The sequence below is a fragment of the Pseudomonas sp. NEEL19 genome (assembly GCF_028751975.1).
Classification (GTDB): Bacteria; Pseudomonadota; Gammaproteobacteria; order Pseudomonadales; family Pseudomonadaceae; genus Aquipseudomonas; species Aquipseudomonas juntendi.
The window spans coordinates 2928171-3043513 of sequence record NZ_CP081491.1; the positions used below are offsets into that span (position 1 = coordinate 2928171).

The 115343-nt window shown below is 63.0% G+C and carries 101 protein-coding genes and 2 pseudogenes (2 of these 103 cut by a window edge); 40 read left to right on the forward strand and 63 right to left on the reverse strand.

Annotated elements, in window-relative coordinates:
• The 11 genes from ureE to K4A76_RS13070 all read right to left on the reverse strand — a co-directional run.
• Positions 1-260, reverse strand: the 5' portion of a protein-coding gene (ureE, locus tag K4A76_RS13020) for an urease accessory protein UreE (protein WP_274410413.1). It extends 238 nt beyond the left edge of the window; the window shows 260 of its 498 coding nt (coding positions 1-260); the start codon lies at positions 258-260; its stop codon lies off the left edge, out of view.
• Between the two features lie 10 nt (positions 261-270).
• On the reverse strand, positions 271-1974 hold the full coding sequence (ureC, locus tag K4A76_RS13025) for an urease subunit alpha (RefSeq protein ID WP_009685461.1): 1704 nt from the start codon (positions 1972-1974) through the stop codon (positions 271-273).
• Positions 1971-2288: an urease subunit beta gene (locus K4A76_RS13030; RefSeq protein ID WP_009685462.1), complete on the reverse strand. Its 318-nt coding sequence runs from the start codon at positions 2286-2288 to the stop codon at positions 1971-1973. The genes ureC and K4A76_RS13030 overlap by 4 nt, the downstream gene beginning before the upstream one ends.
• 19 nt (positions 2289-2307) lie before the next feature.
• Positions 2308-2610: an urease subunit gamma gene (locus tag K4A76_RS13035; protein ID WP_009685463.1), complete on the reverse strand. Its 303-nt coding sequence runs from the start codon at positions 2608-2610 to the stop codon at positions 2308-2310.
• 9 nt (positions 2611-2619) lie between these two features.
• Positions 2620-3453: an urease accessory protein UreD gene (locus K4A76_RS13040; RefSeq protein WP_274410414.1), complete on the reverse strand. Its 834-nt coding sequence runs from the start codon at positions 3451-3453 to the stop codon at positions 2620-2622.
• 255 nt (positions 3454-3708) lie between these two features.
• Positions 3709-4623, reverse strand: coding sequence for a site-specific integrase (locus K4A76_RS13045; protein WP_054912291.1), 915 nt, complete (start codon positions 4621-4623; stop codon positions 3709-3711).
• Between the two features lie 242 nt (positions 4624-4865).
• Complete coding sequence (locus K4A76_RS13050; RefSeq protein WP_274410415.1) at positions 4866-7133, reverse strand: ATP-dependent DNA helicase; 2268 nt, start codon at positions 7131-7133, stop codon at positions 4866-4868.
• A complete protein-coding gene (locus K4A76_RS13055; RefSeq protein WP_274410416.1) occupies positions 7130-8779 on the reverse strand; it encodes a VRR-NUC domain-containing protein in 1650 nt (549 codons plus the stop codon). Before K4A76_RS13055 ends, K4A76_RS13050 begins: the two co-directional genes overlap by 4 nt.
• 124 nt (positions 8780-8903) lie before the next feature.
• On the reverse strand, positions 8904-10265 hold the full coding sequence (locus K4A76_RS13060; RefSeq protein WP_274410417.1) for an aminotransferase class I/II-fold pyridoxal phosphate-dependent enzyme: 1362 nt from the start codon (positions 10263-10265) through the stop codon (positions 8904-8906).
• Entirely contained in the window at positions 10265-11653 is a 1389-nt protein-coding gene (locus tag K4A76_RS13065) for a hypothetical protein (protein ID WP_274410418.1), read from the reverse strand. Before K4A76_RS13065 ends, K4A76_RS13060 begins: the two co-directional genes overlap by 1 nt.
• 483 nt (positions 11654-12136) lie before the next feature.
• A complete protein-coding gene (locus K4A76_RS13070) occupies positions 12137-13159 on the reverse strand; it encodes a zinc-dependent alcohol dehydrogenase family protein (protein ID WP_054881113.1) in 1023 nt (340 codons plus the stop codon).
• Between the two features lie 206 nt (positions 13160-13365).
• Here K4A76_RS13070 and K4A76_RS13075 point away from each other — a divergent pair, with 206 nt between their 5' ends.
• Positions 13366-14280, forward strand: a complete 915-nt coding sequence (locus tag K4A76_RS13075; protein ID WP_029884809.1) for a LysR family transcriptional regulator — start codon at positions 13366-13368, stop codon at positions 14278-14280.
• A 226-nt stretch (positions 14281-14506) separates the two neighbouring features.
• On the opposite strand, the gene K4A76_RS13080 is transcribed toward K4A76_RS13075, so the two are convergent.
• Genes K4A76_RS13080 through K4A76_RS13090 form a run of 3 tightly spaced genes read right to left on the reverse strand, consistent with a single transcriptional unit; the run spans position 14507 to position 20396 of the window.
• Positions 14507-17119, reverse strand: coding sequence for a helicase-related protein (locus tag K4A76_RS13080; protein WP_274410419.1), 2613 nt, complete (start codon positions 17117-17119; stop codon positions 14507-14509).
• Positions 17116-19107, reverse strand: a complete 1992-nt coding sequence (locus tag K4A76_RS13085; protein ID WP_274410420.1) for a hypothetical protein — start codon at positions 19105-19107, stop codon at positions 17116-17118. Before K4A76_RS13085 ends, K4A76_RS13080 begins: the two co-directional genes overlap by 4 nt.
• Positions 19104-20396: a hypothetical protein gene (locus K4A76_RS13090; RefSeq protein ID WP_274410421.1), complete on the reverse strand. Its 1293-nt coding sequence runs from the start codon at positions 20394-20396 to the stop codon at positions 19104-19106. Before K4A76_RS13090 ends, K4A76_RS13085 begins: the two co-directional genes overlap by 4 nt.
• A 303-nt stretch (positions 20397-20699) precedes the next feature.
• On the opposite strand from K4A76_RS13090, the gene K4A76_RS13095 reads away from it, so the two are divergent.
• The 3 genes from K4A76_RS13095 to K4A76_RS13105 all read left to right on the forward strand — a co-directional run bounded on the left by K4A76_RS13095 (position 20700) and on the right by K4A76_RS13105 (position 27067).
• Positions 20700-22796, forward strand: coding sequence for a RecQ family ATP-dependent DNA helicase (locus K4A76_RS13095; RefSeq protein ID WP_274410422.1), 2097 nt, complete (start codon positions 20700-20702; stop codon positions 22794-22796).
• Positions 22793-24160 (forward strand): DNA-processing protein DprA, encoded by a 1368-nt coding sequence (locus K4A76_RS13100; protein ID WP_274410423.1) that lies wholly within the window; start codon positions 22793-22795, stop codon positions 24158-24160. The genes K4A76_RS13095 and K4A76_RS13100 overlap by 4 nt, the downstream gene beginning before the upstream one ends.
• Positions 24161-24358: 198 nt before the next feature.
• Positions 24359-27067, forward strand: coding sequence for an AAA domain-containing protein (locus tag K4A76_RS13105; protein ID WP_274410424.1), 2709 nt, complete (start codon positions 24359-24361; stop codon positions 27065-27067).
• Between the two features lie 46 nt (positions 27068-27113).
• On the opposite strand, the gene K4A76_RS13110 is transcribed toward K4A76_RS13105, so the two are convergent.
• Both K4A76_RS13110 and K4A76_RS13115 read right to left on the reverse strand, forming a co-directional pair.
• Positions 27114-28880 (reverse strand): alkaline phosphatase family protein, encoded by a 1767-nt coding sequence (locus K4A76_RS13110; protein ID WP_274410425.1) that lies wholly within the window; start codon positions 28878-28880, stop codon positions 27114-27116.
• 4 nt (positions 28881-28884) lie between these two features.
• A complete protein-coding gene (locus tag K4A76_RS13115) occupies positions 28885-30009 on the reverse strand; it encodes a DUF4062 domain-containing protein (protein ID WP_274410426.1) in 1125 nt (374 codons plus the stop codon).
• Positions 30010-30271: 262 nt separating this feature from the next.
• Between K4A76_RS13115 and K4A76_RS13120 the strand changes: the two are divergent.
• Positions 30272-30850 (forward strand): annotated as a pseudogene (locus K4A76_RS13120) (GNAT family N-acetyltransferase); the annotation flags it as partial.
• Positions 30851-30877: 27 nt separating this feature from the next.
• Positions 30878-31237 (forward strand): cupin domain-containing protein, encoded by a 360-nt coding sequence (locus tag K4A76_RS13125; protein WP_174824177.1) that lies wholly within the window; start codon positions 30878-30880, stop codon positions 31235-31237.
• Between the two features lie 31 nt (positions 31238-31268).
• On the opposite strand, the gene K4A76_RS13130 is transcribed toward K4A76_RS13125, so the two are convergent.
• The 3 genes from K4A76_RS13130 to K4A76_RS13140 all read right to left on the reverse strand — a co-directional run bounded on the left by K4A76_RS13130 (position 31269) and on the right by K4A76_RS13140 (position 33186).
• Positions 31269-31685, reverse strand: a complete 417-nt coding sequence (locus K4A76_RS13130) for a DUF6691 family protein (RefSeq protein WP_110677190.1) — start codon at positions 31683-31685, stop codon at positions 31269-31271.
• A gap of 1 nt (position 31686) precedes the next feature.
• Positions 31687-32112 carry a YeeE/YedE family protein gene (locus K4A76_RS13135; RefSeq protein WP_274410427.1) on the reverse strand — a complete coding sequence of 142 codons (426 nt, stop codon included), beginning with the start codon at positions 32110-32112 and terminating at the stop codon, positions 31687-31689.
• Between the two features lie 147 nt (positions 32113-32259).
• On the reverse strand, positions 32260-33186 hold the full coding sequence (locus K4A76_RS13140; protein ID WP_274410428.1) for a universal stress protein: 927 nt from the start codon (positions 33184-33186) through the stop codon (positions 32260-32262).
• Positions 33187-33544: 358 nt separating this feature from the next.
• On the opposite strand from K4A76_RS13140, the gene K4A76_RS13145 reads away from it, so the two are divergent.
• Together K4A76_RS13145 and K4A76_RS13150 are read left to right on the forward strand one after the other, a co-directional pair.
• Positions 33545-33781 carry a hypothetical protein gene (locus K4A76_RS13145; RefSeq protein WP_110677194.1) on the forward strand — a complete coding sequence of 79 codons (237 nt, stop codon included), beginning with the start codon at positions 33545-33547 and terminating at the stop codon, positions 33779-33781.
• Positions 33782-33968: 187 nt separating this feature from the next.
• Positions 33969-34661, forward strand: coding sequence for a DUF421 domain-containing protein (locus K4A76_RS13150; RefSeq protein ID WP_274410429.1), 693 nt, complete (start codon positions 33969-33971; stop codon positions 34659-34661).
• Positions 34662-34685: 24 nt separating this feature from the next.
• On the opposite strand, the gene K4A76_RS13155 is transcribed toward K4A76_RS13150, so the two are convergent.
• Together K4A76_RS13155 and K4A76_RS13160 are read right to left on the reverse strand one after the other, a co-directional pair.
• The gene (locus K4A76_RS13155) at positions 34686-36233 is read right to left on the reverse strand and encodes a sensor histidine kinase (RefSeq protein WP_054911962.1); all 1548 of its coding nucleotides are present in this window, start codon (positions 36231-36233) and stop codon (positions 34686-34688) included.
• Between the two features lie 248 nt (positions 36234-36481).
• Positions 36482-36664: a hypothetical protein gene (locus K4A76_RS13160; RefSeq protein ID WP_009685512.1), complete on the reverse strand. Its 183-nt coding sequence runs from the start codon at positions 36662-36664 to the stop codon at positions 36482-36484.
• A 368-nt stretch (positions 36665-37032) separates the two neighbouring features.
• Here K4A76_RS13160 and K4A76_RS13165 point away from each other — a divergent pair, with 368 nt between their 5' ends.
• Together K4A76_RS13165 and K4A76_RS13170 are read left to right on the forward strand one after the other, a co-directional pair.
• A complete protein-coding gene (locus tag K4A76_RS13165; protein WP_274410430.1) occupies positions 37033-38040 on the forward strand; it encodes a zinc-binding alcohol dehydrogenase family protein in 1008 nt (335 codons plus the stop codon).
• A gap of 139 nt (positions 38041-38179) precedes the next feature.
• On the forward strand, positions 38180-39037 hold the full coding sequence (locus K4A76_RS13170; RefSeq protein ID WP_009685514.1) for an SDR family oxidoreductase: 858 nt from the start codon (positions 38180-38182) through the stop codon (positions 39035-39037).
• Positions 39038-39065: 28 nt separating this feature from the next.
• On the opposite strand, the gene K4A76_RS13175 is transcribed toward K4A76_RS13170, so the two are convergent.
• Entirely contained in the window at positions 39066-41138 is a 2073-nt protein-coding gene (locus tag K4A76_RS13175; RefSeq protein WP_274410431.1) for a hybrid sensor histidine kinase/response regulator, read from the reverse strand.
• A gap of 206 nt (positions 41139-41344) precedes the next feature.
• On the reverse strand, positions 41345-42943 hold the full coding sequence (locus K4A76_RS13180) for a histidine kinase famiy protein (RefSeq protein ID WP_182365313.1): 1599 nt from the start codon (positions 42941-42943) through the stop codon (positions 41345-41347).
• Positions 42944-43155: 212 nt separating this feature from the next.
• Between K4A76_RS13180 and K4A76_RS13185 the strand changes: the two genes are divergently transcribed.
• Complete coding sequence (locus K4A76_RS13185; RefSeq protein ID WP_274410432.1) at positions 43156-44379, forward strand: zinc-dependent alcohol dehydrogenase; 1224 nt, start codon at positions 43156-43158, stop codon at positions 44377-44379.
• Positions 44380-44406: 27 nt separating this feature from the next.
• Here K4A76_RS13185 and K4A76_RS13190 read toward each other — a convergent pair whose 3' ends face one another.
• The 4 genes from K4A76_RS13190 to K4A76_RS13205 form a co-directional block, all read right to left on the reverse strand.
• Positions 44407-44931 carry a hypothetical protein gene (locus K4A76_RS13190; protein WP_274410433.1) on the reverse strand — a complete coding sequence of 175 codons (525 nt, stop codon included), beginning with the start codon at positions 44929-44931 and terminating at the stop codon, positions 44407-44409.
• Positions 44932-44979: 48 nt separating this feature from the next.
• Positions 44980-45138: a hypothetical protein gene (locus tag K4A76_RS13195; RefSeq protein ID WP_274410434.1), complete on the reverse strand. Its 159-nt coding sequence runs from the start codon at positions 45136-45138 to the stop codon at positions 44980-44982.
• Between the two features lie 5 nt (positions 45139-45143).
• A complete protein-coding gene (locus tag K4A76_RS13200; RefSeq protein WP_274410435.1) occupies positions 45144-45377 on the reverse strand; it encodes a PLDc N-terminal domain-containing protein in 234 nt (77 codons plus the stop codon).
• 126 nt (positions 45378-45503) lie between these two features.
• Positions 45504-45800, reverse strand: a complete 297-nt coding sequence (locus K4A76_RS13205; RefSeq protein WP_173889552.1) for a DUF6555 family protein — start codon at positions 45798-45800, stop codon at positions 45504-45506.
• Between the two features lie 188 nt (positions 45801-45988).
• On the opposite strand from K4A76_RS13205, the gene K4A76_RS13210 reads away from it, so the two are divergent.
• Positions 45989-46453, forward strand: coding sequence for a hemerythrin domain-containing protein (locus K4A76_RS13210; RefSeq protein WP_054911967.1), 465 nt, complete (start codon positions 45989-45991; stop codon positions 46451-46453).
• A 41-nt stretch (positions 46454-46494) separates the two neighbouring features.
• Here K4A76_RS13210 and K4A76_RS13215 read toward each other — a convergent pair whose 3' ends face one another.
• Complete coding sequence (locus K4A76_RS13215) at positions 46495-46767, reverse strand: hypothetical protein (RefSeq protein ID WP_274410436.1); 273 nt, start codon at positions 46765-46767, stop codon at positions 46495-46497.
• Positions 46768-46851: 84 nt separating this feature from the next.
• Positions 46852-47604 carry a Gfo/Idh/MocA family protein gene (locus K4A76_RS13220; RefSeq protein ID WP_274410437.1) on the reverse strand — a complete coding sequence of 251 codons (753 nt, stop codon included), beginning with the start codon at positions 47602-47604 and terminating at the stop codon, positions 46852-46854.
• A gap of 167 nt (positions 47605-47771) precedes the next feature.
• Between K4A76_RS13220 and K4A76_RS13225 the strand changes: the two genes are divergently transcribed.
• Positions 47772-48017: a hypothetical protein gene (locus K4A76_RS13225; RefSeq protein WP_054911969.1), complete on the forward strand. Its 246-nt coding sequence runs from the start codon at positions 47772-47774 to the stop codon at positions 48015-48017.
• Positions 48018-48112: 95 nt separating this feature from the next.
• On the opposite strand, the gene K4A76_RS13230 is transcribed toward K4A76_RS13225, so the two are convergent.
• Positions 48113-48340, reverse strand: a complete 228-nt coding sequence (locus tag K4A76_RS13230) for a hypothetical protein (RefSeq protein WP_054911970.1) — start codon at positions 48338-48340, stop codon at positions 48113-48115.
• Between the two features lie 428 nt (positions 48341-48768).
• Here K4A76_RS13230 and K4A76_RS13235 point away from each other — a divergent pair, with 428 nt between their 5' ends.
• Together K4A76_RS13235 and K4A76_RS13240 are read left to right on the forward strand one after the other, a co-directional pair.
• On the forward strand, positions 48769-49101 hold the full coding sequence (locus K4A76_RS13235) for a hypothetical protein (RefSeq protein WP_274410438.1): 333 nt from the start codon (positions 48769-48771) through the stop codon (positions 49099-49101).
• Positions 49102-49217: 116 nt separating this feature from the next.
• Positions 49218-51005, forward strand: a complete 1788-nt coding sequence (locus tag K4A76_RS13240; RefSeq protein WP_274410439.1) for a thiamine pyrophosphate-requiring protein — start codon at positions 49218-49220, stop codon at positions 51003-51005.
• Positions 51006-51083: 78 nt separating this feature from the next.
• Here K4A76_RS13240 and xth read toward each other — a convergent pair whose 3' ends face one another.
• The 3 genes from xth to K4A76_RS13255 form a co-directional block, all read right to left on the reverse strand.
• A complete protein-coding gene (gene xth, locus K4A76_RS13245; protein ID WP_274410440.1) occupies positions 51084-51878 on the reverse strand; it encodes an exodeoxyribonuclease III in 795 nt (264 codons plus the stop codon).
• Positions 51875-52117 carry a hypothetical protein gene (locus tag K4A76_RS13250; protein WP_009685528.1) on the reverse strand — a complete coding sequence of 81 codons (243 nt, stop codon included), beginning with the start codon at positions 52115-52117 and terminating at the stop codon, positions 51875-51877. The genes xth and K4A76_RS13250 overlap by 4 nt, the downstream gene beginning before the upstream one ends.
• Positions 52118-52295: 178 nt before the next feature.
• On the reverse strand, positions 52296-52568 hold the full coding sequence (locus K4A76_RS13255; protein WP_047149911.1) for a PepSY domain-containing protein: 273 nt from the start codon (positions 52566-52568) through the stop codon (positions 52296-52298).
• A 178-nt stretch (positions 52569-52746) separates the two neighbouring features.
• Between K4A76_RS13255 and K4A76_RS13260 the strand changes: the two genes are divergently transcribed.
• The gene (locus tag K4A76_RS13260; protein WP_274410441.1) at positions 52747-53286 is read left to right on the forward strand and encodes a type 1 glutamine amidotransferase domain-containing protein; all 540 of its coding nucleotides are present in this window, start codon (positions 52747-52749) and stop codon (positions 53284-53286) included.
• A gap of 73 nt (positions 53287-53359) precedes the next feature.
• Here K4A76_RS13260 and K4A76_RS13265 read toward each other — a convergent pair whose 3' ends face one another.
• On the reverse strand, positions 53360-54247 hold the full coding sequence (locus K4A76_RS13265) for a MerR family transcriptional regulator (protein WP_274410442.1): 888 nt from the start codon (positions 54245-54247) through the stop codon (positions 53360-53362).
• Positions 54248-54400: 153 nt separating this feature from the next.
• Between K4A76_RS13265 and K4A76_RS13270 the strand changes: the two genes are divergently transcribed.
• The 7 genes from K4A76_RS13270 to K4A76_RS13300 all read left to right on the forward strand — a co-directional run bounded on the left by K4A76_RS13270 (position 54401) and on the right by K4A76_RS13300 (position 59901).
• Positions 54401-54847: a PAS domain-containing protein gene (locus K4A76_RS13270; protein ID WP_274410443.1), complete on the forward strand. Its 447-nt coding sequence runs from the start codon at positions 54401-54403 to the stop codon at positions 54845-54847.
• Between the two features lie 100 nt (positions 54848-54947).
• Complete coding sequence (locus K4A76_RS13275) at positions 54948-55370, forward strand: nuclear transport factor 2 family protein (RefSeq protein ID WP_274410444.1); 423 nt, start codon at positions 54948-54950, stop codon at positions 55368-55370.
• Positions 55367-56119, forward strand: a complete 753-nt coding sequence (locus K4A76_RS13280) for an SDR family NAD(P)-dependent oxidoreductase (RefSeq protein WP_182389320.1) — start codon at positions 55367-55369, stop codon at positions 56117-56119. The genes K4A76_RS13275 and K4A76_RS13280 overlap by 4 nt, the downstream gene beginning before the upstream one ends.
• A 3-nt stretch (positions 56120-56122) precedes the next feature.
• On the forward strand, positions 56123-57370 hold the full coding sequence (locus tag K4A76_RS13285) for an NAD(P)/FAD-dependent oxidoreductase (RefSeq protein WP_274410446.1): 1248 nt from the start codon (positions 56123-56125) through the stop codon (positions 57368-57370).
• On the forward strand, positions 57367-58176 hold the full coding sequence (locus K4A76_RS13290; RefSeq protein ID WP_274410447.1) for a DUF1365 domain-containing protein: 810 nt from the start codon (positions 57367-57369) through the stop codon (positions 58174-58176). Before K4A76_RS13285 ends, K4A76_RS13290 begins: the two co-directional genes overlap by 4 nt.
• Positions 58151-59413 (forward strand): SAM-dependent methyltransferase, encoded by a 1263-nt coding sequence (locus tag K4A76_RS13295; RefSeq protein WP_029887146.1) that lies wholly within the window; start codon positions 58151-58153, stop codon positions 59411-59413. Before K4A76_RS13290 ends, K4A76_RS13295 begins: the two co-directional genes overlap by 26 nt.
• Complete coding sequence (locus K4A76_RS13300; RefSeq protein ID WP_274412294.1) at positions 59413-59901, forward strand: DUF2878 domain-containing protein; 489 nt, start codon at positions 59413-59415, stop codon at positions 59899-59901. Before K4A76_RS13295 ends, K4A76_RS13300 begins: the two co-directional genes overlap by 1 nt.
• On the opposite strand, the gene K4A76_RS13305 is transcribed toward K4A76_RS13300, so the two are convergent.
• From K4A76_RS13305 to K4A76_RS13360, 12 genes are all read right to left on the reverse strand, one after another.
• The gene (locus tag K4A76_RS13305; protein WP_274410448.1) at positions 59842-60021 is read right to left on the reverse strand and encodes a DUF2256 domain-containing protein; all 180 of its coding nucleotides are present in this window, start codon (positions 60019-60021) and stop codon (positions 59842-59844) included. The two genes, K4A76_RS13300 and K4A76_RS13305, sit on opposite strands and share 60 nt — an antisense overlap.
• Complete coding sequence (locus K4A76_RS13310; RefSeq protein ID WP_236185096.1) at positions 60018-61544, reverse strand: cryptochrome/photolyase family protein; 1527 nt, start codon at positions 61542-61544, stop codon at positions 60018-60020. Before K4A76_RS13310 ends, K4A76_RS13305 begins: the two co-directional genes overlap by 4 nt.
• Before the next feature lie 8 nt (positions 61545-61552).
• Positions 61553-61858: a DUF6482 family protein gene (locus K4A76_RS13315; RefSeq protein ID WP_054912788.1), complete on the reverse strand. Its 306-nt coding sequence runs from the start codon at positions 61856-61858 to the stop codon at positions 61553-61555.
• Entirely contained in the window at positions 61855-62397 is a 543-nt protein-coding gene (locus K4A76_RS13320) for a DUF3833 domain-containing protein (RefSeq protein ID WP_029887143.1), read from the reverse strand. The genes K4A76_RS13315 and K4A76_RS13320 overlap by 4 nt, the downstream gene beginning before the upstream one ends.
• Before the next feature lies 1 nt (position 62398).
• Positions 62399-62941, reverse strand: coding sequence for a chalcone isomerase family protein (locus tag K4A76_RS13325; RefSeq protein WP_274410449.1), 543 nt, complete (start codon positions 62939-62941; stop codon positions 62399-62401).
• A gap of 83 nt (positions 62942-63024) precedes the next feature.
• A complete protein-coding gene (locus K4A76_RS13330) occupies positions 63025-64389 on the reverse strand; it encodes a sensor histidine kinase (protein ID WP_274410450.1) in 1365 nt (454 codons plus the stop codon).
• Positions 64386-65048 (reverse strand): response regulator, encoded by a 663-nt coding sequence (locus tag K4A76_RS13335; RefSeq protein WP_009685546.1) that lies wholly within the window; start codon positions 65046-65048, stop codon positions 64386-64388. The genes K4A76_RS13330 and K4A76_RS13335 overlap by 4 nt, the downstream gene beginning before the upstream one ends.
• Before the next feature lie 2 nt (positions 65049-65050).
• Complete coding sequence (locus tag K4A76_RS13340) at positions 65051-65692, reverse strand: hypothetical protein (RefSeq protein ID WP_029887140.1); 642 nt, start codon at positions 65690-65692, stop codon at positions 65051-65053.
• Complete coding sequence (locus K4A76_RS13345) at positions 65689-66495, reverse strand: SDR family oxidoreductase (protein ID WP_054912784.1); 807 nt, start codon at positions 66493-66495, stop codon at positions 65689-65691. Before K4A76_RS13345 ends, K4A76_RS13340 begins: the two co-directional genes overlap by 4 nt.
• Entirely contained in the window at positions 66482-67162 is a 681-nt protein-coding gene (locus K4A76_RS13350) for a TenA family transcriptional regulator (RefSeq protein WP_029887138.1), read from the reverse strand. Before K4A76_RS13350 ends, K4A76_RS13345 begins: the two co-directional genes overlap by 14 nt.
• Before the next feature lie 8 nt (positions 67163-67170).
• Entirely contained in the window at positions 67171-68622 is a 1452-nt protein-coding gene (locus K4A76_RS13355; protein ID WP_274410451.1) for an AMP-binding protein, read from the reverse strand.
• Positions 68612-69289, reverse strand: coding sequence for a thermostable hemolysin (locus tag K4A76_RS13360; RefSeq protein WP_125854253.1), 678 nt, complete (start codon positions 69287-69289; stop codon positions 68612-68614). The genes K4A76_RS13355 and K4A76_RS13360 overlap by 11 nt, the downstream gene beginning before the upstream one ends.
• A 168-nt stretch (positions 69290-69457) precedes the next feature.
• Here K4A76_RS13360 and K4A76_RS13365 point away from each other — a divergent pair, with 168 nt between their 5' ends.
• Both K4A76_RS13365 and K4A76_RS13370 read left to right on the forward strand, forming a co-directional pair.
• Complete coding sequence (locus K4A76_RS13365; protein ID WP_144188517.1) at positions 69458-70513, forward strand: HEAT repeat domain-containing protein; 1056 nt, start codon at positions 69458-69460, stop codon at positions 70511-70513.
• A 78-nt stretch (positions 70514-70591) separates the two neighbouring features.
• A complete protein-coding gene (locus tag K4A76_RS13370; RefSeq protein ID WP_274410452.1) occupies positions 70592-72208 on the forward strand; it encodes an ATP-binding protein in 1617 nt (538 codons plus the stop codon).
• A 5-nt stretch (positions 72209-72213) separates the two neighbouring features.
• Here the strand turns inward: K4A76_RS13370 and K4A76_RS13375 are convergent, their stop codons facing one another.
• Positions 72214-74286, reverse strand: a complete 2073-nt coding sequence (locus tag K4A76_RS13375) for a hybrid sensor histidine kinase/response regulator (RefSeq protein WP_274410453.1) — start codon at positions 74284-74286, stop codon at positions 72214-72216.
• Between the two features lie 240 nt (positions 74287-74526).
• On the opposite strand from K4A76_RS13375, the gene K4A76_RS13380 reads away from it, so the two are divergent.
• The gene (locus K4A76_RS13380) at positions 74527-75333 is read left to right on the forward strand and encodes a CSS-motif domain-containing protein (RefSeq protein ID WP_161892153.1); all 807 of its coding nucleotides are present in this window, start codon (positions 74527-74529) and stop codon (positions 75331-75333) included.
• Positions 75334-75355: 22 nt separating this feature from the next.
• Here the strand turns inward: K4A76_RS13380 and hppD are convergent, their stop codons facing one another.
• Complete coding sequence (gene hppD, locus K4A76_RS13385) at positions 75356-76432, reverse strand: 4-hydroxyphenylpyruvate dioxygenase (RefSeq protein ID WP_009685557.1); 1077 nt, start codon at positions 76430-76432, stop codon at positions 75356-75358.
• Between the two features lie 311 nt (positions 76433-76743).
• Between hppD and K4A76_RS13390 the strand changes: the two genes are divergently transcribed.
• On the forward strand, positions 76744-78330 hold the full coding sequence (locus K4A76_RS13390; RefSeq protein WP_274410454.1) for an EAL domain-containing protein: 1587 nt from the start codon (positions 76744-76746) through the stop codon (positions 78328-78330).
• 33 nt (positions 78331-78363) lie between these two features.
• Positions 78364-79251, forward strand: a complete 888-nt coding sequence (gene rarD, locus K4A76_RS13395) for an EamA family transporter RarD (RefSeq protein ID WP_274410455.1) — start codon at positions 78364-78366, stop codon at positions 79249-79251.
• Here rarD and K4A76_RS13400 read toward each other — a convergent pair.
• Positions 79214-80785: a TerC family protein gene (locus K4A76_RS13400; RefSeq protein ID WP_054903822.1), complete on the reverse strand. Its 1572-nt coding sequence runs from the start codon at positions 80783-80785 to the stop codon at positions 79214-79216. The genes rarD and K4A76_RS13400 overlap by 38 nt on opposite strands.
• A 309-nt stretch (positions 80786-81094) precedes the next feature.
• Between K4A76_RS13400 and K4A76_RS13405 the strand changes: the two genes are divergently transcribed.
• Positions 81095-81676, forward strand: coding sequence for a LysE family translocator (locus K4A76_RS13405; protein WP_274410456.1), 582 nt, complete (start codon positions 81095-81097; stop codon positions 81674-81676).
• Between the two features lie 37 nt (positions 81677-81713).
• On the opposite strand, the gene K4A76_RS13410 is transcribed toward K4A76_RS13405, so the two are convergent.
• The 3 genes from K4A76_RS13410 to K4A76_RS13420 all read right to left on the reverse strand — a co-directional run bounded on the left by K4A76_RS13410 (position 81714) and on the right by K4A76_RS13420 (position 84897).
• Entirely contained in the window at positions 81714-82514 is an 801-nt protein-coding gene (locus tag K4A76_RS13410) for an AraC family transcriptional regulator (protein WP_235768808.1), read from the reverse strand.
• A 38-nt stretch (positions 82515-82552) separates the two neighbouring features.
• Positions 82553-83671, reverse strand: a complete 1119-nt coding sequence (locus K4A76_RS13415) for a glycosyltransferase 61 family protein (protein WP_274410457.1) — start codon at positions 83669-83671, stop codon at positions 82553-82555.
• Between the two features lie 71 nt (positions 83672-83742).
• Positions 83743-84897, reverse strand: a complete 1155-nt coding sequence (locus K4A76_RS13420) for a hypothetical protein (protein ID WP_054912774.1) — start codon at positions 84895-84897, stop codon at positions 83743-83745.
• 323 nt (positions 84898-85220) lie between these two features.
• Between K4A76_RS13420 and K4A76_RS13425 the strand changes: the two genes are divergently transcribed.
• From K4A76_RS13425 to K4A76_RS13440, 4 genes are all read left to right on the forward strand, one after another.
• Positions 85221-89045, forward strand: coding sequence for a dermonecrotic toxin domain-containing protein (locus K4A76_RS13425; RefSeq protein WP_274410458.1), 3825 nt, complete (start codon positions 85221-85223; stop codon positions 89043-89045).
• 144 nt (positions 89046-89189) lie between these two features.
• Entirely contained in the window at positions 89190-90809 is a 1620-nt protein-coding gene (locus K4A76_RS13430) for an NADP-dependent glyceraldehyde-3-phosphate dehydrogenase (RefSeq protein ID WP_274410459.1), read from the forward strand.
• A gap of 214 nt (positions 90810-91023) precedes the next feature.
• Positions 91024-92205, forward strand: coding sequence for a hypothetical protein (locus tag K4A76_RS13435; RefSeq protein ID WP_274410460.1), 1182 nt, complete (start codon positions 91024-91026; stop codon positions 92203-92205).
• Positions 92206-92304: 99 nt separating this feature from the next.
• The gene (locus K4A76_RS13440) at positions 92305-95073 is read left to right on the forward strand and encodes an amino acid adenylation domain-containing protein (protein WP_274410461.1); all 2769 of its coding nucleotides are present in this window, start codon (positions 92305-92307) and stop codon (positions 95071-95073) included.
• Here the strand turns inward: K4A76_RS13440 and K4A76_RS13445 are convergent.
• Positions 95070-95549 (reverse strand): isochorismatase family protein, encoded by a 480-nt coding sequence (locus K4A76_RS13445; RefSeq protein ID WP_009685570.1) that lies wholly within the window; start codon positions 95547-95549, stop codon positions 95070-95072. The genes K4A76_RS13440 and K4A76_RS13445 overlap by 4 nt on opposite strands.
• Before the next feature lie 178 nt (positions 95550-95727).
• Here K4A76_RS13445 and K4A76_RS13450 point away from each other — a divergent pair, with 178 nt between their 5' ends.
• Positions 95728-96591 (forward strand): sensor domain-containing diguanylate cyclase, encoded by an 864-nt coding sequence (locus tag K4A76_RS13450; RefSeq protein WP_274410462.1) that lies wholly within the window; start codon positions 95728-95730, stop codon positions 96589-96591.
• Positions 96592-96597: 6 nt separating this feature from the next.
• A pseudogene (locus K4A76_RS13455) lies at positions 96598-96711 on the forward strand (class I SAM-dependent methyltransferase); the annotation flags it as partial.
• A 25-nt stretch (positions 96712-96736) separates the two neighbouring features.
• Here K4A76_RS13455 and quiC read toward each other — a convergent pair.
• Entirely contained in the window at positions 96737-98644 is a 1908-nt protein-coding gene (gene quiC / locus K4A76_RS13460) for a 3-dehydroshikimate dehydratase QuiC (protein ID WP_274410463.1), read from the reverse strand.
• Between the two features lie 291 nt (positions 98645-98935).
• Between quiC and K4A76_RS13465 the strand changes: the two genes are divergently transcribed.
• Complete coding sequence (locus K4A76_RS13465; RefSeq protein WP_029885538.1) at positions 98936-100309, forward strand: MFS transporter; 1374 nt, start codon at positions 98936-98938, stop codon at positions 100307-100309.
• Between the two features lie 33 nt (positions 100310-100342).
• On the opposite strand, the gene K4A76_RS13470 is transcribed toward K4A76_RS13465, so the two are convergent.
• The 4 genes from K4A76_RS13470 to tam form a co-directional block, all read right to left on the reverse strand.
• Complete coding sequence (locus tag K4A76_RS13470; RefSeq protein ID WP_110677255.1) at positions 100343-101755, reverse strand: DOPA decarboxylase; 1413 nt, start codon at positions 101753-101755, stop codon at positions 100343-100345.
• Positions 101756-101919: 164 nt separating this feature from the next.
• Positions 101920-102864, reverse strand: coding sequence for a LysR family transcriptional regulator (locus tag K4A76_RS13475; RefSeq protein WP_110677257.1), 945 nt, complete (start codon positions 102862-102864; stop codon positions 101920-101922).
• A gap of 115 nt (positions 102865-102979) precedes the next feature.
• On the reverse strand, positions 102980-103690 hold the full coding sequence (locus tag K4A76_RS13480; protein WP_009685578.1) for a YebC/PmpR family DNA-binding transcriptional regulator: 711 nt from the start codon (positions 103688-103690) through the stop codon (positions 102980-102982).
• A 153-nt stretch (positions 103691-103843) separates the two neighbouring features.
• The gene (tam, locus tag K4A76_RS13485) at positions 103844-104620 is read right to left on the reverse strand and encodes a trans-aconitate 2-methyltransferase (RefSeq protein ID WP_009685579.1); all 777 of its coding nucleotides are present in this window, start codon (positions 104618-104620) and stop codon (positions 103844-103846) included.
• Between the two features lie 111 nt (positions 104621-104731).
• On the opposite strand from tam, the gene K4A76_RS13490 reads away from it, so the two are divergent.
• The gene (locus tag K4A76_RS13490) at positions 104732-104911 is read left to right on the forward strand and encodes a hypothetical protein (RefSeq protein ID WP_274410464.1); all 180 of its coding nucleotides are present in this window, start codon (positions 104732-104734) and stop codon (positions 104909-104911) included.
• A gap of 3 nt (positions 104912-104914) precedes the next feature.
• On the opposite strand, the gene K4A76_RS13495 is transcribed toward K4A76_RS13490, so the two are convergent.
• On the reverse strand, positions 104915-106327 hold the full coding sequence (locus K4A76_RS13495; RefSeq protein WP_009685581.1) for an amino acid permease: 1413 nt from the start codon (positions 106325-106327) through the stop codon (positions 104915-104917).
• 325 nt (positions 106328-106652) lie between these two features.
• Here K4A76_RS13495 and K4A76_RS13500 point away from each other — a divergent pair, with 325 nt between their 5' ends.
• Entirely contained in the window at positions 106653-108077 is a 1425-nt protein-coding gene (locus K4A76_RS13500) for an aminotransferase-like domain-containing protein (protein WP_029888035.1), read from the forward strand.
• A gap of 1091 nt (positions 108078-109168) precedes the next feature.
• Here the strand turns inward: K4A76_RS13500 and K4A76_RS13505 are convergent.
• Genes K4A76_RS13505 through K4A76_RS13515 form a run of 3 tightly spaced genes read right to left on the reverse strand, consistent with a single transcriptional unit; the run spans position 109169 to position 112767 of the window.
• A complete protein-coding gene (locus K4A76_RS13505; protein WP_047150259.1) occupies positions 109169-110191 on the reverse strand; it encodes a histone deacetylase family protein in 1023 nt (340 codons plus the stop codon).
• Positions 110191-111432 carry a Zn-dependent hydrolase gene (locus tag K4A76_RS13510; protein WP_274410465.1) on the reverse strand — a complete coding sequence of 414 codons (1242 nt, stop codon included), beginning with the start codon at positions 111430-111432 and terminating at the stop codon, positions 110191-110193. Before K4A76_RS13510 ends, K4A76_RS13505 begins: the two co-directional genes overlap by 1 nt.
• 30 nt (positions 111433-111462) lie before the next feature.
• Entirely contained in the window at positions 111463-112767 is a 1305-nt protein-coding gene (locus tag K4A76_RS13515) for an MFS transporter (protein ID WP_274410466.1), read from the reverse strand.
• A 172-nt stretch (positions 112768-112939) separates the two neighbouring features.
• Between K4A76_RS13515 and K4A76_RS13520 the strand changes: the two genes are divergently transcribed.
• Together K4A76_RS13520 and K4A76_RS13525 are read left to right on the forward strand one after the other, a co-directional pair.
• The gene (locus K4A76_RS13520; protein ID WP_054903805.1) at positions 112940-113848 is read left to right on the forward strand and encodes a LysR family transcriptional regulator; all 909 of its coding nucleotides are present in this window, start codon (positions 112940-112942) and stop codon (positions 113846-113848) included.
• A 162-nt stretch (positions 113849-114010) separates the two neighbouring features.
• The gene (locus K4A76_RS13525) at positions 114011-114553 is read left to right on the forward strand and encodes a WYL domain-containing protein (RefSeq protein ID WP_115294237.1); all 543 of its coding nucleotides are present in this window, start codon (positions 114011-114013) and stop codon (positions 114551-114553) included.
• Positions 114554-114568: 15 nt separating this feature from the next.
• Here K4A76_RS13525 and K4A76_RS13530 read toward each other — a convergent pair whose 3' ends face one another.
• Positions 114569-115343: the 3' portion of a LysR family transcriptional regulator gene (locus K4A76_RS13530; protein WP_274410467.1), read on the reverse strand. The gene runs 107 nt beyond the window's last position; only the last 775 of its 882 coding nucleotides appear in the window; its start codon lies off the right edge, out of view — the gene reads right to left on this strand; its stop codon occupies positions 114569-114571.

A 115343-nucleotide genomic window follows, 5' to 3' on the forward strand; every position in this document is an offset into this window, starting at 1 on the left:
AGCAGGTGCGGGTCATCACAGCGCACGGTGGACACCGCCTCGGGCGCTGCCAGCACGCGGATCAGCTGGATGCCCTCGGCATCGGCCAACAGCTCGCCGCCACGCAGCAGGTGGCCACGCTCCAGCATCAGGCCGGCTTCGCGACCATCGTCCAGCGTCACCCGCAGGCGGCTCTTGATGCGGCTGTCCACATCGAGGGTGACGGTACCCGTGACAGCACGTGCGCCGGGTTCGGTAATCCGCTGGGTCAAGACAATCATCGGTGCTCCTTCAGAACAGGAAATAGCGCTGGGCCAGCGGCAGTTCACTGGCCGGTTCGCAGACCAGCAGCTCGCCATCGGCACGCACCTGGTAGGTTTGCGCGTCGACCTCGATCAGCGGTTGCAGGGTGTTGTGGACCATGTCCGGCTTGCGCACCCGGCGGCACCCGTCCACCACGCCGATCAGGCTGCGCAGGTTCAATTGCTCGACCAGGCCACGGTCCATGGCGGCCTTGGGCAGGAAGGTCATGCGCGTGGCATGGCGGGCTGCGCCCAACGCGCCGAACATCGGGCGGTAATGCACCGGCTGGGGCGTAGGGATGGACCCGTTGATATCGCCCATGGGCGCGGTGACGATCATGCCGCCCTTCAGTACCAAGGCGGGCTTGACCGCGAAAAATGCCGGCGACCACAGCACCAGGTCTGCCAGCTTGCCGACTTCGACCGAGCCCACCTCGTGGCCGATGCCATGGGTGAGCGCCGGGTTGATGGTGTATTTGGCGATGTAGCGCTTGACCCTGAAGTTGTCGCTGTAGTGGGTATCCGGTGCCAGTGGGCCACGGCGCAGCTTCATCTGGTGCGCCACCTGCCAGGTGCGCAGCACCACCTCGCCCACCCGGCCCATGGCCTGGGAGTCGGACGAGGTCATGGCGAAAGCGCCCATGTCGTGGAGGATGTCCTCGGCAGCGATGGTCTCACGGCGGATGCGCGACTCGGCAAACGCCACGTCCTCGGCAATGCTTGGGTCCAGGTGGTGGCAGACCATGAGCATGTCCAGGTGCTCGTCCACCGTGTTGATGGTGTACGGCAGTGTCGGGTTGGTCGAGGACGGCAGCACGTTGGCCTGCCCGGCCGCACGGATGATGTCGGGGGCATGGCCGCCACCGGCACCTTCGGTGTGGAAGGTGTGGATGGTGCGGTCACCGATCGCCGCCAGCGTGTCTTCGATACAGCCCGATTCGTTGAGTGTGTCGGTATGGATCGCCACCTGGATATCCATTTCTTCGGCTACGCCCAGGCAACAGTCGATGGCCGCCGGTGTCGAGCCCCAGTCCTCGTGCAGCTTGAGCCCGACCGCCCCGGCAGCGATCTGCTCGCGCAACGCTTCAGGGCGCGAGGCGTTGCCCTTGCCCAGCAAACCGATGTTGATCGGCAGGCTGTCGGCAGCCTGCAGCATGCGCGCCAGGTACCACGGGCCCGGGGTGCAGGTGGTGGCGTTGGTTCCGGTAGCCGGGCCAGTGCCGCCACCGATGAAGGTGGTTACGCCGCTGTTGAGCGCCTCGTCCACCTGCTGCGGGCAGATGAAATGGATGTGCGAGTCGACCCCCCCGGCAGTGACGATCTTGCCCTCGGCGGCGATCACTTCGGTGCCTGGCCCTACGGGTATGTTGACGCCGGGTTGCACGTCGGGGTTGCCGGCCTTGCCGATCACGGCAATACGCCCGTGCTTGATGCCGATATCGGCCTTGACGATACCCCAGTGGTCGATGATCAACGCGTTGGTCAACACCAGGTCCATGGCCTCGGCGGCCAGCATCTGGCCCTGCCCCATGCCATCGCGGATGACCTTGCCGCCGCCGAACTTCACTTCTTCGCCGTAAACGGTGTAGTCCTTCTCTACTTCGACCCACAACGCCGTGTCGGCCAAGCGCACACGGTCACCCACGGTAGGGCCGAACATGTCGGCATAGGCCTGGCGGGAAATTCGGCTCATGCCCTGCCCTCCAGTGCGCCCATCACCTTGCCCTGAAAGCCGTAGACTTCGCGCTTGCCAGCGTAGGCCACCAGTTGCACGGTACGGGCCTGGCCCGGCTCGAAGCGCACGGCAGTGCCGGCCGGGATATCCAGGCGAAAGCCCAGGGTTGGCCCGCGCTCGAACACCAGCGCCTCGTTGACTTCGTAGAAGTGGTAATGCGAGCCGACCTGCACCGGGCGGTCGCCATGGTTGGCTACGCTGACACTGACCGTGGCGCGGCCACTGTTCAATTCGATGTCGCCAGCGGCGACCTGGATTTCACCTGGGATCATGCGGCGTTCCTCGGCAGGTTCAGACGATCGGGTCATGCACGGTCACCAACTTGGTGCCATCCGGAAAGGTCGCTTCGACCTGTACGTCGTGAAGCATCTCGGCGATGCCAGGCATGACCTGGTCACGGCTCAACACCTCGCGGCCCATGCTCATCAGCTCAGCGACGGTGCGCCCATCACGGGCCCCTTCCAGCACGGCGGCGCTGATCAGCGCTACGGCCTCCGGGTAGTTGAGTTTCAGGCCACGGGCCAGGCGCCGTTCTGCCAACAAGGCGGCAGTGAACAGCAGCAGTTTGTCTTTCTCTCTTGGGGTCAGCTCCATGGCGCTCTCTCAGGTGGCCCAGATACGTGGCGGGCAGGCTGGCAGGCCGAGAACGGCCGGGCGCAGCACATGCCACAGGCGTTGCAGGGTGCGTTGCAAATGTTGGTTGTCATGGTCGAGCAGGCGGATCACCAGCAGCGAACCGAGCAGCGTCGCGCCCGCAGGAGTGCCCAGCTCATCGAGCATGGGCCTTACCTGCTCCAGCAATGCCTGATCGGCCGGCGCGGCACAGAAGGTGGCTAACAGTGGGTGGCCACCGAGCTTGCCCAGCTGGCCGCCTTCGATACGCAGGCGCTCATACAGGCCCGTTTCGCCGGCCAGGGTGATGTGCAACAGGCTGTCGAGGGCACCCTGGTCGAACCGTTCGAGCATCACCGGGCGGCCCAGGCACAGCGTTTCCCAGGCCAGCAACCGGGCGCCGGGCTCAAGGGTGAAATGGCTGGCGAGCCGGGCACGGGCACCGGAGAAGAAAATGCTGTCCTGAGGCAACCATTCCAGGGTGCTGCCAGCGGCCAGGTGGAAGCGCTGGGTCAGCCGTGCGGTCGGGCCTATGCTGCGGTAAAACTTGCTGGCACCGGGCATGGTCAGCAGGGCGTGGCTGCCAGCTTCCAGCTGAATGTCGAGCTCCAGGCGATCGCCGGCAACGATGCCACCCGGCGGGTGCAGTACATACACATGGCAGGGTGCACCTTCCGGGTAGAAGGGCCGCTGCACCAAAAGAGGTCCGAAATGTTTCCATGCACCAAGGCGGGTCGTGCCCGCACGCTGGACAAAGCGCAATTGCAGGTGGGCGCTCCAGCCTGCATCGTCTTGATGTTGTTCGATCTGCTCCGCGAGCGACATCCTGCGGCCCCTGAAAACCGTGGCCTGCTGGCCGGTAAGAGGGTCAGCGGCGGGCGCCGGTTAGGGCGCACGGCCTGACCACTCGATCAAATTCGCAGGCTGGATATAGCAGGTTGCGGGCCAACTCCGCAGGTGAAGGCAGATGAATTATTTTTACCGGTCGCTCCGCCAGCGGGCACCGCCGCGGGGGCCGCACAAAGCGGGGGCGCACCCAGGCCCTGTTTCGGTGCTGCCATTGCGCACGCTGGTCGGCACTCAGTAGTCGAAACGGTCTACCGCACGGCGGCGTTCGTTGTCGTCACGCCGGTCGTAGATCGCCGTGGTCTGGATGTTGGCATGGTGTGCCAGCTTCTGTGCAATCGACAGGTCGTGCTCCTCGATCACCCGGGTGATGAACGCGCGGCGGAAGTCGTGCGGCATGATCTTGACCCCCACCTGCGCGCCGCGCTGGCGGGCGATGTAGTAGATGGCATGCTTGGTGATACGCGCCCGGGTGATGTGGTTGCCGCGGCGGATGCGGTTGAACAGGAACGGGTCATCTTCGGCACCGGCCGGCAGGGCCTGGCGACGCAGGTCGAGCCACGCCTGCAGCTTCTCGAACGCCCAAGGCGGCGCGTACTTGATCAACTGGTGGTTGCCCTTACCCACCACTTGCAGGCTGCGCGCGGCGAAATCAACCTGGGCAAGGTCGATGTCGACCGATTCCGACTTGCGCATGCCTGTGCCATACAGCAAGGCAATGATCGCCGCATCGCGCACCCCTTGCGGCCGCGGGTCGGCAGCGCACACGTCCATCAGTTCGCGAATCAGGCTACGCCGCAGGTTGCGCCCGGGCGGCAGGCGGGTGCCGGTTGCCGGCTTGACCTCGCGGATGCGTAGCAACTGCTCGTGGTCGATCAGGCCCTGGCGCCAGGCCTCGTTCATCACCCCACGGATGGCGTTGACGTACAGCGAAGAGCTGTTCGGCGCGTAACCATCGGCCCGCAGGGCGGCCACCAGAGCGATCACATGGCCGGGCTCGAGCCGATGCCAGGGAACGTCGACGATATTGCAGTCGACGAACCCCAAGCGGTCGGCGGCGTCCTGAAGGATGTAGCGCATGGTTTGCTGGCTGGATGGGGCCAGGCGGGCCATGTACTGCAGCAGCGGATTTTTCGAGAGGTCGGACAAAACGTGAATCCTGTAGCGGGGCGTTGGCCGGCAGCACAGCGGGCCGACGCTGGAGCAGATCAAAACGGCATGCCAGCGAGTCTGCATGACAAACTAACGGTCGGGCCATTCTGGCCCAAGACAGTGCCATCACCTTGATATACAAGGACTTTGCATCAGGCATGGAAGGTGATCTTACCCCAATCGAGCCCCCTGAACGACCTTGGGCCTGCCTGCGCAGTGCCAGGTGCTGAACGCAGCGGTCAGGTACACTGCTCGCCTTGCGGCCACCAGCCCGGGAACATCTGCTGCACCCTCGGCTCGGCGAAACGCTCATCGATCAACACCAGTACACCACGGTCCTGGTCCCCCCGGATCACCCTCCCCGCTGCCTGGATCACTTTGCGCACCCCGGGGTAGAGATAGGCATAATCGAAACCCGCGCCAAATTGCCGACCCAGGCGCTGCTTGAACTGCTCGTTGACCGGGTTGACCTGGGGCAGCCCGAGCGTGGCGACGAAGGCGCCGATCAGGCGGGTGCCCGGCAAGTCCACCCCTTCACCGAACGCACCACCCAGCACGGCAAAGCCGATGCCTTGGCCGTCGGCGACAAAGCGGTCGAGGAACGCCTGCCGGGCCGCTTCGTCCATGCCCGGGGCCTGGGCCCACAATGGGATCTGCGCGTAGCGCTCGGCCAGCAGCCCGGCGACCTGCTGCAGGTACTCGAAACTGCTGAAGAACGCCAGGTAATTACCCGGCTGGCGCTCATACTGCCGGGCAATCAACTCTACGATCGGCGCCAGCGAAGCCTGCCGCTGCTGGTACCGGGTAGACACCTGGCTGGCAATGCGCACCTGCAGTTGTTCGGCACGAAACGGCGCTGCCACTTCCAGCCACGCCGTATCGGCCGGCATGCCCAGCAGGTCGCTGTAGAACTGCCGCGGGCTCAGCGTGGCAGAGAACAGGGTGACACTGCGCGCCGCGCGCATGCGCGGTGCCAGCAGCCGTGCCGGGGTGACATTGCGCAGGCACAAGGTCGCCAGCCGGCGCTTGCGCGGCCCTTGGCGCTGGCTGATATCGAACAGGAAATGCTCGTCGAACAGTTCGGCTACCCGGCTGAACTGCAAGGCCTGGTAGAAGAACTGCAGCACCTGCGGGTCGATGTGCGTGGGCGCCTGGTTCATCTGCTCCTGGATCAGCCCGATACACTGCTGCAGGGCGCGCAAAAGGTCATGCGGCAGCGCTTCGCTGGCCTGGTACGGTGCCCGTTGCTCTTTGTACAGGGCGTTCCACTGGCGGTTCAGGCGGTCCAGCGCACTGCCCAGCCCATGGGGTTTGCTTTGGCGCAACGCCAGCAACTGCCCCTGATCGAGGCTGGCGCTGTACATGCCCCGCCCGCGCTCGACCAGGTTGTGAGCCTCGTCGACCAGAACCGCGACCCGCCACTGGTTGAGCTGTGTCAGCCCGAACAGCAAGGCGTGGGCGTCGAAGTAATAGTTGTAATCGGCAACCAGAACGTCGGCCCAGCGGGCCATCTCCTGGCCCAGGTAGTAAGGGCACACCTGATGCGCCAAGGCCACTTCGCGCAGCTGGGTACGGTCCAGCATCGGCACGGCCGCGGCGGCCGTGCGCGCGGCCGGCAAGCGGTCGTAGAAGCCGGCCGCCAGCGGGCAGGACTCGCCATGGCAGGCTTTGTCCGGGTACTCGCAGGCTTTGTCGCGGGCGATCAGTTCCAGGGTGCGTAACCCAGGCTGGGTATCGCCCGTGGTGATCTGGCGCATGGCATCCAGGGCCAGCGCCCGGCCCGGGGTCTTGGCCGTGAGGAAGAACAGTTTGTCCAGTTGCTGGGGCACCATGGCTTTGAGCAACGGAAACAAGGTACCCAGGGTCTTGCCGATGCCGGTGCTGGCCTGGGCCATCAGGCAACGGCCAGTGCTCACCGCCTTGTACAGGGTTTCTGCCAGTTGCCGTTGGCCTTGGCGGAACGCTGGGTAGGGAAAACGCAGCGCCTGAAGGCCGTGGTCACGTTCGGAAAGGCGCTGCTGCTGGAAGCGGGCCCAGCCCAGAAAGCGCTGGCACTGGACCTGAAAGAATGCCTGCAACTCAGCGGCCGTGCAGTGCTCACTGAACAGGGTCTGGCTATCGCTGTCGACGTCCAGGTACACCAAAGCCACCTCGATGCTCGCCAGTTGCCGGGCCTGGCACATCAGCCAGCCGTACACCTTGGCCTGCGCCCAGTGCAGTTGGCGGTGGTTGGCCGGTTGCCGGGCCAGGTCGCCACGGTGGGTCTTGATCTCTTCCAGCCGGTTGCAGGCAGGGTCGTAACCGTCAGCACGCCCCCGCACCCGAAGGCCTTCGAACTGGCCCTCCAGGGTAATTTCCGACTCGTAGCCGGCCGCACGCCGGGCCACTACCCGCTGGTGGCCCTCGATGCCCTCCTGGGCGGTGGGCGACGGCGTGAAGCGCAGGTCGAGGTCGCCGACCTTGGCACTGAACTCGCACAAGGCACGCACCGCCACGCTGTAGCTCAAGCGGCGTCACTCCAGCGCACATGGCAGACCGCGACGGGCAGGCCGTGCTCCTGGCAGAACGCCAGCCAGCGCAACTGGTTGTCCTGCAGGCGGTCACCGGGGCCTTTGACCTCGACCATGCGATAACGCCCCTGCTCGGGCCAGAACTGGATAAGGTCGGGCATGCCCGCACGGTTGCTGCGAATGTCCTGCAGCAGGCGCACGAAGCAGTGCTTCAACTGCGCAGCCGGCAGGCAGGCCAGGGCCTGCTGCAGCAGCGCCTCGCTGAGCATCGACCAGAACACGAACGGTGACTGCAGCCCGTGTTTGGCTGCATAGCAATCCAGGATCGCCTGGTGGTGGCTACCATCGTCGAGCCGCGCCAGGCATTGCTCGAACAGGGCACTACGGCGCTGCTGGAAGTCGCTGTCGTGCAGGTCCTGCGGCGCGGCCTGGAACGGGTTGAAGAACGCGCCAGGCACAGGGGCGAAGATCGCCTCCCAGCACAGCAGGCCAAACAGGCTGTTGAACAGCGTGTTCTCCACATAGTGGGCTTGCCCGCCCTCGGCGGCCAGGTGCTGGCGCACGGCCTCTTCAACGCCTAGCGCGGCGTGCTCACGGGGCAATTCCAGTTCGATCAGTGCCAGCGGTGCCACGCGCTGGCGGCGCTGTGGCGGGCCACCGAGCTTGCGGGCCAGGCGTGGCAGCATACGCTCCAGCGCCTGGACCTCCAGTGCATTGGCCGGTGCCGCTGCCAGTTGCAACGCCAGGGCATGGGCCTGCGGCCAACGTTCGCTGCGCTCCAGCACCCGCACCTGGCGAATACGCGCCTGGGCATGGCTGCACTGCGCATAAACCGCCATGGCCTGGTCCCAGTCACCCAGGCGCTCGCATTGCTGGCCCAGGGCGAACTGCAATTGCGCACGGCGCCGGGCCAGCCAAGGGTTGTCGCAGTGCAGGTGCTGTATTGCCGTGATTACCGACTGAGGGTGTTCGCCCTGCTCCAGGCGCTCGGCACACTCATGCAGCACCATGGCCAGGTCGATATCGGCGCGTTGCTGCAGGGCACGCGAATCGGCGCTGAAGGGCACCTGCTCGTAGCGCAGCAGCCCCAGGTCGGCAAGCACGAACTCTGACCAGTCCTGGTAGAGGTTGCCGAAGAACAGCAGCCGCATGCGGTCGCAGAGCGGTTGCAGGCACCACTGCAAGATGCGCAACTCACTGCCCGGGTACCACTCGGCCAGAGACCGGGCGGCCAGTTGCAGCGGCTGCAGCTGGGCCAGCAAGTCATGCTTGGCGGCACGCGGGCGGCTCAATTGGGCGGCGAAACAGCACGCCAGTTCGTCTTTGCGCAGCAAGGCGAACAGTTGCTCCAAGTGCAGTTGCTCGGGCTCGCGGACCCAGCCCAGGGCCTTGAGTGGCTGCAGGGCCAGTTCGGTGTCGCCTATTTCCTCATAGACGAGGCGGTCGCTGCGAAACAGTTCGCCCTTGCGCATCACCATGCGCACCATCAAGGCCTGGGCTGGCGCGCTCAGTTGGCCGAAGGCATGGATGAACGCCAGTTCCTGTTCATCGAGCAGGTCCTGGTAGCGCTGTTCGACCCACAGCAGTACCTGGCGGAAGTTGTGCAGGTAATAGAACGGGTCGTCGACGGAGTGGGCAATCACGGACTGGGTCAGGTAGCGGGAACAAGGCACTGGTTATACATACAGACCCAGGGCCTGGCAAGTGCCGTGGGTCAGCTCGCCCCTGCAAGAACGGCTGCGAACGCGCCCTTGGACATGCAGTGCCCTATGATTCAGCGGGGAACCGCCGCACCCGCCTGCGGCGAAGTTCCAGGGCCTGTGCCAGGCGCTGCACGGCTTGTTGCAGGTCGCCTGGGCAGTCGCCCAGCCACATCAGCGCCAGGTGCTGCCGGTAGCGGCCGTGCAAGCTGAACTGTTCCCCCGGCAATGCATGCAATGCGCAACCTGCCAAGGCCGTGGCAATGGCATCCCAGGCCAGCGGCTGCTCGAAGCGCACCCACAGCATGGGCCCGCCTTGGGGGGGCTCCAGCACCACCCGCTGGGCAAACTGCGCGGTCAGCGCGCAGGCGAGGTTTTGCGTGCGCTGCTGCAGGTTGCTGCGCAACGCCACCAGTTGCGCTTCGATATCGCCCTTGGCCAACAGGTGGGCCAGCGCCAACAGCCGCAGCGGCGCAAGGCGGAACGCCCGCTCGGAGAACGCCTTGGCCAGGGCGGTATCCAGGCTCAGTACGTAGGCATACGGCGCTTCGGGCCCTACTGCAGCCTCGAACGCCCCCATGATCATCAACCTGCGCGGATCGACCCAATCGCGCAGGCGGGTCGCGGGTGGGCCGCTGTAGCAAAGCTCGCTGTCCAGGTCGTTCTCCAGTAGCCACACGCTGTGCTGGCTCAACAGCAGGCCAAGCTGCTGCTGGTAATGCAGGGAGACCAGCCGCCCTTGCGGCAGGCCAAGGCAGGACGGCATCACCAGCAGGCGGACCGGCTCGCAGCCCAACAGCCTGGCCACGGCCTGCAGGTCCGGGTTGCCACGTGGATCGGGTGGCACCTCCAACACCCGCATGCCAGCGCGCGCCAAAGCACGCAGCACGTGCCCGCAACAGGGCGACTGTACCAGCACCGTGGTGCCCCTTTGCAGGGCCAGCGCTGCAAGCAGCGTTTCCAGCAACGCCGGCACATCCGGGGCCAACTGAACGTCATCGGCCCGCCAGTACTGGCGCGAGCAACGGGTGTAACGCTCCGCCAGCGCGTCGCGCAGGCGCGCACTGCCCTGCACTTCCCAAGGGCCAGCGCCGCGCTCGCGCTGGCGGGCCAAGCGCCGCTCGTGGGTGAACAAGGCGCGCTCCAGCAACGGTTGTGCGAGCTGGGGCGTCTGCCGGGGCATGCCACATTGCTGCAGGTCAGCCAGGCGAACGAAATAGCCCGAGCGTGGCAGGCAGTGCACGCGGCCCTCCTCTTCCAGCAGGCTGTAGGCGCTCTGCACCGTTGCCAGCGATACCCGCAGCCGCCGCGACAGCTCACGCAAGGACGGCAGCCGGTTCGGACCACCAGCCGTCGCCTGGCCAATCAACGCTTCCAGGTAGCGGTAGACCCGCCGATAAGCGAACTCGCCGGCCGCTGTTCGCGCCATCAAGGTTGCCTCATGGGGCTGTGCCGCCGTTCAGCGGCGTGGCGCGGTAACAGCCGCAAGTGCGCGTCGCGGCGCGCCAACGCACTGAGCAGGCGCCACGCAGGTAGCGGCATCTTACCGCCGTAGACTGCCCGCAGTTGCGCCAGTGATAGCCCACTGGTGTTCACCAGCCAGGCTTTGACCGCCGCGGGGCAAGGTTTGCCTTGCATGGCCCGGTGCAGGTAAGGCAACGCCACCAGCATGTCGGCATGGCGAGCGCGCAGAAAACGCTCGAGGTTCTTGCCCTGCCTGGCGAACGGTTTGCACAGCAGGCATTCCAGTTGGGCCTGGCTGAGGCCATAGGCCTTGCCAAACTGCAGCACAGGTTCGTCGGCAGGCTTGCTGTCGCCCGGCGCCCCCGCCAGCCTCAAGGGCGGCCGGGTGGCTTGAGGCTCCAAGCTGCGGGCCCGCAGTTCCTGCAACTGGGCCAAGGCCAATGGGTCGACGAACGCGGCCAACGGCGAGCAGGCCGTCTCGCCCGCCGCGAAGTGCCAGCCCAGCATGGCATCCAACTGCTGCCCGCCCAGCAACGGCGGCAGCAGGTCATCAATGGCTATCAGCCGCACCGGCCCCCCCTTGAGCGCGGCCCCCGCAGGCTGATCCGCCGGGTTGCCGGGCGCCAGCCCCGTGGCCCCTTGCAAGCCCGCCAGGCCCTCGGCCAGCGTCGACAGGCAATGGTGCGCCAGGTAAGGGCCACGTTGCCCCGCCAGGCGCTGGCTACGCAGCGCCCACGCCAGGTAGCGGCGGCGCTGCCCTGCGGGCAAGGCGGTGACCATTGCGTCGGCGGGCGCCTGAGCCTGCAGCGCGAAGCTTACGGCCGCCGCCAGTTCCAGGTGCAGGCGGCTACCCAGCACCGCTTCTGGCCTGGCATCGACCAGGTGGCCAAACATCAGCAGCGCTTCCCTGGTCGGCAACCAGCGCTCGGACGCTAGACGGGGGCGGCAACTGAACGGCACCACTTCGCGCCCCTCGATCATTTGCAGTTGCACCCGCGGGTCATCCTGCATGAACAGCGCACTGAAGCCTCGATCGAGCCCTTGCAGCGTAGGGCTGCCGGCCACCGGCAAGCTCACCACCAGCACGCGCAGTTGAAAAGTAACCGGTGCACGCATGGCGATGCTCAGCTGCGCAGCACGCAACATCGCCAGCAGCCGCGCACCCTGGCGGTCACTGCCTTGCAATACCTGCAGGCGAAAGGTGCCGATATATTCAGGCCCGCCTGCGGCTACCAATAAACGTTGTATCAACAACTGCAAGGAGGCCCGTTGCGCCTGTGACATATGGGCGAGCAAGCGTTCGAGTACTTGCTGGTAGATATAATGCATTGCCTGGTCGTGAATAGCAGTCACGGATCACCTCACCACTTCAAGTCGCCGGCGCACGCCCAAGCAAGTTGTTCAGGCTTACACTGCGCCAGGCTTTTACAGAAGAAACTTCCTACAATTGAATAAAGTGACGTGAGCCTTCACTGTCGCCAGGCCATGGAGAAGAATTCACCCCTGCAATGCTCTGACTCAGGCCTAGCCGTACGCATCCGTTACTCCTTGCACAAAGTATCATTGCGCCATTATCGAGTGATGCGAAGCGAATTGAAGATACAGATCACGGTAAAAAAACCATTCAGCAAAGCGCCAAATTCACCTTGACCCTCGAACCACCCACATGCAACCGCAAATAATTGGCGGCATGTTTCCGGTGGCATTTAATGAATGCCTTATATGTAGTCCGCTTCGTCTTTTATTGTAGGAATATTCCCACTTTAACGATGACGTTACTTTATTCCGCGCACAAAAAACCCGGGGCTGGCCCGGGTTCACGGTGAACTGCAGCGGTCAATGCTGCGCCATATCCAACACCACGCGCCCACCGCAAGGGCACTGGTCCATGTAGCGATGCGCCTCCACCACCTGCTCGAACGGGTACACCTTGATGATCTGCGGGGTCAGCAACTGGTCGGCGGTGAACTGGTTGATGTCACGCAAGGCACGCTGCAGCGCCACCTGGTCCTGGCTGATACCCAGTTCCGGCTTGCCAGTGAAGTTACCGATGCAGTGCACGTAGAACTGGATGTTTTTCTGGAAGGCCGCGCAGGCTGGGAACGGCGTCTGGTTGCCGCCTTGCAGGCCATACAGTACCAGGCTGCCCCGCGGTGCCAGCACATCGCCCAGCAACGACATCTGCGGCCCGCCCATGCCGTCCAGAACCATGTCCACGCCGCGCCCGTCAGTGTACTTGCCAACCTGCATCAACAGGTCCTGCTCTTCGGTGACGATCACCTTGTCGGCGCCCAGGCCCAGCAGGTAGTCACGCTGCTCGGCATCCTTGGTGGCGGCGAACACTTTAAGCCCCAGCGCCTTGCCCAACTGCACGAAAGCGGGGCCAGCACAGTGGCTGGCGTCGGTGACCAGGGCAGTCTGCCCGGCCTTGGCCCGTGCCAGGTCCACGTAGGCGAAATAGGCAATCAGCAGCGGCGTATAGTGCACGCTGGCCTCGATCGGGGTAAGCACCTGCGGATAGCGTGTGATCGCGGTCCGTGGCAGGACGATGACATCCCCGTATACCGGGTGGTCATTGGCGCTGGTAGCGGGAAAACTGGCAACCCGGTCACCCACCGCAATGTCTTCGATCCCTTCACCGACCGCCGTCACCACACCGGCCATTTCATGGCCGATACCGGCCGGCAGGCGTGCCTGCGAGGGCGCCAGGTTCTGCCGCCAGAGCACGTCATACCAGCTGACGCCAACCGCCTCGACGCGAATTTGCACTTCGTCGGCAGCGGGAGACGGTTCGGCCTGCTCCTCGCAACGGAGCACATCGGCAGCGCCGAACTTGTGGAAACGGATCATGCGGGACATCGCAAACCTCGCCTTTGTGAACCTCTAATTACCACTGACTCTATCCGGGCTTTTGCTGTTAGACCACCAGTGGTCATTAATAGTCGACATGCCTGTCATCGATTGGGCACCTGACATTCCCTGCAATTGGCACCCGTAAACCCGTGCAGGGTAACAGCCTTTGGCCTTAAGATTCACCCCTGCCCCCCTTCAGGCGAAGCGCACCGATGAATCGAAACGACCTGCGTCGTGTAGACCTCAACTTGCTGATTGTGTTCGAAACGCTGATGCACGAGCGCAGCGTGACCCGTGCAGCGGAAAAACTGTTCCTGGGCCAGCCGGCCATCAGCGCGGCCTTGTCGCGCCTGCGCAACCTGTTCGACGACCCGCTATTCGTACGCACAGGCCGCAGCATGGAGCCCTCGGCACGGGCTCACGAGATCTTCGCGCTGCTGTCGCCCGCGCTGGATTCGATTTCCACCGCGGTCAGCCGCGCAGCCGAATTCGACCCTGCCACCAGCAATGCCGTATTCCGCATCGGCCTGTCGGACGACGCCGAGTTCGCCCTGCTGCCGCAACTGCTCAAGCGCATTCGCGCCGAGGCCCCTGGCATCGTGCTGGTGGTGCGCCGGGTGAACTACCTGCTGATGCCGACCCTGCTGGCCTCAGGGGAAATCTCGGTGGGCGTCAGTTACACCAGCGAACTGCCCGCCAACGCCAAGCGCAAGGTGCTGCGCCGCAGCGCGCCGAAACTGCTGCGCGCCGACAGCGTGCCTGGCAGCATCACCCTGGACGACTTCTGCGCGCGGCCACATGCATTGGTGTCGTTTGCCGGGGACTTGTCTGGCTTTATCGACGAGGCGCTTGACGAGCTGGGTCGCAAGCGCCATGTCGTGCTGGCGGTACCGCAATTCAACGGGTTGGGGAGCTTGCTGGCGGGGACCGATATCGTGGCGACGGTACCGGACTACACCGCCGATGCGCTGACGGCTGCCGGCGGGTTGCGGGCGGAGGACCTGCCGATACCGGTACGTAGTTTCGAGCTGCACATGGCCTGGCGTGGCGCGCAGGATAACGACCCGGCGGAGCGCTGGCTGCGGTCACGGATACAGATGTTCTTCGGCGACCCTGACAGTCTTTAAGGGCTTTGCGCATGCTTTTTAGCTGATCAATTCTGCGTTTTCCTAGCCTAAAAGTGCCATTTACTTCCAGCTCATTGCTACATTTGGGGCATATTTGAGGGCATGCTTCTGATGGCTTGAAGAGGATGCCCCCAACCGTCATTGCTGTCCTGTAGCGGCGGCCTGCAAACTGACAAGCATCTGGGCATTATCCTGACCATCACATCGTCGCGATGACAGTCTGCATTTACCGCCGTAACGGAGAAAAGCAAGGCGCGCTAGCCTGTAAATTCGCCAACACTTCCTCATACTCCAAATCTCCCTCAGCCTCTCGTGCAGGGATCACCTCGCCATGTAACTGAGCACGCAGGTCATCCCAACGGTCCAATAAAACCTTCCAGTTATGTTCATCGTAGGTCCCTCGGAAGATCACCGGATGCACATCAATGCGTGGTAGCTTCGCCGCTGGAGTATTCCGTTCCAACGCTTCGTCCAGTTGGCGGCTCCAGTGACTACCCACCCGATCGACCCGGCCGATCTGCTGCTCGACCACGCCGGGGTTCCATTCCGGGTGCATGAGAATCACTGTGCGGCAGGCTAGGTGCAGGTTGAGACCTTCGCGACCCACGGCCGACTGGGCCACCAGCACCCGGGGGAAACTGTCGAGGCGATTGAAGGACATCTGCAACAGGCGGCGGGTGGATTGCTCGGTGCCGCCAGACATCAAGCGGGCGAAGCCACCCTCTTGGTGGGCATATTCTTCCTGCAGGCGTACCAGAAGCGGCTCCCATTGCAAGGCCACTTCGTCGTGGGCGATGTCGCTGTCGTCCGCATACCGGTCGCTGGCGGCCTCCAGTAAATGGCGGAAGGCCGCGCAGACATGCTCGGGGGTCGGTGATCCGGCCTGATCGCCAGTCAGGCCGAGGATCGCCCGGGTGAACAGCGCCACGGGATGCTTCTCGGCTGCATCAGCCAGGTCCTTGTTGAGTTCGGCGTCCCTGAGGCATCCAAACATGGCCCGGGGCAGTTGCTCGTGCTGGCCCAGCCCCGCATCCAGCCACTCCAGCAGACGCCGGCGCAGTTGCTCACGGCGCGCGCCCTGGCTGTTGTACTGGCGGGACAACAGGTCGGGGATCGCGGCAAGGTCCAGAGGGGACTGCAACTGGCGATGGGCAACCTGTACCGCGGCCCACTCGGAATGATCATCCGTATCATCGGCGCGGATAACGCTCTGCGGCCAGTACGCACCGGCGTCCAGCCTGCGCAGCATTTCCCGGGCGTTGAGCAAGCGTACCAAGGCGCGCATGGGCGCGGTGAAGCGACCGAACACCAGGACCTTCTCCTTGCGCTCATGCACCGCTTCGATGGCGCTGATCGTGGCCAGGATCGCAGGATGCTCGAACAGGTGATGAGGCCGCTGGAACGCCTGTGCAGCGATTTTCAACCACCATTGCACGCGCTGCTGGCGCTTTTCATCGAGCGGATTAAGTGGATCGTCCGGCGTCGATGCGGACGGTTCCACGGGTTCGTTGATCTGCCCGAGCAGGTCGGCGATCCCGTGACCGTTGGCCAGGGTCAGGCGCAGGCGCTTGGCCCTGGCGTTTTCCTCCAGCCGCGACGCCACCGAGAGCGCCTCGGTCGCGCAAACGGCCTGACGCCAGGGTAGCGCCAGGCGCTGGACATCCACGCTGACCGGCTCGCGGGTATTGCGATGGCTCTCCCCACGGGTGCGCTCGGTGAAGCGCAGGACGTCAGCGTCTTCGCGCTTGTCCCGGCGCAGTAGATAGGGGCAGAGCATGGTCTGGAAGGCGCTGGCCGCCGCCTCATAACGATGCCGTGCAGTATCGCTTGAGCGCCAGTGGATGCGCAGGTGACGGATGGCCTGGTCAAAGTCGTCGATCACCGGCTGAAGTTGGTCGCACACGGCTTCGTCCAGCCCCAGCCGCTCGAAGGTCTGCCTCCACTGCTGGACGTCCAATTCCACGGGGGTCGCAGTCAGGCAAAGGCGTCGGCATTGCGCCGCGCTGGAGAGCATACCGAGCAAGCGGCTGAGGCCGCCGTCGCTACCGCGACCTTTATGGGCTTCGTCGATCACTACCAGATCGAACGCACCCAGGCCAATCCCGACGGTCTGCTCTAGCCAGCTTCGATAGAGGCTGCCGTTGCCGTAGTCGGTATAGACGTCCGGGTGAGGCCAAGGGTGCTGTGCAGTGACGTCGCTCAACCAGGTGCTGGCGGGTTGCCGGGGATTTTCCCGGAGCGCATCGACGATACTGACTGCGGCACTGGTGATCCACTCATCGTATTCGCCCGAGTGCAGATAACCATTCGGATACCGGGCTGCGGTTGCCTTGCGCCACTGCGCAAAAACCTCGGGCACCAACTCCCTGCGCCAGCGCCGGGTACCCTCCCCCAGGCGCCAATTGGCGAAGGCATGGGACAGCAGCACCGTCGGCACTTCGAACCACGGGGTCTGCTCGCTGACCTCGGCGGCCCCCCAGGCTTCGAAATAACCCAGCAGCCCGCGAAGCATATCGGGCACGGCGACACCGCCGCGTTTCAACTCGTCCTGCCACTGATAGCCCAACCCCGGCGGCGCAATGATCGCAGCGCGGCCTCCGGCCTCGTTGACTGCGCCAATCAGTTCGACGGCGATACGGGTCTTACCCATTCCCACTTCGTCAGCCAGCACGACACCGTGTTCGCCGATGCGCTCGGCCAGCGCAAGCACGCTGGCGCGCTGGCCCTTGTTCAGGTGCGCAACCGCCTCACCCTTTTCGCCCGCCAACTGCTCTTGCTCCGCCACCCGCCTGCGCAGGGCCGCCGAAACCTTCGCCCAGCTGAAGCCCGTCCGTGTCATATCGCAGCCCCCAGGGGAAATGCACTGCCGAGCTTCCAATGAGCTTCGATGGTGCTTAGTGCCATCTCGTAGCGCTGACCTTCCGGGCCATCCGCCATTTCCGCGAAATCTGGCCTGAATGCCGGTTGACGCAGCGCGTGAAGAGGATTGAGCTCAAGTGCCATGAACTGCTGCAACAGCTCGCAGCCGGCAGCCTGGCTGAGGGACTGCTCCAGGCGGGCACACCACAGCGGCCAGTCCCGAGGCTCTAGGGCGGTCTGTTTTGCGGCGATGCTTTCGATCAGTTCCATCATCTGCCGGATCGGGTAGCGCGCTGCCTCCCCCGCAGATGCTCGGCTGCCCTTCCGCTCAGGCGGGTCCTGGAAGGGATCAAACGCATTGGGCAATTCGTCTTCGCTGGGGGCGTGTGGGAATCCGTCGAGCTGCAGCCAGGCGTCCTCCAGGCTGATGTCCAGCAAGCCGGTGGCGGCCAAACGGCCGAATCCGTCGAGCACCGGCACCACGGCAGTCCGGGTCGCCCCCGCGTCCTGCCATGCGACCCGCACCTGCCGGGGTTGCGGCCCGGACCAGGCGAAGCCCTCTCCCTCGACCCAGGAACACACCTGCTCCGAAGTGTCCAGCAGCGAGCAAGCCGGCTGCGCAAGCGCGTCGGCGCTCAACCAGCCGTGCTCCGGCGTCTCTGCATCCCGCCAGACGAGATAGGCCACAGGGGCCGCGGCGAATACCTCGTCGCCCACTTCGAGGTCCTGGCCCTGGCGCAGGTTCTCGGGGGCACACTCCTGATCCCATTGGATCGGCAGTCGATAGCCGATCGCTTGCGGGTCGGCGACGCCCGGCTTTGCCGGATACCAGTTCATCGATTCAGGGGCGAAGACCACACCTGCCTCCAGGTTGCCTTTCAAGCGCCCCATCTGCAGGGTGAAGCCCTGTCGGGTCAGGTTGCCCGAGCCTAGGTAAAGCCAGGGGCTGGCGGTTTTTCCCGAGTGGCCGACCTCGCTGGCGCTGAAGATGAACTTGGCGTGCAAGGTGCGCTGGGGCTGCTCAGCAAACCAGGCCGGCTGGACCGCAGGTTTTACGTTGATGCCTGCCGCCGTCAATAGAGGGACGGAATCAGCGATGCCCTGACAGCTCGCCTCGTTGACGAACAGGTCCACGCAGCTGCTCGCCGTCAACAGACGGGGCTCACCCTCTTCACCGCGCAGGCGCCGGACGATGCTCAGCGGGACCGATGACTGATCGTCGGCCAAGGACGATTCATAAAAACCCGAGCCCATGGCCAGGTAGTTCCGCGCGCTGCCACGGCCCGAGGCATGCAGCACCTTGGCTGGCAACTGGTCGAGCAGGGACTTCTTGCGGTTATGGAAGAAGCGCGGGATTAAGTTGGCTGCCCAGGGCTTGACCTGCTTGAGCAGACACTCGTCCAGTTGCGCCACGGCAGCGGTCGTCAGCGGATTGGCCTGCAGCGCACGCCGGTCGTAATGGGTGCGAAGCCAATCCAGCAGTACCCAGGCGCTATTGATGTCCGCGCACGCCTGGCGGGTGGCGTCAGATGGCGACAACAGATCATCGCTATACAAGTCCAGGCACCAGACCAGGTCGAGGCTCTGCTCCAGGGTCTGTCGCGTCCAGTTGCCGGTGGACACCAGCAGGCGCAGGCACCAGGCACCGCTGGTGTCCTTACTGCGAAACGCCAGCAGCGCCACCTTGGCGTGCATCAGGTTGAACGGCAGCTTGCCGTTGGCCCACGGCAGGTGCAACAGGCCCGGCACCCCGATGGGGTCGATCTGGACCGCACGCGGGTCCAGCATCAGCGCCAGAAACGTCTGCCCGGCGTAGGCACGCTGATTGGCCTGCTGGTAGGTGAAACGCTCAAGGGCCTCGTTGAGGAAACCCTCGTCCGCGGAAAAACCGCACAGCCAGCCGAACTGACCGGTGAAACCCTCCGGCGCCTCGAAGTGCCGTACGAGAGAAGCAGGCACCTGGCTCATGGATTCACCTCTTCGATGGCAGTGCTCGGTTTCGCTGAAGTGCTGACCTGCGCCAGGCCCTGGAGATCCAGGTCCAGACGCCGCAGGCGCTCAACACGGTGGGAGATCCATGCGGGCAGCGCTGCATGGGCTGGCGCCTCGGTGACCTCCTCGATCACCTGGTCGCCGTCGATTGGCGCGCCCTGGTGGAGAAACGCAGAGCCGGGCACAACATCCCGGCCGCGCAGACGCAACACCCGGTCGTCGCGGCGGACCAAGTAGCTCAGCAGGTCCGCATCGTCGGGGTCTGCGCATTCGCGGCAGAAGGCCTCGGCCACGGTGTTTGTCTGTTGCGCCAACGGATTATCAAGGAACAGGCGGGCCAGTTGCCGCAGGTGATCGAGGCGCGTGGCGATACGCTCGGGCAGGACACTGCCCAACCTGAAGCGCAGCGTGCTCAGTACTGCCAGATGCTGCTCCAGTGCGTTGAGCGCATCGTAGGCCGCATCCTGGACCTGGAAGAACAACGCGCCGTAGTGTAGGTCGTTCCAGTGCTCGGGGTCGATGGCATCAGGTCGCAAGTGCCAGTCGAACGCCCCCGCCGGCTCGGAGTGACGGGCGGCCAGCCAGCGACGGATGGCGACGCGGCGCTCCCCACCGCCTGCGCCGCTGTCGATACGCCGCGACAGCAACACACGAGCGGCTACGGGCAACCCGTGCAGCGGTGAAAGTAGCTGCCGGACGCCAGGTTTCAGGTCGCCCACAGCGCGGCCTTTCAGCGCCCATTGCACCAGGGTCTCCAGCAGCGCGCCGTCATCCTCGCAGCAGGCATTGATGAACTCCCGGCCAAAGCCCGTACAGGCAAAGGCATTGAAGCGTTCGCCCTGGGCACGCACCAGCCCAAGGGCCAGCAAGGCCTGGCCGGAGCCCATGCGCATCGGCTGGCTGACATAGAAGCCGGGCTTGCACAGGGTCTTGAAGTCAAAACCGGCCTTGCCGCGCAATTTCTCCGATCCGCGGACCCGGCTATCACCCTGGCCGTTGTAGTGGGTGAGTGCGAAATAGCAGCCCAAGGCTTCCACGGCATTGGCCACGGCGATATTCGAGTGCATCATTCCGTGCCGGCGCAGGCCCTGGGCTAGGGCAACACCCAAGGTCGCCAGCAGCAATTGCTTGGCGTACCAGACAGCGCCCATGCCGGGCACGGCCCGCTCGTTGTAATCGCGCACCGCCGCGCCGATATCGAGTGTGCGGGTGCGTCGCTCGCTACCCACGTGATCCGGGCCGCACAGCCCCCAGGTCATGGTCATGACGCTATCCTCTTCATCCGTGGAAAGATCGGTATTGGTGCTGGCACAAGGCCGCTGACGATAGCAAAATGCCGCAATCGCAACCAGATCGCAGGGAGGCCCACGTCATGACCGGCTGCAGCCGCCACGTTCCCCTACGCCCATGAACTTATTTGATAAACGCAAGGATTCGTGTCGACCATGCTGAACACCCAGCGGACCTACCTCGCCTAACCGCTACAGCAAAATCACGCTCATATCGTATCTGTCATATGGAACCGGGACGTCATGTCTTGGGAAGGGTTGATTAGAAGGAATTAATCGATGCAAAGGAACGATGCTGAAAAACTCTTAAAAGTCGCCATCGACAACCAGGCTGCTGTATTCAGGGACGGCCAATGGGAGGCAATTGATGCCTTGATTAACCACCGCCAAAAGCTGCTGGTCGTTCAGCGCACCGGCTGGGGCAAAAGCTCTGTGTACTTCATCAGTACTCGAATACTGCGCGATCGCGGGCAAGGCCCGACGATCATTATCTCCCCTTTGCTAGCTTTGATGCGCAACCAGATCGAGGCGGCTCGCCGAATCGGTGTAAATGCCGTCACCATCAATTCAACCAACACCCAGCAATGGGAACAGGCCCGCCAGGACGTACTCGCCAACCGGGTGGACTGCTTGCTGATCTCGCCGGAGCGACTGGCAAACGACGACTTTATGGAAGACATTCTGCAGCCCATCGCAGATCGTATCGGCTTGATGGTCATCGACGAAGCACACTGTATTTCCGACTGGGGGCATGATTTCCGGCCCGATTACCGACGCATAGTCAACATTCTGCGTTTCCTACCTGCCAACACGCCACTTTTGGGCACGACTGCGACGGCAAACACGCGGGTGGTGAACGATATCCGCGCCCAGTTTGGTGATATCCACATCGTCCGAGGACCCCTGACACGTGAAAGCTTGTCGCTGCAAAACTTGATCATGCCGGATCAAGCTAGCCGTCTGGCCTGGCTCGCCCAGACCATCCCAACCTTACCGGGGACGGGCATTGTTTATGCGCTCACCCAGCGCGATACTGAGCAAGTCGCGCGCTGGCTTCGTGCTAATGGAATCAATGCCGCGCCCTATCACAGCGACGTAGCCAACTCCGACTTTGCCAATAGCGATCAATATCGCCAATACCTGGAAGACCAACTGCTTGCCAACAATCTCAAGGTACTCGTGGCGACCACTGCGCTGGGTATGGGCTATGACAAACCCGATCTGGGCTTCGTCATTCACTACCAAGCGCCGAGTTCAATTGTCGCGTACTACCAACAGGTCGGCCGAGCAGGACGGGCGATCGATCATTCTCTAGGCTTGCTGATGTCCGGGGAAGAAGACGAACAGATTCATGATTTTTTCAGGCGCGCAGCTTTCCCACCGCCTAGGCAAGTCAACCATTTACTCCGTGTATTGGCTCAGTCCAATGGGCTGACGATTCGTGAGCTGGAGGAGCACAGCAATCTTTCCCACGGGCAGATAGAAAAAATCCTCAAGCTTCTGAGCGTCGAAAGCCCGGCGCCGCTCATCAAGCACGAAAGCAAGTGGGTGCGTACCCCAGTCCACTACGAATTGGATGAGAACCGTATCAACAGGCTGACCGAGCTTCGGGAACATGAATGGCAACAGGTTCAGGCATACTTGAGTGAACCTGGCTGCCTGATGGCGTTCCTACGACACGCATTGGATGACCCTGAAGATGATGCTTGCGGGAAGTGTGAGCGCTGCCTGGGCAGGGAGCTAGTATCAAGTCAGGTAGACCGCCGACTGGTGCATCAAGCGGCAACCTTCATTCGGCATGCCGAGTTTCCGATCAAGCCCAAAAAACAGATCGCCAAGGGAGGCTTTGAGCACTACGGCTTCCCGACCAACTTACCTGCCAACCTTCAGGCAACGGAAGGTCGAGTACTATCACAATGGCGTGATGGAGGGTGGGGAGAATTGGCGGCTAACGGTAAGGAACGTGGCTACTTTGACGATGCTCTGGTTACCGCCATGGCTGAGATGATCCAGTCTCGCTGGCAGCCCAATCCCAAACCTACCTGGTTGTGCTGCGTGCCGTCGTTGGGGCATCCAACGTTGGTACCTGACTTTGCTCAGCGCTTGGCGAATACGCTAGAAATTCCCTTCGTCAACTGTGTGACCAAGGTGAAAGAAAACGAGCCACAAAAGTGGCAGAACAATCGCTTCCATCAGTGCCGTAACCTAGATGGTGTGTTCGCGGTAAATGCGAGCATTCCCGCCGGCCCGGTGCTGCTGGTTGATGACATGATCGACTCAGGCTGGACGATGACCGTCATTGCAGCACTGCTTAAGCAAGCGGGCAGCGACCTAGTCTATCCGCTGGCAATCTCATCTACGGCAAGCAACGCATGATAAATACCAATACTCAGTCGATCCTCCTGTTGACGTCTTACTTCTCAAAATCTGTCGGTGGCGCCAAACCGCTCTCCCCAACGGAATGGGGACGATTTGCTCAATGGCTCAACGCTCATGGGAAGACGCCTGCAGAGTTGGTGACGGCTGATCCACACGTGGTGCTTGAGGGGTGGCAGGATGACAAAATACCGCTGAGCCGCGTTGAGCAGTTGCTTGAGCGCGGCCATGCGCTGGCATTGGCACTGGAGAAGTGGAACCGGGCTGGATTGTGGGTGCTGACTCGATCTGACTCCGACTATCCGAAGGCGCTCAAGCACCATCTACGTAACACCGCGCCGCCAGTACTCTTCGGCTGTGGAAATCCGCGACTGCTCAATCAACGCGGTATCAGTGTCGTCGGAGCGCGCAAGGCGGATGATGCCGACCTTGCCTACGCCTCCTCTCTTGGTGAGAGGATCGCGATGGCCGGAATGACCGTCGTCTCAGGTGGCGCGCGGGGCGTCGATGAGGCTGCGATGCAGGGCGGATTGAAACAGGAAGGAACCGTCATCGGCATTATGGCAGATAGCCTGTTATCGGCAGCGCTATCCAGCAAATGGCGCGGTGGGCTGATGAACAACAACCTAGTGCTGGTTTCACCATTTTTCCCAGAGGCAGGATTCAACGCCGGCAACGCGATGGCCCGGAACAAATACATTTATTGTATGAGCCACGCCGCAGTGGTGGTTCGCTCCGAAACCAAAGGCGGAACTTGGAACGGTGCTATCGAAAACCTGAAAAAAGGTTGGGTTCCCTTGTGGGTAAAGCAGGATGCAAATCCGGAATCTGGAAATTTCGCGTTGGTGTCGCAAGGCGCGCAATGGCTGGAGTCTTCAGCGGCGCATGTCGATGTCCACAGGCTGAACGCCCAAGCTAAGTCCGAGCCTGAACCAGACCTCGTCTCCGGGTCAGCACCTGCCGACCATAGCGTTTTGAGCACGGAGGAAGAGACCGCCAAAACGGCTCCCGTTGAGGGCGACACGATACAGCATCCCCCCACCAGAGAGGGTCTGATCAATGAAGACTCGAGCTTGGCCTCAACTCAGGCTACCGACGTTGGTGAGCTGAGTTTTTATCAACTCTTTCTGCGAAAAATGGCATATCTAAACAGCCCTGCAACCGCCGATGAGCTGAGCGAGCGCTGGAGCATTTCCAAGAAACAGATCAGCGAATGGCTCAAACAATCAGTCGATGAGGGTCGAGTTCAAAAGCTGACTAAGCCGGTGCGCTTCCAGTCGTTGGAACGTGGGAAATCTGAGGACATCCCCGCAGAAAACGCGGGCCAAGTGACCGATGGACAGATGGGATTCAAAATGGATTGATCGTCCACTCTACGCGCCATTGAGACAACTGCCACACGCTGTCGGATCGATTCCTTGCATCCTGAGACCGCCTCAGGAGCTTTTTCTGTATGAGGGCACAGGCATACTGATCTAGTTTGAACTGGGTATCAATGCGCTGAGACGCTCAGCCTCCAGTACAAGACGTAACCGAATGTCATGCGCACAGGGACAGGTAATATGGCTTCGATTCAGGTGGATGGTGAGGACAAAACCGCAAAGATCAGTGACTGGACGATCGGCTGGAGCGAAAAGTACGAAGCGTTGGCGCTGACCTGTCATTTCCCATCCAGTAAAAAGTACACCCGTCCGCTGAATAACTGCCGAGTCTCACCTTCCCGCGAGTTGAACAATGTACTCCTGACCAAACCTGGCAGCATGATCGTCAAACCCATCGACAAAGCGGTGATCTACGACGAGCGCTATGCGGTAGTGCACTATCCGGGCGGTACCAGGCCCTACGTTCACAAGATGGACGGCATCGTCTTGATCGAGCCTACCTCGATCAAGAACACGTCTGTCTTCGGTTATTTCATTGCGATTGCGAAAGGCCGATGCGCTGAAGCGCGATCAGAGGAAGATCGTGCCATTGCCAAAAATGTCGTGACTCAGCTTGGACAACTGCCAGCTCTCGCCAGCACTGCCTTGCAAGCCTATTGCACCGGGCGCAATGGAACGCTCGCACCAAGTCAGGGGCTCATCTATCCATTCGGTCTGAACGAAAGCCAGCATCAGGCCGTCGAGCGGGCATTCAGTGCGCAAATCAGCGTGATCGAAGGCCCACCGGGAACCGGCAAGACGCAGACCATTCTCAACATCATCGCCAACATCCTATTGCGCGGGCAGAGGGTTGCGGTGGTGTCCAACAACAATGCGGCCGTGGCAAACGTCTACGAGAAACTGGAAAAATGCGGCCTGGGCCACCTGGTTGCCAAACTTGGCAATGAGAAAAACCGCGAAGCGTTCTTCGACGATTTACCTGCATGGCCACCCAGCGTGGCTGGGCCGGCGCCGTCTCTGGAAGAGATCCAGGGCTTGCTGACCCGTTTGAAGCAGCATCTGGCAGACCACAACCGGGCGGCACAACTGCAGATTGAAATGGACGAGCTGGTCATCGAGCGGCGCTATCTGCAACAGTGGCAGGCAGAAAACGGTGTGCAGGTTATGCCGCTGGACAAGTACAGGCTGACCCCGCGCAAGACTGCCGACCTTATGGCCTACCTATCGCACCTGGGCGAGCGACGTGTGAAGCTCAAGGATCGCATCGAGCTGCTGTTGCAATTCCGAGTCTTTCGCACCAAGCCTTTCACCGAAGGCGAGGCACGCATGGCCGCGTTCCATGCACTGCAGATGCACTACTACGACAGGTCGTTACAGGATAAGGAAACCGAGCTGCTGGCGTGCCGCGAAACGTTGGCGCGTGCAAACTTCCCGACCCTACTCAAAGAACTGACAACGGCATCGATGCACCACCTGAAACAGCATGTGCAAGGCCAGATTCCGCCGCAATCCAGCTTCGATATGAAAAGCTACCGCAGGGAGTTTGATGCCTTCATGCAACGTTTTCCTATCCTGGCCAGCGGCACGCACTCGATCGTCAATTCGATCGCGCCAGGGGCGGTTCTCGACTACGTGATCATCGATGAAGCGTCGTTGCAGGACATAGTACCGGGCATCCTGCCGCTGGGCTGCGCCAAGAACCTGATCGTTGTCGGCGACAACCGCCAGTTGCCGCACATCCCCGTGAAACTGGGGCTGCCGGCGCCGGCCGCGGCCTACGACTGCGAGCAATACAGTCTGCTGGATTCGTGCATTGCCGTGTTCCAGGAGGCGCTGCCAAGGACGCTGCTGAAGGAGCATTACCGCTGCCACCCCAAGATCATCCAGTTCTGCAATCAGCAATTCTATGACAACGCACTGGTGCCGATGACCGTAAACAACGGCGACGAGCCCCTACGTCTTGTGGTGACAGCCAAAGGCAACCACGCACGCAAGAACACCAACCTTCGGGAGTTGGACTCCTTGTTGAAAGTGCTCGAAGACGAGAGGCAGTCCGTTGCAATGGACGGTGAAGGCCGCGGTTACATCGCCCCGTTCCGGGCACAGGTCGAACTCTGCGATAAGCACCTGCCAGCGGACTTCATCAAGGACACGGTGCACAAGTTCCAGGGGCGCGAGTGCGACGAGATCGTCTTTTCCACCGTGCTGGACAAGAAGCGCAGCAACCAGGCGCAAAGGCGTCTGGATTTCGTCGACGACCCACGCATGATCAACGTGGCAGTGTCGCGGGCAAAACATCGCTTCACCCTTGTGACCGGTGACGAGGTTTTCACCGAGAACAATGGCCACATCGCCGCGCTGATCCGCTATATCAGTTACTACGCGCAGGATGAGCAGATCGTCCGTGCGCCAGTGGTGTCGGCATTCGACTTGTTGTACCACGAGTACGACCAGTCACTGGAACGCCTCAAGGCCCGTCTGCGGCCCGAAGACTCACGCTACAAGTCGGAGCAGATCGTGGCGCAACTGCTTCGCGAAGCGCTTTCAGCGCCAGCCTGCCATGCACTGACGTACCATACGCAGGTCCACCTGGATAAGCTCGTATCGACGGGCAAGTTCGAGTGGACGCAAGCCCAGCGGGCTTTCATGCGCCGCGCCAGTTGCGATTTCGTACTTTATTTTAAAGTTGGCAAGACCCCAGTTGGCGTGATCGAGGTCGATGGCGGGTATCACGATCACCCTGTGCAGGCCGCTCGGGACGTCATGAAGAATGAGATTCTGGCCGCCTGCGGTCTTCCTATCATCCGGCTGCGGACGGTGGAGTGTGATATTGAGCGCAGAATTGAGGCGTTTCTCGCGCGGTGGGCCACACCTGCTCTGGGCGATTAAGCGACACGGGGCTGCTACGGGCAGTTGCACCGGCGCGGCAGGGCTACTATTGAGCCGGATGCACCGCTTGCAGGTGGTTGGAAAAACCCTCCTCAGTTTCACAACGCCAAGTCGCCCACAGCTTGCACCCTCGCTCATCCCCCATGTCCAACTCAAACGCCAACCAGTTGCGCGCCGGCATCACATAGCGGTTGAAACCCGGGAACAGCATCATTTCGACACAGTGTTGCACGTCAATGGACTGCACTTTGCCAGCAGTATGATTCAGCAACTGAAGAAACAGCCGTTCAGCCACGCCAATCAATGACGGATGCACCACGCCTGAAGAAGTGAATTGCTGAATCTGCGCCCAGTTTGATGTCGGTGGGATATCCCGACGATAGCAACTGCCCCAGGCGGCGACATGCACATCACCGGATGCAATGGAGACCCGCAGCATTCTCTGCTCAGCGATACGGGTCAGCGACTCCAGCAATCGCTTGCGCTCCCCTTCGTGGTCACCGTGCGACCAGTGGTCTTTGAGGTCATCCGCATTGCTGTCGAGCACATGGTCTTGGCCAAACGTATCGAGTAGACCTTCAGCCAGGGACAGCTTGGGGTGCGCGACAGGGACGGAGGACATGAAGATCAAATGCTGACATTTGCTCCCAGGATGAACGGGCTCACCGTCACGCAGCGTATTCAGCCAAGCCTGCATGGCACTCCATGTATCGGCGCCCATAACCTGCGTGCGTGAACGCTCCGAGCGTAGATCAGCTACGAACAACGACACGGGTCCCACGTGATACCCAAAACTGAAGCCTGGCTGGTCGTCCAGGAGCGGCAAGGCCAACTGGTCGCCCTTCAAATGAACGCTCCAGGGTATGGGCTCATAGTGTGGATCCTGCTGGGACACATCGGCACGCTGGAGCAATCTTACAGGGGGCAAATCTTCAACAGCATGCTGCAACTGAAACACCCAGAACGCCCTGCGCGCATGACGCATCATCACCTGAAACAACTCGCAGTGCTGCATGGCCGGACTGTATGATCCCCACCCATCGAAAATGTCGTGGTCGTCCCACATCATCACCGTAGGTATTCTCGCCATCGCATCAGCGCAATCAAGATTCGGTTTAGTGTGCCCCCAGTCACGCCGAGCATCAGGCAGCCAACGACTGGCATAGAGCCCGAAATAGTAAGACTCAATCTCCTTTTCCAGCGCTGCACTGACCTTGAACGCCAGCTGATCCTTTCGCGCCATTCCGACCCATTTCTTCAGCGGTTTCAGGTCCTCCCAGATCGAGTCAAAGTAAATCTGGTCCCCACCCATCAGCAGCAAATGGAACCGCTTCTGTCCCTTGTCATGGATCCGCTTCTCGTGCCAAAGCTGCTCTTTGTCCAGCACATACCCTGCAGCACGCAAATCACGGTCGTGGTTGCTGATCAAGTCCGCCCAGACGGCGTTTTCGGGGCGCACCAACTTGCGCATTCCACTTGGATCGGAAAAGCCATTGCAAGAAACGTAGGCCATCCTTGGGGCATAGTCTTTTCCAGGAACGGAGAAATGCCATTGCGGCCCTCCCTCCCCCACGCCGAACTGAACCGTACGCTCCTGGGCCTGCTGAGCGCAGCTCAGGTCGTAACGCAGGATGGTTTCTTTCGCCCGCTTCAGCAAAACCTTCGGCGCCTCGCAGCGCTTGCCATCAACAGAAAAAGCAGGGAAGGCGGCCCCCGCTAAAACGCCGACCAACGCAGTTACCTGCCACTGCCCAGTGTCGCTGACCCCACGGAACGACAAGACAGGGCCTACAGTAAACAGTGCTCTGGACATCCTGCTATCTCCCCTCGAATTCGTCGGCAATGACTTTGACGATTTTGGCGCGTGAAGCGGCTCTTTTCGCCAGTGCCTGTGCTTCACCCGTTTGCTCCAGCCACTCCCTGAAACGCTGGAGTGCATGGCGCGTTTGCGACGCATCGCGACAGTTGGCCAAAAACGCAAACTGGACTTTTTGTATATCGTCAGCGACAAAAATACCGAATGAACCGCTGACAACCGTGGCGTCAGCAAAGCCTAGCAACGCCGTGGCCTGAAGCTCTGTGGCACCACGATGACAAGCGATCAAATGCAGCGGTCCTTCGGCACCGTTCAAAAGGTCAGCATGTTCGTGATCATGTAGAAAAGGCTTACCCACCAACTCACGCGCAGCGGCGACCGTGAATGCAGCCGGAATGGCATGGGCAAACACAACCACGTTCAGTCCGGCAATTGGAACGATGGCGTACGTTTCGCTAGCAGGAGTGTTGCCGCCATTGAGCGCCTGTAACAGGACCGCTTCCATCGCTCGCTTGCGCTGACGGAAGTCCATGCGTGTCCAATCCAGCGCTTGGCCCATGTCGAAACGGCTCGAAGCCGCAGCGGCTACACCGCGCTGAGTCAGAACGACCAACGCGTCGAGTAACGCTTCCTGAACGCGGCTACGCAGTTGCTCAACGGTCGAAACCATCCCACCCCTGAAGGGACTCTGCTGTGCAATGAATGCCTGGAAGCGCAGGTTGCGCGTAGCCTGCGCGTCCAGACCAGAATTGGTCGCTATATTTGGCATGGCAATGAAGCGCACCTTCCCTCGGGCAGTGGCCAATCCTTCCATGTACTCTGCATGACAAATCCCAATGTCCCCGTCACCACTAGCCCACCCCGCATTGCCATTGCACAGCACAAGCAGCACGTCGCAATCCCTGACGGCTTGCAAACAGGCGTCCCAACTGTCCTGCAAACCATCCGACGGGGGGGCATCTTCGTTGATCCATACTTCGAATACCTGTTTGCCAAACAGCAGCGTGCCCTCTATCTCATGCTTGAGTTGCGCTCGGATGCTGCTGAGGGTTTGCTCGCTGCTCGCCGGGAAACGGTCATTACAACGGCTGGACAGCATGACTCTGATTTTCTTTGACTGGGCCATCCCTGCTCCTGCCTCGACTTCCGAGGATCGACGCTCAAATCATAGACGCGAATTCACTGCCGCTATATGCCAGGTTATTTAAGCAACCAAACTTTCGCGCTCTATTCGCCGCCGTCAATGTGGCCAGCCGCCTGCAACTGAGCAAAGGCGTACCGTCGCGCATTGTGCCGACAGTGTTCGCCTGGAGCATCATGCCCGCCCTGCAAAGCACCTACCCTCCCCCGGTCAACGGTGTAAACCCGCCACCCCACCACCCGATCCCATGGAAGCCCTGGACATGCTTACCCACTTCAGACCTGCCGAGGCCTCGGACGCGCCCGATATCGCGCGCTTCTTTCAACTGACATCAGAAGGCATGGCCGATTACATATGGAGCAAGCTGGCCGCGCCGGGAGAAGCATTGCTGAGTGTGGGCGCGGCTCGCTATGCCAGGGAACAGGGCGATTTTTCATACAGGAATTGCCTGATGGCCACCTGCGAAGGTCGCGTCATCGGCATGATGCACAGCTATGCACTGCATGCGGCCCCTGACCGGCAGGTCGAGACAGACCCGGTACTCGCGCCTTACGCCGACATGGAAATACCCGACACCCTGTACATCTCCAGCCTGGCCCTGGATGAGGCCTGGCGCAGCCAGGGCCTGGGCGTGCAGTTCCTTCGCCACGCCCAGCAACGCGCCGAGGACCTCGGCTTGCAGGGCCTGTGCCTGATCGACTACGCGCAAAACCACGGTGCACGGCGCTTCTACGAGCGTCATGGCTTCAAGATCGTGAAAACCTGCCAGATCGTGCCGCACCCGATGCTCGCCGTCACCGGCGAAGCCTATTTGATGTATCGCCCTAACCCCCAACCCGCACGAGAAATAACCATGACCCAGAAACTGACCGTGTTCCGCGAAATGGATATCCAACCGGTGCGCGACCTGCCCTTCTTCGAAGAGGTGGTGGAAGGCGACCCGCACACGCTGACGTCCAAGTACTACCACGATGAACAGCAAGGTCGTATTTCCGGCGAATGGGAGGCCAGTACCGGAGCGTGGCGTATCGACTACAAAGTCTGGGAATTCTGCCATGTGTTGAGCGGGCGCTGCGTGATCGAGCTCGACGGCTGTGCGCCGGCCACCCTCGCCGCTGGCGACACGTTCATCATCGAGCCCGGCGCCAAAGGCAAGTGGACTGTGCTGGAGGACATGAAAAAGAACTTCGTGATCCTCGTTCCCGCAAACTAGTCGGCGCAGGCGCGTGGGCGCGCCTGTCAATTCAGCGGCGTGATGCTTCCACGGCGCTGAATACCACCATGCCCACGAGCATGGCCGCCACGAACAGCCAGGCTTGCCAGTAGCCGCCAACCAGCAGCACCAGTGCCGGGCCCGGGCAGATGCCAGCGATCCCCCAGCCGACCCCAAACATGAGGCTGCCGCCCACCAGCCGCCGGTCGATGTCGCGCCGCGTCGGCAACTGCATCCGGCCACCCAGCAACGCCACGCTGTGCCGCCGCGCCCAGGTCATGGGCAGCAAAGCGATGCCGATGGCGCCAACCATGACCAGCGCCAGCGAGGCATCCCAGCGCCCGGCCAGGTCGAGAAACCCGAGCACTTTCGCGGGGTTTGCCATGCCGGATAGCAACAACCCCAGGCCGAACAACACGCCAGCCAGAAAACCACTGAGCCGCTGCATGTCAGTTACCTGCCAGCACATGACGAAGGATATAGACGGTGGCAAACCCGGCCACCATGAAACTCAGCGTTGCTACTGCCGAGCGCGGCGACAATCGGGAAAGGCCACACACACCATGGCCGCTGGTGCAGCCTGCGGCGTAACGGGTGCCGAGGCCGACAAGCAACCCGGCGACCACCAGCCACCCGGGCGAAACCGTAAAGTGCGCAGGCGGCAGGGCCGTAAACAGTTGCCACAGCAACGGCGCGGCGAGGATGCCGAGCAGGAATGACACTTTCTCGCCACGCCCCTCCCCGCCACGTTGCAGCAACGACCCGAGCAGGCCGCTGATACCCGCGATACGCCCATTGGCCACGGCAAACAGCGCAGCAGCCAGGCCGATCAAGGCGCCGCCTGCCAGCGCCGTCCAAGGGGTGAAATCGTTCATGCACAGCGCCTCGAAGAATGCCACGTAAGGGAAACACCGACGTCGTCATTATGGCATTGCTGGCAGGCAGCCTCCATTGACGGTCGCGAACAGTGTCTGTGCCAACGCACCGCAGGTGCTTTCGTGCAGCCCATCACAACTGCCAAGTCAACCTTGAGAACGCTCGGGCGAGATCACCAGCACACTGGACGACAAGCGATGCAGTACCCGTTCGGCCGTACTGCCAATGAACCAGCCAATACCGCGGTGGTGATAGCTGCCCATCACCAGCACGTCGGTGTCATGGTTGTCCATGAACAGGGCCAGCGCCTTGGCCGGGTCACCGATGCGCATATGGCGGTGCTCGGCCGCTATGCCGTTGCGCTCGGCCAGCGCCTGGAAGGCATCGCTCTGGGCTTCATGAAGTGTGTGCGCCAAGTTGGAGTCGAACAGGAAGGCGTGTTCCCGACTACCGTCGGCGTCCAGGTACATCGAGCCCAGGTCGTAGGCATAAAGCAACTCGATTTGCGCATTGCACTGCAAGGCCAGTTTCAGCGCCTCGCTGATGATCTGGTCATTGAAACCCTCGTTCTGATCCTCTGGCCTGGACAAGTCCACCGCCGCCAGGATGGTGCGGGGCAATGCATGGCGGGCCTTGTGCACCAGGTGCAGCGGGATGCGGGTTTCGCGCAGCAGTTGTATATCCAGGGAAGTGAACATGGCGCGTGCCCACCAAGGCTCATGCTCGAAGGCCTTGATCAGCATGGCGAACGGCTGTTCGCGCAGGTGCACCAGGATCTCGTCGAGCGGGTGCTGCACCCACAGCACTTCGGTGGTCACGGTGACACCGCTGAGGCGCATCGGTTGCGCCTGGGCTTCGAGCCAGTCGCGGTGCTGCTGCACATAGCTTTCGCGCATTGCCGCCAGTGCCTGTTCATTGACCAGGCCTGCGGTTGCAAGGCCTTCCACATAGTCGAACGCCACGATATGCAGCGCCCTGCCCTTGGCCTTGGCCAGCGCGGCGGCGCGGTCGTAGACGGGGGTCCGGCGCATCAGCGGCGATGCTATCAACAGCAGTCTTTGCGGGGTTTGCATGGCCCACCTCGGCGGTTGCGTTACGTGCTCGCAGCATCGTTCAGCCATGCTCGGCAGACTTGACGTTTGTCAACTGACGCGCTCACGACAACGGCATTCATCACAACGCGGGTATTTGACGCAGATCAACCGGTTGCCGGACGCCAGGCACAACCTGATCCCATCGCAACGCCCTCACCGTCAGGCAAGGTATCGTCAACCTGCGCGGCAAGCTGGTGGAAACACTCGACATGCCGGCCCTGCTGGCGCTGGAGAAAGGCGAGCCTGCCAATGGAAGACTGCAAGCCCTGACCGTGCCATGCTAGATACGCTGATGGCAGCAGCACCGCTGCTGCGCAATCGATAGAGGTTCACTAGCATGGACGACCCGCTCGCCAAACTCGACCACTACATCGAAACCCTCGGCCCCATCGCCGATGCCCTCGAGCAGCAGGTTGGCCCCTGCCCCGGTACGCGCCCAGCGCTGATCGCGTGGCTGATGGAATGGAAGGGCAGCCACCCGGCACACAGTAAAATCGAGGGTGATCCGCCCTGCTTGCCTGCCAGCCTGAAAGCGGCCTACCGCCAATGGGCGAAACTGGAGGCCAGCGAATAAAGGTAATCAGCCCGCTGAACGATTGCCGCGGGCCGCTGCGCACGGAGCATTGCGAGGTTACCTGCGGTCGAACGCCTGACAGACCTCTGGCACTGCGCTGGGCGGCGGTTCATGCCAGCCGCCGATAAGCGCGTGCCAGGCGTGATTCGGCCCACATTGAGGGCTTAACGGACGGGAAAAGACAAGTATGGTCACATTCGATCTGCACAGGATGTTGCTCGGCGAATTTCCGGTCACCTTTCTCCTGGAAGTCGCCGCTCGGGTATTGGCCGCCTTTCTCGCTGTGTTCTGCTTTCTCAAGTTCAGCGGGCGCCGCGGGATCAAGCAGCTATCGCGCTTTGAACTGGTGGTAATTCTGACCCTGGGGTCTGCGGCGGGCGACGTGACATTCTACGAGGATGTGCCGCTTCTGCCGGTAGCCCTGGTGTTCATTACCCTGCTCGTGCTGTACCGCGGCACCATCTACCTCATGAAGCGAAGCAAGACCTGCGAGGCGTGGATTGATGGCCTGCCCATCACCGTGGTCAAGGACGGCATGTACGAGGTCCATTCGCTGCGTAACCTGAACATTTCAGCCAGTGAACTGTTCATGGAGCTGCGCCAACAAGGCGTGGAGCACCTGGGGCAAGTCCGTTTGGGCCTGCTGGAGACCGATGGCGACCTCAGCCTGTATTTCTACACTGCCGAGGATACCCGCCCGGGCTTGTCCGTGCTGCCTGCCGAACACCGGCCCGAATACAGCTCGCCGCCCGCGGCCGGGCTATACAGCTGCGTAGGCTGCGGCTTTGCGACCTACCATGAGGCTGAAGATACCCGCTGCTGCGAACGTTGTGGCCATGGCGTCTGGTCGCCGGCCCTGGACACCTTGCGCAGTCGATAAAGCAGGCTGCCAACACCGGCAAGGCTAGAGCTTGAAGCGGACATGAATACAGCTCTTGCTGGCCTGGCGGTCAATGGTCACCGCGGCGCTACCATACCCGGAATAGCTTTTGACCAAGCGCATACCCAGGCCGGTGCCCGTCGGCTTGGGGTAGTTGTCCGGGAAGCCATCGCCTTCATCGCGAACGGTGAGCAATGCATGGTCGCCTGCATGCTTGACCAGCACCTCAATGGTGCCTTTGCCGTACTTGAGCGCGTTGGTGATCAGCTCGGAGATGACCAGGCCCAGGGGCGCCATACGTTCAGGCGGCAGCACGAAATCATCTGCCTCCAGAACGATCTTGCGGTCTGCCAAGGCCTTGCCCAGATCGCCGAGCAATGCATTCAGATATTCTTCAGCATGCACGCCTTGGTCTTCAGCGGTCTGGTACAGCCGCTCGTGAACACTGGCAATGGTGACTACCCGGCCAGCCGCGGTTTCAAGCTGCAGCTTGACCGCCGCGTCGGCTGCCAGGTTTGCCTGCAGCAGCAGCAGTGTGTTCACCAGGTGCAAACTGTTCTTGACCCGATGATGAATCTCCTCCAGATAGAGGTCGCTGCGGTCTTGCCTGGTGTTCTGCGCCTCGATCAGGGACAGCAGTTGGGCCTCGTACTGATGCCGTGCGGTGATGTCGCGCGAAACGGCGATCACTCGCTCAACCTGGCCATTCACGCCCATGATCGGCGCCACCGTCACATCCCACCATTTCGGCTCAGTAGCCGATAACGGGCAATACGCTTCGAACCGAATGGTCTCGCCAGCGCCGACTTTACCCAGCGCCTCCCACACAATCGACCTGGATTCCTCTGGCCACAGCTCATGCCAGCGCTGGCCGGTAACTTCGGCAGCGCTGGTGTTCATGAAGGTCAGGCCAGCTTCGTTCATGAATTCGATGTGCCCGTCGGCAGACATGATCTCCACCCAGTCAGGGCTGGCATTGAGGATCGTCTCGGAATAGGGGTCGGGGTGAGGCGCCTCGACCCCTGCGGCAATCCGTTCGGCAGCCAGTGAAATGACGGTAGCGATCCCTTCCAGGAACACCAGGTCGCTTTCCACGAAATCCTCACCATTGCTGCTGTCGGCCTCAAGCACGCCGAATGGGCCGAGTACACCGCGAATCGGTACATTGATCGCGCGCTCGATACCGTATTTTTTCAGCAGCTCAGGGGTGCGGAACCTATTTTCCATGCCCAGATGGTTCGACAGTACCGGCCTGTAGGTGGCCAGCGCATAACCTGCCGGGCTGGCTTCATCTGCACCCACGGTAGCCCTGCCGATGTCTGCAGCATCCCACCCAACCCCATGGGACAGGACGAAACCGTCGCCGTCCAATTCAGGCTGGAGCACCTTGGCGTAGCGCGTATTCATGCCCTCGGCAACCACTTCACAGGCGCGCGTCAGCAGCAGGTCGAGTTCTGTGACCTGCAACGACACCACGCCAAACTCGACAACCAGCTCATGTTGTCGGTGAAGGCGTGCATGGGTTCGATTCAAGGCTGCACGGATCGTTTCGTCCGTAGGTAGCTGCTGCATAGGGTTCCCTTTGTAGTGTGCAGGAACGCGTCCAGCCTCCATACGCAGCGAAGGCGGTTCGCTTACCGCCCTCCTACGATAGCCGCTAATCGATGTACGCGCGCCAGTGCTCGCTCCGCTGCGCCAGCGTAGGGCTGGACTTCAATGGTCACTTTACGCGGTAAATTCAGGGGGCGGTGCATATTATGACGAGGCGTGCAGCAGCGCTGTGCCTGTTCAGCCGGTGGGTGGCGCCCCCTGCAGCGTTGCTACAGTTCATACGGGGTGGCCATGGGCCGCGTAGCACGCTGGCTCAAACCTTCCACCGCGGTAACCCGGGCAATTTCAATGCCATTGCGCACGATGACAACCACCGTGCCATAGATGACTTGTTCGAGGATGTACTCAAGGCTGGTCTGGGCTTCGGACAGGTCATATTTGACGTGGTGCACGATGGCGTTCCTTTTGGGAGGTTCGATTGGGGTGAGGTTCACCCTGCAGGCAAGCGGCCCGTGTAAGGCCACATGCTGGTCAATATGATGATGCGCCCGCCGGGGAATGTGCTGCCTAAAAACGCCACCGCTGAAAAGATTTTCGATTGTTTATTCTGATTCTCCAGAATTCGCACATTACCTATTCATTGAAGTGAATGTCTGATCACTTCACAGCCCCATCAGGGCAAGCGCAAACCGGGGCCGGGTCTCGAGGCCCTCAATGCATTTTCACGCCTGCAGAGAAAGTCTTGCTTCATGCAGGCTGTTTTTCCAATCAATTGAAATGCTTAGCCTGCACCCACTTTCCCAGCCTCTGGATACAACCCATGAAAGCCGTCGTCTATACCCAACCCGGTTTGCCCATTCAGGACCCACAGTCGCTCTACGACACAGAATTGCCCCCGCCCCAGGCGGGTGCCAGGGATCTGCTGGTCGAGGTCAAGGCCATTGCGGTAAATCCGGTCGACACGAAAATACGGGCAAGCCGTGGCGGCCAACAGCCACAGGTGCTTGGCTGGGACGCTGTCGGGGTTGTGCGCGAGGTGGGCCCTGAAGTGACGTTGTTCAGGCCCGGCGACGAAGTGTTCTACGCCGGCGCCATCGACCGCCCGGGCAGCTACAGCGAGCTGCATGTAGTTGACGAGCGTATCGTCGGGCACAAGCCCCGTAGTCTGAATAACGCTGATGCTGCGGCGTTGCCGTTGACCTCCATCACCGCTTGGGAGTTGCTGTTCGACCGCCTGGGCATTGCAGAGCAGGCTGGCCAAGGGCAAAGCCTGCTGGTGGTCGGCGCTGCCGGCGGGGTGGGTTCCATCCTGATCCAGCTTGCCAGCAAGCTTACGCAATTGACGGTGATCGGTACCGCCTCCAGGGCTGAAAGCCAACAGTGGATCGAGGAACTGGGTGCGGATCATGTCATCGACCACACCCGGCCGATCGCCGCTCAGCTTGCAGCGCATGAACTCGAGTGCGTGGATTATGTGATCAGCCTGACGCACACCGATACCTACCTGGACCAGTTGGTAGAAGTGCTTCGCCCACAAGGCAAGCTGGCGCTGATCGACGATCCGGCGCAGCTGGATGTGGTGCCCCTCAAGCGCAAGTCACTGTCGCTGCATTGGGAGCTCATGTTCACCCGCTCGCTGTACCAGACCGACGACATGATCAAGCAACATCATCTGCTCGAACGCGTCTCCAGCCTGGTCGACAAGGGCGTGCTGCGGACAACCCTGGGCGAGCACTTCGGTGCAATCAATGCCGAGAACCTCCGCCGTGCGCACACCGTCATCGAGAGCGGCAAGGCCCGGGGCAAGATCGTGCTGGAAAGCTTCTGACCGGAGCGCGAAGCAATCGCGCCTTGGTTCACGAGCAGGGGTGGCACCGCTCGTCGCTTCCTCGGCGCATTGGAACCAACGCGCAGGTACCAGCCTCCTCGAACCGGTATGAGCATTCTCAACTGCAGGAGCTTTTACCATGCGCGACTACCCTACCCCGCCGTTCCCGTCTCAACCGCAGAGCGTTCCTGGTACGCAGCGCAAGATGGAGCCATACCCGGATTGCGGCGAGCAGTCCTATACCGGCCATGGCCGGCTTGCAGGCAAGATCGCCCTGATTACAGGGGCCGACAGTGGCATCGGCCGGGCGGTGGCCATCGCTTATGCCCGGGAAGGCGCAGATGTTGCCATCAGCTACCTCGACGAGCATGAGGATGCGCAGGAAACCGCACGCTGGGTCGAGGCTGCAGGCCGCCAATGCCTGCTGCTGCCTGGTGACCTGGCGCACAAGCAACACTGCCAGGCCATCGTGGCCAAGACCGTCGAGCGGTTTGGCCGCATCGATGTCCTGGTGAACAATGCCGCGTTCCAGATGGCCCACGAAACCCTGGAGGAAATTGACGATGATGAATGGGTGAAAACCTTCGATATCAACATCACCGCCATTTTCCGCATTTGCAAGGCGGCGTTGCCTTCCATGCCCAAGGGCAGCTCGATCATCAATACCAGTTCGGTGAACTCCGACGACCCCTCCCCCAGCTTGCTGCCGTATGCGGCGACCAAAGGTGCCATCGCCAACTTCACGGCCGGCCTGGCGCAGTTGCTGGGCAAAAAGGGCATACGCGTGAACAGCGTAGCCCCGGGGCCCATCTGGACCCCGTTGATTCCGGCGACCATGCCCGATGAGGCGGTCCGGAACTTCGGCTCCGGCTACCCCATGGGGCGCCCTGGGCAACCCGTCGAGGTTGCGCCGATCTACGTGCTGCTGGCATCTGACGAAGCCAGCTACATCAGCGGGTCGCGCTATGCCGTGACAGGTGGTAAACCGATTCTTTGAGGGCAGAGCCGCCCTGCCAACCCCGGCATTATCGTTCGGGCTGCGCGCCCAGCATGGCATGTACCCTGGCCACCAGTTCGTCTACGGCGAAAGGCTTGGTCAGTAAAGCCGATGGGTCGCGCAGAAGCTCGTGCTCGAACAATGCCGGGTTGGTGAAACCCGTCATGAAGATAACGGGCAGCGCCTTGCGAATCTGGCGGCTGGACGACGCCATCTGAAGACCGTCAATGCCGCCAGGCAGCCCGACATCCGTTACCAGCAAATCGATGCGTGTGTCGGAAGACAACAGCTGCAAGCCAGCCTGGCTATCCGCCGCCTCGATGACCGTACACCCCAAACCGCCGAGCACATCACTGACGAACAGGCGCACGGAGGGTTCATCGTCAACGACCAGTACAGTACGGTCAGACCACCGGCCACACAGGCCATGCTCGAGTGCTGCACGGCCCGCCAGCTGCGGCTGGCCCCTCTCTGCCGGCAGGGACAATTCAACCCGCGTGCCTACCCCCTCCTCAGAACTGATCCTTACCTGGCCACCCGATTGCTTGGCAAAACCGTAGACCATCGACAAGCCCAGCCCAGTGCCTTCGCCTATCGACTTGGTGGTGAAGAACGGCTCGCACGCCTTGGCGAGCGTATCTGCACACATGCCCATGCCGTTGTCGGTGACGCTGATGGTCAGGTACTCGCCTGGCTGCAGTTCGGCATCCAGCCCAGGGCCTGCCTCCAAGGTATGGTTGGCCGTGGTGATCGTGATCGTGCCAGGCTTCTGCGCCAGGGCATCGCGGGCATTGATGCAAAGGTTCAACAGGGAGTTTTCGACCTGTACCGGGTCAACCAGGCACGTGGCCAACTGCGCGTTCAGATTGACCTTGAGGGCAATCGACGGTCCGACCGTGCGGCTGATAAGGTCCTTCAAACCCTCGACCAGCTCATTGACATCGGTGCGCACGGGCAGCAACGGCTGCCGACGGGAAAACGCCAGTAACCGGTGGGTCAACGCTGCGGCCTTCTGCGCTGCCCGGTGCGCGACTTCGAGGTAGCGCTCAACGTCTGCAGTGCGCCCAGCCTTGCCGCGCATCCGGGCAAGGTCAAGGCTGCCAATGATGCCTGCCAGCAGGTTGTTGAAATCGTGGGCGATGCCTCCAGTGAGCTGACCGATGGCTTCCATTTTTTGCGCCTGGCGCAGTGCCTCCTGCGCCGCCTCACGCTCGGCAACCGCTTCGCTGACCCGCTTTTCCAGCGTGCGGTTCAGCTCCAGCAGTTCAGCTTCCGCCTGCTTGCGCCCGGAAACGTCAATCGATGAGCCGATCAGGCCGATGATCTGCCCGGCTTCATCGACCAGCGGGGCCTTGACTGACAACCAAGTGGTTGCCGAGCCATCGGGCATGTCGACCCGCTCTTCAACCTGCACGGTCTTGCCGCTGCCCATCACCAGCCGATCCGTTTCCATCACCTGGCGCGCCTGGTCCTTGTCTTCCAGGAACTCCAGGTCGGTCTTGCCCAGGTAGAATTCGGGCGGTTTGCCAATCAGCTGCGTCGCGCCGTGGTTGGCAATCAGCATCCTGCCGTCGAGATCCTTGGCGTAGACCACGCCCGGCACGGCGGCCGTGAATGTGCGCAACAGGGCCGAGACCCGATCGCGTTCCGCTTCGGCGGCCCTGCGCGCTTCGATATCCATGAGCACACCCGGGAACCGCACGGCTCGCCCGCTATGGTCCAGCTCGGCATGGCCGTTGGCTTCGATCCAGTGGTAGACACCCTCCTCGTTACGCACGCGGTATTCACAGCGAAACGCTCCGCCGTTGGCCACTGCCCGCTGGATATCCTGATGCACCCGCTCACGGTCATCGGGGTAAATCGCCGAAAACGCTTCAGCCAAGGGGATGCCGGCCTGACACTGCTGCGCAGGAATGCCGAACGAACGGGAGAAACGCTCGTCTGCAGTGACCCGATCGTTGGGAATATCCCAGACCCAGGTACCGACGATAGCGGCTGCCTCCAGCACAAGTCGCAATTTTTCCGAGGAATCATCTGCAATAGAGAGTAATTCAGAACGGGTATTCAATGCCGACGGTGCGGCAACCCCCTCTTTATTCATGATCCACCTCTGTGGGAGCGTCATAATCCTGGCAATGTCGGCAGCCGCTGCTCACCGACATGTGACGCTGGTACAGGTCACGGACCAAGCTGTAGACGAAGGTGTACAGAGCATATGACCCTAGCGCAAGTGTTGGACCACAAGCAGGTGCAAACAATTCAATAACTTGCAAGGGCTTGCTCAGTCGTGCAGCCGCTGGCCGCGGCTCAGGTGACGCCGGTAGGCCCATCCAGCACCTGCCTGACCCGCCGTGCCAGGTCATGGGGCTGGCAAGGCTTGGATATCACCTCGAACTCCGAGCCGCCGATGTCGGTGCGCTCGATCGAATTTTCAGCATAGCCAGTCGTGAGCAATACCTTGATCTGCGGTTGCAGCCTGCGCACCTCCCGGGCAAGCATGACGCCGTTCATGCCGCCTGGCATGATCAGGTCGGTGAACAACAGGTCGTAGCGCTCGCCAGCCTGGATAAGCTTTAACGCTTCCCGCGCATTGAGCACCATGTCGGCTGCGTAGCCGTAGTCCTCGAGCACCATTTTTGCCAGCTCTGCCACATCCGGCCGGTCTTCCACGATGAGGATACGCTCTGAGCCGCCACTGCGTTCGGCGGTCTTCACGGCGGGCTGCTGGACGACCTTGGCGTCGTCGACGGGGAAGTACAGGCGCAGGGTCGTGCCTTCCCCCTCTTCGGTGTAGATGCGCGCAGCCCCCCCGGATTGCCTGGCGAAGCCGTAGACCATCGACAGGCCCAGCCCCGAGCCCTTGCCCTCTTCCTTGGTGGTGAAAAACGGGTCCATGACGCGGTCACGGATGCTGGCCGGCATGCCTATACCATTGTCGGTCACGGACAGGCTGACATAGTTGCCGGGCAAAAGGCCGTCGAAGGAATGGTTGATGTCGGTGACCAGCACATTGCGGGTTTCAATGAACACGTGCGGGCGCTTGCGCCCTATCAGCGCGTCGCGCGCGTTCATGAAGATATTGAGCAGTGCCACTTCGGCCTGCGTGGGGTCGATGCGGCAATTGCGCAGGTCGGCCTCGAAGTCGAACTCCACCAGAACATCGGCGCCGAAGGTCCGCTCCATCATTGGCCGCAGGTCCTCGACCAGGTGGTTGAGGTTGAGCACGCGCCCATGCAGTTTCTGCTTGCGGGCGAAGGCCAGCAACTGCTTGGTCAGCGTGCTGGCGCGCTCCACCGCCGTCTGCGCGTGCCCCACACTGCGGCGGATGCGATTGAGGTCGACCTGAGTCTTGTCAGCCTCATTGGCGATCAGGCCCAGGTACCCACCCATCACCTGCAACAGGTTGTTGAAATCGTGGGCGATACCGCCGGTGAGTTGGCCCAGCGCCTCCATTTTCTGGGCCTGGCGCAAGGCGTCCTCGGCATCGCGACGGCGGCTGACGTCCAGTTGCGAGGCAAAGTGATAGATCAGGTCACCGCGCTCATTGAAGATCGGCGAGATGAACAGCGCGTTCCAGAAGCTGGAGCCATCCTTGCGGTAATTGAGAATTTCCGTGGCGATATCCACACGCTGTTCGATGCTATCGCGCAAGGTTGCGACCACCTCGGTATCGGTTTCCGGGCCTTGCAGGAACCGGCAATTGCGCCCGAGGATCTCTGCCAGCTCATAGCCGGTCATGTCGAGGAACGCCCGGTTGGCGAAAATGATGGGGTTATCGTCACGGTTGGGATCGGTGACGATCATGGGCATCCGCGTGGTTTCCACGGCCGCGAAGAACATGTCGTGGGGCAGCTCGGAAATATCCCCTGAAGCCTGGTTACTGACGCGGGCCTTTTTACTGCTCACGGAAAACTCCTCGATCATTACCGATGCAGGTCCAATCTGGACAACGACAGCGGGCAGATTGCTCAATGCAGACAGCAGCGCTGCCGGGCCTGCGCTGCCGGCGCATGTGGCCCAACGAATTTGCCAATAAATTGCCGTTTCTGAACATTGCCGACTTGCCGAGTTCCCCGGCATGGACCATCTTGAAAGCAGCCACCGCAGGAGTCGTATCCATGAGAGCACTGACTTACCACGGGCCACAGGACGTTCGCGTCGACAATGTTCCGGATCCCATCCTCGAGCACGACGACGACGTCATCTTGCGAGTCACCGCCACAGCCATTTGCGGTTCTGACTTGCACCTGTACCACGGCAGGATCCCGCAGACCGAAGATGGCGACATTTTCGGCCACGAATTCATGGGCATCGTCGAAGAAACCGGGCGCGGGGTTACCCACTTGCAGGTCGGTGACCGCGTGGTGATCCCGTTCGTGATCGCCTGTGGTAGCTGCTTCTTCTGCCAGCTCGACCAGTTCGCCGCCTGCGAAACCACCAACCGAGGCCGCGGCGCCATCATCAACAAGAAAAGCATCCCACCTGGCGCCGCCTTGTTCGGTTACAGCCACCTCTACGGTGGCGTGCCCGGCGGCCAGGCCGAGTATGTGCGCGTGCCGAAGGCCAATGTCGGCCCGTTCAAGGTGCCGACAGCGCTGCCCGACGACAAGGTGTTGTTCCTCTCCGATATCCTGCCCACCGCCTGGCAGGCGGTTACCAACGCCCAGGTGGGTCAGGGTTCGACGCTGGCGATCTACGGTGCCGGCCCGGTCGGGCTGCTGAGTGCCGCCTGTGCGCGGATGCTGGGCGCCCAGACCATCTTCATGGTCGATGCCAACCAGCACCGCCTGGCCTTCGCCCACAACACCTATGGCGTAGTGCCTATCAATATCGAGGACGACGACGACCCGGCCGACAGCATCATCCGCCTCACCCCGGGTATGCGTGGGGTAGATGCCGTGATTGACGCGGTGGGTTTCGAAGCCAAAGGCAGTACCGCCGAAGCGGTGTTGACCGCACTGAAGATCGAGGGCAGTAACGGCAAGGCGCTGCGCCAGAGCATTGCCGCCGTACGCCGCGGGGGCATCGTCAGTGTGCCGGGGGTATACGCAGGGTACGTACACGGGTTCATGTTCGGCGATGCCTTCGACAAAGGCCTGACCTTCAAGATGGGCCAGACCCATGTGCAGAAGTTCCTGCCCGAACTGCTCACCTACATCGAGAACGGGCGCCTGCAACCCGAACTGATCGTGACCCATCGCATGGCACTGGAAGAGGCGGCCGCAGCCTACAAGATGTTCGATCAGAAAAGTGACAACTGCCGTAAGGTCATACTGGTTCCAGGTGCTGCGCCAAGTGGCCTGGCCGCTGACGTTGGCACAGGGGGACCAGGTCATCGTTGAGCCGAGGGTTGCTAGCGGCGGCGTTGCTCAGGCCAGCTGGATGAACACTGCATAGGCACCCAGGATCAGCCAGAACACCAGGAATATCCAGGGAGTACGCAGCGAGAACAGCAGGGACTTGCGGTGCCCGGCCTGTGATGTTTCCGTCTCACTGAACAGGGGCGACTCGTCATAGGCCAAGCCCATCAACGGCTCGCTGCGCAGCAAATGGCTCTGTTTGAGTTGCCAGTGCTCGATGATCCGATAGGCCGCGCGGATACCGGGCCAGGCATTGAGCGAGCTGAGTATGCCAAGCAGGGCCAGAAACGGCGGCACAACCAGGGTGAACATTTCGCCCCAGCTCTGGTTGAGGTTGCCCATCGATGACACGAACGCGATGACCAGAAATGACTGTGCGGCCAGATAGGCGTCGGTGCGGTTGGCAAGAATACTGGTCTCATACTGGATTTCACCGCGATAGAAATCCAGCCGCTCCTTGGGTGAGCCGAACATACGAGCGTTGTGCGCGCTGATCTCATGCTCCGGCGTAGTGGGGGTAATGATGCGCGGCACAGGTCGGCTCCTGATGGGGGTGAGATATTGGTTGCAACATCCCACGCGTCAGCCGCTGTGCACACCCTTCTCGCGCGCCTCCTTCTGGGCGGTGGAGTCATGCGAAGTGCCCCCGGAGCCATCCGGCCGGTGGGCATCGTTGTCGCGCTCCTGTTCGCCGGTGGTTTTGGCCTGTTCGACGGTTTTGTCTTTTTCGGAAGGTCTCATGGTGCTTATCCTTTACTGTGTTCTGGTGATGAGGGGCCGGTACCGCGCTTGATGCCCCGTGGCCCCCAGATACCCCAGACGGCCAGGCCGACAATCGGCAGCGCGAGCAGCAGCAAGGCCCACATCGCTTTGGTTGCATCTGCCTTGTCGCTACGAAAGACACTGACAATTGCCCAAAGATCGACCAGCAGGATGATCCCCATCACGGCGATCCAGAAATATGTCACCGGCTCATTCATGTCAGTTCTCTTGGTAAAGGGCCGCTTTGAACAACGGCCTCTTACTCAGCTGAAGCTGTAGCGCGCCACGAAGTTCAGCGGGTCTTGCTGAAGCTGGACCAACGGCAGGCGGCATGCCGGCAGGTATCAGCTTTTGCCCGGCCCGCCGTTCGAGAACTTCTTCACATCAATCGGCTGCGCAACGAACTCAGGGCCATCCCCCGAGGCGCGCCAGCGCACATTCCCGATGCCATAGCGTTCAGCCATGGGGCGGCTGACCTTCTTGATCGTGTGCTGGCCAAAGCGGGGGATAATCCCCACACCTGCATCACAGCTCGCCCAGTGCCAGGCTTCGGCGTTGTCCATACGCTCCAGGCGGATGATGAAGGTGCGGAATTCACCGTGAAGCTCATACTCGATCACATACAACTGCTGCCCTGCCATTGGACTCTCCTCCATCGATTCAGGCTAATGGAGTGAGCCGACGCTAGAAAATTCAGAAATTTTTGACCACTTGGTCATTCCCCTGCTCAGTACGCCGGTTCGCTGATCAACCGCATTGAACCTTGCCGCTTGCCGCTGGCTCAACACTTCGCGACCGTGACCATTTTCCCGCCTATGAGGGGTACCACATGAACGCAATTGAACTGTTGATCCAGGACCACCAGCTGGTGAAGAAACTGCTCGAAGAACTGTCCTCGACCACCGAGCGCGCGGTCAAGAAGCGTGCCGAGCTGCTCGCACGGATCAAGCAGGCAGTCGACATCCACACGGCCCTGGAAGAAGAGATCCTGTACCCGGCGATCAAGCAGGCCGGCGGCAAGGAAGAGGCCAAGATGTATTACGAGGCCAAAGAGGAACACCGCACTGTCGACTCGCTGGTCATTCCTGACTTGCTGCACACCGAAACCGGCACCGTGGAGTTCGCCGGCCGGGTCAAAGTGATGAAGGAGCTGCTCGAGCACCATATCGAGGAGGAGGAAAGCGAACTGTTCCCCACTGCCCTCAAGCTCTTGGGCAAGCAGGAGCTGGAGGAAATGGGGCTGGCCATGGAGGCGCAGAAGAAACTGCTCAAGGAAGAACAGCGAGCGGCATGACCTTGGCCTGCGCGCCCTCCCCGGGCGCGCAGCCACCGGCTTTATTCAGTAGGCGATTCAGTGTTGATCATCGGTGCCGCCTCTGCCAGCGCAAAGGCCCGGCGCTGCTCACGCCGACGGGCAAACGCACGCGCAGGCAACGGCTCTAGGCGTTGTGGCTGGCCAGTCAGCAAGGCGCGCTCGATTGCCGCCACCACCCGCACGTCGCGCCAGCCTTCCTCACCGTCAGGTTCCGGCATTTCATTGCGCAAAATGCAATCGGAAAAGTAAGCGGTCTCCCCGGCAAACTGGTCGACAATCGGGTTGACGTGCACCCGCGTTTCGCCACCGATCGTGGCACGGTAACTGATAGCGACCCCTTCTCCGTAGCCGAAGCAAGGCGAAGCTTCGATCTCGCCTTATGTACCCAACAGCTGGAAGCGTTCCGTGTCTGGCAACGCGTAGCTGACGGTGAACTGCGCCAACCGCTCCTCGGGAAAGCGCAGGCTGACAGTGACCGTGTCCCAGGTTTGCAGGGTGCTGCCCGGCGAGTGGACCCCCACTGCGCTGACCTCGATCGGTTCGGCATTGAACAACTGGCGGACCATATTCAGCGGATAAGGGCCCATATCGGGTACCGGCCCGGCAGCAAAACCGTTCTGTGCCCGGTGGTTGCCAGGTTTGACCCGTTGGGTGAAGGTCGAGGTAAACAACCGCGGGTCGCCGAAATGGCCTGCATGCACACGCTCGATCATGTCCAGCGTGCCAGGCTCGCAGTGCAAGCGGTAGGCGATCATCAGCTTTGCCCCCGAGCGGTGCGCCGCCTCGATCATCGCTTTGCAATCCGCCTCGCTGGTGCCCATCGGCTTTTCCAGCAGCACGTGGATACCGGCCTCCAGTGCGGGGATCACAAACTCGCGATGGCGAAAATTAGGTGTAGCAACATACACCGCGTCCACCTCACCGGCGCTTAACAGCGTCGCATACTCCTCGTAGGCATAGGCGTTGAGCCCATATTGGGCGGCCAGGTGAGTGGCCTTCTGCGCATCGCCGGTGACCAGTGCAGTGATTACCGAGTTGTCGGTCTGGCCGATGCCGGGCATGAACGCACCTTGGGAAATCGAACCACCGGCCACTACGCCATAGCGGATCTTGCCTGCTGCGGTGGGCATTGAACTGCTCCTTTTCATCAGGATGGTTGAGCACTTGAGTCATGGAATGGGCAAGCCCACGGGTTGAGAGGTTCCATAAATCTGCCTGCCCCGGGCCGTCAGGTAGTGTGAACCACGCCAGAAGGAGTGCGGTCCCACCATCAAATGCATGTGTTTGGGTAGCTTTGATGACCGACTTGATCGACTGGCTTGAGTGGCCTGCCATGATCCTGACAGTGTTGGCCGCATGGTGTATCGGCTCACGCCGGCCCGGCAGGCGTAAGCTGGGGTTCTGTTGCTTCATTGGCAGCAATGTGCTGTGGGCGATATGGGGCTGGCAGGCACAAGCCTGGGCACTGATCATTCTGCAGGTATGCCTGTGCTGCATGAACTTGCGCGGCTGGAAGAAAAACACCGCCATGGAAGCGGGCTGAGTCCTTACGCATCTGCAGCCATAGGCTGTTTGCGTTCAGCCAGGGCTGCCGCGCAACCCTGGCTCACGGCCGTCATCCTTCAGTCGATCAACAGCTCAACTTTTGCCCACCTTTTCATCGACCTGCGCCAACTGCCGCTTGATGGCCTCGGTCTCTGCTTCCTGCTCTTTGATCGACGTAGGCGTAATCACCTTGTCTACCGTTTCGGTCTTGGGGTCGGGTTTCTCCAAAACAGGGCCAGGCACCTGCTCGCCACGTTGTGCCTCTTCCGAGGAAATGGGGCGTGGAACCTTGTCGCCGGTCTTGCCATCGGTGTGTTTCATGAGTTTCTCCTCAGCTGCGTCAGGTGTATTCAGAAGAGCATGCAGGCTGGTAAAAGTTTGATTTGCATTGCTCCACTGGCGTAGCGACAGCGTCGTCGAATCGTCAGTTTGTGTACCCATGGGCAGATTGGATGGAACGGTCTACGTGGCGATACCGCCTAACGCCTTGCTCACTCACCCAGCGGAGAACCAGCATGATCGACCCTTCTCATCCCGACCCCTATGTTGACGAGATACCCCACAACCCCGGCGAGCCGGTACCCGAACCCGAGCCACCGAAGCAGGCGCCCGATTGGCCGGAAGGCCAGGTTCCGCCTGAGGAACAGTCCGACGGTTGAACCCAGCGTTGCGCCATCCGTCGGCAGCAATGCACGGACGGTGCGCTTATCAGGCCAAACAAAGGTGATCAACCTCGATGGAGACTCACCATGAAGACTTTCAAGCCCCACGCGCTGTTGTTGGCGCTATGCCTTGGAGCCAGTGCGCCGCTGGCCCTGGCCGCCACCGACATGAATGACCAGCGTGCTCCTGCTACCCACACGGATGACAGCGGCCACATGAACGGCAACGGCGGCGCTACCGGGTCCGGCACACCCAGCGATGGCATGGGCACCGGCTCCGGCGGTACCGACAGCAATGACACGGATAAAACAGGCGGAGATGGCACCACCCACGGCTCGGGTAGTGGCGGGACAGGGAACGGCACCGGAACGGGCCAGGGTGGCGGATCTGGCACAGGTGGCAGCGGCGCCGGTGGTTGAGCCAGCCGGCTGTAGCGCGGTATGCGCCCACTCGGGTGGCCCGCGCGCACTCACTTGAAACTTTACCCCCTGCTGCTCAGTCCAGACCCCTATCGATCACGCCTAGGGAGAACATGATGAGCAGCACAGTAGGTGACTTTCTGGTGGAGCGTCTGTACCAATGGGGTGTGCGGCGTATTTTTGGCTACCCCGGGGACGGTATTAACGGGGTGTTCGGTGCCTTGAGGCGAGCTGAGGGCAAGATCCAGTTCGTGCAGGCACGGCATGAGGAGATGGCCGCATTCATGGCCAGTGCACACGCTAAGTTCACCGGTGAACTGGGCGTGTGCATCGCGACTTCCGGCCCAGGCGCTTCGCACCTGCTGACGGGCTTGTATGACGCGCGCATGGATCACCAGCCGGTTCTGGCGATTGTCGGCCAGCAGGCGCGCGCCGCGCTCGGCGGGCACTATCAGCAGGAGCTGGACCTGGTGTCGATGTTCAAGGACGTTGCCGGGGCCTTCGTGCAGCAGGCGTCGACCCCAGCGCAAGTACGGCACCTGCTTGACCGCGCGGTGCGCACTGCCGTCGGCGAGCGCCGGGTTACCGCTGTCATTCTTCCGAACGACTTGCAGGACCTGCCCTATGAGGACCCACCGCGGGCCCACGGCACCGTGCACTCCGGCGTTGGCTACAGCAAACCCAAGGTAGTGCCCTTCGCAGCCGACCTGCAACGCGCCGCCGAGGTTCTGAACGCGGGGCGCAAGGTGGCGATACTGGTGGGGGCAGGCGCGCTGCAGGCCAGCGAACAGGTGATGGCGGTGGCTGAAGCACTGGGTGCTGGCGTGGCCAAGGCGCTGTTGGGCAAGGCGGTATTGCCCGACGATTTGCCGTGGGTCACCGGGGCGATAGGCCTGCTAGGCACCGAGCCCAGTGCGCAGCTGATGAACGAGTGCGACACTTTGTTGATGATCGGTTCCGGCTTTCCCTACGCCGAGTTCATGCCCAAGGAAGGCCAGGCCCGCGGCGTGCAGATCGACCTGCAGCCGGACATGCTCAGCTTGCGCTACCCGATGGAAGTCAACCTGGTGGGGGATGCCAGCGAAACACTGCAGGCCCTGCTGCCGCTACTGGAGCACAAGACCGATCGGCGCTGGCGGGCCAAGGTCGAAGGCTGGCGCGGCAAGTGGGACAAGACCTTGGCCAAGCGGGCCATGGCCAAGGCAGACCCCATCAATCCGCAGCGGGTCGTTCACGAACTTTCCCCGCGCCTGCCCGACCATGCCATTGTCACCAGCGACTCGGGTTCCTGTGCCAACTGGTATGCCCGCGACCTCATGGTGCGCCAAGGCATGCAGTGTTCGTTGTCAGGAGGCCTGGCGAGCATGGGCGCGGCGGTACCTTATGCCATCGCCGCCAAGTTCGCCCACCCGCAGCGTGGCGTGGTCGCGCTGGTAGGTGACGGCGCGATGCAGATGAGCAACCTGGCCGAGCTGATTACCGTTGCCAAGTACTGGCAGCAATGGGACAACCCCCAGTGGATCTGCGCGGTGTTCAACAACGAAGACCTCAACCAGGTCACCTGGGAACAACGGGTCATGGAAGGCGACCCGAAGTTCGAGGCTTCACAGTCAATTCCGGATGTGCCTTATCACCTGTTCGCCATCTCCATCGGCCTGCAGGGTATCTACGTGGAGCGGGAGGAGGATATCGCCGACGCGTGGGAGCGGGCGCTGGCGGCTGACCGGCCTGTGCTGATCGAGTTCAAGACCGACCCGAATGTGCCTCCCCTGCCCCCACACATCAAGTTGGAGCAGGCCAAGAACTTCGCCAGCAGCCTGCTCAAGGGCGACCCTGACCAGGCCGGGGTCATCGTGCAGGCCGCCAAACAGGTGCTCAGCTCGGTGCTGCCGGGCAAGAAGTAACGCACCACGTGACTGCGCTACCGGAATGGGCCTCGGCTGTTCCGGTAGCCACCGAGGCAGAGCGCTTTGCCCGTTGCCTCAGTTGCGGCGGCGGCCGCCCAATTCGACCCACACAGGGGCGTGATCGCTGGCCTTGGCCTCATTGCGCACCCAGGCATCTACCCCCGCCCCTTTCAGGTAAGGGGAGAGCTCGCGGTTGAGCAGCAGGTGGTCGATGCGCAGCCCGGCGTTACGTGCCCAGTGGTTGCGGAAGTAATCCCAGAAGGTGTACACGCGCTCGTCCGGGTACAGGTGGCGAACGGCATCCGTCCAACCTTGCGTCAGCAGACGCTCGAAACAGGCACGGGACTCTGGCTGCAACAAGGCATCCTTGAGCCAGGAACGTGTGTCGTAGATGTCCAGGTCCGTGGGCACCACGTTGAAATCACCCGCCAGGAGCGCTGGGTGCCCATTGGCATAGAGCGTTTGCGCATGCTGGATCAGGCATTCGAACCAGCGCAACTTGTAATCGAATTTCGGCCCAGGCTGCGGATTACCGTTGGGCAGATACAAGCACCCGACCAGCACCCCATGCGCCGCTGCTTCCAGGTAACGGCTCTGTGTGTCGTCCTCCATGCCTGGCAAGCCACGTCGCACCTCCAGCGGCTCGCTGTCACGCGCCAGAATGGCCACGCCGTTCCAGGCGGGCTGGCCCTGATAAACACAGCCGTAACCTGCTGCTTCAATTTCCTGGCGCGGAAACTTGTGATCGGCGGCCTTCAACTCCTGCAGGCAGGCGATGTCGGGCCGTTCGCGCTTCAACCACTCCAGCAACGCAGGCAAGCGACTGCTGATGCCATTGATGTTGAACGTGGCGATGCGGAGGTTTTTCATGCGTCAGGGTCATTCACGTGGGCCTGAACTGCGTCTTCCAGCGCTCGCACATGGGCTTCGTCGGCCAGTGCCTTGAGCGCCAGCCAGTCGTCCCAGTCGAGTGTGCCATCGTCGCGCAGTGCCTCGGCGGTGCGCAGCAGTTCATGGTGGTAGGCGTCTGGCGATTCGCTGCGGTAACTGACGTCGTCGTACTGCGCATACCACGCTGCCAGCTCGGGAATGCTGCGTTCGATACTCATGGCGCTGCCCTCGCTCAATCATTATGGGTGAGAGCACCTCGAGCGCGCGATGTTCAGTCCGGGTGCATCGGCGGTTGAGCGCGGCCGGCCACTGCGCAACAGAACGGCGCAGGAACCGGCCACAAAAAAAACCCGTGCTCCAGGCACGGGCCGCTCAGTGAGCAACACCCGCTCTGGATCAGTTATCCAGTTCGTCCTTGACGACCTTGCCGTCGCGCGGATCGACCTTGAACTCATACTGCTTGCCATCAGCTTTGATGCCCTCACCTTCCCAATGGCCGTCATCGGCCTCGATCTTGGTGATTTGCGTGTAGCCAGCGCCCTTCAGCGTCGCCTCCGCCTGGTCTTTGCTCACCTTCCAGTCAGCACCAGGCTGGTCCGCCCACGCCGCCGTACTGCCCAGCGCGGTCGCCAGCGCCAGGCCAGTGAACAGTCGAGTCATCGTCTTCATCGCCAACATCCTTTTTCATGAAAGTTAGCGGTACGACTGGCGGCCGCACCTCAGCGTTCAGTTTTGTTTCGGGGGCATGGATGCGATGTCATCGGCCAGCACCGCCGGTGAATCGCGTTGGAACTTCCCGGCGGGACGATGGCCTCCTTCTCAGGCCTATCGAAAACGGAGAATCACGATGTACGACAAACTGAATGGCAAACGCGTGGCATTCCTGGTGACTGACGGTTTTGAACAGGTCGAGTTGACCGGCCCACGTGAAGCCCTGGAACAAAAAGGCGCGGTGGTCGATATCCTGAGCGAAAAGGACGGCACGGTACGCGGCTGGAACCATGACAAACCGGCTGACGAGTTTACCGTGGATGCCACCTTCGACAGCGCGCAGGTGGACCTGTACGACGCCATTGTGTTGCCGGGCGGGGTGCAGAACTCCGACACCATCCGCCTGATCGAAGGCGCGCAAGCCCTGGTGAAAAGCCACGCTGCGGCAAACAAGCCACTGGCAGTGATCTGCCACGGGGCCTGGCTGCTGATATCGGCGGGCCTGGTAAAGGGCAAGCGGATGACCAGCTACCAGACCTTGCAGGACGATATCCGCAACGCCGGGGGCGAGTGGGTGGATGAGAAGGTGGTGGTAGACGGCCACCTGATCAGCAGCCGCAAGCCGGACGATATCCCGGCCTTCAACGATCAGTTGATCAAATCACTGAGCGAATGAACCGCTTCAGCCAAGGCAGGCTGAGGTCGCGTTGATGCTGTGAGTTTTGCGCACCCGGTCCTGCAGCGGGTGCTCAAAGCTCCAACCGGCCTGCCAGCAAGGCACTCAGCACCCCGGCAAGGTCATCGCCCTGTTCATCCAGCAGCCGCAGGGGTATGCCTTGCAAGACCGATTGTGACCCGGCTAGGTCCGCACCGACCAACGCCAGCGGGCACGCGACATCCATCTGCAAGGCGCGCAGCTGGCGGGCCAGTGTTGCGCTCACCGAGCCCTGTACGGCAATCACCAACGCTGCAGGCTGCACGGCGGCGCAAACCAGCGCCAGCTCTTCCAGTGGCTGATCACAGCCAAGCACATCAATGCGCTGTTGCTCACTGCTCAGCAACAGACCGGTGCACAGCAACTGTGCTTCAGCATGCCCTTCAGTGCCCACCATTATCACGCGCGGCGCATTGGCCTGGTTCATCTGCAGGCGCATCAGTAGGCGCGCACGCAAGAAATTATCGAAGAACACCCATTGGCTGCGTTGGCCGAAGGCTCGCCCGGCGGCCAGTTGCTGCCAGACCGGCATCAGCACTTCGCGCAGCACCGTCGCTTTGGGCAACAACGTGAACAACTGGCCATGCAGCGCATCCAGCGCCTGGGCATCGAACGCCTGGGTAGCACGCAGCAGCGCTGCGCGCCATTCGGCAAAGGCCGAATCCGACTGCATGGTGGCTTTCGGCTGGGCGGCGAGGCGCTCACCGACCTTGCTGATCGGCAGCCCATGGTTGGTCCAGTGCAGAATGTCGCGGATACGCTGCACGTCCTCGGCCGTGTACAGCCGGTGACCACCGTCGGTGCGCTGCGGGCGGAGCAAGCCATGGCGCCGCTCCCAGGCGCGCAGGGTCACCGGGTTGATGCCCGTCAGGGTGACCACATCGCGCATGGGCAGCAGGTCGGCTTGAGTAGTATCAGTCATTGCACGGGTCGTCCGGGAAGTGCCCCATTCTAAACCGATACACACCTTCTGCGCAGTGCCGAACTGGGTCATCATGCAGCAAACTGCGCGCGAAGCCCTGCACAGAGGCTACGCTGCGCTTACTGAACATGACATTTGCGTAGGTAGCGCTACATGATCACTGCAAAACTCCTGCAACTGATGGTCGAGCAATCCAACGACGGCATCGTCGTAGCCGAGCAGGAAGGCGAAGACAGCATCCTCATCTATGCCAACACAGCTTTCGAGCGGCTGACGGGCTACCAGGCCAGGGACATCCTGTACCAGGACTGCCGCTTCTTGCAGGGCGCCGACCATGACCAGGAAGCCGTACAGCGCATCCGCGAGGCGATTCGTGACGGCAAGCCGTGCCGGGAAGTCCTGCGCAACTACCGCAAGGATGGCAGCCCGTTCTGGAACGAATTGTCCATCAGCCCAGTGTTCAACCAGGCGGATCAACTGACCTACTACATCGGCATTCAGCACGATGTGTCCCGGCAGGTAGAGGCCGAGGCTCGGATCAAGGCGCTGGAAGCCGAGGTCGCTGAACTGCGGCAGCAGTTGGCGCAACGCAAAAGCTGAAATAGCTATACAAAAACTTTGACTTGTACAATTTTTGTCGTAGGCTTCGAGTATACCTGTACAACAATCGGGTGTTGTACAGGATTGTCCGGAGCCGAGCATGTCCGCTTACCTGCAGCAGTTCGCCGAACGTTTTGCCCACCTTGACGTGGACAGCCTCGATTCACTGAACACCCTGTACAGCGAAGACGTTGTCTTCCGCGACCCCCTGCATCAAATTCACGGGCTCGACGCCCTGCAGGCCTATTTCGCCCAGTTGTACGCCAATGCCCGCGATATCCGCTATGCCTTCGCCGCGGCGGACGAGGTGCTACCTGGCCAGGGTTACCTGCGCTGGACCCTCGAGTTTCGTCACCCACGGCTGGCACGGGGGGCACCGATAACGGTACAAGGCTGCAGTTTTCTGCAGTGGCGTGAACGCGTCCATTTTCACCAGGATTTCTTCGACGCCGGCGCCCTGTTGTATGAGCACGTTCCACTGATGGGCGGGGCCATTCGCTGGCTCAAAGGCAGGCTGGCATGAGCCGCTGCTGGTTGACAGGCGCTAGCAGCGGCCTTGGCGCAGCCCTTGCGCAAGCGCTGCTGGAACAAGGGCACCAGGTCGCGTTGGGTGGCCGTCGCAGCCAGGCACTGCTGCCGTTGGCCGAGCGGTATCCGGGGCAGGTGCTGTTGGCCGAGGGCGACATTGCCGACGCTGCACAAGTGGCACAGATCGCCGCCCGCATCGAGCAAGCCTGGGGTGGGCTGGACATGGCGGTCTTCAATGCAGGCACTTGTGAATACCTGGAGCCCGGCCACTTCGACCCGGCGCTTGTCGAACGCGTGGTACGCACCAACCTGCTGGGCGTGAGCAACTGCCTGGCCGCCGCCCTGCCCTTGCTGCGGGCAGGCGTGCGCCCGCACCTGGTGGTGGTCGGCAGTTCGGTAACCTGGCTGGCCTTGCCCCGTGCCGGAGCCTACGGGGCGTCCAAGGCAGCCGTGCGTTACCTGGTGGAGTCGCAGCGGATCGACCTGGCACGCGAGGGTATCGACGTGACGTTGGTCAGCCCGGGCTTTGTCGATACGCCATTGACCCGCCGCAACGACTTCCCCATGCCGCAACTGTGGTCTGCCGAGCGCGCGGCACAACATATTGCCAAGCGCTTGCCCCGGCGCCCGCTTGAAATCAACTTCCCGAGCCTTTTCACCTGGGGCCTGCGTGTGCTCGGGGCCCTGCCCCCGCGTCTGCGCCTGGCCCTGGGCCTGCGCTTGGCCCGCCACGAACAGGACTGACCCATGCGCATCGCCATCATTGGAAGCGGCATTGCCGGCCTCACCTGTGCCTACCTGCTCTCCCGTCGCCACGCGGTCACGGTGTTCGAAGCCGCGAGCTGGGTCGGCGGCCACACCCACACCGTGGACGTGGACTGGGCAGGCGAGCGCTATGCCATCGATACTGGCTTCATCGTGTTCAACGACTGGACCTACCCGAACTTCATTCGTTTGCTCGATCAACTGGATGTGGGCTCACAACCCACGCAGATGAGCTTCTCCGTAAACGACCCACTCAGCGGCCTGGAATACAACGGTCATAGCCTCGACACCCTGTTCGCACAACGCAGCAACCTGCTGTCACCGGGTTTCTGGGGGATGCTGCGCGAAATCCTGCGCTTCAACCGGCAGGCTATCGCCGACCTGGATGCAGGGCGCATAGACGATCACACCACGCTGGGCAGCTATCTTCAGGCGCAAGGCTACGGGCAACGTTTTGTCGATCACTACGTGGTACCCATGGGCTCGGCGATCTGGTCGATGTCCCGGGCCGACATGCTGGCTTTTCCGTTGCAGTTCTTCGTGCGCTTTTGCCGCAACCACGGCCTGCTGTCGGTCAATCAGCGGCCGCAATGGCGGGTGATAGAAGGTGGTTCGCGCAGCTATATCGGCCCGCTGAGCCGGCGGTTTGCCGAACAGGTACGGCTTGACTGCAAGGTTCACCGGGTCGACCGAGACCAGGATGGGGTGACCCTGCACAGCGCTGCCGGCACCGAGCGCTTCGACAAGGTGGTATTCGCCTGTCACAGCGACCAGGCCCTTGCCCTGCTGCAGTCACCGAGTACACAGGAGCAGGCAGTACTGGGCGCCATCGGCTACGCCGACAATGATGTGGTGCTGCACACCGACACCCGCCTGCTGCCCCGCCGGCGCAAAGCCTGGGCCAGTTGGAACTACCGCCTGGCCGGCGACGGTCAGGCACCGGCCGCGCTGACCTACAACATGAATATCCTGCAAGGCCTGCAGGCGCCGGTAACGTTCTGCGTGAGCCTGAACCAGACCGCCCTGATCGACCCCGCCCAGATCATCGCCCGCTTCAGTTACGCCCACCCGCAATACAGCTTGGCGGCGCTGGCCGCACAGGCCCGGCATGCGCAGCTGCAAGGCGGTCAGCACAGCTATTTCTGCGGGGCCTACTGGGGCAACGGCTTTCACGAGGACGGCGTCACCAGCGCGCTGCAGGTGGCCAGCCATTTCGGGGAACAGCTATGAACAGCGGTCTGTGCCTGGGCTGGCTCAGCCACCGGCGCCTGAGCCCGCGGCCGCACGCCTTCCGCTACCGGGTCGGCATGTTCTACCTGGACCTGGACGAGCAAGCCTGGCTGATGACCCTGTCGCGCTGGTTAAGGCGCTCGCGCCTGGCGCCGCTGAGCTTCCGTGAAACCGATTACCTGCCGGCCTTTACCGGCCAAGGGCAATCGCTGGCCGGCGCCGCGCGGCGGTTGGTGGGCCGGGCCACGGGCCAGGTGCCGGAAGGGCCGGTACGCCTGCTGACCCAGCTGCGCTGCTGGGGACTGGCGTTCAACCCGGTGAGTTTCTACTTCTGCCACGACCGCGATGGGCACCTGGCGGCAATCCTGCTGGAAGTACGCAACACCCCTTGGCGAGAGCGCTTCCACTATGTGCTGCCCGTGCAGGGCGGGCTGGCGCAGCCGTTCGCGGTGAACAAGGCCTTTCACGTGTCGCCGTTCATGCCGCTGGACATGGACTACCGCTTGCGCTTCCACCTTGACGAGAGCCGGGTGCGCATCCACATGGAAAACTGGCAAAGCGGCCACAAGGTCTTCGAAGCCGACCTGGCACTACGGCGCCAACCCTTGGACCGCCCCGCCTTGCACCGCTACATCCTGGCCTTCCCCTGGATGAGCCTGCGCACCCTGACGGGCATCTACTGGCAAGCCCTGCGCCTGTTCTGCAAGCGCACGCCTATTCACGACCACACCGCCAGCCAGGCTGACCTGGCACTTGGCCAACCTTGCGAGGACTCCGATCATGTCCAATCCCACCCTGAGCGTTAGCAAGTCAGCAGGCATCGCCCCTTGGTTGGGCGCGTTGGCGCGCAACGCTGTGCTGGCACAGCTGGGCAAGTTGCGCCATGGCCACCTGCGTGTGCTCTGCCATGGGCAACAATGGGCCTTCGGTGATGCCGCCAGTGCCTTGCAGGCGGAGGTGGAAATTCTCGATGATGCTGCCTGGAACCTGCTGGCGAGCAATGGTTCGATCGGTGCCGGTGAAGGCTATATCCATGGTTACTGGCGCAGCCCGGACCTGGCCCTGGTCACGCGGTTGTTCGTCGCCAACCTCGAGGTGCTCGACGCCCTGGAAGGGGGCCTGGCGCGGTTGGGCCGGCCCGCCCTGCGCCTGCTGCACCGGCTCAACCGCAACAGCAAGCGCGGTGCGCGACGCAACATACTGGCCCACTATGACTTGGGCAACGCACTGTTCGAACAGCTGCTGGACCCGACCATGATGTACTCGGCTGCCCAGTTCGAGCACCCCGACCAACCCCTTGAACAGGCCCAGCTTCGCAAGCTGCAACGTATCTGCGAAAAGCTTGAACTGGGTCCGGAAGACCACCTGCTGGAGATCGGCACTGGCTGGGGCAGCCTTGCCATCCATGCGGCCAGCCATCATGGTTGTCGGGTCACCACCACCACCCTGTCACAGGCCCAGTACAGCCATACCCTGCAACGGGTCAAAGACCTGGGGCTGGAGCGGCAGATCACGGTGCTGCAGGAGGACTATCGCGACCTGCGCGGGACATTCGACAAACTGGTGTCGATCGAGATGATCGAGGCTGTAGGCCACCGCTACCTGCCCACGTACTTCCGCCAGTGTGGAGCGTTGCTCAAGCCCGATGGCCTGATGCTGATCCAGGCGATCACCATTCGCGACCAGCGCTATGCTCAGGCACGGCGCTCGGTGGACTTCATCCAGCGCTATATTTTCCCCGGCGGCGCCCTGCCCTCGCTCAGCGTGCTGGTCGATACGGCCAGCCGCCAGACCGCGCTCAACCTGGTTCACATGGAGGATTTCGGTGTCGACTACGCCCTGACGCTGCGGCACTGGCACGACAACCTGAAGCAGTCGCGCGCCGCGCTCGCGGCGTTGGGTTATGACGAGACGTTCCAGCGCCTGTGGGAGTTTTATCTGTGCTACTGCCAGGGCGGCTTCGAAGAGCGTGCCATTGGCGTGGCGCAGCTGTTGTGGGCGGCGCCGAACGCGCGTCGCGCGCCACTGCCTGTACCAGCGTGATGGTTACCCGCGGCCAGATTGCCAATGCGCTGTGGCTGCAATTGGGCTGGTGGTTGTGCATATGGGGTGCCAGCACACCTTGGGTGCTGGTGCTGATACCTGTGGGCCTGGCGCTACACCTGTGGACATGCACACAGCCGCGGGCAGAAGCATGGGCGCTGTTACGCGTAACCATGGTTGGCTGCCTGCTGGACAGCCTGCTTGGCAGCTTAGGCGTATTTGATTTTCATGCCTGGCCGTTACCCTTGTGGCTGGCATCGATGTGGTTGGTGCTGGCCAGCGGTTTGCGCCATAGCCTGGCCTGGGCTGGTCGGCCGTTTTTGCGCGGCGCCGTGGTCGGCGCGGTTGCCGGCCCCCTGGCGTATCTGGGCGGCGCCAGGCTGGCCGATGTCGCGCTGCCCCTGGGGCCTTTGGCAACCACCCTGGTTCTAGTGCCGATCTGGGCCTTGGCCCTGCCCTTGCTGGTGCGCCTGGCTGCGTGGCGCTGAGCGGCGACAGCGCTCGGAACAATAACGCACCTCGTCCCAGCAACGCGCCCAGCGCTTACGCCAGGTGAATGGCCGGCCACACACCACGCACATCTTGCTTGGCAGGTTTTGCTTCTTCACAGCGGCCTGCCTGCATCCAGCTCGGCGAGCAACTGCTCGCCACGTTGCCACACACCATCACGGCGCGCGGCAGCCATGCGGTCGAGGTTGCGGTACACCATTGCCAGGCGCGGGTTGGCTGACAGGCGTTGACGGTGGCGGATAAGAAAATGCCAGTACAGCGCATTGAACGGGCAGGCATCGGCTTCCACCACCTTGTCTACCCGATAGCTGCAGGCCTTGCAGTGGTCGGACATCCGCTGGATGTAGCGCCCACTGGCGCAATACGGTTTGGAGCCCAGGTAGCCACCGTCGGCATGCATCACCATGCCAAGCGTGTTGGGCAGTTCGACCCAGTCGAATGCGTCGATGTAAACCGCCAGGTACCATTCACAGATGGCGGCAGGCGCGATGCCTGCCAACAGCGCAAAGTTGCCGGTCACCATCAGCCGCTGCACGTGGTGCGCGTACCCAAGCCGCAGCGTTTGCCCTATCGCTTGCGCCATGCAGCGCATGCGGGTGTTGCCGGTCCAGTAGAACTCGGGCAAGGCGCGGGCGTTGCCGAAGTGGTTCAATGTGGCGTAGTCGGGCATGCGCAGCCAATACACACCGCGGACATATTCACGCCAACCGATCAGTTGGCGGATGAAACCTTCGGCGGCGTTGAGCGGCACCCTGCCTTCGCGCCAGGCCTGTTGCACGTCTTCGCACAACTGCCGCACATCGAGCAAGCCTATGTTCAGGGCCGCGCTGATGCGTGAATGGAAAAGATACGGCTCACCTTCGGCCATGGCGTCCTGGTAGTCACCGAATGCCGCCAGACCGAAGTCGAGAAAGTGCTGCCACAGCTCAAGCGCCTGCTGCTGGGTGACGGGGTACTCGAACCCGTCTATCTCGCCGTAGTGGTCGCCGAAGCGCTGGCGTACCAGCGCCATCACCGCCAGGGTAATGGCATCGGGCGTAAAGCGCGCCGCGAACGGAGCGCCCAGGTTGCGAGGCAGTGGTTTACGGTTTTCACTGTCGAAGTTCCAGGTGCCCCCGGCAGGGCTGCCATCGGGCTCCAGCAGCAGGCCGCACCGCTTGCGCATACCGCGATAGAAATGCTCCATGCGCAACTGCCGGCGACCCTCTGCCCAGCGCGCGAAGGCTTCACGCGAGCACAGAAAGCGGGTGTCGCGGTGCCACGTCAAGGGCAGCCCGGACTCGCGCAACGCGTGCTCGAGCCGCCACTCGCCACATTCGGTCAGGTCGATCTGCGCCGCGCCAAGCCGTTCGCGCCAGCGGCGCAGCTCACCGACGATGGTGCCGCTATTGTCGCTGTCATCGATAGGAACGTAGTGCACTTGCCAGCCGCGCTCGCGCAGCGCCTGGGCAAAGTGGCGCATGGCACTGAAAATGAGCACGATCTTTTGCGGGTGATGGGGCACATAGCGCGCCTCGCCCTCCACCTCTGCCATCAGGATAGCGTCCTGGGCAGGGTCCAGTGCCTTCAGGCTTGGCAGCTCCAGCGATAACTGGTCACCCAGCACCAGGCCCAGGCGCACGGGGCGACCTACCACTGGCTGGCCAGGGTAATCGGCACGCGCAACGGTGCAATGGGGCCGTCACGTTGCCCGCACATCTCATCATGCACCGACTGCTGCACCAGCACGCATGGCACCTCGGCCATGTCAGCCAGCAAATCGCGCAGTTCAGTAGTGGAGCGAAGGCGCACAGGCTGCCCCTGCGCATCGCTCAGGGTAACCGGGCCGGTTGCGGTAATTGCACGCAAAACGTAGAAGCCGCCTTCCAGCGACAGCACTTCAAGCTCTTCGATTTCGCCAGCATCCACGTGCTGGGCCAATGCATTCAGGTTCATGGCGTAGCCTCCGGCAGGCGGCGGAAGAACAGCGTGATCTGGCCGATCTCCACACCTAGTTTGCTCATGCTCGAGCGGTTGATCAGCGTGTCGTCATCCATCAGGTACATCCAGTCGTCCAGGTCCACCTCCCAGTGCTTGCCGTCCACCGGCAAGTCCAGCCGGTAGCGCCAGCGCAGCGCATTGCCCGCCACTTCGCCACGGGCCTCGCCGATCACGTCGCCGGCCGTGCCCCGCCAGCGCCCAGGCCCGTCCGGCACCAAGGTCCAAGTGCGCTGTTGGCGCGTGCCGTCGCTGTACACGAAGTGCTCGTCGAGGATCAGCCGCTCACCTTCCCGGCGGCTGTCGATGCGCACATGAAACCGCTTGACCACCTCGCCGGAACGCTTCTGGAACATGCCCCAGGCCTGAACCGGCCGGGAGAAGAACGCCGCCAGGTCGAGCTTGGGTTGCTCACCGGCATAATGCTCGACCCCCACGTTGCCGCAACTGCCCAACAGCAGGCAGCCAACCAGTAACAGCGCTTTGCCAACGTTCATGTCACGGCTCTCCATCGGTGCCGGCCAGCCCAAGCAAGCGCTGCCGTAATTGTGGGTCCCTGGCATTCGGGCCAAGCCAGATGGCGAAGAATGCCCGGGCAAAGACAGGGTCGGTTATTTCGCGGGTGAGGTTGCCGTCAACGTAAAAACGGCAGCCTTGGCTCGGCAGGTAAACACCTGTGATGCGCATGCCAGGGCGTACGTCGACGAATGCCTGTTCCAGCAGCCCGGTCAGTTGCGCGCTGCGTTGTGCCGTCATGCCGCCCCCGTCGAGCCTGCGCATTTCTGCAAGGCTGGCTTCGACCAAGGTGTCTCTGGACAGCGAGCGGTGGTAACGCAGCTCCAGCGCGAACGGCTCATCCCAGCGCTGCACGGGGCCGGCCGCCCACAGCCGCGCACTGTACAAACGCAGGCCCCACCAGCTGAAATCGCCTTCACCCAGCCGTTGTGCGGCCGGCACATCCGCACGCCAATCCGCCACAGCCGCCGTGGCCAGGGCGGTCAGCAACAGACACAGGGATGTGAATCGGGCTGGGACTGCCATGCTGGCCTCGGCTGCCAGGACTAATATTGTACAAACATAGCATCTTGTACAGATTTGTCACCCGCAATGTACAGCTTTTTGCATCAGTTCAAAGGCAGCCGCAGGGTTGCCGCCAAGCCACCGCTCGGTCGGTTCTCAAGGTGAACATGCCCGCCCAGGCGGTCAATGATGGTGGCGACAATGGACAGCCCCAGCCCGGCACCGTTGGGGCTGTTACGGCTGTAGAAGCGCTCGAACACGCGCGCTATGTCAGCCGGCTCGATACCTGGCCCTTCATCCTCCACGATCAGCTCGAAACGGTTTTCCAGGCGCCTGAGCAGTACGCTGATGCGCCCTCCCGGGGGCGAATGCTCGACGGCGTTGGAAACCAGGTTCTGGAACGCGATGGTCAACGCACCGGCGTCGATGCCCAGGTGGTGATCACCCTCACCAATATCCAGTGATGGCTCCAGGCCGCGGTCGAGTATCCAGGGAGTCAGCTCGGCCATGGTGTCGGTGACCACCTCACCCAGGTCGACCTTGACCGCGGCGTGCTGGCCCAGGCGCGGCTCGACACGGGCCAGGGTCAGCAACTGGTTGACCACCCGGGTCAGCCGGTCCACACCGCCAATCAGAAAGCCCAGCGCCTTGCGCCGTTCGGCCTCACTCGCGGCCTCGAGTGCGTTCTGGGCATGCAGGCGCAACACCGCCAGCGGCGTGCGCATTTCATGGGCGGCGTCGGCAATGAAGCGGTGTTCGCGCCGCAACATGTCTTCGATCTGCGCCAGCAGGCGGTTGATGGCCGCTTGCATGGGTTCCAGCTCCGAGGGCAATGGCGCCAGGCGCAAGGGTTCGAGTGAATCGGCGTGGCGTGCGCGAATGACCGTGGCCATGTTCTGCAAGGGGCGCAGCCCCCAGCCGATCGCGACCCAGACCAGCAACACCAGGGCCAGGCTGCCGAGCAGGAAGGGGAACAAGGTATGGCGCACGATCCGGTCGATCAGGTCGTAGCGCACATCATCACGTTCACCCACCCAGATGACCCAGTGCTTTTCCGGCACCGGTAACACGAAGCCGCGCCATTGCCGGTCACCACTGGAAAAGTCGTAGAACCCAGGTTCGGACGGCGGCAGCGACAACTGCGGGGCACTGGGTGTATGCACCAGCAACACGCCCCCCTCACCCCATACCTGGAATGCCAGCTTGCTTTCGTAGGGGTGGCCAACCCGGTGGTGGCCGGCCTGGGCCAAGGCGTCGTTGAACGCCTGGTACATGGCCTCGCGCGAGCCGCCCTGGACCGGCAGGCTCATGACCCCCTGCAGCAGGCGGGCATTCTGCGCCAGGTGGGCGTCGTACACTTCGTTGATTTCATGGCGACTGTCATGATAGTTGTACAGCGTCAGCAGGCCTGTCCCCAACAGCAACAGCAGCATGACCCGCCATAACGTCCTTCGCCGCAACGAGGTCATGCCTTGCCCTCGACCAGGTAGCCAATGCCCCGCACCGTGCGGATCAGGCCGTTGTTGAGCTTTTTTCGCAGGTGGTAGATGTGCACTTCCAGGGTATTGCTCTCGGGTTCTTCATCCCAGCCATACAGCAGCTGTGTCAGGCGTTCGCGGGTGAACACCTTGCCCGGCTGCGCCAGCAATTCATGTAGCAAGCGGTACTCCTTGGGGGTCAGTATCACTTCCAGCCCTTGGTAATGTACCTGCTGGGTAGCGGGGTCGAGCATGACCCCGGCATGCTCGATCAATACCTTGGCACGCCCGGCGCTGCGCCTGAGCAAAGCTCGCAAGCGGGCCTTCAGCTCGTTGAGGTCGAACGGCTTGACCAGGTAGTCGTCAGCGCCGGCATCCAGCCCGGCGATGCGATCATCCAGGGCGTCCCGCGCGGTGAGGATCAGTACCGGCAAGCTATTGCCAGCGCCTCTCACGCGCCTTAGCACCTCGATGCCATCCAGGCGCGGCAAGCCCAGGTCCAGGATGGCCAGGTCGAATGTTTCATGCAGCAGCGCGTGCACGCCATTCTGGCCGTCGCGCAACCAGTCGAGCGTATAACCCTCCTGGCGCAAGCCATCGCAGATCCCCTCCCCCAGTGCGGTATCGTCCTCAACCAGCAGTAGCCGCATGTTCAGTCCTGTTTGTCCTTGATTGCCTTGAGTAAAGCCGCGATATCCGCCCGCCGGCCCTGGTCCGCCAGTTCACGCCCCGGCCGCGGCGGCGCCTGCATGGCCTTGTGCAAGGCAGCAGTGGCTTCAGCGTAGCGCTTTTGCCGGTACAAGTGGTCGGCCCAGAAATAGTTGCTGTCGATGCCGTTGGGGTTGATCTTCAGGGCTTCGCGCAACAGCTGGTCCGCCTTGTCGCCGTCACCGAACCCTATCGGCCAGCCCGGCACCTGGTCGTAAAGCGTGCCAAGGCTGGTATAGGCCGAGCCTTGCAGGGCATCAGGGTCCAGCTTCATGGCCTGCTCCAGGCTGGCCTTGGCTGACTTGACCTTGCCCAGCGCACCAAGCCCGCCCACGGCGCCAGCCCAGCTGCTGTTGATGATGCCTTCCCAGATCAGCGGCTCGGGGGTGCCGGGGTGCTGCCTGACGAATGCCGCCGCCTCACCGGACAACTTCTCGAAAGCATCCGCGCGCTGGGCCTTGGGCGTCTGATACTGGATTTGTGCCCAACGCTGTTGCAGCGCGCTGAGCTGCTGGTTTCCGGCTGGGTCCAGTGCCCAGGTGAACGGGGTGAACGCCAGCAGGCTGACGAAGGCCAGTCGCTTCATTTGCTCGACTCCTTGATATGGCCGCCAATGTAGCGGCGAATGACAGGCAATTGCTTGCGCAGGGCACGGTCGACCACCCCTGGCAACATGCCGTTGATGCGTACGAAAAGCTTTTCCGGCCACCCCAGGTACAGCTCGCTGCGCTCCGACTGGACGGCCACGAGCACGGCGCGGGCGACATCGGCCGGGTCGTCCATGCCGACCTTCAGCGCCTGGTTGAGCGCGGTGGCGGCGCTGCTGTTCATGGTGGTGCGGGTGGCCCGCGGGGCGGCATACAGCACATTCACCGTGGTATCGGCCAACTCACGGCGCAACGCCTCGGAGAAACCGCGCAGGGCGAACTTGCTGGCACAGTAGGTGGCGTAGCCGGGGTAGCCGATCGAGCCGTAAGTGGAACCGACATTCACCACCAGCGCCTTGGGTTGCTCGCGCAGCAGGGGCAGGCAGGCACGGGTCAGCTGCAGGGGCGCCTTGATGTTGATGTCGAGCAATTCATCCAGCGCGTACTCGTCCAACTGGTCCAGCAAGGCAAAACGGTTTACACCGGCGGCATTGATCAGCACATTGACCCCGCCCATTTCACGGGCGCGGCTGACCACCTGTTCACGCCCGGTCGGCGTACGCAGGTCGGCCGTTTGCCAACGCAGGCGCTCAGGGTAGCGGTTCATCAGACCCGCCAGCTTGCCCATGTGCCGGCTTACCGCCAGGACCCGGGCACCGGCTGCACACAATTGCTCGGCCAGTTCCAGGCCGATGCCGCCACTGGCCCCGGTCAGAACCACCACCGACTCATGCAAGCGCATGCTGCACCTCGGCATGCTCAGTGCGTGGCAAACCTTCGAACATGGCGGTATACAGCTGGTACACCACCTTGGCGGCGTGCAGCACCGCCTGCTGGTCGGCCACGTCGTCCAGCCGGTCCATCAGGCTTTTGTAGGTGACCATGTGGTCCTGGTCCAGCGCGCCGTGGGAACTGAGGTAGCTGAAGGCCTGGTTGGGCAACCCGAGGGTGCTCTGGATCGCCCCGGCAGCATGGGTGGCCAGGGCGATGCTGGTGCCCTCCAGCACGTTGACCATGCCGAACAACCCCACCGGGTTGCCCCGTGCGATAAGGTCGTACAGATAGGCAACCATCAACTCGATGGGCAAGGCAGGCCGGCCGTCGCGTACCGCCTCCCAGTCACCGCCACAGGCCTTGATATCGTTGAGGATCCACTGCTCGTGGCCGTACTCCTCCTGGATGTACTCGCACACCGCGCCGCGCAACCACTCCAGCCGCGCCGGCAGCCGCGCGCCGCACGCCATCATCAGCGGTACGGTATGGCGAACGTGGTAATAGGCCTGGGTGAGGAAGGCGATGTAGCTGGCCCGGCTGACCTGGCCGGCCAGCGCCTCGCGAATGACCGGCACCGCGAACAAAGCCTGACGTTCGTGGCTGGTTTGCAGCTGCAGGGTGTCGAAAAATGACATGGTAGACCTCATGACGGAATGTCGGACAACAAGGATTGATAACGCTGCAGGATCGCCTCACGGCGTGGGCGGCCATTGGCGGTCAGGGTGTGCTCGGCGACCGAGAATGGCGCTGGCAAACGCCGCCAGGCATGCACCCTGGCGTAGTCGGGCAAACTGGCATTACTGTGCTGCACGGCCTGCTCGATAGCCGCGTCCGGGGTGCCCGGGGCGAGCGGCCAGAGCAAGGCCACGTTGCGCGGCATGCCCTCGCCATGAACGAACGCCTGGGCGATCACCCCGCTCTGGGTCAGCTCGGCTTCTACCCATTCAGGGTTGACGTTGCGCCCGAAGCTGGTGATGAACTGGTGTTTCTTGCGCCCGTTCAGGTGCAGGTAGCCTTCATCATCGAAAAAGCCCAGGTCGCCGGTGGCCCACCACGCGGTTTGGCTGGGCGTGTCGCCCAGATAGCCAAGCAGCAGGGTCCCGGCAACCAGCACCTCACCGTCTTCGGCGATACGCACCTGCACATGCGGCAATGGCCGGCCGACACTGCCCGGGCGCACCGCACCGGGGCGGTTCAGCGCCACCACAGAGGCACATTCCGACAGCCCGTAGCCCTCGAATACCGGCAAGCCTACGGCCTCGGCCCGCGCCAGCAGGCTGGGCGCCACACGGGCGCCACCCACCGCAACGAAACGCAGCATGCCAACCCCCATCAGCCCGCGCTCGATTGCCGTGACCAGCCCCAGCAGCAGTTGAGGAACCAGAATCAGGCTTTGTGCGCCGCTCAACGCGATGGCCCCGAGCAGCCGCTTGAAATCGACCTGGCTGCCCCCCCCCATGCCCAACTGGGCCTGTGGGTACAGCATGACACTGGCCCCTGCCAGCAAGGCGGCGTAAACGCCCAGGTTCTCCAGCAACACGCCCAGCGGAAGCACAGCGAGGTAGCGCCGAGGCTGCGTAGGCCGGCTGGCCTGTTCCAGTTCGTGTGCGACCCGCAACATGGCCTGCGCGCTCAGGCACACGCCTTTGGGGTTGCCGGTACTGCCAGAGGTGTAGGTGACCTTGGCGGTGCCTTCAGGCAGGGCCACCGCAGGCAGCGCTGGCCGCGACCAGAAGCCGTGCTGGTCGACGAAACCCAGCCGCCCGAGCAAGCTCTCCCAGGCGGGCGGGCCGAGCACCAGGCTGGCGCCGCTCTGTTGCAGGCAATGCTCCAACTGGGTTGGGCTGAAGAAGGTGGGCACCGTCACGCAGGCGCGCCCCGAGACCAGCGCGGCCAGGTCCCACAACAGCAGTTCGGGACCGTTATCCAGCCCCAGCACCAGCACACCGGCCTGACGCTGGCGCAGGGCCTCGGCACGCTGTAGCACCTCGGCAAGCAACTGCTTGTAGGTGTAGCGTGCACTGGCCCCTTCCAGCGCGGGCGCATCACCATGGGCCAGCAATGCCTGCCAGAAACGTTCAAGTTCAAGCGGCATGGCCGGTCTCCTCGTCCAGCACCGGAAAGCCCAGGCGGCGAAACACACCAGCGCTACGCAGCAAGTCGAAGCCTTGGCCGATTTCGCCCGCGTACACCTGCGGATGCTGGGCGTAATAGCTGCCCCATTGCGCAACGGGCTCGTCCAGGCGTGCCGGGTCGGCCTGCGCCAGCACGGTAGGTGCCAGGCCCAGGCGCTGGAAACTGTTGATCAAGGTGGAGGCACCGGTGAACGCCACCCACTTCAGCCCGCGGGTGGCAAGCAGCCAGGTCACGGCGGTGATCATGATGCGTGCGCTGCCGGCGCTCAGCGACGCCAGGTTGCCGACCTCGACCATGCACTCGCGCGCAACGGGCAGGCTGGTCAGTCGCGAAATCGCCGTTTCCAGGGGGACGTCCAGGTAATGCTCGAGAAACAACGGCCCACTGCTGGCCGGGCGCAGACCCGCCGCCGCAATCAAGTGCCCATGGCTATCCCGCAATGCCAACAATTCGGGCAAGTAGTGGTGCACATCAGCGTGGTGAACTTCAGCGAAACAGCGATGAATGAAGTGCTCGAGTTCTTCCCGGTCAGGGTCGCCCGGCAGGTGCAGGGACAAACAGCCGTGATGCGCTGCATGGGTGCCTATCGGCAGTGGGAGCAGGCTGCTCCACAGGGTATGGGTCATGGGACTCCCCCCTAATGAATGGGTTGAGCGAAGTATCAGTGACGAATCTGAAGGGAATCTGAAGCTGGCTGAACAAACGCCGGGAAACCGAAGGGGCGATAGCCAAGCCGTTGCTTTTATCTATCGCCTGGCCCAAGCTCAGCCCTTCTTGCCGCCATGGACCCCACGATGCCCAGACGCAACCGCTACCTGATCGCCGTGCTGCTGTTGATCCTGGTATCGGCGCTGTTCGGGTACCTGTGGCGCGATACCCCGCCAGCCCAGCCGGCCTTGCCGGCGCATAGCTATGCCAAGGCCCTGCGCCAGGCCCACGACGGTCGGCCTGGCGCTGCCAGGGTGCTTTACCAGCAGTTGCAACGCACCGACTTGCCCGCCATCCGGCGCGCAGCCCTGTACGCCGAGCTGCCCAACTACCCTTCGCCACTGGCCTTGAAAATCGCCCGGCAAGACCTGGAACACGCCGAGCCACTGGTGCGCCGTGCCGCCATCGCAGGTATCCGCCGGCTGCTGCCTGCCGCGCAGCGCAGCCTGGTGCTTGGCCCGCTGCTGGACGATGACGACCAAAGCGTGCGCTTCGCTGCCGTGGACGCCTTGCTTGGCCTTTCCCCGGATGACATAGGCCTGTATTTCGGCCCGCTGCAGGCGGCCCTGGAGCAATACCAGCAAGCGCTGGCGCAACAACCCGAGGAAGCAGACGCGCAAGTGCACCTGGCGCGCTTGTACATGCACGAAAATGACTACACCCAAGCTGCGGTAGCCCTGCAACGTGCATTGACCGTCGCCCCAGGCAACCTCGACGCACTAGCCACCCAGGTGCGCCTGCTGGAACGTCAAGGCCAGCACGATGCCTCACGCCAGGTGCTCGGCAAGGCATTGGCCCTCAGCCCGGACTCGGCCTTCCTGCAATACCAGCTGGGGCGCTGGCTGATCCGCCACCAGCAACGTGAGTACGCCTTGCTGGCACTGTCCCGCGCGGTTGAACTGGACCCGGACAACGTCGATTACCGCTATACCCTGGCGGTGACCCTGCATGCGCTGGAGCAAGTTGATGCGGCGCAGAAGCAGCTGGAAACCGTGCTCAGCCAGCAACCGGCCAACCGTCGCGCGCGGGTGTTGCTGATCCAGTACTGGAAAGAATCCGGCCAACTTCAGAACGTGCAGGTGCTGCTGGCCGAGCTGGAGCAGCAAAACCCGGATGACCCCGCCCTGCAGCAAGGCCTCTAGGCCTGCCTGAAACCTGTTGAACCCTGAGCCTGTGCCCAGGGTCCAGTGGTTATCAGGCCACTCTGCAGGAGAATTGCCTTGGCCAGTTCGTTGGCGCTGGATGAACGTGCGTTGATCCTCGCCCCACCGCCGTTGGCGGCGCAAACCTCGCACCTGCTGTCGGCGGCCGGCATCGATTGCCTGTGTGCCACCGACCTGGGGCACCTGCATGCGCGCCTGGCAGAAGGCGCCGGCCTGGCGATCATCGCCGAGCAGGTGTTCAACGCAGGCCCTAGTGCCCTGCTGCAGGCCTTTATCGACCAGCAACCGCACTGGTCGGATCTGCCCATCGTGCTGGTGACCCAGGGTGCATGGTCGGCCAGCCGCGTGCACAATCACCCGGTCGGCAACCTTACCCTGCTGGTGCCCCCTTTCGGCGACGACCAACTGCTGCACATGACCCAGTCCGCGCTGCGCCACAGGCGTCGGCAATACCTGACCCGCGACCAGCTTAAAAACCTGCAGCAGCGGCTGGATAACGGGCTCGCCCAGCCTGATGAGCCGACGGAGCGCTACGCCCAGGCCCGCTTCCAGGCGCGCAAGATGGAAGCTATCGGCCAACTCGCTGGCGGCGTGGCCCACGATTTCAACAACCTGCTCACAAGTATTGGCGGCAGTCTCGAGCTGATCGACCGGCGCCTCAAGCAAGGCCGCGCCGACGGCCTGGACAGTGTGTTGCGCCTGGGCCGCGAAGCGGTGTCACGCGCCGCCCGCCTGACCCACCGTCTACTGGCCTTCTCATGCAGGCAGTCGTTGCACAGCCGATGCGTCAACCTGCACACCCTGTTGCAGACCAAGCAGCTGAAGGCTCAACTCAAGCCTGGGATAAAGCTGCAGGTGAGCATCGCCAAAGGCCTGTGGAACGCGGAAGCTGACGACCGGCAATTGCGCGAGGCCCTAGACAATCTGATCCTCAATGCCTGTGAAGCCATGCCCAGCGGTGGCCTGCTGCGGATCGAGGCAACCAACCAGCATATCTACAGCAGCCCCATGGCCGACGGCCCCCTGACCGCCGGCGATTACCTGCGCCTGAGCGTGATCGATAACGGCCAGGGCATGGCGCCAAGCACACTGGAGCACGCATTCGAACCCTTCTTCAGCACCAAAGCGACCAGCCAAGGCATCGGCCTGGGCTTGTCGATGGTGTACGGGTTCAGCAAGCAATCCCATGGCCATGTCACCCTGCACAGCCAAATTGGCAAGGGCACGCGGGTAGACCTGTACCTGCCGCGTCACATCGACCAGGCACCCTCGCCCGCCCAACCGTTGGTACCTGCGCAAGCCACACACGGCCACCGGGTGCTGTTGGTCGAGGACGACCTGCATGTTCGCGAACTGCTGTGCCAGGCCCTGCGTGACAATGGCTTCACGTGCCTGAGTGCGGCCAACGCCGAGGAGGGGCTTGAGGTGCTACGCGCCTCGCAACCCATCGACCTGCTGATCAGCGACGTAGGTTTACCCGGCATGAACGGTCGGCAACTGGCGGAGATTGCACGTAGCTTGCGCCCCCGGTTACCGGTGCTGTTCATTACCGGCTATGCGGAAACCGCGATGGCGCGCGAGGGCTTTCTAGGGTGCGATATGCACCTGATCTGCAAGCCATTCGAACTGCGACAGCTGCAGGAACAGGTGACCATGATCCTTGGCCAACCCTGAGGGGCTCACTGTTCGAGCATGCGCAACGCCTGGTCTGCCAGGTCTGCCAGCGAAAACGGCTTGTTCATCAACGCTGTGCCAGGCTGTTCGAGCAACTGGGGCTCCACCGGTTGCCCCGCATAGCCCGTAATGAACAGGATGTTCTGCTGCGGCAGTTGCATGCGCATGGCCTTGGCCACCTGGCGCCCGCTGAAGCCGCCCGGCAAACCGATATCGGTGATCACCAGGTCGAACGGACCGTCATGGCGAAACCGCTCCAATGCGGTATTGGCGTCGCTTGCGTCAACCACCTGGAAACCGCGCTCAACCAGGTATTCACGCATCACCGCGCGCAGATTGAGTTCGTCATCCACCAGCAGCAGCCGCTCACCCTGGGCCATGCGTTGCGTCCTTTGCACCGGTTTGCACTCATCAGGAAGCGGCTCGAACGTTCTGGGGAACAACATCGACACCTTGGTCCCCTGGTTCGGCGCAGACTCGATCCACGCATAGCCCCCCGACTGGCCGACAAAACCGTAGACCATCGACAGCCCCAGGCCGGAGCCACGGCCGATGGGCTTGGTGGTGAAAAAAGGCTCGAACGCCTTGGCGATTTCCGCAGCCGACATACCGTGGCCATCGTCCTCCACATGCAAGGCCACATAGTCACCCGGCGGCAGCCCGTTCTCGTCCGGGAACGCCGCGATCAAGCGTTCGTTGACGCTGCGGATCGTGACATTGCCCCGCTCCAGGCACGCCTCGCGGGCGTTGGTACACAGGTTGATCAATGCATTTTCGAGCTGGGTGACATCCAGGTTGACCACCCACGGGGCGACGTCCAGTTGCCAGTGCAAGCACAACTCCGGACCCAAGGTCCTGCGCAACAACGGCTCGCACAGGCGCAACTGCCGGTTGAAGTCCAGCGGCTTTGGCGCCAAGGGTTGGTGGCGGGAAAAGGCCAGCAAACGGTGGGTCAGCTCCATGGCCCGCATCACCGAATCGCGGGCAACATCCACATAAGCACCGATCCGCTCCGGGCGCCCCTCCTGGAGGCGGCGCTGGAGCAGCTCAAGGCTACCGCCGATACCAGAAAGCAGGTTATTCAACTCATGGCCCATGCCCCCGGCCAGTTGCCCCACGACTTCCATCCGTTCAGTGTTGCGCATCAGCGCTTCGGACTGGCGCGCCGCCTCCTCGCGGTCCTCGCTGATATCCTGGCCGACTACGGTGAGCAAGCGCCCATCGAAGCGCGCGCTCCAGCGGAAGGTATGGTAATGCCCATCGCGGTGCCGCAAGCGGGTCTCGATCGGGTCTGCGCTGCTGGCCTGCAGTAACGCCGACACCACCACCTGCACCTCGGTCCGATCTGCCGGGTGCACCAGTTCCAGTACCGACACCCCCTGGATCTGCTGTTCGTCCCAACCCAGCACCCGGTGCCAGGCGGGGTTGGCGGCATGCACCTTCAGCTCCGGGGTAACCCTCATCATCGCATCGCGTGACATCTGCCAGATCTGCTCGCGCTCCAGCACATGCCGCTCGATCTGCTGCTCGAAGCCTTGCGCCTGCTCGCGCCAATGCCGGTGTGCCTCGACGCTGGCAGTGGTCTCGATCACCGTGTGCAGAAAGCCCGCGACATTGCCTTGCTCATCGTGCAGGGGCGCGTAGCCGAATGCGCACCAGAGGGGCTCGCCGCACGGGTCACTGCCGATGCGCAAGGGAGGGTCCTCGACAAAGTTCGACTGCCCTTCCAGGGCCTTGAAAACCCACGGCCCCACTGTCGGCCAGATTTCGCGCCACAGCGTGTCGAACGCCTGGCCGAGCCCATCCGCAGCGCCGCCGCGCAATGCACGGTAGGCATCATTGTGCACCACCGTCAGGTCTGGCCCCCAGACCACGGCACAGGGGAACGGCGACAGGTGCATCATATCCACCGCGATGCGCAACGGAGCCGGCCAGCGCGGCAGCGGCCCTAGGGAGGTGCGGCTCCAGTCCAGCTGCACGATCCGGTCGTCAACCGGCCTGCGGGCTGCGGTAGCAGGCGGGTGAAGGCGGATCTGTGGCTCAAGGCCAAGTGATGATTTTTTGGCGACCAATGTCATGGCTCCAGCATGGCCAAGGGGGCTGCGGGTAATGCTATTGAAGTTAGCACAGCACGTTCGGCCCACCATGGCGGAGTTCGAGGTGCTGGCCCGGCTGGCAGGCCGATAGGGCTTACGCAGATTTGCGCAATTACTGTCACGCGCGCTTTCTTCGGCCTACAGCCGAACGACCATCGAAGACCTAGGCTTTGGGCTCGGCTGTTCAACTGGAACAGCGTTGCAGCGGAGCGCAATAGGTCTATGTCGTACATCGTCAACGCCGGGCGTAGCATGCTGGAGTTGCTGTTGCTCATCGTGGTGGGGCTGGTACCCGTGGTATCTGGGTTGCTGGTGATGATCCTGCAACTGCAAACGAAACTTGCGGAGAATGCGGCTGTTTCCGTGAAGGAAGCGGTTTACAGTGTCGATCAGGCATTCAACCGCATGCAGGAAACCGCGTTGCGTTCACTACCGCTGGCCGGGCAGCCTTGTGCCAGCGCCCTTAACACCTTGCAGGATCATGTCACCAGCCTGTCCATGCTCAGGTCCCTCACGCTGGTAGAGGGCGAGCAGGCCTATTGCAGTACCACGCCGGACCCGCTGGAGGATTTGACCGCATTTGCCACGTCTGGCCGCCAGGTCGAGATTTCCTATGGGCTCGCCGACACCCGCCGCAAACTGCTGGTGAACCTGTATACGGCCGACAATAATCAGGGTGTCATTGTGACGGCGTATGCCTCGCAGCTTCGCAGCGAGCTGGACGCTTTCCAGGACGGGTTGACGCTGCTGCTGGAATTCGACGACCGCTACCTGTGGAGTGGCGGCGACAGCCGCGCCGGCGCCCGCCCCTCGCAGGACGAGTTTTCGACCAGCATGCTTTCGCAGAAATACGGCTACCGGGTCGTAGGCGGCTATGCCGAAGGTTTCACCGCGCGGGAGATTCGCCAGTCGATGCGCCAGACCCTGCCCTCCTTGCTGCTGGTGGGGGTTCTGACCGCCTCGGTGGTTTTCCTGGCGCTGATGAAAGGGCGCGCGAACAGGCGTAGCCGCGCCGCCGAAGGGACATGACGGCGGCGCCACTACCAGCGTGTCAGTCGGTGCTCAGCACGCCGCGACGCACCTGGTCACGCTCGATGGATTCGAACAGGGCCTTGAAGTTGCCTTCACCAAACCCGTCGTCGCCTTTACGCTGGATGAACTCGAAGAACACCGGCCCGAGCAGGGTTTCCGAGAATATCTGCAGCAGCAGGCGCTTGTCTTCCGGCTGCGAGGCGCCATCGAGCAGGATACCCCGCGCCTGCAACTGATCGACCGGCTCGCCATGGCCGGGCAGGCGCTCTTCGAGCATTTCGTAATAGGTTTGCGGCGGCGCCGTCATGAAGCGCATGCCGAACCCCTTCAGCGCGTCCCAGGTCTTGAGCAGGTCATCGGTCAGGAAGGCAACGTGCTGGATGCCCTCACCGTTGAACTGCATCAGGAACTCCTCGATCTGCCCGGCACCTTTCGACGACTCTTCGTTGAGCGGAATGCGGATCATGCCATCCGGGGCGGTCATCGCCTTGGAGGTCAGGCCGGTGTACTCACCCTTGATGTCGAAGTAGCGGATTTCACGGAAGTTGAACAGCTTCTCGTAGAAGCCCGCCCAGTAGGCCATGCGCCCACGGTAAACGTTGTGGGTGAGGTGGTCGATGACCTTGAGGCCGGCACCGACCGGATGGCGGTCGACACCCTCGATGAAGTTGAAGTCGATGTCGTAGATCGAGCTGCCTTCCTCGAAACGGTCGATCAGGTACAGCGGCGCACCGCCAATGCCCTTGATCGCCGGCAGGCGCAGTTCCATCGGGCCAGTTTCGATTTCTACCGGCTGCGCGCCCAGCTCCAGCGCACGGGCATAGGCCTCATGGGCATTGCGCACACGGAAGGCCATGCCACATACCGATGGGCCATGCTCCGCGGCAAAATACGACGCGATGCTTTTGGGTTCGTTGTTCAGAATCAGGTTGATGCCACCCTGCCGATACAGGTGCACATTCTTGGAACGGTGGGTCGCGACCTTGGTGAAGCCCAGCATCTGGAATACCGGCTCCAGAACGCCAGGGGCCGGGGCCGCCAGTTCGATGAATTCGAAGCCCATCAGGCCCATTGGATTTTCGAAGATATCAGCCATGTTCGTGTCCTCATCTGCAGCTAAAAATTAATCATTGCGTGGGATGCGGAACAGAAATGGCGGGGCGCACGGGATACCTCGCACGCTGCGGGCGAGGAAGTCACCTATGATCAGCTTGAACCCATGGTATGTCATATGGACCCATTCTCGGCGGGCTTGATCCTTCGGCACTGAAGGACCTTATTGTTTTATTCGTAAACCGATTCTACATTGCGTAAATGCCTTTGTCGCGTTTTTGTTAAGGCCCCTGCCCGACTAACGGCTATTCTCTGTTAACCCTTCAGCGTAGCCTTTCAACGTAGCCACCCAGCATGCCCCTTACAGCCAAACACCGCAGCGCCTTCAGTTGGCGCACCCTGTTACCGCTGGTGGTCGGTATGGTGCCGGTAGTGAGCGGCCTGGCGATCATGCACTGGCAGATCGAACGGGAAATGAAGGCCAGCAGCCACACCACCACGCAGCAGGTGCTCGGCCATATCGAACATATCCTCGACAACCTGTCGAGCGCCGCCGACAGCTTGCTGGCGCACACCGATGTCCCCTGCGAGCAAGCCCAGTTGCTGCTACGCACCCAAGTCACGCGCAACGCCTTCGTGCGCTCCACCAACCTGTTCAGGCACAACAGCATTTTTTGCACGTCGCTGTTCGGCGCATTCGATGAGCCAGTCAACCCCGCCGACTATGTCGATGGCAAACTGTGGCTGATGGATGGCAACTCGGTCACCCCCGGCCACCCACTGTTGGTGTACAGGGCCAGCCAAGGGGACCACGGTGCGATCAGCACGGTCGACGGCGATCACCTGCTGACGGCGCTGCGCCTGATAGGCGCCGACGAAGCACTGTATATCCGCGTCGGCGACGCCTGGATGGGCAAGGACGGCATCGTGCACCATGGCCAGCCGCCGGCCGCTGATCACGCCAATGTGCTGCTGGCCTCCACGCGTTATCCGCTGAGCGTACAGGGCGGGTACAGCGCCGCCGATCAAAGCCGCCTGTGGCGCAGCCATTACCCTGCCCTGCTCGCCATGCTGCTGGTGCTGGGCGTGATCGCCGGCCTGGTATGCCACTGGCAGGTGCGCCGCGCCAACTCACCCCGCGCCGAGCTGAGGCGGGCGCTGGAGGCCGACGAATTCCTGCCGTACTTCCAGCCGGTGGTACGCAAGGGTGATTACCGCTGGGCCGGCGTCGAAGTGTTGATGCGCTGGAACCACCCTCAAGAGGGGCTGGTACGCCCAGACCTGTTCATCCCCTACGCAGAGCACAGCGGGCAGATCGTGGCCATGACCCGGGCACTGATGATGCACACTGCGCAAGCCCTGGCGCCCCATGCAACGCTGCTGGAGGACGGCTTCCACGTCGGCATCAACATCACGGCCGACCACTGCCGCGACCTGACTTTGCTGGAGGACTGCCGCACGTTCCTGCAGCACTTTCCCCCAGGCCGGGTGGTGCTGACCCTGGAGCTGACCGAGCGCAAGCTCATCGAACCCACGCCCGTGGCGCTTGAGCTGTTCGAAAAGCTCGATGCCATGGGGGTGAAGATCGCACTGGACGACTTTGGTACCGGCCAGTCCAGCCTCAACTACCTGCTTCAGTTCAAGGTCGATTACCTGAAGATCGACCAGCGCTTCGTGGCCATGATCGGTGCCGATGCGCTGTCGGTGCATATCCTGGAAACCATCATCGAATTGTCAGCCAAACTGGGCCTGGGCATTGTCGCCGAAGGCGTGGAAACCGAAACCCAGCGCGATTACCTGGCTAGCCATGGCGTGGACTATCAGCAAGGCTACCTGTTCGCCAGGCCCATGCCTGCACAGCAGTTTCTCGAAGCGCTGGCCACCCGCCCCGGCGCCCCGCGGTTGCCGCAAGCCGCGCCCCCTGAGATCATTGGCGGCTGACCTAACCGCTCCACTCCTGTATTCGAGGCATTCGTGTCAAAAGGCATTGTTTCATCCGTCGTGGCGTCCTGCATGTTCGCCGTGATGTACTTCTATACCTCGTTGCTCAGGCCACTCGATGGCGAAGAGATATTCGGCTGGCGCACGCTGCTGACCCTGCCCTGCCTGACCTTGTTCATGCTGGTTTCGAAAGACTGGAAACGCGTCGGCCAATTGCTGGGGCGCGTGCGCCGCACGCCGGTGCTACTGCTCGGCATGCTCGGTACTTCGTGGCTGATGGGGGTGCAATTGTGGCTGTTCCTGTGGGCGCCCCTGCACGGGCGCAGCCTGGAAGTGTCGATGGGCTACTTCCTGCTGCCACTGGCCATGGTCCTGACCGGGCGGCTGGTGTACGGCGAGCGCCTGTCACGCCTGCAGGCAGTGGGCGTGGCCTGCGCCGCACTGGGTGTGGGCCACGAACTCTACCAGCATGGCAGTTTCGCCTGGGAAACCCTGGTGGTGGTGACCGGCTACCCCGTCTATTTCGTACTGCGCCGGCGCTGCGGCACCGACCACCTCGGTGGCCTATGGTGCGACATGTGCCTGCTGCTGCCCTGGGCGCTGTATTTCGTGATGCAGGGGCCGCTTTCCAGCGCTGACCTGCAGGCGCACCCAGGGTTGTATGCGCTGATTCCGCTGCTGGGGGCGATCAGCGCCTGCGCCCTGATCGCCTACGTGCTGGCCAGCCGCTTGTTGCCGTTCAGCCTGTTCGGCCTGCTCAGCTACGTCGAGCCCGTGCTGCTGGTGGGCGTGGCGTTGCTGCTGGGCGAAACCATCGGCCCAGACCAGTGGTTGACATACCTGCCGATCTGGGCCGCCGTACTGGTGCTGGTGCTCGAAGGCTTCAAGCACCTGCTGCGTCAGCGTCGCCGTTCGGTGTAAGGCGCACCTGCCTTACCCGCCGTTCTTCGATCGCCTCCACGGTCAGCGTCCAGCCATTCCAGCGCAACTGATCACCCACCATTGGCAGGCGGTCGAGCAGGCTCATCACCAGCCCGGCGAGGGTCTGATAGTCCTCGGTGGCCCGGGCGCTGAAGCCGGTACGCGCCTGCACCTGGCTGAGGTTCAAGGCACCACTGACCACGAAACCCTCACCTTCCTGCACGATGCCAGGGCCGTCAACCTCGCTGGCATCTGGCAATTCGCCAGCGATCGACTCCAGGATGTCGGTCATGGTCAGCAGGCCGGTGAAGTCACCGAACTCGTTGACCACGAAGGCAATGTGCGTGGACTGGCCGCGCATCTGCTCCAGGGCGTTGAGGATACTGAAGCTTTCCAGCAGGTTCAGCGGCACCCGGGCCATGCCTTCCAGGTCAGGCTGGTTACCCGACAGCACCTCCTTGAGCAGCTCTTTCTTGTGCACGAAGCCCAACGGCTCGTCGATTCGGCCGCCGCGTATCAGCGGCAGGCGCGAATACGGCGAGTTGGCCAAGGCCTGGGCAATGGCCTCGGGCGGCTGCGCCAGGTCAATCACATCGACCTCGGTACGTGCGGTCATCACCGTGCGAATCGGCCGCTCGGCCAGGTTCAGCACGCCGCTGATCATCACCCGCTCGCGACGGTCGAACAGCACCTGTTCTTCGCCACCCTCGACCAGGTCGGCGATTTCCTCGCCCACCTCGTCAGCTTCGACGCGGCGGCCGCCCAGCAGGCGCAGCACGGCATGCGCAGTGCGCTCACGCAGCGGCTTGTGCTGCTGCAGGCTGCGCTTGCGCCGGGCACGCGCCAGCTGGTTGAACAGCTCGATCAGGATCGAGAAGCCAATGGCCGCGTACAGATAGCCTTTGGGTATGTGGAAGCCCAGGCCTTCGGCGGTCAGGCTGAAACCGATCATCATCAGGAAGCCCAGGCACAGCATGATTACCGTGGGGTGGGCATTGACGAAGCGGGTCAGCGGCTTGCTGGCAACGATCATGATGCCGATCGAGAAAATCACCGCGATCATCATCACCGACAGGTGCTCGACCATACCCACCGCAGTGATCACGGCGTCCAGCGAGAACACCGCATCCAGCACCACGATTTGCGCGACGATTGGCCAGAACGCAGCATGACGCAAGGTGCCGCTGGCTTGGGTCACATGCCCTTCCAGGCGTTCATGCAACTCCATGGTGGCCTTGAACAGCAGGAACACACCACCGAACAGCATGATCAGGTCACGGCCAGAGAAGCTCTTGCCGAACACCTCGAACAGCGGTGCCGTGAGGGTGACCATCCAGGAAATGCTGGCCAGCAGGCCCAGACGCATGATCAGCGCCAGGCTCAGACCAATGACCCGGGCACGGTCGCGTTGATGCGGGGGCAGCTTGTCCGCCAGGATGGCGATGAACACCAGGTTGTCGATACCCAGCACCAGCTCGAGGACGATAAGCGTCAACAGGCCTAGCCAGGCCGTAGGATCGGCTAGCCATTCCATTAGCGGGTACTCACGAGGGCAGCGTCACGAGGACGGGGAAGGTTTGGCCAGGACGGCCACGAACTGGGGGGCTCCGCGAAGGTGCTCATATAGACCTTGATAACAATTAGGGAGAATGATGCTACAAGGACATCAGGATTGTCCGACAGCGTAAAACTATTACAAAACCTGTAACAGGCCGGCGGGCGGAATGAGGCCGGCCGCTGGGCGCGCATTTCAACGGGTCGCCTGGTGCGGGTACTTTTGTTCAATACACCCCACCCCGCGACCGGCCAGCATAGCCGCCTCACAACAAAATGGATCTCCTTCATGAGCTTGTCCCTCTCCATGGCCGCCTTCGCACTGGCGGCTTCCATCTCCCCTGGCCCGGTCAACATCGTCGCGCTCGGCAGCGGTGCCCGTCATGGCCTGCGGGCCAGCCTGGGCCATGTGACCGGCGCCACGCTGGGCTTCTGTGTGTTGCTGGTGCTGGTCGGCCTGGGCCTGCACCAACTGCTGGTGCGCTGGCCGGTGCTGGGCCTGCTGTTGCACTGGGGCGGTGTGGCGTTTCTGCTGTACATGGCATGGAAACTGGCCAGTGACAGCGGCGAGCTGGGCAGCACGCACCCCGAGCAGGCACCGTCGGCCTGGCACGGCGCCGCCATGCAGTGGCTCAACCCCAAGGCCTGGTTGGCTGCGGTGGCCGGGGTTGGCGCCTACACGAGCGGCGAGCAGCAGCTGCTGTGGCTGTTCACCTGGATCTACGGACCTATCTGTTTCATTTCGGTAGCCTGCTGGGCCTGGGCCGGCAGCATTATCCGCCAGTACCTGGGCAACCCGCGGCATATGCGCCTGCTCAACCGAGGGTTGGCCGTGCTGCTGGTCGGCAGTGCGCTTTACCTGGTGATCTGAAGCCGGCCCAGCCGCCCCCTTGGGCGGCAGACGCTGCCTAGGCAGGCGTGCACGCGCGGGCGCCAGCATTGCGGTAATGCCCCGGTGTTGCCGCCAGGTGCTGCTTGAAGGCGCGCTGCAAGTGCGCCTGGTCGGCGAAACCGGCTGCTTGTGCCACCTCGGCGATAGCCCGCCCTTGGCGCAGCTGCGCCCGCGCCAGTTGCACCCGCTGGTCGAGCAGATAGCCGTGGGGGGTCAGCCCGAAGTGTTGGCCAAACGCGCGGATCAGGTAGGAACGCGAAAGGCCACAGGCAGCACAGATATCCTCAAGCCGCAGTGCATCGCAGCGATGGGCACGGATGAACGCGGCTGCGGCCTCCAGCCGTGGGTTACGCACTTCGGCGGCCTGCGCACTGCCCTGCAGCAGGGCGGGCAATTCGCGGAACAGCGTGGCCAGGCGCGCCTCGCGGTCCGGCACACTGGCATCGAACAGCTCGGCAAAAGCCTGCAACAGCCGCTGGTACAGCACGGCAGAGGTGCTGAGTGTCTGCACCGGCAAGGTGAACCCCAGCGCCTGCAGCCACGGCCAGTCGACGAACAGCATCAGATAGGACCACGGCTCCCCTGCAATCGGGTTGCAGGTATGCACGACCCCAGGGTTCATCAGGACGGTAGTGCCCGCCGCAACCTCATGGCGCTGATCGCCATTGAGGTAAGTGCTACGCCCACCGGTGATCACCCCGATGGAAAAACTTTCGTGGGAGTGCGCGGCGTAGCACACCTGGCGCCCGTCACCAACCTTGCGGGCCTCGACAAAGGGTAGCGCAGGGTCGCGCCAGAACCGTGATACCTCGATCATTGCCATCCCCAGTTGCCGTGTGCCTGGATACTACACAGTTATTGCGGGAACAGGTCCAGGGTGCGTTCCACTTCACCGATATCGACCCTGAACCCGTCGCCCTCCGGCAGGCCGACCACGAAGCCGAAGTGCTGATGATCACGGTCGGTCAGGTACTTGTAGTAGCTGACGAAGCGGTTCGGCGGCTGCAGCGTCAGCAGGCAGCCGCCGGGCTGCAGCACATTCACGCCATGCACCAGTTGGCTGCCCTCCACGCCAATCACCACCTTGGCCCCGGCGCAGGCGGCGATGATGCTCGGCACATCCGACTTGAGCGGGTTGACGATGCGAAAACCCCGAGTAACCCGCAGGTGCTCGGCAAGCGCCAGTTCGTTGCGCAACAGGCGCAGGTCACCATCACCGCCGCGCAGCAGGAACACACCCGGGTGCGGTGCATGGGCGACATGCGCCAACAGCTTGTCGCCCATGGCACGGTAGCGGGCATGCCGGCTGCGGTTGTTGCTCTGATCGTCGAACAGCACCAGCTCCCGGAAAAACGCGCTGCGCAGGCGCAGCGGCTGCATGTCCAACCAGTCTTCGTAGGCCGGCGCCTGGGTGAACAAGGGGTACCTGGCCGACGGTGCCGTAGTCACCGGCACGCCCTCGTTGCAGGCCAGCGCATACGTGGGGCAATCCTCCATCAGCCAGGTGCCGAACCACGAGTTGCCATTCTGCGTGCAGTAGATGGCAGCGCGGTCGATTTCATGGTCCACCACAATGCGCGGGAAAGTGTTCGGCTTCTGCGACAACCAGTGGCTGGCCTTACCCTTGTACAACGCCCCGTCGACCAGCCACACATCCTTGATCAGGTAGCCACGGGTCGGCCCTTGCAGCGCACTGATGCCACCCTCCATGGTGCGCGCCGGGTGCACGTAGGGGTAGAACCGCTTGCCTTCCCATCCGGTGACCCGCTCCAACTGCCCCGGCAGGTAAATGGCCGGTGGCGACACCGTGGTCTCGCCCGGGGCGATGTCCCAACTTTTGCTGGCAAGGCTCTTGACGTCGATTGGCGGGGTTCTGCCCAACCGTTTGCGGGCGATGTAACGGTAGGCAGCCAGGGTCCAGCTGCGTGGCGCAGCGGCCGGCGAAGCATTGAACTGCGAGATGTCGCTTGTCATGAAGCGTCCCCCTTGATGGCGAGGTTCAGCGCATGGCGCAATATGATGACTCAACGCATCCGTGCGCCCCTTCAACTGCACATGACGCGCTGCATGATGGGGGGTGACTGCTGGTTGGCGTAGCGGTTGCGCAGGGCTTGCACGAAAGTTTCGCCAGTGGCGTTGTCGCCGTAGAGGTAGATCTTGTGCAGGCCGCCGAACACCATCTCATGGTAACGGCTGGCAACTTCGTCATCGCTGGGGCCTGCTGGCAGGCCCAGGTGCAGGGTCAGTTTGTCGCCTTCCATTGCAAACATGGGCGTGTCCCACAGAAACTTCGCCGTACCGGTCTTTGGCAGCCGCACGAACAGGTAAGCATGGTTGCCCAACGAATCGATGTCGCCCCCACGCCGCCGCTTCCACTTCAGCAAGCCGTCGTCCGGGCGCGCCAGGCACAGGCCGATGTCGTAATAATCGAAGCCGTGTTCCAGCGCCCATTCCAGGGCCATGAAGGTGGTGATCGAGTTCACTTCGCGCAACTTCCTGGCGTCTGAAAACACCGCTTCGCAATAGCCGAAGCGCAGGGTGCTCCAGTAACGCTTGCCATCACGCACCACCTCGCAGCCGAGGTGGCAGCCGATAACCTCATCGCCGCAGGTAATCAGGTCGAGCCGCCCGACACTCTGGGCAATGCGGAACACATCGTCGGTGGGAAACTGCGCCGCATGGATGCCCTGCCTGGCAGTCGCGTACGGCCGCAACAGCTCACGGTCGGCCATGGCAATTTCGTCATCGGCAAGTGCCTGACGCATCTGGTAAAGCGGGCGGTTCTTGCGAATGCTGCGCCGCAGTTCACTGTCGTAGCGCGCGGTGATGTCTTCCAGGGGGCGCCCCAGTGGCACCACGGCGCTCAGATAGTGCGGCACCGACAGCGCGCCGGTAGTGGGCATTTCGCTGATCAGCACCACATGGTCGGCAGGTGCGCTGGCACTGGCGCTTTCCACGATCGCCGCACTGCCCTGCCCCTTGCCGCCAATCAGCAGCTTGGCCATTTCCCGTTGGTGCTTGCGGCCGATGTAAAGGATCTCGTAAGGGCTTTCCTGTTGCAGCCGAAACCTGGCAACTTCCCAGCGCCACAAACAGGCGCGCGCCATTACCTCACGCACTTGGCTACCCAACTGTCTGATTTCGTAACGGGTGGAGGGCGATATGAATTTTCGCGCCGCTGCGGTCAAGGTCGCTTTCATTTCTTCTTCCACGTCCTTTGAAGTGCCAGGGTGTATCGGAACAAGACAGATAAACAGCGGAAAAACACCTAACCCATTGATATTCAAAAGTTAGGCCGCACATTAACTTCACATTCAGTAACAATTTAAGGTGGGCGAAATCACTTTGGCAAGTGGCACTTGGCTGGTATTTGTCTGAATTATTCTGGCGTCAAATTTCCTCCCGCCACTGCGTTTAATTGCAACAGATTGCTATAAGCGTGCCGACATCACGATAACCGGTTACCACTTCGCTATCGATAACTGGCGTTTGATGCCTTCTTTGCATAAAGAGGTGCATCATCATGATAGGCAACAATCCACACCACGCCCTGCTCGCGGCACAACTGCCGCATTGGGCACGCCGTGCCAACCCCGGGCAATGGGGCGCTTTACAGGCCAGTCAACATGCCCCGTGGCAGTTGCAGGACTGGTTCGACAATGCCGCACCCGCCCTGCGCGAGGCGGTTTGCGCCAGCCAGAACCAGTTGCTGCATGCGCAAGCGGCGTTGGCAAAGGCGCTTAAAGGGCTCAAGCAGATCAGTGAGTTTGCCGAGCCACTGCTAAAAGGCCGCCTGGCAGAACATGGGCTGGACACGCCCTTGCTCGATACCCAACTACTGCGGGTCGAGCATGACTGGCATTGGCTGGGGCTGCGTCATCTTTACAGCCATCGTCGCGATAGCCTGCTGCAGGCTGCGCTGCAGAACTTCGCCGATGATGAAACCTTCACACCCGAAAGTGCCATTGCCCTGGGTAGTGATATACAGGTGTTTGCAGTTGAAGTACCCGGCACAGTACCGATTGGCATGCAAGCGCCCGCAGCACACTTCACCCTGCGGTCCGAGCGCTACCTGGTGAAGCGCCTGCCGCTGGCACCCCAGGCATTCGCGGCGCTGTGCCGGGAGCTGGACCTGGGCGGCGCCTACCAGACCCATCTGGACCAGCAGCTGGCCCGGCCCGAAACCCGGGCACTGGCTGTGCGCGCGCAGCAAGCGCGCTTGCGCCTGGCCGCCGACCTGGCCTACCTGCGGCACCTGCTGGACGGGGCCTCACGGGACGAAATCCAGCGGCTGCTGCAAGGGCACCCCGTGCAATGTTGGCAGCTGGCGCTGTTCGGCATCACCCTGCACGAGGTCATGCTGATCGATGCCGGCGCGCACGGGCTGGTGCTGCATATGCCGGGCCACGAACCGGCCCTGCACCCGTGCAGTGACCTGGCGGCGGTGCACGCCACACTGGCAACCCTGCTGGTGGAACCCGCTGAACGCCAGGCATTCGCCGCCTATATCCAGCAGGATGAACAGGCGCACTTCTTCGACATGCTGCAGCAGAACCTGGATGCGGCCGGCAACACCGCCTTCGACCGCCCATGGCCACGCGCAGCGCAGGCTGACCTGCGCCTGACCCGCCAGGCGATCACGAGCGAACCGTTCGGCTACTGCCATGACCAGTATCTGCTGCGCCTCAAGCATGAAGCCAGCTTGCTTGCGGTGCCCACCGCAGCAGCGGACGCCAGCGCCAGGGCCAGGCGGCTCGAAGCATGGGAAAACCTGGGCTGGGACGCGCTCAATGCCGCCGCATTCTTCGTGCCCGGTGTCGGCACCTTGATGCTGGCGGTGACCGCCTGCCAGCTGCTGGGTGAAGCGGTGGAAGGCTACGAGGACTGGCAAGCAGGCGACCGCCAACTGGCCCTGCGACACCTCGAAGCGATTGGCCTCAACCTGGCCCTGCTCGGTGGCTTCGTGGCGGCGGGCCAGGCGGTGCCCAAACTGTTCGACAGCCCCTTGATGGACAGCTTGCAGGAGGTGCGCAGCAATGATGGGCGCTACCGGCTGTGGAACCAGGACCTGGCACCTTACCGCAGTGACGTGCAACTGCCGGCCGACGTGCATGCCAATGCCCAGGGCCAGTACCTGCATGAGGGGCGCCTGTTCATCCGGATGGACCGCCACCTCTACGAACAACGCTTCGATGACGCCCGGCAACAATGGCGCATCGTTCATCCGCAAGCAGCCGAAGCCTGGCAGCCGCCACTGGAGCACAACACCCAAGGCGCCTGGCGCGGCGAACACGAGCAACCCGGTGATTGGGCGCTGGAGACAAGCGTACGCCGCCTGGGCGAGGCCTACGCCGCCTTTACCCCAGAGCAGGTCGAACAAGCCGGCCGCATCTGCGGCATCGACAGCGAGCAGCTGCGCCAGGTGCATGTCGAAGGGCTGCCACCGCCCCCGCTGCTGCTCGACACCCTGCAACGCCTGAATGCGCAAGCCGCGGTGCAGGCCCTTGGCGACAGCGCACCGCCTGGGCTTTTCCAGCATCTTTACGAGGGTAATAGCGCGGTAGCGCCGGCGGTGCAGCAGTTGCTCGACACCTACCCACGGCTAACGTCCACCCTGGCCCGGCGCATGCTGATGCGCTTGAACGCCGCCGACACCGCTACCTGGCAAGCGCATGGCAAGCTCCCTGCGTGGTTTGGGATGCAGCTGCGACAGCTGGACAGTGAATTGCCGCTGGTGCGTGCCCTCGAGGGTGTGGTGCAACCGGCGTTTGCCAACGACGAAAGCGAACGGTTGTTGTTCAGTGCACTCGACGCTCTGCCAGGCTGGCCCCGCGACCTGAGCCTGCAACTGCGCGCAGCCAGCCCTCAAGGGCCGCTGCTGGCACGGGTTGGCAGTGAACACGCCGGCAGGCAAAGCCGGGTCATCAAGTCGGCCGAAGGCTACGAAGCTGACCTGGGTCAGCGGCCTGCCCCGGCAAAACGGGATCGGGACCTTTGCCGTGCGGTGGCGCAGGCGCTGCCAGCGCATGCCCGGCAATCCCTGGGCACGGCTGCCGACGGCAATGCCTTACGCGAGCACCTGCTAGGCTGGGTTGCCGAGCACCGGCAGACCCTGCCACAGCGCCTGTGGGGGCCGCGGGCCGTGCGGCCCAGGCCAACGGGTGGCTTGCGCGGCGGTCGCCCGCTGACGCCGCTTGCGGCTGAGCCCCGGCAAACCGGTTCGGTAGAAGGCGCTTATCGGCGGATCTACCCCAATGCCAGCGATGCCGAAATCCAGGCCTGGCTGGGCCATGACGAGGACGAGCCACTCGCCGACGACCTGAGCTCGACCACCCAACGCCTGCGCGATCTGCACCAGCGCCTGCAAGACCTGCGCGGCGACCTGCAACGCTGGGTGCAGGCAGACCCTGCGCGCGCAGCGCAGCGCCAGCCCGCGGTACGCCCATTGGTCAACGCCTGGCGGCGCCTTTCAACCCTGCCTTTTGCCGCCACGGGGCGCATGTACAGCCTGGAGCTTTCCGGCCTGGGACTGAACGACGAGGACCTGGCAAGCCTGGCGCTGCCGGATGATTTCGCTCATATCGAGCATCTTTCGCTCAGCCAGAACAGTGAGTTGAGCCACCTGCCGGCAACGCTTGCGCAGCGCTTCCCCAACCTCAGGCGCCTGATGCTGTCGGATTGCCGCTTCGACCGTGTACCGCGCCTGCCCCAGCCGTGGCAATTGCACTGGCTGGACCTGGACAGCAACCGCATTACCTGGGATGCCAGCGCCCAGCGAACACTGGACCGCTACACGCGGCTGGTGCAACTGGACCTGTCGGACAACCCGCTGATCAGCGCACCGGACCTGCGCAATCTTGCGCAACTGAAAACCTTGTTCCTGTCCGGTTGCAGCCTCGTCGAACTGCCGCAAGGCCTGGACCAGATCAGCGAACCGTTCGTGCTGGACCTGGCTTCCAACCAGTTCCAGCACCTGCCTGCAAACTTCGCGGTCACCCGGCCTGTCGCCGATGCCTTGCGCCTTGAAAGCGAGTGGCTGGGCGCGCCCGTGCGGGCTCAGATCGACGCCTACAACGCCGCGCACCAGGTCGACCTGCTGGTCAGCGAAAGCGACTACCTGGATTTCTTCGACGAAACAGGCCCCGACGAAGCGGCGCTGTGGCAGCGCCTGCCGCTGCCGTACCGCCGTGACCTCAGAGCCTTGCTGGACATGGAGCCATTCCAGTCTCAACCGCAGCATGCACGCGTGGAGTTCTGGCGACGGCTGGCCGTGCTCGACGCCGATCCGGCGCTGCGCCAGCAAGGCCTGATGCGCCCGGCCCAGGCACTGTTCACCCTGGCGCTCTGAGCAATCCGCAGCGCCTGGTCGAACAACCAGGCGCTGCGCTCACGGGTGTACCACACTGGTGTTTTTCCCGGCGCCGGTGCATGCTCAGTGCTGAAGCGATTCACCTGGCTTGAAATCCGCCCTGTAACGTGAGGTGCAGTAACCATGGACCGTCTGCTCGATTCACTCTTCCCCACCGCTGATAGCATCCCGGAAACCTGGCGCCTGGGGGGCCCACTGGAACAACGCGAATACCTGGTCAACGGGCAACTGCGACGCTGGGAAGGCCCGCTGGCCACGGTGCGCAGCCCCGTGTGGCTCAAGCAGGGTGACGAGGAACAGCAGGTCATACTGGGCAGCGCACCCTTGCTCGATGCCGATACCGCCCTCACCGCCCTCGATGCCGCCGTGCAGGCCTACGACAAGGGCCGTGGCGCCTGGCCGAACATGCGGGTGGCCGAGCGTATCCAGCACGTGGAGACCTTCCTCGCCCGTATGCGCGAACAGCGCCAGGCGGTGGTCAAGTTGCTGATGTGGGAGATCGGCAAGAACCTCAAGGACTCGGAAAAGGAATTCGACCGTACCTGCGACTACATCGTCGATACCATCAACGCCCTCAAAGACCTCGACCGCCGCTCCAGCCGCTTCGAACTGGAACAAGGCACGCTGGGCCAGATCCGCCGGGCCCCGCTTGGCGTGGCGCTGTGCATGGGGCCCTACAACTACCCGCTGAACGAAACCTTCACCACGCTGATCCCGGCGCTGATCATGGGTAACACCGTGGTGTTCAAACCGGCCAAGTTCGGCGTGCTGCTGATCCGCCCGCTGCTCGAAGCGTTCCGCGACAGCTTCCCGCCTGGGGTGATCAACGTCATCTACGGGCGCGGCCGCGAAACGGTCAGCGCCCTGATGGCCAGTGGCAAGGTCGACGTGTTCGCCTTCATCGGCACGCACAAGGCTGCCAGCGACCTGAAAAAACTGCACCCACGCCCGCACCGCCTGCGCGCGGCCCTGGGCCTGGATGCCAAGAACCCGGGCATCGTGCTGCCGCAGGTCGACCTCGACAACGCGGTCGAAGAAGCGGTGACCGGTGCGCTGTCCTTCAACGGCCAGCGCTGCACGGCACTGAAGATCCTGTTTGTGCACGAGGACGTGGTCGAGGCCTTCCTCGACAAGTTCCAGCGCAAGCTGGCCGCGCTCAAGCCCGGCATGCCGTGGGAACCTGGGGTGGCCCTGACACCTCTGCCCGAACCCGGCAAGGTCGACTACCTCGATGGCCTGGTCGCCGATGCCAGGGCCAAGGGCGCCCAGGTACTCAACGAAGGCGGCGGCCGCAGCCGCGGCTCGTTCTTCGTCCCGGCGCTGTTGTACCCGGTCAACCACAGCATGCGGGTGTACCACGAGGAACAGTTCGGCCCGCTGGTACCGGTGGTACCCTACCGCGACCTGCAAACGGTGATCGACTATGTGCTGGACTCTGACTACGGCCAGCAACTGAGCCTGTTCGGCAACGACCCGCAGACCATCGGCAGCCTGGTCGATATATTCGCCAACCAGGTCGGGCGCATCAACATCAACGCGCAATGCCAGCGTGGCCCTGACACCTACCCGTTCAACGGCCGCAAGAACAGCGCCGAAGGCACGTTGTCGGTGGATGATGCCTTGCGGGTATTCTCGATCCGTACCTTGGTCGCCACACGCTTCCAGGACGCCAACAAGGAACTGATCAGCGACATCATTCGCAATCGCCAGTCCAGCTTCCTGACCACGGACTACATCTTCTGACCGCTCGCTTTTGCGCCTGCATGACCGATTCCAGGCAACAGGGCACCGCACCGGTGCCCATTGCCCAGGAGCATCGACATGGCAGCTCAAACCAAGACTGAGCGCCGACGAAATCCGCGCCCGCCCCAGGAACATGTTCGGCGGTAACCGAGCGGCCAGTTGAAAGCGGCAGCGCTTTGCTTGAAGCTTGAGGCTCGTAGCTTGGAGCTGCTTCATGCGAATCATCGACAAAACCGCGACCCAGGTGCGCAGCCTGACCCCCGCCGAAGAAGAGCTGCTGGTCGGCTTTGCCACCGGCACCCTGGGCGGCCCGCGCCTGTTGCAGGCCAACCAGCTGCTGATGAAGGTGCGCAATGCCAACCAGTGGCTGGCCTGCGATTGCCGCAACGATGCCTTGCCGGTGCTGAATGTCACGCTCAATGGCAACACCGGCACGCTGTTCCTGAAGAACAACCCGGGGACCGCCGAGCATACGGCCGGTTGCCCCTTCAGCAAAGACGAGCGCGAAGCCGCCGAGCGCGAAAACGACCCCGCGCCACCCGCCGCCTGGCTGCCACCCGACACGCCCCTGCGGCTGATTGGTGATTTCCGTGCCGGCGGCGCTGGCGACGGTGGCGAAAGCAGCGAGCGACGCGCACAGCAGCGCCTTCTGGCGCTGTTGCTGACCTGGATCGAGACCAGTGGCCTGAACCTGTATGCCACGCACCTGAAGAAGGACCTGACCGGGCAGTTTGCCGAACTGCGCAGCGTGGCAAGCCGCTACCCGCTGCTGGAGCGGGTGCCGGCCAGCAACTACCTGGAAACCCGCCTGGACATGAAGCACATGATGATGCTCAAGGCGCGGTTGCGCGAAGCCAAGGTGTTCGGCAACCACCGCCGGCACGGCCTGTTGCTTGACTGCGTCGATCAGATCAAGGGTCGCAAGCTGTTCAACAACCGCAACGAAGACGGGTTCGACTTCCAGGGGCATCACTTGTACTGGGGCGGCAGCCGCACCAGCGGACCGCTGCTGGCACTGATGCTGTACTCGCCGACCAGTGCCGGCAGCCACTACTACGAGCTGATCCATGTGGCCAGCGTACCCGTGCTGTCCCGCGCCCACCTGTTCCCCGTGTACCGCGACGAGGAGCGCGAGCCGCTCAAGGCGTTGGTGTCGCTGGTCGACTGGATGGCCAGCAAGGGTGTGAAAGTGCAGATGCGCCGGCCGGTGATCGGCGGCGCGCTGGCAGACGAGTTGGTGATGACCTCGGATCAGGACCGGGTATTGTCGATATCGCTCCTGGAGCAACCGCTGGGCCCCGAGCCGGACGCGGAGAACTTCAAGCGCTACGCCGATTTCAAGAGCCCGGAAACCTTCCGCAAGTTCGTTGCCGGGTTCTTCATGCGCGAACGCTGAACATCGCCTGTTGTTCGCACCCATTGGCGCCATGGGCCAGCCTGCACTAGCGTTGTGCTACCAGCCAGGCAAAACGTTCATGCGGAGCCCCAACCCATCATGCCGGACCTGCGCCCGAACCCGACGCTGTGCCTGCAGTACCGTGCCGAGCAGCCTATTCACCAAGCCTTCCTGCAACAGGCTGAGCGTTGTCCCGAAGCCCCTGCAATCATCACCGCGCACAGGCTTTGCACATACGCCCAGCTGGCGCAGATCAGCCAAGGTATCGCTGCGTATTTGCTGGAAAAAACCGTCAATAGCGACGACCGTGTGCTGATTGTTGCCGAGCGGGGCGCGGCACTGGTCTACGCCATGCTTGGCTGCCTGCGCGCCGGGCGGGCGTTCAGCGTGGCCGATGCGGCCTACCCTGCCGCCCGCCTGCAACAGCTCGCCAGCAGCTTGGCACCTCGGGTAGTCCTGCGCTGTGGCCAGGCACACGTCGAAGCAGCAGACGCCTGTGTGGTAACTGTGCCCCAGGACCCGGTCGAGGCACTGCATGCCTTTGACCGGCCAACGGCGCAACTGCCCGCGGTCAGCGCAGGGCAACCGGCCTACATCACCTTCACCTCGGGCAGCACCGGCGAGCCCAAGGCGATCGTTACCCATCACGCGCCGCTGGTGCACTTCATCGACTGGCATGTGCACCAGCACGGGCTGACCCAGGCCGACACGTTCTCGCTACTGTCCGGCCTCGGCCACGACCCGGTTTACCGCGATGTATTCACGCCACTGTCGCTGGGCGCCAGCATTGCCTGCCCGGCCCAGGCCAGCCTTACCGACCCTGCACAGCTGGCCAGCTGGATTGCGTTGCACCGCGTCAGCGTCATTCACCTCACCCCACCGCTGGGCAAGCTGATCGAGACCGGCGCGCAGCTGCAGGGCCAGCTGTTCAGGCAACTGCGTTACCTGTTCTGGGGCGGCGATGCACTCAGCCCGGCGCTGTACCAGCAAATGCGTGCCGTGGCGCCGAATGCCGTCAACGTAAATTTCTATGGCACCACCGAAACCCCGCAAGCCATGGCGTACCACACGCTCGACCCGACCGCGGAACAGGCCCGGGTGCCCCTGGGCAAAGGCATCGCCGATGCGCAACTGCTGGTCGTGAACGCGGCCGGGCAACTGGTGGGCGAAGGTGAAACCGGCGAAATCCTGATCCGCAGCCCCTATCTGTCCCTTGGCTATTGGGGCGACCCGGCGCTGACCGAAGCCAGGTTCATCACCAACCCGTTCACCGGGCTGGCCAGCGACCGCTGCTACCGCACTGGCGACCTGGGCACTTACCTGGCCGATGGCAGTGCCTGTTTCCTCGGCCGGGCTGACGGCCAGGTGAAAGTGCGGGGGCACCGCGTGGAACTGGCGGAGATAGAAAACACCATCAGCCGCCTGCCTGCCGTCCGGCAGTGCGTAGTACTGGCCAACCATGACCACCCATTGCCCCGCCTGATTGCCTACTGCGTGTTGCATCAGCCCGGCAGCGCCGACGACCTGCGCCTGGCTATCGCCCGCCAATTGCCGGACTACATGGTGCCGGCACTGTTCATCTTCGTGCAGGCCATACCGCTCACCCCGAACGGCAAGGTCGACAAACGCGCCCTGCCCGCCCCGGTTCAAGAGCCGACCAGCCAACCGTCGTCAGCGCTGGCCGAGAAGCTGTGCAGCGAGTGGGCACGAATACTGCGGGTGCCGCGCCTGGACCCACGCTTGAGCTTTGTCGAGCTGGGCGGTGACTCGCTTTCATTCGTACAGGCCTCGAGGGTGCTCGAGCGGTTGATCGGCCACCTGCCAGACCGTTGGGAAAGCCTGCCGGTCAACCGGCTGGCCGAGCTCAGCGCACCGCATGAAGGCGGGTGGCGGGTCATGGAAATGCCGGTGTTCGTGCGTATGCTCGCCATCATCCTGATCGTGGTCGGCCACCTCAGCGGCATGACCCCTTGGCCGATCGTGGGCGAAACGTCGGTACTGTTCCTGGTCTCTGGCATCAGCCTGGCGCGTTTCCAGCTCAAGGCCATTGAAACCCGGGGGGATGCACGCACACTGCTGCCGTCCCTGGCCGCCATCGTGGTGCCGACCGTGCTGTATACCGCGCTGCTGCAACTGGTGTTCGACCGGGTGCACTGGCAATCGCTGCTGTTGGTGTCCAACTGGTTTGCGACCGGCGAGGTTGGCCTGTTCAACTACTGGTATATCGAAGTGCTGGTGCAGATGATCGTGATCATTGGCCTGGTGCTGTCGAGCAAGCGGGTACGCCAGGCCGTCAACGCCGCCCCGTTCCGCTGGCTGATCCTGGCTGCCTGTACGCTGGTAGCGGTGGATGTGTTACTCGACCGTTGGGTGTTCGACGCCAGTGGCCTGCTGCACCGGGTGCCGCAACACTTCCTGGCGGTGATGGTGCTGGGCATGGCCGTGCACCATGCCGATACCCCCGCCCGCAAAGCGGTGGCCAGCGCGGTAGCGGTGCTGGTGGTCGCAGAACTGGACCTGATGGCGGTGGCCGGTATTGGCTGGCAGGCCGTCACCCACTATGTCGATATTGCCTTGCCGGCGATGCTGGCGCTGATCTGGCTGCGCGCAGTCCCCGTACCGGCCTGGCTGGCACGTGCGGGTGCGGTGATTGCTTCGGCCACCCTGTTCATCTACCTGACGCACTTCCAGTTCCAGTCGGTGGCGGACCGTATCGCCACATACCTGCTGTTCGAGGTTGCCTTGGCCATCGCCGGGGGCGTGGCCGTGAGTGTCGCGTGGAATACCAGCACGCGCTGGCTGCTCAGCCGCTGGCGCGCTGGCAGAAAAGCGCACGGGGATGATGACGGGGTGCAGCGCGTGACCTAGCCCGCCAGTTCAGCCAGGACTTCAGCCGACGTGGTGACCTGGCGGAAGTGGTGCTGCCATAGCTCGATGCCAAGCTTGCCGGAACGGTCCAGCGAGGAGCCGACCGTCATGTCGGTGACCAGGGTGGGCATCAGCCCGGCATCGAACAGGGCAAACCCGGCGGCCAGCACACAGGTTTCGGTTTGCAGGCCACACACCAGCACGCGCTCCACGCCCATTTGCCGAATGTACGCGATCGCTTCGGCGCTTTGCCCGTAACCATGCTTGACGAACACCTGGTCAGCCTCCACCAGGCTTTCGTCCTCTGCCGCCGGGTGCCAGCCAAGCTGGCGCGCAAATGGCGTGACCCGCTCGTCGTGCAGTTCGACCGAGGCTACGGTAGGAATATTGGCTGACAACCGACGCAGCCCATCGACCAGCCACTCTGGCGGGCTGAAGGTGGACTGGACATCGACGATTAACAACACCTGGCGCATGGGCGAATTCCGGCACGGGCAAAAGCGCGCAGTATAACGCGCCTGCAATGCTGCGGTGGCTGCCCACGCCTGGCTGGCGCTCAGGCACGGCCAAACTGCCCTGTAAAGGCTTGCCCCCCGGTCACATCCGGCGCTGTTTCAGCTATGATCGGGCATCCCGCCGAGGACGCCGTGAACCATGCCCGTAGACCTGCACGCGTTGTACCCCAGGCTGATCCACCTGATGCTCGACACGGTCTTCGTGGTCGACCGGGACAACCAGATCATCTTTGTCAGCGATGCCTGCGAAGCGCTGCTGGGCTACCGGGCATGCGAGCTGGTCGGTACCGCAATTACCGACTACATGCACCCCGAAGACCTGGCAACCACTCGCGCTTCGATCCTGCGGGTCATGAATGGCCAACCGCATTACGACTTCCACAACCGTTACATCCGCAAGGACGGTGGCGTGGTGCATATACTCTGGGCGGCCTGCTGGTCAGAGGAGGCCCAGGCCCGCATCGGCGTGGCGCGTGACATTACCACCCAGCACCAGGCCGAAGCCGAGCTGCGCTTTCTGGCGCACCACGACCCGCTGACCCGGCTGGCCAACCGGGCGATGTTCAACCAACGGCTGGACGCCGCCCTGGCCAGCGCCCGGCGCCATGACCGCCCATTGGCATTGCTGTTTATCGATATCAACGATTTCAAGCAGATCAACGATAACCACGGCCACAGCGTGGGCGACCGGGTACTGTGCACACTGGCGCGGCGCCTGGAAAGCTGCGTAGCGGGCAGCGCGACGGTGGCGCGGATGGGCGGTGACGAGTTCACCGTACTGTTGCCCGATTGCCCGTCAGCCGAGGTCGTGGCCGCACAGGTGCAGCATATCCTGGCCGTCATGGCCGAACCGCTGGATGCCGAGTTGGCCGGGCTCCAGGCGCCTTCCTGCAGCATTGGCATCGCGCGCTTCCCCGAAGACGGCACCGATGCCGACATGCTGCTGCGCCATGCTGACGGCCACATGTACCGGGTCAAACGGCAACGCACCGCGGCAGGCTGAACACAGATGAACAGGCGCGACCCTGAACACGCTTTGCTCGACAGCTGGCAGCACAATGCCCAGGCCTGGATTGACGCAGTACGCAGCGGCGCCATCGAGCGCCGCCGCGAGGTGACTGACGCCCAGGCTCCAGGCCACCGCGTAGTCAGAGCACTGGCTTGCGCACCGCGCCGCTCCGGGCTTTGGCCATGGCCGCCAGGCGCACCGCGACGTTAGCCGCACCGTAGCCGCTATAACCCCCCTTGCGCTGGATGATCTCGAAGAAAAAGCGCTCTTCGAATGGCTCGGTGTACACATGGAACAGCTCGCCACCCTGGGCGTCGCGGTCATAGAGCACGTTGTAGTAAGCCAACTCGCTGAGGAACTCGTCGTCGAAATCGAAGCGCGCCGCCAAGTCGTCATAGTAGTTCAGCGGAATTTCCAGCAACGGCACACCGGCCAGCTTGGCGCGCGCCACTTCGCTGAAGATGTCGTCGCAATCGAAGGCAATATGGTGCACCCCGGAACCGCGGTAGCTGGACAGCGCATGGGCAATGGCGGTGTTGCGGTTTTCCGAAATGTTCAACGGCAGGCGCAAGGTGCCGCACTGGCTGCGCAGGGCGCGGCTCTTGACCAGGCCGTACGGGTCGGGCAGCACCACCTCGTCGTCGGCGGCGAAATCGAACAGGCTTTTGTAGAACAACACCCAGCTGTCCAGCGACTCGGCTGGCAGCGCCAGGGCCATGTGGTCGATGCGGCGCAGGCCACCGGTGGCGGTCACGCTAGGGTCCAGGCTGAAGTCGGTGTCATACAGGGTATGCCCGGCGGTGCCCTGCTCTACCAGGTACAACAGGCTGCCATCGGGTGCGCGTACCGCCGGCACCTCGCACTCGTTGGGGCCGACCAGGCCGCGGAACGGCTGGCCACGATAGGCAGTGGCACGCTTGAGCGCAGCCTGCTGGTCCTTGACCCGCAGCGCGGTGGCGCACAATGACGGGCCATGGGCTTCGAAGAAGTTGTGGCCAAAGGAGTAAGGCTCTGCGTTGAGCACGATGTTGATATCGCCCTGGCGCAGCAGTTGCACTTCCTTGCTGCGGTGCTTGCCCGCTTCGGCGAAGCCCAGCCGCTTCAGCCAACTGCCCAGGCGCGCGCCAACGGCCTCATCGACCGCAAATTCCAGGAACTCGACGCCGTCATAACGACTGGCCGCGGGCGGGGTGAACAGTACGCCAGGCTCGATCGGGGTATTTTCCTGTTCCAGGCGCAGCCGGGTTTGCTCTTCCAGGTACAACAACGAGCGCAGGCCGTCGGCGGCGTTCTGCCGGGTGGGCGCTGCACGGAAGCCGTCATTGAAGATTTCCAGCGACAGCGGGCCACGGTAGCCGGTGGCCAGGATCGGCGCGAGGAAGCCGGCCATGTCCATTTCGCCTTGCCCCGGGAAGCAGCGGAAGTGGCGGCTCCACTCCAGCACGTCCATCGCCAGGATCGGTGCGTCAGCCATCTGTACGAAGAAAATCTTGTCGCCAGGGATGTCGCGGATCGCGCGCGGGTCGCCCTTCAGCGACAAGGTATGGAAACTGTCGAGGATTACCCCGAGGGCCGGGTGGTCGGCCTGGCGCACCAGGTTCCAGACCTGCTGGTAGGTGTTGACGTGGCGGCCCCAGGCCAGCGCTTCGTAACCGATACGCAGGCCACGCTTGCCAGCATGTTCGGCAAGCAGCCGCAGGTCGTCGACCAGCACCTGTTCATCGCCCAGGGCATCGGCCTGGACGTTGCTGCACACCAGCACCAGGTCAGTACCCAGCTCCTGCATCAGGTCGAACTTGCGCTCGGCGCGGTCCAGGTTTTTCTGCAGGCGGTCGCGGCGGCAGCCTTCGAAATCACGAAACGGCTGGAACAAGGTAATGGCAATACCCAGGTCGGCGCACATCTGCCGCACCTGGCGGGGGCTGCCGGCATAGTAGAGCAGGTCATTTTCGAAGATCTCGACGCCGTCGAAACCGGCGGCGGCGATGGCTTCGAGCTTTTCCGGCAGGGTGCCGCTCAAGGACACGGTAGCGATCGAACGCTGCATGGCGGGAGTTCCTTGTTGTTTGGAAGGTATACAGTGCCAGACAGGCAGAAAGACCTGTCACAGTTTATGGCACGATCGATTATTCGCAGGTAGAGTCGCTGCTTCAATCTCTTTGTACGGAATGGTTAGTTTTGCGTTCGATTATCGCACAAAACCCGTTTTAGCGAATTGCCAGTCAACTGCCCCGTGGTCAACATGATCCACAGACGCAGGCACACCGACCGCTGCCTCCTGCCTTGGCAAACACCCCTGGCGGAACCTGCGCAAACAACAATAACAACGGAGACAACGATGGCTCACTCCAGCTCGCAAGCAAAAAAAGCGACCGCCAGTGGATGGATAGGCTCGGCACTCGAGTACTACGACTTTTTCATCTATGCCCAGGCCGCTGCACTGATTTTCCCGCAGATCTTCTTCCCCAATACCGACCCGAAAATGGCCATCATCGCTTCGCTGGCCACCTATGGCGTGGGTTACCTGGCGCGCCCGGTGGGCGCCTTCGTGCTGGGCCACTGGGGTGATACCCGTGGCCGCAAGAACGTGTTGCTGCTGTGCATGTTCCTGATGGGCCTGTCGACCATGGCCGTGGGCCTGCTGCCTACCTACCACGACATCGGCTTCCTGGCACCGGCCTTGCTGGTGGTGCTGCGCCTGATCCAGGGCTTCGCCGTGGCCGGGGAAATCTCCGGCGCCAGTTCGATGATCATGGAGCACGCGCCCTTCGGCCGAAGGGGCTACTACGCCAGCTTCACCCTGCAGGGTGTACAGGCGGGCCAGGTCATGGCAGCGGCGGTCTTCCTGCCACTGGCGTACTTCATGCCCAGCGAGGCCTTCAATGACTGGGGCTGGCGCATTCCCTTCCTGATGAGCGCAATCGTGCTGATCGCCGGTTTCATCATCCGCAAGGAAGTGCATGAAACCCCGGCATTCGTGAAGGAAGAGAAACAGGACAAAGTGGCCAAGTCGCCGATCAGCGAAGCGTTCCGCCACAGCTGGAAGCACATGGTGCTGGTGATGTTCATGGCCCTGATGAACGTGATTCCGGTAGTCGCCACCATCTTCGGTGCGGCCTACGCGGTGCAGCCGGCCTATGGCATCGGCTTCGACAAGAGCGTTTACCTGTGGATCCCCGTGGTCGGCAACATCGTCGCGGTGCTGGTGATTCCGTTCGTCGGCAACCTGTCGGACAAGATCGGCCGCCGCCCGACCATGATTGCCGGCTGCCTGGGCTCGGGCCTGCTGGCGTTCGTCTACCTGTATGCGATCAGCATTCAGAACGTGCCACTGGCATTCATCACCTCGATCGTCATGTGGGGCATGGTCTACCAGGGTTACAACGCGGTATTCCCAAGCTTCTACCCTGAGTTGTTCCAAACCCGCTACCGCGTTTCGGCCATGGCCATTGCGCAGAACATCGGCACCATGCTGACTGCCATGTTGCCGGCGCTGTTCGCCCTGGTTGCGCCACCCGGCTCGGACAACATCCCGCTGGTGGTCGGTGGGCTGGCGTTCTTCATCACTTGCGTGTGTGCCCTGGCGGCCTACATTGCCCCGGAAACCCATCGCCTGGCGATGGAAGACCTGGGTAACCCGCAGGCCAAGCCGATGGAAAAGGAAGCCTATGAAGCCAGCCGCAAAGGCAGCGTCCAGGCGGTAAGCCACTGACAGGCGCGGGGCCGCAAAGCGGCCCCAGCCATTTCAGCCCTGAACCACGCCCTGCAAGCGCGCCCACAGCCGCTCCACATCGCCCCGCTCGGTCGGCAAGGCGCCGATCGACACCCGTACCATCCAGCGGCCATCCAGCGTCGCCGGGGTCACGTAGGCATCACCGCTGGCGTTGAGCCGCTGCGCCCAAGCCTGGGTGTACGTGTCCAACGCCTCGCCCTCCAGCCCCTGCGGCCGATGACGAATGCACAAGGTCTGCAACTGCACGGGCGCCAACAGCTCCCAACCTTGCGCAGCGCTGACCTGCCCTGCCAGCCAGCGGGCATTGTCCAGGTCGCGTCGCAGCCGCGCCTGCAACGCTTCCACGCCCTCGCTGCGCAACATGAACCACAGTTTCAACGCACGGAACCGGCGCCCCAGCGGGATGCCCCAGTCGCGCAGGTTCTTCACCTCGCCATCCACTGCCGACTGCAGGTAGCTGGGGTTGGTGCTCATCACTCGGATCAGGTGCTGCGGGTCACGCACGTAATAGATCGAGCAATCGAACGCCACGCCCAGCCACTTGTGCGCGTTGACCACCACCGAGTCGGCCAGCTCGATGCCGTCCCACATCCAGCGGCATTCCGGCAGGATCATCGCCGAACCGGCCATGGCCGAGTCGACGTGCAGCCACAGGCCGTGGGCCTGGGCAATTTCGCCGATCGGGCGCAGCGGGTCCACGGCTGTGGTGGTGGTGGTGCCGGTGGTGGCCACGACGGCGCAGGGCTGGTTGCCGGCAGCCAGGTCCTGCTCGATGGCTGCCTGCAAGGCCTGCGGGCGCAGCGCGTAGTGTTCGTCGGTGGGGATCAGGCGAATGTTGTCACGCCCGAAACCGGCCAGCAGCGCGGCCTTGTCCACCGAGCTGTGGGCGTGGGCACTGACATACACGATCAATGGCTTGGCTTCGGCCTGCAGGCCACCCCGCACCAAAGCGTAACCGGTGGCGCGTTCGCGCGCGCTGATCAACGCCACCAGGGTGCTGGTCGAGGCGGTGTCCTGGATGACCCCGCTCCATTGGCCGGACAAACCCAGCAACTGGCGCAGCCAGTCGAGGGTGGTTTCTTCCAGTTCGCTCAGGGCCGGGCTGGACTGCCATGACAGGCCCAGCACACCCAGGCCGGTACTGAGGAAGTCACCCAGTACCGAGGACAAGGTGCCATTGGAGGGGAAGTAGCCATAGAAGTCAGGGTGCTGCCAGTGGGACAGGCCAGGCATGAGCAGTGCGTTGACGTCGTCGAGAATGGCCTCGAAGGGTTCACCTTGCTGGGGGGCTTGCCCTGGCAAGGCGGCCTTGAGGTAACCGGGTTCGACCTGGGCCATGACCGGGCGCTCGCCCACGGTCTGGCGGTAGTCGGCGATCAGGTCGATCAGCTGGTGGCCGTATTGGCGGAATTGTTCGGGGGTCACGCGGGCTCTCCTTTGGGTCATCCGTAGCCTGTTATGGCCCTATCGCAGGCAAGCCAGCGCCCACAGAACAGGACGCTGGCCTGGACAGGGCCAGCGCAGGCAACACAATGCCCCCAGTCTAGGCGCCTATGCCCAGACGAATAACCCCATGTCACGCATAGTTGCTATGGCAAACGCGCATGCCCACCCTGCACGCCGAACTGCGACTGGCGCCACAACTCGAATACCCGGTTGCGTAACCAGCGGTGCTCGGCCGAGGCCTGCATACGCTGGTGCCACACCACCCAGTAACGCTGGCTATGGTCGATAAAGCCCAGCGGCCGCCAAGCCAGGCCATGCAAGCGGCTCAGTTGCTTGGCGATGTGCTCGGGGACGGTGGCCACGGCCTGGCTGCCGGCAACCACCTTGACCGTGGCACAGAAGAACGGCACCTCCAGGCTGACCCGCCGCTGCAGGCCCTGGGCGCGCAGGTGGCGGTCGATGAAGCTGTCCTTGTCGCCGCCACCGGAAATCCGCACGTGCTTGTGCGCCAGGTAGTCCGCCTGGCTGAGGGTGGCTTGCGCCGTCAGCGGATGATCGCGGCGCATCAGGCACACCGCGCGGTCCTCACCCAGCAGGCGCCCGTGCAGGTTGGGTGGCGACTCGTCGAACAGCGTGGTCGCCAGGTCGATCTCGCCGCTGGCCAGCAAGGCGTACTGGCCGGCCTGCCAGGTGCGGTATTCCAGGGAAACCCCCGGTGCTTCCTGTTCCAGCGCAGCCACCAGCAACGGCAGCATGTGTTCGGCCACGTAGTCCGAGGCAGCCAGGCAGAAGCGCCGCTCGCAGCGGGCCGGGTCGAAGACTGCAGGCTGACGCAGGGCCTGCAGCTCTTCAAGCACTTGCCGCAGGGGCTCGACCAAGGTTTCGGCGTGTTCGCTGAGCACATAGCCACGGCCTTGGCGGACCAGCAAGGGGTCGCCGAACGCTTCGCGCAGCAGGGCCAGCTGGCGGCTCAGGGCCGGCTGGCTGACGCCGAGACGCTCGGCAGCATGGCTGAGGTTCTTCAACTGCAGCAGGTGGTCGAGGGTGCGCAGGTGGGCGAGGCTGAGGGAGGCGAAGGTGGGGTTCATCGGGTTCGGCTCCGGACCGCTGCGAGGGCTTCACCCTCGTTTCGCGACACAAGGCCGCGCCTACAGAAGCGGCCTTGCGACGCGATGGGCCGCAAAGCGGCCCCAATTGCACAGATCAGTCGGTCAGACCAACATAAACATTCTGCACATCATCGTTCTCGTCGATCGCTTCGAGGAACGCTTCAACCTCAGCCAGCGCTTCGGCGCTCAGGCTGGCCGCGCTCACCGGGTTCTTCGGGGTATAGCCGATTTTCGCCGAGGTCACGGTGAAGCCATGCTCGGGCAGGGCCTTCTGCACCGCGTCCAGGTCGGTAGTGTCGGTAATGAACAGGGTCGAGCCCTCTTCTTCACCTTCTTCGAAGTCCTGGGCGCCGGCTTCGATCGCGGCCATTTCCGGGTCGGCATCGCCTTCGGGGGTGGCTTCGATCAGGCCGACATGGTTGAAGTCCCAGGTCACCGAACCGCTGGCGCCCAGCTGGCCCTTGCGGAACAGCACGCGGATCTGCGCAACGGTGCGGTTGACGTTATCGGTGAGGCACTCGACGATCAGCGGCACCTGGTGCGGGGCAAACCCTTCGTAGCTAACGGCATGGTACTGCACGGCCTCGCCGTCCAGGCCAGCGCCTTTCTTGATGGCGCGTTCCAGGGTTTCACGGGTCATCGAGGCTTTCTTGGCCTGGACGATGGCCAGACGCAGGCGCGGGTTCATGTCCGGGTCGGCGCCAGATTTGGCCGCAATCTGAATTTCCTTGGCCAGCTTGCCCATGATCTTGCCCTTGGCATTGGCAGCTGTTTCTCTATGCTTGGCTTTCCACTGTGCGCCCATGTCGACTCTCTTTGTTTCAGCGGCCGGTTCAGGAAGCGACCGGCCAAAAGTGGGTGCAGTTTATACGCCCTCGCGCATGGGTTCGACAAGAAATCTCATCAGCCTCGGTCCGCTTGCCTGCCGCCCTGGCAGCCGCCTGGCACTGAACTGCCCCTAGCGGGTAGCGATCACGAACAGCCTCGGGAACGGCAACAGCACCTTGCCATCGGTGGCCGGCGGATAGTCGCGCTGCATGGCCTGCAGGTACATCTGCAGGAAATCACCCTGCGCGCGCTCATCGAGCCTGGCCAGGTAAGGGCGCAAAGCCGAACCTTTGAACCACTCCACCACCGCCTCGGCGCCGCCCACCAGCGGGTGGTGATAGGTGGTGCGCCACACATCGACCCGCGCGCACAGCGGGCTGAGCAGGTCGTAGTAAAAGGCCGCCCCGTGCCGGGGTGGCAGTTGCAGGTCGGCGAACTTCTCGGCCCACGGGCCCTGGCTGGCAATCTCGCGCAATTGCCGGTGGGCCGGTTCATCGAGGTTGTCCGGGGTCTGCACCGCCAGGCTGGCGCCTTCGCTCAACTGGCGCACCAGGTGCGGGTACAGCTTGGCATGCTCGGGCACCCACTGCAGCGAGGCATTGGCAAGGATCAGGTCCTGCGGCTCCGGGGCCGACCAGCCGCTGATGTCGGCAACCACCGTGCGCACCCGGGGGATGCACAAGCGTTTGCGCTCCCGGGCCTTGGCAATCATGTCCGGGTCGCTGTCCAGCGCCATTACCTGGGCATCGGGGTAACGTTGCAGCAGTACCTCGGTGGAATTGCCAGGGCCGCAACCCAGGTCGGTGGCGTGGCGTACCGGCCGTGACGGCACCGCGGCCAGCAGGTCGCGCACGGCGCGGGTACGTTCGTCTTCGAACAGCGAATACTGGGTGGCGGACCAGGCCATGTGCAGCTCCTCCAGGCGGGTGATAGGTGGAGCATACGCCATGTGGCGGCCGGCGCGTTCGTTGCGGCACACGCAATGAACTGTCTGGCTGGGTGCAGGGTCATCAGCTGTATGCGCACCCACCTGAAAACCTATATCGCCATTGCCATCCTGGCCCTGATCGCGGCCGCCGCCCTGCTCGGCTCACCGTGGATGAAACAGGGCTTTCACATGCCCGCCGAAAAAACCCAGGCCCAACAACGCGAAACGGCCGGGTCCCCACGGGAGCCGGCCGTTTCCAAGCGCGAGTGACGCTTAGTGCTGCTTGCTGCCAGAGCGGATCTGGTGCACCACACCCATGGCCACCACGATGGCCGCGGCCACGCCGGTGGAGATCACCAGGATCTGGTAGTCAGGCATGAAGGCCATGGTGACCAGTGCCGCCACGATGAAGGCGATGACCAGGTAGGTCAGCCAAGGGAACAGCCACATCTTCAGGCGCACTTCCTTGCCCTCGGCGATCAGCTTGCGGCGCATGCGCAGCTGCGAGAAAGCGATCACCAGGTACACCAGCAGGGCAATCATGCCAGTGGTGTTCATCAGGGTTTCCAGCACGTCTTTGGGGCGCAGGGTCTCGCTGAAGTTGATCAGCGCGCAGACCACGGCCACCGCGCACGAACCCATGATCGCGTACACCGGTACACCGGTGCCGGCGCGGGTGATCTTGAAGAACGACGGTGCATCGCCCCGCTGGGCCAGCGAGAACAGCATGCGCGAAGCGGTGTAGTGGCCCGAGATCAGGCAACTGCTGACCGAGGTCAGTACCACGAAGTTCATCAGCAGCTCGGCGTACGGCACGCCCAGCAGCTCCAGGGTACGGCGGTAGGCGCCATAGCCGGAAACCCCCAGGTGCGGGTCGTTCCACGGTACCAGGCAGACGATCAGGAAGATCGAACCGACGTAGAACAGGCACACCCGCCACACCACCGAGTTGGTCGCCTTGACGATCTGTGCGGCCGGGTCTTTGGCTTCGGAAGCGGCAATGGTGACGATTTCTGCGCCGAGGAAGGCGAACATCACCCCCAGCAAGGCGCCAATGACCGTGGTAATGCCGTTGGGCATGAACCCTTCGGCGGTGAGGTGGCTGATGCCGCGCACTTCACCGAATTGCCAGACGTTGGTTACCGCAGCGGTACACACGATCAGGAAGCAGACGATCGCGATCACCTTGATCAGGGCGAACCAGAACTCGAACTCACCGTAGTGCTTGACGTTGAAGAAGTTGACGGTGATCAGCAACAGGGTCGTGGCCAGCACGAACACGTTGACGCTCACATCCGGGAAGAACCCATGCAGGATCTTGCCGGCTACGTAAGCTTCCCAGGCCATCAGAATGACCCAGTACCACCAGTACAGCCAGCCAATGGTGAAGCCGGCCCAGCGGCCGATGGCGCGGTCTGCGTAAGTGGAGAACGAGCCGGTATCAGGCGAGGAAGTCGCCATTTCACCCAGCATGCGCATGATCAGCACCACCAGGATGCCGCCTGCCAGATAGGCCAGGACAGCGGCTGGGCCGGCGCTGTGGATCACGCTGCCGGAACCGACGAACAAGGCGCCGCCAATAACCCCGGCGATCGACATCATCGTCAGGTGGCGCGACTTCAGCGAGGCACTGAGCTTGCTCTCGTGCCCGCTTTTCGCGGTGGTGGTAGTGGATGTTGCGTCCATCAGTTGTGTACCCCGTGCTTCTTTTTATCCAAGGAAAACCGTGAAACCCCGATGGCTGGCGGTTTCACCTGTACATCAGTGCTAATGCGGGCAGGATGGTGTGCGCGAACACACGCAGGCCTTCCATGGCGGCCTGCTGACGCGCCCCAGGGCTGGCGCCTGGCGCGAACTGAACATGCTATTGGTGGCGATATCTGACACCTAATGTAAAAATGTCCGACGCAGAGAGCCATGCACAGTGGCATCAAACTCGCACTGCACTGTACAGGTCGCCTATGCAGTACACGCTGCAATTGCCTGGCGATACGCACCCTGAAGGTCCCGAATGCTCGAACTACATCCAGACTCCTCGACCCCGTTGGTGAACCAGATCATCGACGCGCTGCGCGAGCTGATCGATAACCAGACCCTCAAGCCTGGCGCCAAGGTGCCCTCGATTCGCGCCTTTGCCGCGAGCTACTCGGTGAGTACCTTCACCGTGGTCGAGGCATACGATCGCCTGGTGGCCCAGGGCTTGCTGGTAAGCCGGGGCAATGCAGGGTTTTTCGTCAACCGCGCGGCAGCCGAGCTGCTGGAGCAGCACAACGCCGAGGCCGACACCAGTCGACCAACGTTCAACTCCGAGTGGTACCTGCAACAGATCTTCGAGATCCGTCAGTTGCCCTACAAACCCGGATGTGGCTGGCTGCCCAACGACTGGATGTACGAAGAGGGCCTGCGCCGTGGCCTGCGCCAGGTGGCCGGCAGCCCGCTGGAACTGTCGGGGTACGGCGACCCCATGGGCCTGCCGGAGCTGCGTGCACTGACCGCGCAGAACCTGCAGCAGGAATTGTCGATAGTGGCCAACCCGGCGCAGCTGATGCTGACCCACGGCGCCAGCCAGGCGCTGGACCTGGCCGCACGCACGCTGGTCCGGCCGGGGGACGTGGTGCTGGTGGACGACCCGGGCTACCCGAACCTGATGAGCATCTTGCGTACCCAGGGCGCGACGCTTGTCGGCGTCCCGCGTACCCCGGCGGGCTACGACCTGAACCAGTTGGAGCAGTTGCTCGCCCATCACCGCCCGACGGCGTTCTTCACCCAGCCGCATTTGCACAGCCCGACCTGCTCGCGCACCCCGCTGCCGCAGCTGCACCGGCTGTTGCAGCTGGCCAGCCAGCACGGCTTCCGCCTGGTCGAGAACAACCTGTACGCCGACATGGTCGCCGAGCCGCAGCCCTGCCTGGCCAGCCTCGACCACCTGCAGCAGGTGGTGTACGTAGGCAGCTACTCGAAGAGCATTTCGCCCAATGTGCGCGTCGGTTACATGCTGGCCAACCCCGAGCTGATGCAGAAGCTGCTGCAGCTGAAAATGCGTTCGGGCCTGACCACATCGCAGGTGATGGAACGTGTGGTCTATGCCGCGGTCATCGACGGCCGCTGGCGCAAGCACCTCAAGCGTCTGCGCCAGCGCCTGGCCGAGGCGCATCAGGAAGTTGGTCGGCATCTGCATCGATTGGGCTTTGAACTGTTCATCGAATCCGACGAAGGCATGTACATCTGGACCCGCCATCCGGCGCTCCCGGACAGCGCGGCATTGCTGGACGACGCGCTGGAGAAAGGCATCATGCTCGGGCCTGGGCAGTTGTTCATGGTCGATGCCAAAGCCACCGGCTGGATGCGCTTCAACGTGGCGTTCAGCACCGACCCGGCGATGTGGGAGTTGCTGGAGAAAGTGTTGGTCAAGCATGTGCGTCGGGCTGGGCTGTAAGCGATACCGGTCGTGTGAACTTGAGGTGTGCTCAGTACGTGTGGGGGCGTGTTCACCCGCGAAAGGGCCGGGCCTGCGGGCCGTTTTCGGCCAGGCATTGTGCGTTGCCGGTACCACCGTATTCGCGGGTGAACCCGCTCCTACATCAATCGATGATGCCGGCCCGGCCCCGCAGGACCGCAGGCCACCCCCGCCCCGTCGTAGGAGCGGGTTCACCCGCGAAAGGGCCGGGCCTGCGGGCCGTTTTCGGCCAGGCATTGTGCGTTGCCGGTACCACCGTATTCGCGGGTGAACCCGCTCCTACATCGATCGATGATGCCGGCCCGGCCCCGCAGGACTGCAGGCCACCCTCGCCCCGTCGTAGGAGCGGGTTCACCCGCGAAAGGGCCGGGCCTGCGGGCCGTTTTCGGCCAGGCATTATGCGTTGCCGGCACCACCGTATTCGCGGGTGAACCCGCTCCTACATCAATCGATGATGCCGGCCCGGCCCCGCAGGACTGCAGGCCACCCTCGCCCCGTCGTAGGAGCGGGTTCACCCGCGAAAGGGCCGGGCCTGCGGGCCGTTTTCTGCCAGGCATTGTGCGTGGCCGGTACCACCGTATTCGCGGGTGAACCCGCTCCTACATCAATCGATGATGCCGGCCCGGCCCCGCAGGACTACCGGCCCCCCCCCCGTTGTAATCGATGGACTCGCCCCCGCCGAGGCATCACAGTGCCACGGTGGCGTTCGAAGAAGCCAACGCAAGCGAGGGCGAGACCATCGATCAATGATGCCGGCCCGGCCCCGCAGGACCGCAGGCCACCCCCGCCCGTCGTAGGAGCGGGTTCACCCGCGAAAGGGCCGGGCCTGCTGGCCAGTTTCTGCCAGGTATTGTGCATTGCCGGCACCACCGTATTCGCGGGTGAACCCGCTCCTACATCAATCGATGATGCCGGCCCGGCCCCGCAGGACTGCAGGCCACCCCGCCCGCTGTAGGAGCGGGTTCACCCGCGAAAGGGCCGGGCCTGCTGGCCGAGTTCTGCCTGACATAGCGCTTTGCCGGTATACCCTGTTCGCCGGTAAACCCGCGAAACAGACAGCCTGGTAGCACTTACCGCCAATCCGCTTTGTCAGCAAAAAACGCCCGAGCATTCGCCTCCAGGCTCTGCAGATGGTACCCGCCCTCCTGCACGATCAGGCATGGCAAGCGCAACGCGCGGATACGCTCACCCAACACGGCAAAGCCCTCGGTCGTAACCGCCACCTTGCTTTGGGGGTCCAGCTCGTAAATGTCGAAGCCCAGCGACAACACCAACACTTGCGCACCAAAATCCTTCACCGCAGCCAGTGCGGTGTCCAGCCGGCTCAGGAAGTCCGCTTCGCTGGCGCCGTGGGGCATCGGCAGGTTCAGGTTGTACCCCTCCCCCTCACCACGGCCGCGCTCGTCCTCGAACCCGGCCACGCCTGGGTAGAAGTTGGTCGGGTCGCCGTGCACCGACACATACAGCACATCGCGCCGGTCGTAGAAGATTTCCTGGATGCCTTGCCCGTGGTGCATGTCGGTGTCGAGCACCGCCACCCGGCTGTAGCGGCCGCGCAAGGCCTGGGCAGCGACGGCAGCATTGTTGATGTAACAGAAGCCACCCGCCGCATCGAACCGCGCATGGTGCCCCGGTGGCCGGCACAGCGCGTAGGCCGCGGGCTCACCCTCGGCAATGGCCTTGGCGCCAGCTACCGCGCTCTGCGCGGACCAGTAGGCCGAATGCCAGGTACGCTCGCCTACCGGGCAGCTGCCATCGGCCAGGTAGCGCGCGGCCTGGGCGAGAATGCCACGCAAGGCGTTGGGCTCACGCACGAAGATATTGGACATGACCTCGTCGCCCCAGTCCTCGGGCACTTCCTTCCAGCGCGCATGGGCTTCTTCGAGGAAGGCCAGGTAGGCCTCGCCATGCACCGCCGCCAGCGGCTGCAGGCCAGCATCCTCTGGCTGGCGGATGTCGAAGCCAAGGTCCTTGGCAGCCTGCAACAGGCGCTGGGCGCGCTCGGGCACTTCCTGGGGGGTGCGCATGGCGCCACGCGAGTAGTAGCTGCGCGGGTGATGCAGCAATTGTTCAGGGTGGAAGTAGCAACGCATCAGGCTTCTCCTGGTTCGACACGGCCGGCGCGGGCCAGCACGGCATTGAGCAATACATCGGCACCCTGGCGGGCATCGTCGGGCAGCACATCCTCGGCTTCGTTGTGGCTGAGGCCGCCGATGCAGGGAATGAACACCATCGCCGTCGGGCAATAGCGGGCCAACAGGATGGCATCGTGCCCAGCGCCACTGACGATCGACTGCTGCGCATAACCCAGGGCATCCACCGCTTGCTGAACAGCGGCCACACAGTCCAGGTCGAACGGCGTGGCCGGGCTGACCCAGTGCCGCCCGATGCGCACCTGCAAACCGCGCTGGCGGGCGATGGCCTGCAGCGCCAGGGTCAGGTCGCGTTCCATGGCCTCGATGGTTTCATCGCGGTGGTGGCGCAGGTCCACCGTGAATTGCAACACCCCGGGGATGGTGTTGCGTGACGACTTGGCGATGGTCAGCTCGCCGACAGTGGTCAGCGCCTCGGGGGCATAGTCTGCCGCCAGCCGCTCGAGCGCCTGAATCATCTGCGCCGCACCGTACAAAGCGTCCTTGCGCAACGGCATCGGCGTGGTGCCGGCGTGCGCGGCCATGCCTTCGACGGTCACATCCAGCCAACGAATAGCCTGGCCGCCGCTGACCACACCAATGGCCTTGGCGTTATCTTCAAGGATCGGGCCTTGCTCGATATGCGCTTCAAAATAGGCATCCACCGGCCCGCCCAGCGGCCGCTGGCCAGCGTAACCGGTACGCTGCAACGCTTCGGCGACGCTGATGCCTTGCGCATCGCGTATGGCCAAGGCTTGCTCCAGCGCCAGGGTGCCGGTGAACACGGCCGAACCGAACATCGCCGGGGTAAACCGGGCGCCTTCCTCGTTGGTCCACACCGCGAGCTCCAGCGGCTTGCGGGTGCTGATGCCCAACTCGTCGAGGCGGCGCACCACCTCCAGCCCCGCCAGCACGCCGTAGACACCGTCGAAACGGCCGCCCTCCGGCTGGGTATCCAGGTGGCTGCCGATCATCACCGGGGCGGCATCGGGGTCGGTGCCAGGGCGGCGCGCGAACAGGTTGCCGATGGCATCCACGCTCAGCGTCAGGCCCGCTTCGCGGCACCAGTGGCTGAACAGCTCACGGCCAGCCTTGTCTTCGTCGCTGAGGGCCAGGCGGCAGCTGCCACCGCGCGCGGTGGCGCCGATTTCGGCCATGGCCATCAAGCTCGCCCACAGGCGTTCGCCATTGCTTTTCAACATGTGCAGGTACTCCAGAATGAATCGGTTCGCTCAGGCCAGCCCAAGCTGCTGGCTGCGCGCGTACTGGCGCGCCAGGGCAAGCACGCAGACCAGCGAAAGGGTGGCGATCAGCGTGTAGAACACTGCCATCGGCCACCACTGCCCTGTGAAATGGTGGGCCAGCCAGGTGCCGATCAACGGGGTCAGGCCCCCGGCGATGGCGCCACACACCTGGTAGGCCAGGGATATGGCGGTATAGCGCACACGGGTGTCGAACATGCCGCTGACGTAGCCTGCGATGACCGCGTAGAACGAGGCCATGCAGGCAGCGGCCAAGGCGATGCCGAGCACGATCAAAGGGCCTTGGCCCGAGCTGACCAGGGTGAACATGGGGTAAGGCGAGGCCATGGCCAGCACGGCCACCAAGGCCAGGAAGCGAGTGGCGCCGAGCTTTTCCGCCAGCCAGGCAGCCAAGGGCTGTACGCAAAACTGGATGATCGCCACGAAGAACAGGCACTCCAGGATCAGCGAGCGCTCCAGGTGCAGCTGCTGGGTGGTGTAGCTGATCATGAAGGTATTGGTGAAGTAGACCCCGGCAATGCCCAGGGTGTTGGCGCCGATGCACAGCAACAGCGGGCGCCAGGCGCTGCGCAGCACCTCGAAGACCGGGGCCTGCTCCTTGCGCCGGGCCGTTTCTGCCTGCTCGCGGCTGGCGATGAACTCGGGCGACTCGTTCACCCCCAGGCGAATGGCCAGGCCGACCAACAGCAGCAAGGCGCTGGCCAGGAACGGCACGCGCCAACCCCAGCTCATCAGGTCTTCTTCCGGAAGGCGGGTGACCGCGCCAAAAGCCACCAGTGACAGAATCAGGCCCGCCGGGCTGCCGAGTTGGGCGAACGAGGCGAAGAAGTTGCGCCGCCCCTTGGGGGCATGCTCGCCGGCCATCAGCACGGCCCCGCCCCACTCGCCGCCAACCGCAATGCCCTGGACGATGCGCAGCAGCACCAGCAGCACCGGCGCGCTGGCGCCGATTTGCGCATAGGTCGGCAACAGGCCGATGCACACCGTGACGATGCCCATCATCAGCAAGGTGATGACCAGCGATTTCTTGCGGCCGATACGGTCGCCCACATGGCCGAAGACGATTCCGCCCAGCGGCCGGGCGAAAAAGCCCACGGCGAAGGTACCAAACGCTGCCATGGTGCTGAACAGGCTGTCATCGGAGGGGAAGAACAAGGCACCGAACACCAGGGCCGCGGCGGTGGCATAGATGTAAAAGTCGTACCATTCGATCATGGTACCGATGAAAGCGGCGGCAGCGGCACGGCGTGGCTGGGCGCAAGTGACGGGCTTCATGGGGGCTCCTTTGCTTGTTGTTCTGGCAGGAGTGACGGGAATTCACGGTCGCGCTCTGGCGGCGCTTGGCTTGTGGGCCTCGATGCCTGTGATTTATCGGGCCAGGGCTATGATTAGTCAATTTTCTATTTATTATTCCAACTATTAACCCTGCTTAACATAGAGCCTTGCCATGTCTGACCGCCTGCTCAACGACCGCCTCGACTGGAACCTGCTGCGTACCTTCCGCGTCATTGGCCAGGAACTGTCCATCAGCCGCGCCGCTGCCCGCCTGCATCTCACCCAGCCGGCAGTCAGCCAGGCCTTGAAGCGCCTGGAAGAACAGCTTGGCCGCCAACTCATCGCCCGCCGTGGGCCGCGTTTCGTGCTGACCGAAATGGGCGAACAGCTGTTCCAGCTGGCCGGCGAGGTGTACGGGCAGATGTCGCAGATCGGCAGCCTGCTGGCGCAGCCCACCGACGAACTGGTGGGCAAGGTGCGCTTGCTGATGATCAGCCGCATCGTCAGCGACCGCTTCGACGACTTCCTGGCCGACTTCCATCGCCAACACCCACGGGTGGACCTGGAAATCGACGTGATGCGCAGCTCCGACATCGTCGCAGCCTTGCAAGAGAAAACTGCCAGCGCAGGCTTGAGCTTGAACCGGCGCGCCCAGCCCAGGCTGGAGCAACGGCTGTTCCTGCGCCAGCGTTACGCGTTCTTCTGTGGCAAGCACCATGCACTGTTCGGCCAGGCAGAGGGCGACTTGCAGCGGGAGAACTTCGTCAGCTTCACCAGCGACCAGATTGGCGGCATGTTGTCGCCACTGACCATTTTCCGCGACCAGCAGGGCTTTGCCGGGCGCATCGTGGCCTCGTCACCCAGCCTTGAGGAAGTGCGCCGCCTGGTGATTGCCGGGTTCGGCATCGGCTGCCTGCCCGAGCACGTGGTAGCGCCGGATGTTGCAGCTGGGCTGCTGTGGAAGCTGCACCCGCTGGAGGGCATTGCCGATGTGGACATTCACCTGTTGTGGAACCGGGACCAGCGCTTCAGCCGGGCCGAACAGGTGTTCATCGAGGGGCTGCAACAGCGCCTTGACTGACCTGCAGCGCCATCACCGGCGCTGCTAAGCGCGCGCAACGCGCCGGTGGCCTTGGCCGCCTTGTAGTGCAACTTGGATCCGATCAGGGGAAAGGGTATGCTGATACATAGCTAAATGCCATCACCCAGGTCGGCGCGATGCCTGCCTTCAAGGACGAACCCTTTGCCCAGCCACCCTACCCGCCATACCATTGCCCGCCAGTGGCAATTGCTCAAGCTGCTGCCAGGGCGCCACCCGGGCGTGAGCTCCACCCACTTGCAACGTGCCCTGAGCGGCGTGGGCCACACCACCAGCAAGCGTACCGTAGAGCGCGACCTGGTCGAACTGGCCGCCCTGTTCCCGCTGCAATGCAACAGCAAGGGCATGCCCTATGGCTGGTACTGGCAACCGGGCCTGAGCCTGGAGCAAGCGCACCAGTTGCAACCCGACGCGCTATGCCCGGCGGCCCAGGTGGAACTGCGCGCCTGGGTCGATGACGCCCTTGCCCGACGCCTGGAGCAGGCGCCGCTGTCGGCCGACATGCAACTGACCGCGCAAGCCGACGGTGGCGCTGTGCTGGTGGCCACGGTAGACGACAACCGGGCGCTGATGAGCTGGCTGCTGTCCCAGGCCGGCGCTATCCGCGTGCAGGCCCCCAAGGCGCTGCGCCTGGCCCTGCTGGCGCAATTGCGTCAGAGCCTGGCCCTGCACGAAGCGGGTGGTTGAAACCGTTGGCGGGCGCTACTGGCGCAGCCGCTCCAGCGCCTGCAGCACGAACGCGGTAGCGCGCTCCACCTGCCCTTCCCGGCAGGCGATACCCAACTGCCGCCACAGCCCGGGCCGCAGCGGCCGGTGGGCAATGCGCTGATCAAGCTCGGCGGCCTCCCCCTCTTGCGGCAGCAACGTCGCGCCATACCCGGCACCGACCAGCTTCTTGATGGCATCGTTGTAGTTCAGCTCGATACGCGGCTCCGGGTGCAACCCCGCCGCCGCAAACCACTCGTTTGTCACCCGCGACAGCTGGGTAGTGCTGTCATTCAGGATCAGCGCCCGTTGCGCCAGCCACGCCGGCGCGATCTTGGCCGGGGGCTGCCAGTCGGCCGGGACGTAGGCCAGGATCGGGTCGCGCCGCCAGGGTGTTACGGCCAGCCCCTTGACCGCCACCTGCGGCAACGCCACCAGCGCGACATCCAGCGTACCCTCGCGCAAACGCGCCAGCGAGGCTTGCGAAGTGAGCACCTGCACTTGCACATCGATCCCCGGATGCTCCACCCGCAAGCCGGCCAACGCCTGTGGCAGCAAGTGGGCGATGGCCCCGGTCGAGGCCCCCAGGCGTACCCGGCCGCTCAGGCCCTGCACCTGGCGGCGAACTTCGTCCAGCGCCTGGTCCGCGTCGGCCAGCAAGCGACGGGCGCGGGCCAGCAGCGTTTCACCGATGGCCGTGGGCCGTACCTGGCCGCGGGTACGGTTGAGCAACGGGGCGCCGACGCGCGCCTCCAGCTCGGCCACGTGCAGG

Bases quoted from the DNA above. Each gene is read 5' to 3' on its own strand.
- K4A76_RS13095 (WP_274410422.1), top strand. From the start codon at position 20,700: ATGCAAAGGAACGATGCTGAAAAACTCTTAAAAGTCGCCATCGACAAC.
- hppD (WP_009685557.1), bottom strand. From the start codon at position 76,432: ATGGCTGATATCTTCGAAAATCCAATGGGCCTGATGGGCTTCGAATTC.
- K4A76_RS13275 (WP_274410444.1), top strand. From the start codon at position 54,948: ATGTCCGCTTACCTGCAGCAGTTCGCCGAACGTTTTGCCCACCTTGAC.
- K4A76_RS13505 (WP_047150259.1), bottom strand. From the start codon at position 110,191: ATGCGTTGCTACTTCCACCCTGAACAATTGCTGCATCACCCGCGCAGC.
- K4A76_RS13375 (WP_274410453.1), bottom strand. From the start codon at position 74,286: ATGACATTGGTCGCCAAAAAATCATCACTTGGCCTTGAGCCACAGATC.
- K4A76_RS13340 (WP_029887140.1), bottom strand. From the start codon at position 65,692: ATGAAGCGACTGGCCTTCGTCAGCCTGCTGGCGTTCACCCCGTTCACC.
- K4A76_RS13410 (WP_235768808.1), bottom strand. From the start codon at position 82,514: ATGATCGAGGTATCACGGTTCTGGCGCGACCCTGCGCTACCCTTTGTC.
- K4A76_RS13105 (WP_274410424.1), top strand. From the start codon at position 24,359: ATGGCTTCGATTCAGGTGGATGGTGAGGACAAAACCGCAAAGATCAGT.
- K4A76_RS13290 (WP_274410447.1), top strand. From the start codon at position 57,367: ATGAACAGCGGTCTGTGCCTGGGCTGGCTCAGCCACCGGCGCCTGAGC.
- K4A76_RS13295 (WP_029887146.1), top strand. From the start codon at position 58,151: ATGTCCAATCCCACCCTGAGCGTTAGCAAGTCAGCAGGCATCGCCCCT.
- K4A76_RS13450 (WP_274410462.1), top strand. From the start codon at position 95,728: ATGCCCGTAGACCTGCACGCGTTGTACCCCAGGCTGATCCACCTGATG.
- K4A76_RS13380 (WP_161892153.1), top strand. From the start codon at position 74,527: ATGTCGTACATCGTCAACGCCGGGCGTAGCATGCTGGAGTTGCTGTTG.
- K4A76_RS13330 (WP_274410450.1), bottom strand. From the start codon at position 64,389: ATGACCTCGTTGCGGCGAAGGACGTTATGGCGGGTCATGCTGCTGTTG.
- K4A76_RS13515 (WP_274410466.1), bottom strand. From the start codon at position 112,767: ATGAAGCCCGTCACTTGCGCCCAGCCACGCCGTGCCGCTGCCGCCGCT.
- K4A76_RS13435 (WP_274410460.1), top strand. From the start codon at position 91,024: ATGCGAATCATCGACAAAACCGCGACCCAGGTGCGCAGCCTGACCCCC.
- K4A76_RS13255 (WP_047149911.1), bottom strand. From the start codon at position 52,568: ATGAAGACGATGACTCGACTGTTCACTGGCCTGGCGCTGGCGACCGCG.
- K4A76_RS13500 (WP_029888035.1), top strand. From the start codon at position 106,653: ATGCTCGAACTACATCCAGACTCCTCGACCCCGTTGGTGAACCAGATC.
- K4A76_RS13145 (WP_110677194.1), top strand. From the start codon at position 33,545: ATGGACGACCCGCTCGCCAAACTCGACCACTACATCGAAACCCTCGGC.
- K4A76_RS13135 (WP_274410427.1), bottom strand. From the start codon at position 32,112: ATGAACGATTTCACCCCTTGGACGGCGCTGGCAGGCGGCGCCTTGATC.
- K4A76_RS13165 (WP_274410430.1), top strand. From the start codon at position 37,033: ATGAAAGCCGTCGTCTATACCCAACCCGGTTTGCCCATTCAGGACCCA.
- K4A76_RS13320 (WP_029887143.1), bottom strand. From the start codon at position 62,397: ATGAACGTTGGCAAAGCGCTGTTACTGGTTGGCTGCCTGCTGTTGGGC.
- K4A76_RS13285 (WP_274410446.1), top strand. From the start codon at position 56,123: ATGCGCATCGCCATCATTGGAAGCGGCATTGCCGGCCTCACCTGTGCC.
- K4A76_RS13425 (WP_274410458.1), top strand. From the start codon at position 85,221: ATGATAGGCAACAATCCACACCACGCCCTGCTCGCGGCACAACTGCCG.
- K4A76_RS13200 (WP_274410435.1), bottom strand. From the start codon at position 45,377: ATGAATGAGCCGGTGACATATTTCTGGATCGCCGTGATGGGGATCATC.
- K4A76_RS13235 (WP_274410438.1), top strand. From the start codon at position 48,769: ATGAAGACTTTCAAGCCCCACGCGCTGTTGTTGGCGCTATGCCTTGGA.
- K4A76_RS13040 (WP_274410414.1), bottom strand. From the start codon at position 3,453: ATGTCGCTCGCGGAGCAGATCGAACAACATCAAGACGATGCAGGCTGG.
- K4A76_RS13250 (WP_009685528.1), bottom strand. From the start codon at position 52,117: ATGAGTATCGAACGCAGCATTCCCGAGCTGGCAGCGTGGTATGCGCAG.
- ureC (WP_009685461.1), bottom strand. From the start codon at position 1,974: ATGAGCCGAATTTCCCGCCAGGCCTATGCCGACATGTTCGGCCCTACC.
- K4A76_RS13335 (WP_009685546.1), bottom strand. From the start codon at position 65,048: ATGCGGCTACTGCTGGTTGAGGACGATACCGCACTGGGGGAGGGGATC.
- K4A76_RS13430 (WP_274410459.1), top strand. From the start codon at position 89,190: ATGGACCGTCTGCTCGATTCACTCTTCCCCACCGCTGATAGCATCCCG.
- K4A76_RS13085 (WP_274410420.1), bottom strand. From the start codon at position 19,107: ATGAGCCAGGTGCCTGCTTCTCTCGTACGGCACTTCGAGGCGCCGGAG.
- K4A76_RS13325 (WP_274410449.1), bottom strand. From the start codon at position 62,941: ATGGCAGTCCCAGCCCGATTCACATCCCTGTGTCTGTTGCTGACCGCC.
- K4A76_RS13115 (WP_274410426.1), bottom strand. From the start codon at position 30,009: ATGGCCCAGTCAAAGAAAATCAGAGTCATGCTGTCCAGCCGTTGTAAT.
- K4A76_RS13100 (WP_274410423.1), top strand. From the start codon at position 22,793: ATGATAAATACCAATACTCAGTCGATCCTCCTGTTGACGTCTTACTTC.
- K4A76_RS13345 (WP_054912784.1), bottom strand. From the start codon at position 66,495: ATGCGCTTGCATGAGTCGGTGGTGGTTCTGACCGGGGCCAGTGGCGGC.
- K4A76_RS13265 (WP_274410442.1), bottom strand. From the start codon at position 54,247: ATGACTGATACTACTCAAGCCGACCTGCTGCCCATGCGCGATGTGGTC.
- K4A76_RS13415 (WP_274410457.1), bottom strand. From the start codon at position 83,671: ATGACAAGCGACATCTCGCAGTTCAATGCTTCGCCGGCCGCTGCGCCA.
- K4A76_RS13035 (WP_009685463.1), bottom strand. From the start codon at position 2,610: ATGGAGCTGACCCCAAGAGAGAAAGACAAACTGCTGCTGTTCACTGCC.
- K4A76_RS13205 (WP_173889552.1), bottom strand. From the start codon at position 45,800: ATGGCAGGGCAGCAGTTGTATGTGATCGAGTATGAGCTTCACGGTGAA.
- K4A76_RS13495 (WP_009685581.1), bottom strand. From the start codon at position 106,327: ATGGACGCAACATCCACTACCACCACCGCGAAAAGCGGGCACGAGAGC.
- K4A76_RS13185 (WP_274410432.1), top strand. From the start codon at position 43,156: ATGAGAGCACTGACTTACCACGGGCCACAGGACGTTCGCGTCGACAAT.
- K4A76_RS13155 (WP_054911962.1), bottom strand. From the start codon at position 36,233: ATGCAGCAGCTACCTACGGACGAAACGATCCGTGCAGCCTTGAATCGA.
- K4A76_RS13175 (WP_274410431.1), bottom strand. From the start codon at position 41,138: ATGAATAAAGAGGGGGTTGCCGCACCGTCGGCATTGAATACCCGTTCT.
- K4A76_RS13150 (WP_274410429.1), top strand. From the start codon at position 33,969: ATGGTCACATTCGATCTGCACAGGATGTTGCTCGGCGAATTTCCGGTC.
- K4A76_RS13130 (WP_110677190.1), bottom strand. From the start codon at position 31,685: ATGCAGCGGCTCAGTGGTTTTCTGGCTGGCGTGTTGTTCGGCCTGGGG.
- K4A76_RS13520 (WP_054903805.1), top strand. From the start codon at position 112,940: ATGTCTGACCGCCTGCTCAACGACCGCCTCGACTGGAACCTGCTGCGT.
- K4A76_RS13230 (WP_054911970.1), bottom strand. From the start codon at position 48,340: ATGAAACACACCGATGGCAAGACCGGCGACAAGGTTCCACGCCCCATT.
- K4A76_RS13140 (WP_274410428.1), bottom strand. From the start codon at position 33,186: ATGCAAACCCCGCAAAGACTGCTGTTGATAGCATCGCCGCTGATGCGC.
- K4A76_RS13240 (WP_274410439.1), top strand. From the start codon at position 49,218: ATGAGCAGCACAGTAGGTGACTTTCTGGTGGAGCGTCTGTACCAATGG.
- K4A76_RS13480 (WP_009685578.1), bottom strand. From the start codon at position 103,690: ATGGGCGCACAGTGGAAAGCCAAGCATAGAGAAACAGCTGCCAATGCC.
- K4A76_RS13075 (WP_029884809.1), top strand. From the start codon at position 13,366: ATGAATCGAAACGACCTGCGTCGTGTAGACCTCAACTTGCTGATTGTG.
- K4A76_RS13355 (WP_274410451.1), bottom strand. From the start codon at position 68,622: ATGCCGCTTGAACTTGAACGTTTCTGGCAGGCATTGCTGGCCCATGGT.
- K4A76_RS13070 (WP_054881113.1), bottom strand. From the start codon at position 13,159: ATGTCCCGCATGATCCGTTTCCACAAGTTCGGCGCTGCCGATGTGCTC.
- K4A76_RS13420 (WP_054912774.1), bottom strand. From the start codon at position 84,897: ATGAAAGCGACCTTGACCGCAGCGGCGCGAAAATTCATATCGCCCTCC.
- K4A76_RS13440 (WP_274410461.1), top strand. From the start codon at position 92,305: ATGCCGGACCTGCGCCCGAACCCGACGCTGTGCCTGCAGTACCGTGCC.
- K4A76_RS13445 (WP_009685570.1), bottom strand. From the start codon at position 95,549: ATGCGCCAGGTGTTGTTAATCGTCGATGTCCAGTCCACCTTCAGCCCG.
- K4A76_RS13280 (WP_182389320.1), top strand. From the start codon at position 55,367: ATGAGCCGCTGCTGGTTGACAGGCGCTAGCAGCGGCCTTGGCGCAGCC.
- K4A76_RS13490 (WP_274410464.1), top strand. From the start codon at position 104,732: ATGCGCACCCACCTGAAAACCTATATCGCCATTGCCATCCTGGCCCTG.
- K4A76_RS13400 (WP_054903822.1), bottom strand. From the start codon at position 80,785: ATGGAATGGCTAGCCGATCCTACGGCCTGGCTAGGCCTGTTGACGCTT.
- K4A76_RS13195 (WP_274410434.1), bottom strand. From the start codon at position 45,138: ATGAGACCTTCCGAAAAAGACAAAACCGTCGAACAGGCCAAAACCACC.
- K4A76_RS13030 (WP_009685462.1), bottom strand. From the start codon at position 2,288: ATGATCCCAGGTGAAATCCAGGTCGCCGCTGGCGACATCGAATTGAAC.
- K4A76_RS13365 (WP_144188517.1), top strand. From the start codon at position 69,458: ATGCCCAGACGCAACCGCTACCTGATCGCCGTGCTGCTGTTGATCCTG.
- K4A76_RS13260 (WP_274410441.1), top strand. From the start codon at position 52,747: ATGTACGACAAACTGAATGGCAAACGCGTGGCATTCCTGGTGACTGAC.
- K4A76_RS13170 (WP_009685514.1), top strand. From the start codon at position 38,180: ATGCGCGACTACCCTACCCCGCCGTTCCCGTCTCAACCGCAGAGCGTT.
- xth (WP_274410440.1), bottom strand. From the start codon at position 51,878: ATGAAAAACCTCCGCATCGCCACGTTCAACATCAATGGCATCAGCAGT.
- K4A76_RS13225 (WP_054911969.1), top strand. From the start codon at position 47,772: ATGACCGACTTGATCGACTGGCTTGAGTGGCCTGCCATGATCCTGACA.
- K4A76_RS13475 (WP_110677257.1), bottom strand. From the start codon at position 102,864: ATGAACCCCACCTTCGCCTCCCTCAGCCTCGCCCACCTGCGCACCCTC.
- quiC (WP_274410463.1), bottom strand. From the start codon at position 98,644: ATGCAGCGTTCGATCGCTACCGTGTCCTTGAGCGGCACCCTGCCGGAA.
- K4A76_RS13300 (WP_274412294.1), top strand. From the start codon at position 59,413: ATGGTTACCCGCGGCCAGATTGCCAATGCGCTGTGGCTGCAATTGGGC.
- tam (WP_009685579.1), bottom strand. From the start codon at position 104,620: ATGGCCTGGTCCGCCACCCAGTATTCGCTGTTCGAAGACGAACGTACC.
- K4A76_RS13125 (WP_174824177.1), top strand. From the start codon at position 30,878: ATGACCCAGAAACTGACCGTGTTCCGCGAAATGGATATCCAACCGGTG.
- K4A76_RS13220 (WP_274410437.1), bottom strand. From the start codon at position 47,604: ATGCCCACCGCAGCAGGCAAGATCCGCTATGGCGTAGTGGCCGGTGGT.
- K4A76_RS13465 (WP_029885538.1), top strand. From the start codon at position 98,936: ATGGCTCACTCCAGCTCGCAAGCAAAAAAAGCGACCGCCAGTGGATGG.
- K4A76_RS13350 (WP_029887138.1), bottom strand. From the start codon at position 67,162: ATGTCATTTTTCGACACCCTGCAGCTGCAAACCAGCCACGAACGTCAG.
- K4A76_RS13210 (WP_054911967.1), top strand. From the start codon at position 45,989: ATGAACGCAATTGAACTGTTGATCCAGGACCACCAGCTGGTGAAGAAA.
- K4A76_RS13510 (WP_274410465.1), bottom strand. From the start codon at position 111,432: ATGTTGAAAAGCAATGGCGAACGCCTGTGGGCGAGCTTGATGGCCATG.
- K4A76_RS13390 (WP_274410454.1), top strand. From the start codon at position 76,744: ATGCCCCTTACAGCCAAACACCGCAGCGCCTTCAGTTGGCGCACCCTG.
- K4A76_RS13315 (WP_054912788.1), bottom strand. From the start codon at position 61,858: ATGAACCTGAATGCATTGGCCCAGCACGTGGATGCTGGCGAAATCGAA.
- K4A76_RS13090 (WP_274410421.1), bottom strand. From the start codon at position 20,396: ATGACCATGACCTGGGGGCTGTGCGGCCCGGATCACGTGGGTAGCGAG.
- K4A76_RS13080 (WP_274410419.1), bottom strand. From the start codon at position 17,119: ATGACACGGACGGGCTTCAGCTGGGCGAAGGTTTCGGCGGCCCTGCGC.
- K4A76_RS13405 (WP_274410456.1), top strand. From the start codon at position 81,095: ATGAGCTTGTCCCTCTCCATGGCCGCCTTCGCACTGGCGGCTTCCATC.
- K4A76_RS13110 (WP_274410425.1), bottom strand. From the start codon at position 28,880: ATGTCCAGAGCACTGTTTACTGTAGGCCCTGTCTTGTCGTTCCGTGGG.
- K4A76_RS13360 (WP_125854253.1), bottom strand. From the start codon at position 69,289: ATGACCCATACCCTGTGGAGCAGCCTGCTCCCACTGCCGATAGGCACC.
- K4A76_RS13060 (WP_274410417.1), bottom strand. From the start codon at position 10,265: ATGGCGCGAACAGCGGCCGGCGAGTTCGCTTATCGGCGGGTCTACCGC.
- K4A76_RS13270 (WP_274410443.1), top strand. From the start codon at position 54,401: ATGATCACTGCAAAACTCCTGCAACTGATGGTCGAGCAATCCAACGAC.